Raw genomic sequence first — 115,343 nt, 5'->3', positions numbered from 1 at the left:
AAGTGCAATAACTTTCGCGGTTATAGATCTTGTTATCCAGGTCCATCTCCATAGAAAGTAAGAAAGAATCGATCAGCTCATGATGGATCTTGTATTTATTAACCACCTGCTGAAACGATTGCAATACCGGATTGGTGCTGATGCCGCGTTCAATAGCTTCAAAAGCATCCTTTCTGAATCCGCTGATCAGCTGAAGTTTATCATGCTCGTGAAAGGTGTCTACAATTTCATCGGCATACCTTACAAAGCCATAAATGGCATAAATGGGATTACGAAACCGCTTATCGAAGGACTTGATGCCCTTACTAAAAGATGTGCTGTATTTGGCCGTAATTAACTTACTGCACTCAAAGCATGTTTCATCATATAATGTCATCGGGGTCATCAGCACTATAAATCAAATGTACATATTTTAACTATCCGCACTTAGTAGCAACAAACAATTGCTTACTTTGTGACGTCTGTACCACATAAATGAATAACACCATCCCCAAACATATTATTGTTATCGGTGCCGGCTTTGCCGGTTTAGCTGCAGCAAGCGTATTGGCCAAAGCAGGCTTTAAAGTTACAGTGCTGGAAAAGAACGATCAACCCGGCGGTCGTGCAAGGCTTTGGGAATCTGAAGGTTTTAAATTTGATATGGGCCCCAGTTGGTACTGGATGCCGGATGTTTTCGAAAACTACTTTGCCTTATTCGGCTACAAGCCATCCGATTTTTATGAATTGAAACGCCTCGATCCCGGCTACCGCATTTACTATGGCAAGGATGATTATATGGACGTGCCTGCTGATATGCAGCAACTCGAAGCATTATTTGAGCAGGAGGAACCCGGTAGCAGCACAAATCTCAGAGCATTTTTAAAGCAAGCCGAATATAAATATAGGGTAGGTATGGGCGAATATGTGTTTCGGCCCTCGCACAATATAGGTGAGTTTATCGACTGGAACCTGATTGAAAAAAGTTTTAGCATACAATTGCTCACCAGCATGAGTAAGCACGTGCGAAAGTACTTCAAAAACCCTAAGCTAATAAAGTTGCTCGAGTTCCCTGTCCTGTTTTTAGGAGCAACCGCGCAGGATACCCCGGCCATGTACAGCATGATGAACTATGCTGACCTTGCCTTAGGTACCTGGTACCCCATGGGAGGGATGCACGAGATTGTTAAGGCCATGGTTAAAACTGCCGAAGAATTGGGCGTAGAAATTAAGCTGAGTACCGAAGTGCTTTCGATAGAAACAGCTAATGGAATAGTATCCACCATAAAAACTAACCGGGGCAATTACAAAGCTGATTTTGTTGTAGCCGGTGCTGATTATGCACATGTTGACCAGGAATTATTAGACAAGCCGAATCAAAACTATACGCCGCAATATTGGGACAAGCGGGTAATGTCGCCATCGAGCCTGTTATTTTATATAGGGACTGATTGCAAGGTGGAAGGTATCCAGCACCACAACCTTTTCTTCGATGAAGATTTTGAACAGCATGCTGCCGATATTTACACCCAAGCCAAGTGGCCCGATAAGCCATTATTCTACGTAGCCTGTACTTCTAAAACTGATAATACAGTTGCACCGGCTAATGGAGAAAACTTATTTTTCCTGATGCCGATAGCCCCCGGCTTAGAAGATAATAACGTTACCCGCGAAAAGTATTTCGACCTGATGATGGACCGTTTTGAAAAGATCACCGGTAATAACATCCGCAATAACATCGTAGTAAAACGCAGTTACGCACTGAATGATTTTAAAGCTGATTATCATTCCTTTAAAGGAAATGCGTATGGCCTATCGAACATCCTTTCACAAACGGCATTCTTTAAACCCGCTATGCGATCTAAAAAGGTAAAGAACCTGCTATATACCGGCCAACTTACTGTACCAGGACCAGGTGTGCCGCCTGCTCTAATTTCTGGACAAGTTGCGGCAGGGGAGGTGATTAAGTATTTTAATTTGGGGTGAGTGGTTGATCGAGTTGATTAAGTGAGTAGTTGACTGGTTTATTGAAACAACAACTGCTCACTTAATCAACCACTCACTCAATCAACTGTGTAAATAAAAAAGGCCTGACAACTAAGCCAGGCCTTCCATTTATATATTGGTGAGTTTAAAATCAATTAATCTTCTTCAGCGTAGATTGGTTTTTTAACACCGTTATCATAAGCTTTCAGGTTTTTCTTAAGCAGTTTACGTGCTACGTGGATACGGGTTTTAACGGTACCGATCGGGATAGTCAGGTGGTCTGCAATTTCGTGGTATTTATGGCCTTCAAAATACATGGTGAAGGGAACATAGTAATCTTCAGGTAACCTGTCTAAAGCGCGGCGGATATCATCCATCACAAATTTAGACTCGCCTTGGTTTTTTGTTGAGCTGAAAACCAGATTAGCAGAAGAAATCTCTTCAGACTTGGTTACGAATGTGCTCATTTTCACAAAACGACGGTAGTTGTTTATGAAAGTATTTTTCATGATGGTGTATAACCATCCTTTTAAGTTAGTGCCTTCTTTAAACTTATTATAATAAGTTATCGCCTTTAACATTGTGTCTTGCACAAGATCGTTAGCATCATCTGCATCATGTGTAAAGTGCAAAGCGTATGAACGTAGTGAACTGGCTTGACGAAGCACCATGGTGTTAAACTCAATCTTTGTCATGTTGGTAGTGTTTTGTACAGTTACTTAGACAAACACGATGCCGTTTTAGACCAATTGGCTATTTACTACGATGAACAGGTTTTAGAACGATGATGAAGTTAGGCTTAGCACGTTTACTTGATTTGCTTTTAAAATGTCAGTTAAATGTCTGTAAATAAGCTGTTTTAAAAGGTTTTATAATTGATTTGCTGATTATTTAAAACCATAAAAAGGTTTGATTGTAACAGAATGGATACAATTAAAACGTCAATTATTAACCAACAGGAAACTAAATTAATTAATAATATTCACCTCGCGCTCCAGCATAACGCCAAATTTAGTGTACACACTGTCTATGATTTGCGACGATAATGTATACACTTCGCTCCCGGTGGCCTCTCCATGGTTCACTAATACCAAGGCCTGGTTTTTCCAGGTGCCGGTATTTCCAACGGTTTTGCCTTTCCAGCCGCATTGCTCTATCAGCCAACCAGCCGCCAGCTTAATGCCACCATCGGCAGTTGGATAGTTTACCACCTCGGGAAACTGGGCATGGATCTGCTTAAATAACTCCTCGCCAATAACCGGGTTCTTAAAAAAGCTACCCGCATTACCAATGGTAGAAGGATCTGGCAGTTTGGATACTCGTATGCGCGATACCACTGCTGATACATCCTTAATAGTAGGATTGGCAATATTGTTTTTCTCCAGCTCTTGTTGTATAGCACCGTATCCCAAATTAAGATTAGGGTTAAGCGATAGCTCGAACTTAACTTGTGTAATGATGTACTGGCCTTTCAGTTCAGATTTAAATACACTTTCGCGATAGCCGAAACCGCACTCATCTTTTAGAAAAGTCCTGGACTTGCCTGTGGCGATCTCAAAAGCACGACAGCTGTGAAATACATCTTTAAGTTCCACACCATAAGCGCCAATGTTTTGGATGGGTGATGCGCCAACTGAACCGGGGATCAAACTCAGGTTTTCCATACCTGCAAAGCCATAGTTAACGCAGTAAGTTACCAGCTCATTCCAAACTTCGCCCGCACCGGCTTCTACAATCACATATTCGTGGTTAATGCGGTGCTCAATGCCCCGGATATTCATACGGATTACCAATCCATCGAAATCTTTTACAAACAACATATTACTGCCACCCCCTAGAACCAGGCGTGGCAAGTGTTTCCATTGCTCGTCCAGAAAAAGTTCAACCAGTTCATCTTCGTGGGTAATCTCGGTAAAATAACGTGCTGTAGCAGCTATCCCAAAAGTGTTGAAGTTTGTAAGCGAAGCGTTTTCCTGTATTTGAAGCATGGTGTTTTATTTCGGATGTCGGATTGCGAATTTCGGAATTTATTTATTAAACATTCTTTTCATTCCAATATATTACACCGTCATGCCGAACTTGTTTCACTGTTGTCCGGTAAACGATTTTTTTGAAAAAGATAAGGGGTAGCTTTTCGGCTACCCCTTTTTTGTGTTGATATTAGAGTTACCACACTTCAATATTCAACATGGGCAAAAGTACTTTTTTTACCGGACAGCCGGTATTGAATCAGCTGCTGAATTTGATTGACCGCAATTCAGTAAAGGCATTGGCAAGAGCGGGACAATATGACCGTTATTATCGTTATTTTGATACGCATACACATTTAGTCACCATGCTTTATTGTGTGTTAAACAAGTGTACAAGCAGCCGGGAAGTGGTTAGCGGGATGAAAGCCTGTAGTAATAAACTCGAACATGCAGGTATACAAAAGGCGCCGGGAAGGAGCACACTATGCGATGCCAATATGAAACGTTCCTATAAGGTTTTCGAGTTATTATATGAGCAGATTTATCGCAGGCATAAGCAACTTTTACCGGACAGCCGGTCGGTAAATAACCTCAAACTTTTTATAGCGGATGCCTCTACCATCACTTTGTTTCAACAAATACTCAAAGCCCCCAGTCCGGGTAAGTTCAACGGTAAAAGGAAAGGCGGTATTAAAGTACATACGCTGATCGATGCAACCGATGACGTTGCCATTCAGGTTAGTTTCACGGCAGCGAGTGCAAATGATATGACCTTTCTAAAGGAGATCAACCTGGAAGCCGGTTCATTTATCGTTTTTGATAAAGGCTATGTAGATTACAGTCAATATGAACGTTTAACTAATGAAGGGGTATTTTTTGTCACCCGCCAGAAAAAAGATGCCCGGTATGTGGTTACTGGTTCAAATGAAGTTAGCCCTGAAGACAAGGCATCTGGTATAATTGCTGACCGTTTGATCACCCTCGGCACACGCACCCATCGTAAAAAAATCAAGCTTAAAAGCCGTCAAATTACCTTTTTCGATAAGCAAAAAGCCAGAAAATTTGAATTCCTCACTAATAACTTTTCATTATCACCACTACAGATAGCTGATCTTTATAGAAAACGCTGGCAAATCGAGATCCTGTTTAAAAGGATCAAACAAAACTTCCCCCTCAAATACTTCCTGGGAGACAATGAAAATGCGATCAAGATCCAAATATGGGGTGCTTTTATTGCCGACCTGCTCATTAAACTTGTACAGGTTCAACTTAAAAGGAAATGGGCTTTCTCCAATTTGAGTGCTATTATCAGGTTACATCTGATGAGTTATATACATCTATTCAATTTTCTGAACGATCCTGAAAGGCTGTCCACTACAATCACCGGGGAAAAGCAATTAAAATTAGGGGGCTCACAATTTGGTTTTAAAACTTAATCCCTCTAAAACCCACTCAATGCCTCTTTTACTATCTCCTTCATTTTTTACCGGACAACAGTGAACTTGTTTCGGCATCCCACACGCTGACTGTAAAAGCAGGCAAGCGCGTTGTCATGCTGAGGCGCTCGAAGCATAAGCGTCGGCCCTCTGCACCATACTTCGAGTGCCTCAGCATGACAGCCCCTTAGTATATAGCAATTTACTTCTTCTCATACCTCTTCCTCGCCACCAACAACCCAAATTCTTCACTTGGCCATTTCTCCATGCTTTTATGATGAATTTTATGCGCCCTACGGATATTCAGTAAATAGCTATTATTGGTTTTAAACGGCTTAAAGCGGTTATGAATAAACCAATCGTGGAAGATGAAATAAATGATGCCGTACAAGCTAATACCAATGCCAATCCATAAGCGATAATCTGAAGTAAAATGCCCGGCCCACATTAGCCATAAGGAAAGTGAGGCGAAGAGGATACTAAACAGATCATTCAACTCAAACCATTTGTGCTTGCCATGCCCGTGATGCGTTTTATGGATAAACCATAGCGGACCGTGGAATAGGTATTTGTGCATAGCCCATGAAAGTACCTCCATTAAGACAATGGTGAGGAGAGTGGTGGATATGTAGATGATTATGTTCATTTATTTTGTCTAATCTCAAACCCGTCATTGCGAGGTACGAAGCAATCTCCAACCTACAGAGCTGCTCTGTAAAGTTCGCGATTGCTTCGTATCTCGCAATGACGGGCTGGATTGAAATCTTTCTAAAAATACAAAAGGTTGCAAGATATGTTCTTGCAACCTTTTAATAACTTAATCAACCAGGCAACTACTCACCCAATCAACTGCTCACCACTCACTAAATATGTATCGCACGCTTAGCCGTTGCATCTAAGCAAGCTTCGCGGATGGCTTCGGTATAAGTTGGGTGGGCGTGGCTCATGCGCGAAATATCTTCGGCGCTGGCACGGTACTCCATCGCAACTACGGCTTCGGCAATCATATCAGCCGCACGCGGACCGATCATGTGTACGCCTAAAATCTCATCGGTAGTTTCATCGGCTAATACTTTAACAAAACCGTCGGTGTCCATGCTGGCACGGGCACGTCCGCTGGCTTTGAAAGGGAACACACCCAGCTTAAACTTGGTGCCTTTTTCTTTCAGCTGCTCTTCGGTATATCCAACGCTGGCAACTTCAGGCCAGGTATAAACTACACCCGGTATCAGGTTATAATTAATGTGTGGTTTTTGTCCGGCAATGATCTCGGCTACAAAAGTACCCTCGTCTTCGGCCTTGTGGGCAAGCATAGCGCCACGAACCACATCGCCAATAGCGTAAACGCCTTTAACGCTGGTTTCCAGGTGCTCATCAACCGTAATTTTACGGCCACGCTCTTCAACAGTAATACCAATATTTTCTAAACCTAATTTATCGGTATAAGCAACACGGCCTACAGCAACTAGGCAGTAGTCGCCTTTTAGTTCTTTCTTCTCGTTTTTAGGCGAATCAAAAGTAACAGTAACTGTGCTGCCTTTAACAGAAGCGCCGGTAACTTTATGGCCAAGGTAAAATTCCATACCCTGTTTAGCCAATACCTTCTGCAATTCTTTACCCAACGATTTATCCATGGTTGGGATAATAGAATCCATGTACTCGATCACAGAAACTTTAGCACCTAAGCGGGCATAAACAGAACCAAGTTCCAAACCAATAACACCACCACCAATTAGGATTAAATGTTTAGGAACCTCTGTAAGCGTTAAAGCTTCGGTAGAAGTAATAATACGTTTTTTATCGATTGGTAAAAACGGCAGGCTCGATGGTTTTGAACCGGTAGCGATGATCACATTTTTGCCAACAATGGTTTCTTCAGAGCCATCTGGTTTGGTAATCTTAATGGTATTCTTGTCCACAAATGAACCCATACCCTGGAAAGAAGTAATTTTATTTTTTTTGAACAGGAAAGAAATACCGCCGGTAGTTTGTGCTACCACTTCGCTTTTCCTTTTAATCATTTGTTCAAAATCAACCTTTAAATTGTCCAGATTAATACCGTGGGTTTTAAAGGTGTGCGAAGCATTATAATAATGTTCAGAAGAATCAAGTAATGCTTTTGAAGGAATACAACCCACATTTAAGCAGGTGCCACCAAAAGTTGAATATTTTTCGATACAGGCTGTTCTTAAGCCAAGCTGGGCACAACGGATGGCAGCCACATAGCCACCTGGTCCCGAGCCGATAACAATCACATCGTACTGCATAGTAGGTTTTTAATATTGGTTGCAAATGTATGAAATAATAAAAAGCTAAAAACGTAAAAAGTATATGATATGACGATGGAATTAATAATGTTTTCCGATCAAATCGTATCAATATAGCAAGAGGAGTAGGTTTGTGGTATTTTTACGAGGTATCTAAAATTGATACTTGCCGGTAATTAGCAATTAAAACATAGCAGTAGGCAAGCCATCCAGGCTCACCCTGTTTTTCTCCTCGCGGTAAGACAGTAAACCATCTTCGCCTTTGTTCTCGGCCCATTTGTATGATTGATCCCTTTCGCCAGTATATTCATAAAACGGTACACCGAAACCGCAGGAAGTTTGCACGATATCAACATCAACCACAATAATTTGCCGGGTTGATGGGTGAAGCACAAATAGTGACGATAGTTCCCCCCACTCTGCATCTTCGGGCAAAACCGTACGGCCTTTTCCAAACAGACGCATAATATTAGGTGCACCATCAAAGGCGCAGAACATAATAGTAATGCGGCCATTTTCCAGAATATGTGCCGACGTTTCATTGCCGCTGCCGGTGATATCCATGTAAGCAACTTTATTAGCGTTGAGGATACGGAAACTATCCAGTCCCTTGGGCGAACATTAACATGCCCATCAGCACTTAGTGGGGCAGAGGCCACAAAAAACATTTTCTGATGCTCGATAAACTTAGCATGGTTTGGCAGGATGGTATCAAAAAACTTTGCCATAAATATTGGATTTGTGATTTGAGGATAATCAAATATAGCGAATATGCTTATGGTGTTTTGTTAGCATATTGTTAGTTTGTAATACGTTGTTTTACCAGCCATTCGTAATAATTTTAATACAATTCCGGTGTTTAGTGCAACTTAGATGCATTAACTATTTTTAAATAGTTATTAAATCAGTTTTACTTTATATTTTAGCTTCACTAACTTACCAACTTGTACAGTTCATGAAGAAAATTTATGTTTTAGTGCTGGCCTTATTGGTTGCCAACGTGGTAACCCAGGCGCAAAGCACTCCTCCAGCGTCATCCTACGCTAAAGAAAACTACACCAAAAAAGAAGTTTACATTACCATGCGCGATGGTATTAAACTGTTCACCGCAATCTATACACCGAAGGATGCGTCGGCGAAAAAGAAATACCCGATTGTAATGCAGCGTACCTGCTACAGCATTGCCCCTTATGGCGAAGATAAAATCCCGGCACGTTTAGGCCCGTCTGAAACGATGATGAAAGAGGGCTACATTGTGGTTTACCAGGATGTGCGCGGCCGCTACAAAAGCGAAGGTACCTGGACTAATATGACCCCGGTTATCGACAATAAAAAATCTAAAAAAGATGTAGACGAGGGTTCTGATACCTACGATACCATTGACTGGCTGGTTAAAAACGTAGCTAATAACAATGGCCGTGTAGGGCAGTGGGGTATCTCATATCCGGGCTTCTATACTGCGGCAGGTATCCTTTCAAACCACCCGGCGCTGAAAGCTTCATCGCCACAGGCACCAATTTCTGATTTTTGGTTCGATGATTTTCATCATAATGGTGCTTTGTTAGAGAGCTATTTCTTTACCTACCCTGTTTTTGGTGTGCAAAAGAAAGATACCACCAGCAAAGCATGGTATAACGACCAAAATATTAAAGCAGGTACTAAAGATGGTTACCAGTTTTTACTGGATATGGGTCCGCTGAAAAATGCTGATAAATATTACAAAGATAACTTCTACTGGCAGGAAACCGTTAACCACCCTAACTACGATGAGTTTTGGAAAGCACGTGGTTTAACCCAACACTACGGTAAGGTAATGCCTGCGGTAATGTTTGTAGGCGGATGGTACGATGCCGAAGATTTAAGTGGTCCGCTGGATATGTTTAAAAAGATCAACAAAACAGATCCTAATGCTTATAATACGATTGTGATGGGGCCATTCGGTCACGGCCGCTGGTCGCGCGAGACAGGACACACCATGCACAGCAACGTATACTTTGGCGATAGCATTGCTACCTTCTACCAAAAAGACATCGAGGCTAAATTCTTCGAGCATTTCCTGAAAGGTGATGGCGACAAAAAAACTTCTGATTTGCCTAAAGCCTACATGTACGATACAGGTAAAAAAGAATGGGAGAAATTTGCACAATGGCCTGCTGCCAATGCAACCAGCCAAAAATTATTCCTGAGTGCTGATGGTAAATTAGCTAACAGCCAGCCTGCTTCAAGTGGTTCGGTTTCTTATGTGAGCGATCCATTGAAACCGGTTCCTTATACTGAGGATAATACCACTACTATGGGCTTTACGCCGCACAATTACATGAGCGAAGATCAGCGTTTTGCCGGCCGCCGTACAGATGTGCTGGTTTATCAGTCAGAAGTTTTAACTGACGATGTAACCCTGGGCGGGCAGATTATGGCCCACCTTAAAGTGGCTAACAGCAGCACGGACGCAGATTATATCGTGAAGCTGATCGACGTGTATCCAATGGATGAGAAAAACAACGATTACATGCCGAACAAAAACATCACCCTGAGCAACTACTGGCAAATGGTGCGTTCTGAAATTATGCCGGCACGTTTCCGCAACAGCTTCGAGAAACCAGAGGCTATGGTTCCCGGACAAAAAACTGATGTTAATGTACGTTTGCAAGATGTACTGCATACCTTCAAAAAAGGTCACCGCATCATGATCCAGGTACAAAGCACAGCTTTCCCATTGTTTGCACGTAACCCGCAAACCTTTGTAGCTAACCCTTACAAAGCAAACGAAAGCGATTACGTAAAAGCAACAGAAACTGTTTATAACGACAGCTATGTTGATGTACAGGTTATAAAATAATATACAATGCTTAAATTAAAAGCAATACTAACAGGAGCGGCCTTTGCCGCTCTTGTTTCGTTTACGGCCAATGCACAATTGCTGCAAAGTACACCAGAGTTTACCCATGCTGATACCCTGCGCGGATCATTAACCAGCCCGTTGCGTACCTGCTATGATATTAATTACTATCACCTTGATGTGAAGTTTAATATCGATCAGAAATTCATCAGCGGAAGCAATCTGTTTAAGTTCACCGCTACGCGTGATTTTGATAAACTACAGTTTGATCTATTCGCTAATTTGAAGGTAGAGAAGATCATTTATAAAGGTAAAGAGCTGCCTTATACCCGTGAGTTTAACGCTGTGTTTGTAACCTTCCCACAAGCCATTAAGCAAGGTGCAAAGGATGAGTTTACGGTTTACTATTCTGGCAATCCAACCGTGGCTAAGCACGCACCCTGGGATGGCGGGATTGTATTTACTACAGATTCATTAGGCAAGCCCTGGGTAGCCTCGGCCTGCCAGGGCTTGGGTGCCAGCGTGTGGTGGCCTAATAAAGATCAGCAGGCAGATGAAGTGGATAGTGTACTGATCAGCATCTCAGTGCCAAATGGTTTAAAGGATGTATCAAACGGCCGTTTGCGTAAAGTGACGAAGCTTAATGATGGATATACTCGTTTCGATTGGTTTGTAAGCAACCCAATCAATAACTATGATATAGCAGCCAACATTGCCGATTATACACACTTTAGCGATGAATACAATGGAGAAAAAGGCAAGCTGACTTTGGATTACTGGGTACTGCCTTACAACCTCGAGAAAGCCAAAAAACAATTCGGCCGTGATGTGAAGCCGATGTTAAAAGCTTTTGAACATTGGTTCGGCCCGTATCCTTTCTATGAGGATGGCTATAAATTGGTTGAAACCCCTCATTTAGGTATGGAGCACCAGAGCGCTGTTGCTTATGGTAACAAGTATAGAAACGGCTACTTAGGTAGCGACCGCTCGCAGACCGGCTGGGGCACGAAATGGGATTTTATCATTGTGCATGAAAGCGGACATGAATGGTTCGGCAATAATATTACTTCGAAAGATTTGGCTGATAGCTGGATTCATGAAAGCTTTACCAATTATTCGGAAGCTTTATTTACCGAGAGTATCTGGGGTAAGCAAGCCGGGCAGGAGTACACCCATGGTCAGCGTCATTTAATCCAGAACAAAGAACCCATTATTGCACACTATGGCGTGAACGAAGATGGTTCGGGCGATATGTATGATAAAGGTGGCAACCTGCTTAATATGATCCGCATGACGATTAATGATGATGAAAAATGGCGTTCCATTCTTCGTGGATTAAATAAAACCTTCTACCATCAAACAGTAACTACCGAACAAATTGTTGGCTACATTAACCAACAAACAGGTATGGATTTAACGCCGGTATTTAACCAATACCTGCGCCACGTAAATATCCCAACTTTAGAGTTCAGATTTAATGATGGTAAAACCTATGCCCGCTGGGTTGCAGATGTGGATAATTTCGAAATGCCGGTACGCATTAAAATTAAGGGCGGCCAATATCAATACATTAAACCTACAAGGTCGTTTAAGCCTATTGACGTTGCCGGTTTAACTAAGGATAATCTGGAGGTAGATACTTTTAATTATTATATCGGGGTGTTGGTTGATTAGAGAAGTCGCCGGTTCAAGCGTCCACGCTTGAACTTAAGTTTGCAATGAGCGTCCACGCTCATGAATATCCGTAAGCGTGGACGCTTACTTAATAAAGAATTGAAGCGTGGACGCTTCAATTGGCGGAGTGTGTTATTCAATAAAGGACACACCCCTGCACCCCTCTCAAGAGGGGAATCGCGCAAGGCCAACGCCGTACACGTCATTGCGAGGAACGAAGCAATCCCCGACCTACAGAACCGCTCTGTAAAGTTCGCGATTGCTTCGTACCTCGCAATGACGGTTTTATTTAATATTACCTCAACGGCTCTACTCCAAACCTCACCGCCAACTCATTCAAATCATTTACTACGGCATCTACAAGCGGGATGCCGTTTTTTATACGGTCGATTTCAGCTTCCAGTTCGGGTTCGCCGGGGATGATTACTTTTTGGTTTGGGTCGATTCTTTCGGCAGATTTAAAACGCTCTATCCAGTTATCAAGGTTATCCTTAAAATCCTGCGCCGGCCGGAAACCATCTACCCGCATGGCACCAACAAAATGCCCAATGCCTTGTCCTGGAGGGTTTGCAGATGGCTCTAAAAATGCTACAAATGGCGGCACCCATGGTCCGTAAGCCGCGCCGGATAGCACACCTGATAAAATATCTACTATCGACCCCAATCCAAAACCTTTATGGCTGCCATGATCACGATCGCTACCCAAAGGCAATAAAGAGCCACCAGATTTTAAACTATGCGGATCGGTTACAGCGTTGCCCTGTTTATCCTGAATCCACCCTTCGGGCACATTGATACCTTTGCGCTGCGCAATTTCCAGCTTGCCATTGGCGGCAGCAGAAGTTGCCATATCAACAATAACAGGTGGATATTTACCGGCAGGGAAAGCATAGCAAATAGGATTGGTACCCAGCATGCGCTCGTTAGAAAATGTAGGTGCTACCAGCGGACTGGCGTTAGTTAAAGCATAACCGATCATGTCTTTTTCAACCGCCATCAGCGCGTGATAACCCGCAATGCCAAAGTGGTTAGAATTGCGCACCGCAACCCAGCCCGATCCATATTTTTCGGCTTTTTCAATAGCAATTTGCATAGCAAATGGAGCAACAACTAAACCCAATCCAGCATCACCATCTACAGTAGCAGTGGTAGCAGTTTCATGAACTATTCGGATATTGGGTGTAGCGTTAATCCGCTTTTTCTCCCATAGCCTTACATAGCCGCTTAAGCGGGCAACGCCGTGTGAATCGATACCGCGAAGATCTGCTTTAAGCAATACATCGGCAGCAAGCACAGCGTGTTTTTGTGAGCAGCCAATAGCTAAGAATATATTTTGGGCAAAGGTGCGGAGGATAGATGGGGAGATGAGCATGGAGCAAAGATAATAAGTGCTTCGCTATATTTTTGTCATTGCGAGCGATAGCGTGGCAATCCCGTCGTCAACCCTTATTCGATCTGTATAGCTACGAGATTGCCACGTCGTTACACTCCTCGCAATGACAAAAAAATAGTTTTACGCCGTCAGTACATTAAACTTAAACTCCAGGGGCTCGAAATTATTGATCAATTCATCAATAAAAGCCTGGCCATATTTTACGTAGAAAAGGCCAAAGTTTTCGTTACGCTCCTGCAAACCATCGCCGGGGAATAGATCGGCTTTGATGCTGTCTATTTGTTCCAGGCGGGTGCTGTAGTTGCGTTTCTCAGCGCGGAGCAATTTCTTTTCGAGGTTATCTATGGCGTGTTTAAGGCGCGCTTGTACGGCTGCTGCTGATGGAGATAGGGTTTCATCTATCTTGCAGGCACGTAGTTTTATTTTTTCGAAGATGAGGCTCAGTTCACGCCATTCGTCGCGGAGGGATAAATCATGTTCGGTATGTTTTTTAACCCAGGCACTTTTAATGTCATCTGTGCTCTTAAACAGTTCTACATGGCATAAGCCCATTTTTTTAACCTTGTTGGCAGTTTCCTTGCTCATTACCAGGCCGGAGTTACGGAGGATCAGTAGAGGGAAATCGATCTGATAATGATCGAAATTAGCCTTTAGCTCAAGCCAGTAAACTAACTCGCCGCCACCACCAATATAGGCCAAGTTAGGTAAAATGTATTCCTGGTATAGCGGGCGCATAGCCACGTTGGGGCTAAAGCGTTCGGGATGTTCGTTAATCTCTGTGCGAAGTTCTGCTTCGCTGAAACTGATCTCGGTATTTAGAATCTGGTAGCGATCGTTCTCAAAAACAATGCGTTCGCGCAGGCCTTCGGTTAGATAGAAAAAGTTGATCTCGCGTGGATTAACCTGTATATGTACATTAAGCGATTGTAGCAAAGCCGTAGTCGCCATAATTTGCTTATAGCTGTTTTGCTCAATGATGTCGCGGGTGATAATATCGGCAAAGTGTTTTTTCAGGCGGCTATCAGCAGCATCAATAATCACTAAGCCATATTGGCCAAACAGTGCATTGGCTAAATAACGGGTGCTATCTGCCAGATTATCAAATTTGGCATAAGCTGTTTCCATAATTTCGGCCAGTTCTGCGCCGTGGCCTTCCATGCCCAAAACACCTTTATATTGGTTAAGGGCATCGCGAATAGTTTTGGTATTTAAACGGCCGGTGGCACCAGCAGCATCCAAGCCCCATTGCACTTTTTTGCCACCTACGTTGGTATAGTTGATCTCGGCAAAGTCGTGATCTTCGGTAGCCATCCAGTAAACAGGAACGAAGTTTTTATCAGGGAAAGCTTCTTTTAACTGGCGTGACAACTTAATAGCTGTTACTATCTTATAAATGAAAAACAGCGGACCGGCAAAAATATTAAGCTGATGGCCGGTAGTAACGGTGTAAGTATTTTCATTAGCTAATGCAGCAATGTTTTCTGTGGGGATAACAGCTTCTGCATTAACAGCAGTTATGCTTTGATATTGTTGAGTAAGTACTTCTACCAGTAAAGGGCGGTCGGCAGTTACTTTTTTATCGTTGAATATTTCGGCAAACCCTTTCAGATCCGGGCGGTACGAATAAAACGAACGGAGATCTGGTTGATCTTCTAAGTAATCAGTAACCGTTTTCGAAAAGTAGCCGGTGTCTTTGTAGGTAATACTGGTAGCATCCATTGTTTAATTTCGGATTTCGAATGTTCAATTTCGGATTTTCTATTTTGAACATCAATATTTCTTGACCTTGATAAAGGATTCGAAATTATATTTTAAAATCAACAAAAAAGAATGCCGACTGTCTAAGTGGTTTATTTTACAATTTGTCCATAAAGATCGAAGTCCTCGGCGTTATCAATCTTCACATTTACAAATGTACCGATAGTAGCATATTGCGTAGTGGCATCGATCAAAACCTCGTTATCAACCTCCGGCGAATCGTATTGGGTACGGCCTGCAAAGTATCCGCCTTCCATTTTGTCGATCAATACTTTGTAAGTATTGCCGATCTTCTCCTGATTCTTGTCGAACGAAATACCTTGCTGAATTTCCATAATGGCGTCGGCGCGGTCTTGTTTTACCTCTTCAGGCACATCGTCAACAAGGTTATGGGCAGCGGTTTTTTCTTCGTGCGAGTAGGTGAAACAACCCAGACGGTCAAACTTGGTATCCTCAACCCATTGGGCCATTTCTTCAAAATCCTGCTGAGTTTCGCCAGGGTAACCCGTAATCAAGGTGGTACGCATAGCAATGCCCGGTACTTTATCGCGGATTTGATTTACAATATCAATAGTCTTTTGCTTAGTAATACCACGGCGCATCGATTTCAGCATGTTATCTGTAATATGCTGTAAAGGCATATCCAGGTACTTGCAAATGTTATCGCGCTCGTTCATCGCATCCAGAATTTCCATTGGGAAGCCAGAAGGGTACGCGTACTGCAAACGGATCCACTCGATACCGTTAACATCAGACAAGCGGCGAAGCAACTCATCCAGGTTACGTTTACCGTAAAGATCAAGGCCATAATAGGTTAAATCCTGGGCAATCAAAATCAATTCCTTCGTACCGTTTTTGGCCAGCGACTCTGCATTTTTAACCAGCTGATCCATTGGTGTACTCACGTGCTTACCGCGCATTAACGGGATAGCACAGAATGAACATGGGCGGTTACAACCTTCGGCAATTTTAAAATAGGCAAAGTGCGAAGGGGTGGTTAAAAGGCGTTCGCCCAGTAACTCGTATTTATAATCGGCACCGATTGACTGCAATAAATTTTGCAGATCATTAGTACCGAAGTAATTATCAATGTTAGGTATTTCGGCTTCCAGCTCAGGTTTGTAGCGTTCAGACAGGCAACCGGTAACAATTACCTTGCCCACTTTGCCCTGATCTTTAAGCTGGCTGTATTGAAGAATAGTATCGATAGACTCCTGTTTGGCATTATCAATAAAACCGCAGGTATTAATTACCACGATATCGTTTTTACCCACACGATCGCTCTCATGCACCACATCGAACATGTTACCTTTGAGCTGGCCCATCAGTATTTCTGAGTCGTATGTGTTTTTAGAGCAGCCAAGAGTAACCACGTTTACACGAGGTTTGGCGGTAATAATTGTTTTGTCTATTGATTTTGTTCTCATTAACTTTTCTTAATCCTTCTCCACGTATCATCTAATTTGTCATTGCGAGCGATAGCGTGGCAATCTCGTCGCATACTTTGGAAGCGAGGAGATTGCTTCGTACCTCGCAATGACAAATAGGGTATGTCTTATTTATTGAATAAACTGTTCACGAATGCTTTTCTATCAAACAACTGCAAATCATTCATGCCTTCACCAACACCGATGTATTTAACCGGGATCTTAAACTGATCTGAGATGCCGATAACCACACCGCCTTTGGCAGTGCCATCAAGCTTGGTTAGGGCAAGGGCGTTTACATCAGTTGCCTGGGTAAACTGCTTGCATTGTTCAATAGCGTTTTGTCCGGTTGAAGCATCCAGTACCAGCAATATCTCATGCGGTGCACCGGGAACAACCTTTTGCATTACGTTTTTAATTTTGGTCAGCTCGTTCATCAAGCCAACCTTATTATGTAAACGGCCAGCGGTATCTATGATAGCCACATCATCACCATTTGATACTGCCGAACGCAGGGTATCATAAGCAACCGAAGCAGGGTCTGAGCCCATGGCTTGAGCCACTACGCGCACACCAACACGCTCGCCCCAAAGAATGATCTGGTCAACCGCGGCAGCACGGAAGGTATCGGCAGCACCCAGAACAACCTGGTTGCCGGCTTGCTTTAACTGATGTGCCAGTTTACCAATGGTGGTAGTTTTACCTACACCGTTAACGCCCACCACCATAATTACATAGGGCTTATGGTTGCCATATTCGAAGCTGTTAAAATCGTTGCTGTTGTTTTCGGCTAAAAGATGTTGGATCTCATCGCGCAGCAGCGTATTTAATTCGCTTGTGCTTACATATTTGTCGCGGGCAACGCGTTCCTGTATCCGCTCAATAATTTTGAGGGTAGTGGTAACGCCCACATCGCTGGTAACCAAAATTTCTTCCAGCTCATCGAGCACATCATCATCAACAGTTGATTTACCGGCAATGGCTTTGGATATTTTAGAGAGGAAACTATCTTTCGTTTTTTCCAGCCCGGTATCCAGCGCCTGCTGTTCAAGTGGTGTACTTTCTTTTTTCTTAAAAAAATCAAATAATCCCATAGTTAATGTGCAGATGTGATGATATGCAAATGTGCGAATAATTAAGCCGCATCCCTCTGTTATTGAAATAACTTTACGATACTTCGATATTCGGCATTCAGAATTCTGTATTCGATATTTTGATTATTGAGCCAATTTTGGCTTAATAAAAAAAGCCCTCTGGCTAATGCAAGACGGCTTTTATGCTTTAAAGTAAAGGCTTAATTATTTAGCCTCAGCGATTGCATCTTTAACGTGATCGTTATGTACAATTGCTTCTTTGAATGAATAAGCACCAGTTTTAGGTGATTTAATCATTGTAATTACTTTCGAGTATTCTTTACCTTTACCTGTTTTCAGGGTTGCAACTACTTTCTTTGCCATCTTTTTGTTAGTTTGTAGTTATTGAGTTATCAGCTATTGAGTTATTAGGCTTTTAGAAACTTAATACACTTAATAACTTAATACACCAAATAACCAATAATTACTTAATTTCTTTATGAACGGTTACTTTTCTTAAAACCGGGTTAAATTTCTTTAACTCTAATCTTTCAGTTGTATTTTTCTTGTTCTTAGTGGTAATGTAACGTGACATACCTGGCATACCGCTCTCTTTATGCTCGGTGCACTCTAAAATTACCTGAACTCTGTTGCCTTTTTTAGCCATTTTCTTTTCTTGTTATACTTTGTACGTGTTAGGTACGCCGTTAGTAAATTCTTCAGTTCAACTATTAAGCATTTTACGTATCCGCAAAACGTTTAATGTATCACTACTAAATGTATCCTTTTTTTACAAATTTATTGATGCAAGCAGTTATACCGTTTTTGCTGATAGTTTTCACAGCTGAAGTAGATACTTTTAAGGTGATCCATTTGTCTTCTTCGGGTATATAAAACTTCTTGATCTGTAAATTAGGATAAAACTTACGGTTAGTCTTAACGTTTGAATTAGAAACGTTATGGCCGCTCAATGGGCTTTTTCCTGTTAAATCACAAATTCTTGACATGACAAATCTTTTAAATTGATTACGCTTTTTCTCAAAAGAGTTTGCAAATATCAGCTTTTTATTTCAAATAGTCAACACTGGCTTAAAAATAATTCAAAAAGATATCCACATGTTAATAAGTGCTTGTCTATTGATAATAAGTGATTTGACGGGTGGTAATCAGCGGGCTGCCCTGTGCTCCATTCTCGAATTTATCAGATAAAGTTCTTTGGGTCCAGTTGCCATTTTCATCAAAAGCATTATAGGTGTAAAATACGGTATAACTCAATGTACCATCATTAGCATAATTTTTTTCTTCAATCGGTTGGTTTTTATCATTGTACTTAAAAACCTTTTTGAATGTGAGATATCCTTTATTGTTGTAACTGGTAAACTCAATCATGTTGTTATGGCTATCGTATTTATGTTTGTCTTCTGCTATAAAATTACCGCCTGCTTTATCATACTGATCAAACTTTATCATATTGCCCTTTTTGTCATAAGTTAAAACTCCCTTGTCGCAAGTTGTTTTAAGCTTTTTGCCGCGCTTATCAAATTCTGTAGTATATACAAAATTGTAAATAACACCATTAGCTTTTACGTGCCTTTCGGTTGTATTTCCGTTTTCGTCATAAAAAGTAGTATCTGTAACGGCACTATTAAATATGGTTGGTTGCTCAGTTGCAAGCCTTTCCCTGTATTGCATCTCTGCAATTTTTTTGACTTTGCCATATAAAATTTCTCCTTGTAACAACGTGCGCGTAGTTTGTGCCCTGGTACTGTATTGAACTGTTAGGATTAGTATTGCCGAGATAAGCAGTTTCATAGGTATAAGGTTTTTAACCCCCTAAATTAAAAACTTATCACATAACTGTAAGGGTTTTAATGCTAAACTACACTCTATGTACCAAACGCCAAGTATTAACCATTTTCGTGCCTTTAGGGTAAACATATATCATAAAATGATGTGTTTATATTAATAGCCGATGTACATAATTTTACTAATTTACACCACCATTATATACCATCATGAGTAACATGAAAATTTCATCTTTCGAAGAATACCACCAGGTTTATAAACATAGTGTTGAGCAGCCCGAAGAGTTTTGGGCTGGCATTGCCGATAACTTCCACTGGCGTAAAAAATGGGACAATGTTTTAAGCTGGAACTTCAAAGAACCCAATGTAAAATGGTTTGAAGGCGCAAAACTGAACATTACAGAAAACTGCCTCGACCGCCACCTCGATGCCCTGGGCGATAAACCTGCCATTATCTGGGAGCCTAACGACCCAACCGAAGATCATCGCATTTTAACCTATAAACAACTGCACGATAAGGTTTGCCAATTTGCCAACGTGTTGAAAAATAACGGCGTAAAAAAAGGCGACCGTATTTGTATTTACATGCCAATGCTGCCCGAGCTGGCTATAGCCGTATTGGCTTGTGCCCGTATTGGCGCTATCCACTCGGTGGTATTTGGTGGGTTTTCTGCCCAATCAATTGCCGACAGGATTAAGGATGCAGAGTGCGCTTTAGTAATTACTGCCGATGGTGGTTTCCGTGGAACGAAGGACTTGCCGCTGAAATCGGTAATTGATGACGCTTTGGTGCAATGCCCATCGGTTAAACGTGTAATTGTATTAACCCGCAGCCGTACCCCGGTATCGATGATTAAGGGCCGCGATGTTTGGTGGGAAGATGAAATTAAGAAAGTAGAAACTCAGGGAAATCCTGAATGCCCGGTAGAAGAGATGGATGCCGAGGATATGCTGTTCATTCTGTATACATCAGGCTCAACCGGTAAACCTAAAGGGGTGGTGCATACCTGTGGCGGTTATATGGTGTATGCAGGTTATACCTTTGCCAATACATTCCAATATAACCCCGGCGATGTTTATTTCTGTACGGCAGATATTGGCTGGATAACCGGCCACTCGTATATTGTATACGGTCCGCTTTCACAGGGCGCAACTACATTGATTTTTGAAGGTATCCCAACTTATCCAGATGCCGGCCGTTTCTGGGATATTGTAGATAAATATAAAGTAAACATCCTGTATACCGCACCTACGGCTATCCGCTCGTTAATGAGCTTTGGCTTAGATCCCTTGAAGGATAAAGACCTGAGTTCGATTAAAGTACTGGGATCGGTAGGGGAGCCCATAAACGAGGAAGCATGGCATTGGTTTGATGATCATATCGGGCATAACAAAGCACCAATTGTTGATACCTGGTGGCAAACCGAAAACGGGGGCCACATGATTACACCTATTGCCGGTATTACGCCAACGAAGCCGGGGTATGCTACATTGCCTTTGCCGGGTATTCAGCCTGTTTTGGTTGATGAGAATGGTAAAGAAATTGAAGGTAATGGCGTAAGCGGTAACCTTTGTATTAAGTTCCCTTGGCCGGGCATACTGCGTACCACTTATGGTGACCACGAGCGCGGCCGCCAAACCTATTTTGCCACTTACGAAAATATGTATTTTACCGGTGATGGTTGCTTGCGAGACGAGGATGGCTACTATAAAATAACAGGCCGTGTTGATGATGTGCTCAACGTATCCGGTCACCGCATTGGTACTGCCGAGGTAGAGAATGCCATTAACATGCACAGCAGCGTGGTAGAATCGGCCGTGGTAGGTTACCCGCACGATATTAAAGGCCAGGGTGTATACGCCTTCGTGGTAAGCCCCGGTCAGCATGGCGATGCAGAGTTGAACAAGAAAGATATCATCATGACCGTTCAGCGTATTATTGGCCCAATTGCCAAACCTGATAAAATCCAGTTTGTAAGCGGCTTGCCTAAAACACGTTCAGGCAAAATTATGCGCCGTATTTTGAGGAAGATTGCCGAAGGTGATACATCTAATCTGGGTGATACCAGTACATTGTTAGATCCAAGTGTTGTTGAGGAGATTAAGGCAGGGGCTTTGTAGATAATTGTATATGAAAGGTTGTAATCTGGATTTTGATCAAGTTTGGGAAGAACATATAATTCCGTTAGTAGGACAAACAATTGTTTTAGCCCACGGTGGCAAAAAACAGATTACAGCCGTTACTCAAGAGTACTTGAAGCGTATAAGCTCGCAAGGTAATGCAAGTAGGATCCCGAAAGCAAAATTTAATGAAGTATATATCGATTTAATTCAGAAAGAGATATTAATAAGAGCGTCGATAAACGAAAAATATGGAGGTAGGCGATCGTCTATAATTTTTGCAGTACTTGGAAAGGTGCCTTTTATTTCTTTAAAAACAAATCCAGTAACTTTAATTATAGATAAAAACAAATCTTAATAAGCTAAGCAGGCTTTAATCTGCATTTCATTAAGCTCCGGAAAATCGTCGATAATGTCACTGATTGACATGCCTTCTGCCATCCAGCTCAATACATCGTATACAGAAATACGGGTGCCGATAACGCAGGGCTTACCAAAGCGTTTTTCGGGATTAATTTCAATATATTCTGTGTAGTTCATATACAAATATAATCATTTGTTAAACCAAATATATTTAGAGCTGTTATACCAACACATCTAAATATAAAAACAACATGGACAAGTTAGAATTAAAAGGCGGTTGGAACGAGCTGAAAGGCAAGATCAAGCAAGCCTATGGTGATTTAACCGACGACGATTTGATACACGAAGAAGGCAAGGACGACGAACTGTTAGGCAAACTTCAACAAAAAACCGGCAAAGGCCGCGATGAGTTGGTGAAGTGGATCAATAGTTTGTAATCATTTCGGATTTCGGAGTTTCGATTTCGGATTTATTTTCCGAACATAAAAGAGAAAGCCTCAAACGGAAACGTTTGAGGCTTTCTCTTTTATGTCTGAAATTAGGAGCGATGGCCCAGACGCAAAAGCGTGGCCGTGCAGTGGGCTTGTGCGGTGGAGCTTTTTTGCGTCTTGATCTTTTGGTTACTTTTGGATCAAGCCAAAAGTAACAGCCCAACCCGCGGCGATTGAGCGGGACTGACGTTCATAATTGCACAACCCATTCATAGTAAATTCTGCGCTATGTAAGGTACCGTGAATCGGTCGGAGATTGCTTCGTTCCTCGCAATGACGAGGGGAGATTAAGCGTTAACTATTCTCTTCGTCTCTTCAATAATCTTTCCCTTAATATCCTCATTAACCTGCACCAATGGCAAACGTACCGTATCACCACAAACACCAATCTCTTTTAATGCAGTTTTAACACCAGCAGGGCTGCCGTCAACAAACATTAAGCGGGTAAATTCAATCAGGTCGAAATGGCCATGCTGGGCTTCTTTGAACTTACCTTCGAGGCAAAGGTCAATCATGGTTGAAAACTGTTTAGGCAAAGCATTACCTACAACAGAAATTACACCCACAGCACCCATAGCAATCATCGGGAACGAGATCGGGTCATCGCCAGAGATCATCAAAAATTCCTCCGGCTTATCACGCATAATATGGTTCAGCTGATCGAAGTTACCAGAAGCTTCTTTGATAGCAATGATGTTTTTGAATTCTTTAGCCAGCTTTACGGTAGTATCAGCGGCAATGTTGCTGCCGGTACGGCTTGGTACATTATACAAAATAATAGGTAGGGGTGCAGCCTCAGCAATAGCTTTATAGTGCAGATAAATACCTTGTTGTGTTGGCTTATTATAATTAGGGCTGGCCGATAAAATGGCATCGTAGCCGGTGGTATCGAAGTTTTTAATCTCTTCAACAACTTCGGCTGTGTTATTGCCGCCAATGCCGGCAACCAATGGCACACGGCCATTGTTAACTTCGGCAGTGTATGCCCAAACCTTCTTCTTCTCGTCCTTATTTAAAGTGGCGCTTTCGCCGGTTGTACCTAATGAAACTAAGTAATCGATGCCACCCTCAATCAGGTGGTCGATTAATTTTTTAAGAGCAGGGTAATCAACTTGTCCGCTCCCGTCAAATGGGGTTACCATGGCTACCCCTGTACCGTAAAATTTGTTCATGGTTTAATATAAAGGGTGCTAATTTAATGATAATGTTGATTATGTGAATAGTTGATTGAGTTTATTGGGTTCATTTGTTCACCGGTTCAATAGTTCATTGGTGCGTAGTCGTAAAAACAAGCGAAACTGCTACTGCCACTTGCCCCTGCTACTTCTTACTATGATCTATGAACCACGAACTATTAACTAATAAATCCACCTTTTTCTCCACTTCAGGGTCTTTTATCAACTCGGGCGCGTGGTGGGGTTTCATCCTGGCATCAATAATCAGCGGACCGGCGCAGCCCCAGTGCTTGTGTTCTGTAAAACTATTGATACCAAAAATATCGTGCGATGGGTTGCTGCGCGTAAACGTAACCCAAACCAGGTTATTAATGTTGGCTGCAGTAAACTGGGCATCGTCGCACAAAACCATTAATGGCAGGCCGCTAAGATCAGCTGTTTTAAAATGGTCGTTTAGGGTGCTTACCTGTCTTTGGGTTTCCAGCTCCAATTGATATTTGGGTGCTTTAACTGCCAGTACTCCAGGCATGGCTAATTTATAATCTGTGAAGATTTCGGGCAGGGTAAAATCAGTTGGTAACTCTGACCACAGCTCTCTTTTTTTATCACCTGCCACTGCCACTGCTACTTTACTGCCGCTATTCAATCCGCTGCCGCTATAATCGAGGGTATCAATGGTGGTGCGGGTATGGAAGTGCAGGTCTCGGGTTAAATCAATGCGTTCGAGGCAATGTTTCAGGAAACCGTAAATATCATTTACATCTAGTTTCGGGTCGTCTTCCTGTGCGGCGATGAACAAGTATTTAGCCAGGCTTAGTTGATTTTTACCGAAGATGTGATTGGCGATAGTTAATATTTCCTGTGGCTTGCGCTCTTTGAGGTATGGGGTATAACGTTCGCTACCCGTGGCGAATAGGAGTGGATGAACACCTGCAGCATCAACCGCATTTACCGCATGTAAACCCGGTATTTCTTTAGGCAAAGCAGAGCCGGTGATCTCATGAATTAATGCGCCAAAGCTGGTATCCTCCTGTGGCGGTCGGCCTACTACGGTGAACGACCAGATGGCATCCTTACGATGATACACATTATGCACCTTCATCAGCGGGAAAGGGTGCGTTAAACTGTAATAACCCAGGTGATCGCCAAATGGGCCTTCGGGTTTATTTTCGTGCGGCATTACTGTGCCGGTAACTACAAAATCGGCATCGGCAGAAATGCAGAAGCCTTCGGCATCATAAAAGTATCGGAAGCGTCGGTTACCCAGTGCTCCGGCGAAAGTCATTTCAGATAATCCTTCTGGTAAGGGCATTACTGCTGCAACCGGGTGCGATGGCGGCCCACCTACAAATATGCTCACCTTTAAGGGCTGGCCTTTGGCGTTTGCTTTAGTTTGATGGATGCCGATGCCCCGGTGCAATTGATAATGCAGGCCGATCTCCTCGTTCTGGATATAATCGTTACCACCCAATTGGATGCGGTACATACCCAGGTTGGCGTTCATGATGCCGGGCTTGTCCATATCCTCGGTATAAACCTGGGGCATGGTTACAAACGGGCCGCCATCCATAGGCCAGTTCACAATCTGCGGCAGGGCATCAATGGTGGTTTTGTTGAAGTTTTTAATGTTACTGCTACTCACTTTCATGGGTAAGGCCGAAAGCGCAGTCATGGCAACATTAGCGTATTTAACCGGGTTTTTAATAGCTTTCAGCGGATCGCTTTTGATATCAACCAGTGTCTTGATCTTCTCCAGCGTATCCCTGAAAATAAATTCCGACCGCTCGAGCGTGCCAAACAGGTTAGAAACCGCAGGGAATTTACTGCCCTTTACTTTCTCGAAGAGCAGGGCAGGCCCCTGCTGTTCAAACACGCGCAGGTGTATAGCAGCCATTTCTAAATAAGGGTCAACTTCGTCTTTAATACGGATAAGGTGACCATGTTTTTCCAGATCGGTAATGCAGGCTTGTAAGCTTTTGTAACCCATGTAGTACTATAAGTCTGAGCTTTTTCAATTCCCCCTCTCGAGAGGGGGCGGGCCGCAATTGTGTGATGGCAGGGCTGTGTTTTACATGCAGGGACACACCCCTGCACCCCTCTCGAGAGGGGAATCGCACGGGCCATTCAGACAGCCTCAAAAGTAATAATTAATGTGGGTTTTGCCTTGTGACGCACTTGCGCCACGAAAACTTATTATCTTGTTTATTTTCTTTGTAAGACCTTTAATTCAGAAGGTATTAACAAGCCACTTTAATTATGAAATAAAGAAGAAAAAATTGTCTGCATCAAATTGCAGGCTTCCGGGCAAGATTCCCGGAACGGGTGTTAATTGTTTAATTATTTACTTTAAAAAAAAATAAAAGGGCGTAAGCTAATACTTGCGCCAGAGCATATAAGTTAAGAATTGTAAAGCGAAAATGGATCTAAACCGGCAAAGGTTGCTTCCTGGAAAATTCCAGCCTGCCCGGATTCGATGTCTTGACTTATAATTTCGACACCCGGTTTTTGCCATGCTTTTTTGGCCGGGATGGATAAGTCGGTATTTATATCCAGTTCAATTTTCTCTTTCATAAAATTTAATTTGATTAAAAATGAGTGTTTTATGTAGAGAATGGATGGATCATTTTAGTCATTTTAGAAAATGAGGATATATCTAAGTCATAACGAGGAAGGGATTGATTCAAAAGAAAGGATGTTGTAATTCTGAAAATTCTTTAATTCTGTTAATTCAGATGCGTATTTTGCCGTTTCAAACAAATTAACGCATCCAAATGAATATCAAAAACATAAAGCGCTCCCTGCTTGCAGTCTGTTTAACCGGCAGTTTGTACCAAGCGATGGCTCAAAATACAGATGGGCTAAACGCCTTCAGCGAAGCCAGTTACCGTAAATACGTAAGCGAAGTATCGTCAGACAAGCTACAGGGACGCCTGCCGTTTAGTCCGGGAGAAACCGCTACGCTCGATTATTTGCAAGGCCAGTTTAAAGCTTTGGGTCTCGAGCCAGGCAATAAAGGCAGCTATTTGCAGCCAGTGCCAATGGTATCTATCTACACCAATCCCGATCCGCAGATGAAGGTTACCGGTGCCAACGCCAGTTTCGATCTGGAAGGATTAAAAGATTACGTGTTATGGACACGCCGCACCGATGCCCGTATCGACCTTAAAAATGAAGAATTGGTATTTGCAGGTTTCGGTATTTCGGCACCAGAGTTTAATCACGATGATTATGCCGGGCTGGATGTCAAAGGCAAAATTGTAGTGGTGCTGGTGAATGATCCGGGGTATTACGATGCCAAACAATTTAAAGGTAAAACCATGACCTACTATGGCCGCTGGACTTATAAATACGACGAAGCCGCCAAACATGGTGCAAAAGGTTGTTTAATTATCCATGATACTGCACCTGCTGCTTATGGATTTAGCGTAGTTGCTAATAGCTGGAAGGCATCTAAACTATACCTCGACCCGCGTGGTCACGAAAGCTACAAATGTGCTTTTGAAGGTTGGTTAACTTTACCAGCAACAGAAAAACTGTTTGCAACCATCGGCACAGATTATAAAACGATGCTGGCTAAAGCATTGGCCCCAGGTTTTAAAGGCAGCCCATTGAACTTGAATATCACAACCGGTTTAAGTACTACGTGCAAGTACAACCAGTCGCACAACGTGATTGCCAAAATTACAGGGACTAAACATGCCGATGAGTGCATTATTTACTCTGCACACTGGGACCACTTCGGTATCAGTAAACCCGATGCCAAAGGCGATAGTATCTATAACGGAGCCATTGACAATGCCAGCGGAACTGCAGGTTTGCTTGAACTGGCTAAAGCTTTTAAAAGTATGAAGACGAAGCCAGAGCGTACCATTATTTTCCTCTCAGTAACAGCAGAAGAACAGGGTTTATGGGGATCGGCTTACTATGCTGAAAATCCGGCTTTCCCTAAAAATAAAACAGTGGCTGATATTAATATGGACATGTTTTATCCCTACGGAAAAACTAAGGATATTTCGGTTGTAGGGTACGGACAATCGCAACTGGAAGATTACCTGGCCGAAGCTGCAAAAACACAAGGCCGCCACATTGAGCCAGAGGCTGTGCCATCAAAAGGGATGTATTTCCGTTCAGACCACTTTAACTTTGCTAAAGTAGGTATCCCTGCCTTATATATCGAAACCGGTACCGACCTGGTGGCCCAGGGCAAAGAAGCCGGCCTGAAAATGCACGAATACTACAACAGCAGCGTATACCACAAACCCAACGACGAATACGATGCCACCAAATGGGATGTAAGCGGCACCATCGAAGATTTAAGGCTGGTGTTCTTAGTCGGAAAAAAATTAGCCTACAGCAATGAATGGCCGCAATGGAAACAAGGCTCGGAGTTTAAGGCAGTGCGGGAGAGCTATTTGAAGAAATAGTTTTTAAGAGTTGCGGTGGTTAGTAGCAGTAGCAGTTTTGAAAAGCCACTTCGTTATCGTCCCGATTATCATCGGGATGGTTAATCTGGAGTAAGGTTTCACCTAACGTAAGCTGAAAGCTTACAATAGACAAGTCACAAGTTACGCTGCGCTAAACTTGCGACAGCGTATGATAGATAAAAGATTTTGGGATAAAAGACGAAGGATAAGATGAATAGTAATATCCTCCGTTTGTCCTTCGTCCCAAAGTCTTTTATCCTGGGACTGCTACTGCCACTTTGCTACTGCTACCTAAATATTAAGCCAGCCCTATCTCTTTCTCTAGATATACATCCTGTATCGTATGCAAGAAGTCTACCCCTTCAGCAAACGGGCGTTGGAAAGAGCGGCGACCCAGGATCAAACCCGAACCACCGGCGCGTTTGTTGATTACGGCATTTTTTACAGAATCGGCCAGGTCTGATGCGCCTTTTGATTCACCACCTGAATTAATCAAGCCTGCGCGGCCCATGTAGCAATTGGCTACCTGGTAACGGCACATATCAATCGGGTTGTCGGTAACCAGTTCGCTGTACATTAGCGGGTCTGTTTTAGAGAAACCGATGGTGGTAAAACCTCCGTTTACATCTGGCATTTTTTGTTTAATAATATCGGCTTGTATGGTTACGCCAATGTGGTTGGCCTGGGCGGTAATATCCGTTGCGGTTTCGTAATTAACGCCGTCTTTTTTGAAGGCATTGTTACGGGTATAGCACCATAAAACGGTAGGGAGGCCTAACTGGTGGGCACGTTCAAAGGCTTTGGCTACTTCCACAATCTGGCGGTCTGATTCTTCAGAACCAAAATATATCGTAGCACCAACAGCAGCTGCACCCAGGTTCCAGGCATCATCTACCGAACCGAACATAATCTGATCGTACTTGGTAGGGTAGGTGAGCAATTCGTTGTGATTAAGCTTCACCAGGAATGGTATTTTATGGGCATACTTGCGTGCCACACTGGCCAGGTTGCCAAATGTGGTAGCCACGGCGTTCGAGCCTGCTTCGAGCGCCAGTTTGATAATATTTTCGGGGTCGAAGTACATCGGGTTTTTGGCAAACGATGCACCAGCGGTATGCTCGATGCCCTGATCAACCGGGAGTATCGACAAATAGCCTGTGCCTCCTAAGCGACCGTGATTATAAATGGCGGCCAGATTGCGCAGCACCTGCGGGTTGCGGTTAGTGTTTAAGAATACGTTATCGATAAAATCGGGTGAGGGGGCGTGTAATAAATCCTTAGAAAAAGTTTTGCATTCGTGGTTTAAAAGCGAATCTGCGTCTTTGCCTAAAAGCTCAGTAATTTTTTGGTACGACATAGCGATGTTTTATTAAGGGTATGATGATATGATTAACCACTTTACAGTGTATAAATCTTTTATATCAAACTTACACATAACAACAGGCTGAGGCTATTTTTTGTTGAAAAAAGTTTAGTGGAAATGTGCAGGAAAACAACAGATTAACTACATTTATGTTAACCAATTGTAAATTATTTACCCCTAACGCTTTTTACATGAAACCACTCATTGTTTTGGTGTCTGTTTTTGCATTATCAATGCTTTTTAGTTACGCATTTCATCAGCGTGAAGATTTGTATTTCAGCGGTCGGCTGGCTTTGTGCGTAATGCTGTTGTTTACCTCAATAGCACACTTTGTTTTTATAAAAGGTATGATACTGATGGTGCCTCCTTTTATCCCAAATCCACTAAAAAAACTCATTATATTAATTACCGGTATTATTGAAATTGCAGGTGCAGCCGGTATCATGATCTACGAAACCCGTGTAACAGCAGGTTATCTACTGGTGATATTTCTAATCGCTATGCTACCCGCCAACGTTTATGCAACCCAACGCCGCGTAAATATGGAGGAGGGCGACTTTAGCGGCCCGGGGATATACTATCTTATTTTCCGTATCCCGATGCAGTTATTCCTTATCGTGTGGACTTATTATTTCGCTATCATACATCCGTTCCCTTTTTAACAAATGCAGATAGTCCCTCTCTTGGGAGATAGAGGGAGGTTTTGTAATTGCTTTGCATGGGAGTGACCCCTCCCTGCCATTACACAAGTAGCCGCACCCCTCCCCCAAGGAGAGAGGTTGAAAAGCTGTCTACTCTGGATTAAAGCATTAATGCACTTGGGTGCTAAAGGCATCTTCGGCTTTTTTTGCCAGTTCGGGATCGCCAATATACGTCCAGCGGAGGCCGCCGATGTATTTGAGCATGGCAGCGTTAATCTGGTCTACAGTGATAGCGTTAATCATGGCAGGTAGTTTATCAGCGTACTCCCATCCACCATTAATTTCGGCCGAACCGAGGTTGGCAGTAATTGCACCTGAGCCCTGCTCTTTTATGTAGTTGGAGGTGATAAAGCTACCTTTAAGATATTTAAGTCCTTCGTCTGATATGCCCAGCTCTTTCAGGCGGCTCAGGGTACGATCTGTTGCCTCAATGGCTTCTTTAGGGCTGTTGGTACTTACATGGATAATGCCATACGACATGAGTTGCGATACGGCATAAGCACCAGGATCATAAGACAAATTTAGTTTAGTGCGAAGCTCATTAAACAGCGTGCCACCAAAGGCCGAAATACCCATGCGGTAAGCCAGAAACTCGGGGCTATTTACTGGTGGTGCGTTAAATGCCGCGCTTATGTAGTTGGTAGCCAGTGCACGGCTTTCTACATAAACCTTATTTTCTTTCCAAACCGGTGCCTGGCGAACGGGCGGGGTGTAAGGTTTTGCCGGCAGCGAAGTGAAAGAAGCTTTGATCTTTTCCTCAATTTGCTGGCGGGTAATATTACCGGCTACCACAATAAACATGCGGTTTTTATTGAGCAGGTTGTAGTAATATTCTTTCAGATCAGTGCTGCTTAGTGCGGTTAGGCTTTGTTCTGTACCATCCGGGTCGGTGGCGTAAGGTGTGCCTGCAAAGGCGGTTTGCACCTGCAAATCGTCGAGGTGCTGGTCGGGGTCGCTTTGCTGGCCGTTAATGACGGTGATCTGCTTGCTTTTTAACAATTGTACTTCGGCATTATCAAACACGGGGTTATTAATGGCTTCGGCAAAAAGATCCCAGCTTTGGTTAAAGTATTTGGCCACGCAGTCGATGCCGATGTTACCATAATCGTAAGTTGATGAACCGCCTATGGATACACCAAACTCATCGGCCAGATCTCGAAATTTATCGGCATTATATTTCTTGGTACCGCATTCGGTAGCGGCTTTAAGCGCCAGGCTTTCTATCCCTGCCATCGTGCCGGGGTAGTTGTATACCCCGCCGCGGAAATACATCCGAACGCTGATTACCTCTTTAACAGTAGGTTTAAAAATTACCTTTAACCCATTCACCATAAAAGAAGTGGTGGTATTGGTTGGCAAGGTTTGGGCTATGCTTATGCTATAGATAAAGCATAGTGTGAATATGGTGGTTATGAGTTTCTTCATTGATCAGAATTTACTGAATTTGGGAATTATCAGAATTATTTGTTTTGAACCAGAGTGAGTTCTCGGTCTCGATTCTTGACTCTCGATTCCTGATTCCTCTAAATTTCCTGTCTTGATTCCTGTCTCTTGTCTCTTGCTTCTCAATTATTTTGCTTTAAAAAATGTTTCCGGCGCAACTTGTTGTTCCATGGCAGGATTAATTAACAGGCCTGCACAGTAGGGTTTGTTGATGATGTATTTGCGTACATAAGCCCGCAGATCGTCCTTCGTCATTTTTTTAAGGTTGTCGTTATAAGTATTAAAATAATCGATGGATGCCGATGCCCACCAGAATGAGAGCACCTGGGTAAAATCGCTGGTTACTTCTGCTTCGCGGATCTGTTTAATTTCTAGCTTGCGCTTAGCAGTTTCCAGTTGTTCGTCGGTAACGTAATCGGGCGTATCCCAAAGTGAGATCTGGTGCTTGATCTCTGCAAAGCATTCGGCCACTTTGGTAGGGTTGGGTACTACGGTTAATGTAATGGGCCCGGTATGCCTCAGCGTTAAATAACTGAAATCTACATTCAGCGCTAGTCCGGATTGGATGAGCGCTTTACTTAGTTTCGACGAGTTTTGATCGAGGATATAAGAGAACACATCGGCTGCATAAGTTGATGGTATATCGGTACGAGTATCTGGCCCAAACCAGGCCATCTGGATAAATGGCACATTAGTGAGGTTCGATTTCACCACGAAATAATCAACTTTAGTTAATGGCTTAAACTCCGGGATCGGCCATTTTTTGAATGGATCGAAGGCAGAGGGTTGCCAGCTGCCAAACAGGGCTTCAACCTCACTAAATACCGCGTCATGTTTTACATCACCGGCGATAGTGAGCATGGCGTTGTTAGGATAATAATATTTATTCTTGATCGAATCCATCAAAGCCGGTGTAGCCGAGCGGATCACGTTATGATCGCCGGTTGGGTTTTTACGGCTGTATAGCTTGCCCCACATTTTATGGTCCATGCTATCAATCAAAGCAAAAGCCGGGGTCGATTCATGGCGTTGAAATTCGTCATCAACCACGATGTTTTCCTTTGCCATTTCTTCGGGGTTGAATAACGGGTAACGGATAGATGAGTTCATCAGCTCCAGTCCCGGTTTTAAATTGGCGCTGGGCAGGGTAAAGTAGTAGTTCACATTTTCGTAAGTGGTAGAGCCATTAAAGTCGATCCCCAACTCGCTGATGCGGTTCATAAACTCTTCCTGCGAAGGGTAGTCTTTATTGGCCTTAAAAAACATGTGCTCGTACAGATGGCTCAGTCCGTTAAACTGCGGTGTTTCGGTAAATGAACCATTTTTGCAGGTAATCATTACCGTTGCAAGGGGTACGCTATTGTCTTCAATCACTAGTACATCCAAACCGTTAGGCAGTTTGCGTAAAAACATATTAGCAGGCAGCTTGCTTTGAGCGAATAGCCTGCAACTCATCAGGCAAAATAATATAAAAAGGCAGTGCTTAATTCTCATACAATGTTATAAACGGTTAAAGTAGCTATTTGTATTTAATTATCTACAGATAGATAAAAAAGCCAAGCTTCCTTCGACAAATATTGTTTTTATACAACGCAGCCATTTTGTGTTTAATATTAAGATTAACGTTACATTAAAAACCAGAGAGCTAAAAAAGTATTTGCTAATTTAGCGGGCTCAATACTGCTGCTTTACATGTCGGTACTCGTTTTAACATTAATTATACTGGTAGGTTCTTATTTCGCCGGCTTGTTAGGTTCACTAACCGGCCTGGGTGGCGGCGTAGTGATTATCCCTTTACTCACTATCGGTCTGGGTGTAAATATTCATTATGCCATTGGGGCATCGCTGGTATCGGTTATTGCTACTTCATCGGGTTCGGCAGCGGCGTATGTTAAAGAGGGGATTACCAATATGCGTATCGGCATGTTCCTCGAGATCGCCACTACCACAGGAGCTTTAATAGGTGCTATGCTTTCATTACTGATCCATGCGCCGGTTATTGCAGTAATATTTGGGGTGATACTCATCTTTTCGGCCATCATGTCGCTTCGTAAAAAAGATACTACTGTTTTACAGACTGAAAGCCATTGGGCGCAAAAACTTAAACTGAACGGAAGCTATCCCACTGCCGATGGCGAAGTGGTTAAATATGGCATACGCAACGTAGGTGGTGGTTTTGTGATGATGCTGTTTGCCGGCATTATATCGGGCTTACTGGGTATCGGATCGGGCTCGCTAAAGGTGGTAGCTATGGATAGCATAATGCGCGTACCGTTTAAAGTATCAACCACCACCAGTAATTTTATGATTGGGGTTACAGCGGCGGCAAGTGCGGTGGTTTACCTGCAACGTGGATACATAGACCCGGCATTGGCTATGCCTGTGGTTATCGGGGTTTTACTGGGCGCTTTAACAGGTTCTAAAATATTGGTAAACTCCAATTCATCCGGCTGGTTGCGCTGGGTATTTGCGGTTATTGTAACCATACTGGCCGGACAAATGATTTATAACGGTTTAAGCGGAAAGATATAACAATGGCAAATACAAAATTTAAAGATACCGACATGCAGGCCATTATTGGCTGGGTATTACGCGCCGGCGTTTTTGTATCGATGCTTGTTGTTTTTATCGGCGGGGTAATTTACCTGAGCCGCCACAGCAGCGAACACATAGATTACCACGAGTTTAAAGGAGTACCCGATTTTGTGCACACATTGCCCGGAATTTTTCATGGTATTTTAGATGGTCGCGGGCGCGCTATTATACAAGCAGGTATTATTTTGCTGATTGCCACCCCGGTACTGCGGATCATATTTTCGGCAATAGGGTTTATGATCGAGAAAGATTACCTCTATGTAGGTATTACTTTGCTGGTATTGCTAATTATTATTTCGGCTATGCTAACCGGGCACGGAGGGTAGTTCAGCGTTATTAAGATAACGAATTTAATATCGAACACAGAATGTCCACTATTGAATAGTGAAGGAAAACTTCGATGTTGGAAATTCAAAATTCATTATTCGATATTGTTAATCTTTAACTTACCCACATTGGGGGTTAATTACCGCCACCGCCAGACATTCTTTTCACTTCATCGCTATTACCTGTGGTATGTTTACGAGCGCCTTTAACAGTACGCTTACCAAAATTATAAACAAAGCTTAGGTTTATAATCCGCGTTTCCTTTTTATCGTACGAGGTAATATCCAGGTTTCTGTACATGGTTTGGTAGCGGTCTTTATAGGTGTTAAAAAGATCAGAAACGCTTAAATTGATAGTTGCCGCTTTATTTAATACTTGTTTACTGATGCCGGGGTTCATGATAAACACCGGTTTATTGTATGAAAGACCATAAAATACGCTCGACTCGTAATGGGTATTTAAAGTGGCGGAGATAGTTTTGCCGATCGTAAAATTCTGATCAAGGTCAAGGATCAGATCTTTCGACCATTTATTTAAGTAGCCCTGGTAATCTATAAACTGGTAATAAGAAAAATCGGGATTGAAATTAATATCCCACCATTTTGTTAATCTCAGCGGCAAGGCGAGCTTAACGCCGTAATCGTTCACTCTTTTAAGGTTACGTTTGGTTGTTACTAAAACCTTGGTAGCATCATTTTGTGAGAAATAGCTGAATTCAAAAAAGTCGCTCACGGTAGAGGCGTACAGCGAAACAAGGTAGTTTGATTTGCCGGCATACGACAGCTGAAAATAATCGACAAATGCCGGGCGCAGATACGCATTTCCAGTACGGTAGTTGTAATTGTCCTGGTAACTTACAGTGGGGTTAAGGCTTTCATAAGCAGGCTGTTCGGTACGGTGGTTATAAATAAAGCTAAGCTGCTGTGAGCTGCCTATATTATAATCAAGCTGTACAGAAGGGTAAAAGGCAGTAGTATCCCGCTTAACATCATGTAACATGGTTGGGGTATTGGCATCAGATACCAAATGTTCAACCCTTAAGCCAATGGTATAGTTAAACTTTTTGCTGCTGCCGGTATAATTTACATAAGCTGTAGTTTTTTTCTCGGTGTAATTAAATTGGCTGGTAAACATAGGTACCGGCTCGTATACATTGTTAATAAGCGCGGCAAAGGTTTGGGTATTATCGCTTTTTACATAGCTGGCCTTTAAGCCGGCTTCCAGTTTGCTCGTTTTAGTAATGGGCGTACTGTAATCAACCTTTATCGATTCATTAATAAGACGGGTTGGGGCATAATTATGCAGTGTATCATTATCATAGGCTGGCCCTTTGAGGAAAACTTGCGTAGGTGAGGATGTTGGGTTGCCACGGCTTACAATATTCTCATTAGACTGACGGTTTAGGATAGACAGATCTGCATCGGCGCTAAGCATTTGCTTGGTATGCCCAATGGCACCGGCATAATTAAGGTTATAGCTAATAAAATCTCTTTTACGCTTAAGGTTTGATAATGTGGTAATGGTAGAATCGGCTGCACCATTAACAGACATGTAAGTGTTGGTTTGCTTATCAAACTTGCTGGTCTCGGCCGATCCCTTTATTAAGAACCCAATGGTGTGCGTAGGATTGATAAAATAATCCGCCCCGGCACGATAATCTAAAGAGGGGGTGCTTTGTGTACTGTAATAACGGGTATCAAACGTGGTAACATCGCCTGCATTAACATTGCGCAGGTTATTTATAGTATGATCTGTTTTAACATATTTATAACCAATGCCCCCAAAAACGTTTAATTGTTGCGATCGGTAATTGCCATTAAATGTAGTGCCGCCTTTGCCAAAGTTGCCATAACCGGCATTGGCTGTTACGTTGCCATTAAAACCGATGTTTTTACCCTTTTTTAAGATGATGTTAATGATGCCGCCCGAGCCCGAAGCATCGTATTTGGCCGATGGGTTTTGGATCAGTTCTACCTGGTCTACATCGGCAGTTGGTAAGCTTTGCAAGTAAGAGGTAAGGTCATCACCCTCCAGGCGTAATTGTTTACCATTAACAAATATGGCAGCCCTTAGCCCGGCACGTAAAAAAATATCGCCGTTGTTGTTAGTTTTAATGCCGGGGGCCGTAGTGAGTATATTAAAAACAGAGGAACCCCTTGCCAGGATGCTTCTGTCTAAATTTAAAACAGTTTTATCGGGTTTAACCTCGTAGTATTTACGTTTTTCGGTTATTACAACTTCATTGAGGTTAACCGTAGCAGGCTGCATCTTAATAGAATCAATAATAATAATGCGCCCTGCACTAACTACGTAAGGCCCGCTGAATATTTTATGATACCCGGTTTTAGTGATCTGAAGTAAATACTTATCGGGCTTAATACTATTAAATACAAAAACTCCGTTTCTATCGCTTAAAGTTGTCTGCATGCTTACAGAGTCGCGGTAACGTATCAATACTATAGTGGCAGCTTCGGCGGCCGCATAACTTTCGTTGATTATTTTACCTTGCAGGCCGGAAATCTTAGTTTGCGCATAAGTGTAACGAACAATACTGACAAAAAGGACTAATAAAAGACAGGTAAACGTTTTTTTCATTCAAAAACTCAGTATCGTGTGGTTTAGACCGACTAATTTAAAAACTTATTGATAAGTTTTTTGCGTAGTATGATATTTTTACGTTTTAATACTATTTTGGTTACAAATTATTTGAACACAGGCTCTGTTTTAAAAATTGATAAGACACTTAGTTTGCATCCCTAATATTGATGAAGATAATTAACTTCGCCCTTAATCTAAGTATACGAATGAAGAAATTGCTTTTTGTATTTATTGTGATAGCAGTAAATGCGTACGCCCAGTCAGAACCCAAGAACTATAAAGTTGCGATTACACGTTTTCAGCAGTATTACAACCTCAATCAGCCCGATAGCATATTCAGTATGTTCTCGCCAGAGGTGCGCGTATCTTTGCCCGAAGAAAAAAATCAGGTAATGATCAACCAGTTGCAATCGCAATTGGGCAGGCTGCAGCAAATATCATTCGTAAGTTTTGATCAGGGTGTGGCTACCTACAAGGTAAACTTTACCAAATCTATCATGGCTATGAAAGTTAGCCTGAATGATAAAGACCAGATGGGGGGCTTGCTTTTTGATAATTACACCAGCCCCTCTGATGCTGCCAAAGCTGCAGAAGCACTTAAACGTTTAAATGTTGACCCTGCATTGGGCGAATCAACCTACTCTGTAAAAGGTTTTTCGGGCAGTTTGGTTGGTACTTTAACCATGCCTGCAAATGCCAGCGGTAAGGTACCTGTTGTACTTATTGTTGGTGCATCGGGCTATACAGATCGTAACGGCAATAATGTTAAACAGAATATTAACGCCAATAGCTACAAAGAACTGACCGTGGCTTTAGGCAAAAGCGGTATTGCCAGTTTAAGGTACGATAAACGCATGGTAGGCGAAAGTGTAAGTTCGACCAAAGAAGATCAGCTGCATATTGAAGATTATATTGAAGATGCAATGGCGCTGATTAATAAACTGCATGATGATCCGCGGTTTTCTAAAGTAATTGTATTAGGCCATGGCGAAGGCTCGTTAGTGGGTATGATTGCCTGTGAAGAAACGCCCGCAGGTGCTTATATTTCTGTAGAAGGCGCCAGCCAGCCGGCATACCTGGTATTGAAAGAGCAGGCAAAAAGGTTACCTGATTATATCTCTACCCGTTTTGGCAATGCGGTTGATAGCTTAGCCCGCAGAGGTAAAGTACAGCAGGAGATTGATGCCTCGCTATATCCATACATCCGCCCAAGCATCCAACCTTTTCTGTTAACCTGGATGCGTTATGCGCCAATTAAAGAATTTAAAAAGCTGAAAATACCTGTACTGATTGTACAAGGCAGTACAGACCTGCAGGTAAAAGCTGATGAAGGCTATAATTTTAAGAAAGCCAAAAGTGAGGCGATTTTGTTAAATATCCCCAACATGAACTATGTTTTAAAAGATGCCCCGGCAGATAAAGATAAAAATATGGAAACCTACACCCAACCAGATTTACCGATAAAACCAGAACTGGTTACCGGAGTGGTTGATTTTATTAATAAGCTGAAGTAAAGAAGCATCTTCTGGATAGATACTAATTGCCTCGTAGGGTTAAGCTTCTACGAGGCAATTTCGTTTAACAATATCGAATAATGAATATTGAATTCCCAACATCGAAGGCATTCATTATTCAATATTGGAAATTCATTATTCGATATTAAATCTTCTTAGTTTAATGATCACTTCCACGCATTCAGCAACCTGCGGATAATAATAATCTCGCTGATATGGTAGCTGGTATGATCGGCCAATTGTAGGGCCTCGCGTAAAATGCTCTGGCCATCGCCATGTGGCAATTCCTGATATATATCGTCCTTTTTAAGCAGATTGATGAAGTTTTCCAGGTCAAGATCAATTTGCTGTATGGTGTTTTTCCATGCCGTTTCATCGGCAGGGGCTGCTTCTTTAGGCCAGTATTCGTCCGGCCATTTTGGGGATTGATGGTTAGGATCCCGGCTAAACTCCAGCATATCCCATTGGGTAATGCGGATGTGCTCAACCAGCTGCCAGATGCTGTAGGGTAAATTATTTGGCCTTTCGCCACGTAATTCGGCAGGTAAATCTTTTAGTGCATCTTTTAATGAGGCATGGGCGCTGCCGCCGCGCAACAGTTTAACCAGCTCATCAATTAATATATGATGTTGTTTGTCCATTGTTTTTTAATTTTAGGTTTAACAAATTTCTTGCATATTAGTTGGGTTATAATTGTAAAGCTGTTTTTACATAGCGGTACTGATTATAAATATTTGGCGTAATTGCTTAAGTTTATCCTGATTTTAAACCCCTACCCAAGTGATAAAAAAGTCAATTTTAATAGCGGCAATTGCACTATCGTTTTTTACAGCCTGTAAAAAGGATGGAGGCGTTGCCCCTCAATTTCAAAAAGATAGTACTGCCTTTGTAGCCTATGAAGACCGTTTTCTGGAAGAATTATGGAAACATCAACCAGATTGGGCTACGCAAACCGGCTACCATAAATACGATAGTATTTTAATTGTACCCAATGCCGATAGCCGCGATAAACTGTTAAAATTCACCCGTAAGCAACTCGATTCGCTTGGTAATTTTGAGCAGAATGTTTTAACGGATAACAATAAAATTGACTACCACCTGATAGAAAACCAGATGCAGTACACCCAATGGCAACTGCAGCAAGAGAAAGCTTACGAGTGGGATCCATCATCATATAATGTAATCGGTGCGTTTGCATTTATTTTAAACGAGAAGTACGAGCCTTTAGATCACCGCCTGCGCAGCTTTTACATGAAGATGGCCAACATACCGGCCTATTATAAAGAAGCAGAAAAGCAGCTTAAAAACCCGGTTACAGAACTAACCGATCTGGCTATTGAGCAGCATAACGGTGGTGTATCGGTTTTTGAAAGTGATTTTGCCGATTCGTTAAAGAAAACCAATATCCCGCAGCCCGAGAAGCAAAAGATGCTGGAGAGGGCCAAGCAATCGGCTGATGCCATTAAAGGTTATGCCGCCTGGTTGAAAAGTATGAAGAACGACAAACCACGCAGTTTCCGTTTGGGTAAGGAGTTGTATCAGGATAAATTTAAATACGAAATCCAATCTGCGAGTACACCTCAGCAGGTTTTCAACGCGGCAATGGAGCGTAAAAAGTATCTGCACCGCGATATGGCTAAATACAGCAAGCAGCTATGGCCTAAATATTTCGGTAAGGCAGCTATGCCAACAGATACTTTGGAGCTGATCGGTAAGATGATCGATACGCTATCATCTAAACATGTGCAGCCTGATGAATTCCAGTCGGCAATTTCGGCACAGATCCCTAAGCTTACTGCTTTTGTGAAGAGTAAGGATCTGCTGTTTATTGACCCTACCAAACCATTAGTTGTGCGCAAAGAACCTGGTTATATGGCAGGTGTTGCCGGTGCATCGGTAAGTTCGCCCGGTCCGTATGATAAAACAGGTAACACCTATTTTAATGTGGGCAGCCTGAGCGGCTGGCCTGCGGCAAAAGCCGAGAGCTACCTGCGTGAGTACAACCAGTACATTTTGCAGATCCTGTGTATTCATGAAGCTATCCCCGGCCATTATACGCAGTTGGTTTATGCCAATAAAGCGCCGAGCATGATCAAATCTATCCTTGGCAATGGCGCCATGATTGAAGGCTGGGCAGTATACACAGAGCAAATGATGCTCGAAAACGGTTACGGTAATAACGAGCCCGAAATGTGGCTGATGTGGGATAAATGGAACTTACGCTCGGTTTGCAATACCATTGTTGACTATAGCGTACACACCGGCACCATGACCAAGGAGCAGGTAGTTAAACTGCTTACCCACGAGGCCTTCCAACAACAAGCCGAAGCCGATAATAAATGGAAACGTGTAAGCGTAACCAGCGTACAACTCACCAGTTACTACAGCGGCTACAAAGAGATCATCGACCTGCGCGAATCTTACAAAAAGAAAATGGCCGAAAAATACAAGCTCAAAGATTTCAACGAAAAATTCCTGAGCTATGGAAGCGCCCCGGTTAAATATATTAGTGAGTTGATGCTGAAAAAGAAATAGCTTCACTTAGAGGCAAGAGGCCAGAAACAAGAGCCAAGACCTGCTTACTTGTTCTCCCTGCGCGTCATTGCGAGGTACGAAGCAATTCCCTCCCGATAGCTCTCGGGACTACAGAGCCGCTCTGTAAAGTTCGCGATTGTTTCGTAACGCAATGACGTTTTTTTATATTCATGTGCCCTTTTTTGTCATTGCGAGCGATAGCGTGGCAATCTCGTCGCCAATGCTTGTTCGATCTGTATACTACGAGATTGCCACGTCGTTACACTCCTCGCAATGACAAAATTTATTTTCGGTCTAGATTCCTGACTCCTGATTTAATAAAAATCCCTATCTTCGTAACGCCTTACAACATAAGGCATTACTCCAATGGTAATATAATTGGCCTGTCGGCAATAGCTTTATTATCCGCTTAGGTTAGGGATTACAGGTCGCTACAAACCCTCGTTGTATACTGTTTTAAACAGCTTATTCATTTAATCTTTTACTATTATTTATGACACAGCACGGTCCTGACGTGGCAGTGGTGCATCCATTGGCTACTTATAAAAATTTAGTTTTCCTTAAAAATATTATCACCCGCCCCAATATTGTGGTAGGCGATTACACTTATTACGATGATCACAACGATCCATACAATTTCGAAAAAAACGTGCTCTATCACTTCGATTTCCTGGGCGATAAACTGGTAATCGGAAGGTTTTGCGCCATTGCATCTGGCGTTAAGTTTATTATGAATGGTGCCAATCACGAAGTGAAACCCATCTCTACCTATCCCTTCGCCATATTTGGCAATGGCTGGGAAAAGATCAATGAAGGTGTAGATCATCACAATAAATATCCCTTTAAAGGCGATACCGTCATCCGCAACGATGTTTGGATAGGATATGAAGCCGCCATTATGCCCGGCGTTAAAATTGGCAATGGTGCTATAATCGCCACCAAAGCTGTAGTCACCAAAGATGTGCCCGACTATGCCATTGTAGGCGGCAACCCGGCGCAAATTATCCGCATGCGGTTTGATGATGATACCATTACCCGGCTACTAAAAATTGCCTGGTGGGATTGGAGCGCGGAGAAGATCAGCGAAAATATTAAGTTGATTAACTCGGGAGATGTGGAGGAGCTGGAGCTTATAAGATAGAGGCAAGAGCCAAGAAACAAGAACCGAGATAACTCCTCTCAGTACGTTATTCCGAGGTACGAAGCAAGTCCTGACAAATTAGTGCTGCAGGGCCTGTCACACTGAGGCTGTCGCGCGTAGAGGCCACTACACCATGCTTCGAGTGCCTCAGCATGACAGCCCTTTTTTGTCTCTTGCCTCTCGTTTCTTGCCTCTAATCTTTGGCCTGTCTTTTGCTTAATAATTAACATATCTATTTAAAACATTAATATCATGGCAAAGTATTCAGAAAAAGCGCAGGAGAAGGTTGGAGAAACCATGCACGAAATGAAAGAAGGAAAGCTAAAAAGCGGCAGCGGTAAAAAGGTTACCAGTAAAAAGCAGGCTGTGGCTATCGGCCTTTCAGAAGCGCGTAAAGAAGGGGCGAAGGTTCCTAAAAAGAAATCATAAAAAAGAAAGGCTCCCAGTTACTGGGAGCCTTTCTTTTTAGTTATAATGCCGACTTTTCGTACTCATTTTTCACCCAATCTTCCAGTTCGTTGGTTTTGTCGAGTTTTATCAGTCGTTCTATATCAAAATCTTTAGTATGGGTTGGTTCGGCCTTGTATTTGGCAATAAGGGCCTTAATAGCAACCAGGTTAGCATCATCTTTATTATACACCGGGTGCTGTATTGCGTATTTGGCATAAGCACCCATAAATATGGCCAGCAGCTTATTGTTATTATCGGTAAGGCTCATTAACATGGGCATCAGCTCAATGGTAACGGTTGGCGTATCTTGTATCCACTTAAATAAAAAATCGGTGGCAGCACGGCGCTTAGGGGCTTCCTGGCTCCACGGTGTTTCCTGCAGCCAGTCCACAGTGGCAATAACATCCTGCTCATGGCTTACAAAATCGGCCTGACTAACCATCTTATAACCTACCGGCACGGCATAGTTTTGCGCCTTAACGGTTGCACCCATTAATAACAGTAAAACAAAAATAAGCGTGCCAAGCCTCTGCATACTAACGTGTTGTGTATTTTATTTAACTACAAAAGAAACCTTTTTATCGCCCCAAACAAAAGAAACTTTACCAGATGCATCAATTATAAACTTTAAACGCTCGGTAAAAGCATCTGCTTTGCCGGTTTTTACCGTTACACGCATTACATCGGCCGACTCGGTATACTGAGTGCCAGACTGCATTGCGATCTTGTTAATAATAATAACCCACTCTTTTTCGCCAGGGATGGTATACAAGCTGTACTTACCCGCCGGTAAAGCTTTGCCTTCTAAAGTTACATTTTTATTGAAAGAAATGGTAGTGGCTTCGTTAGCACCTGTACGCCACACTTTACCGTAAGGCGCAATATCTGTACCAATGGTACGGCCTTTGACTGCGGGCTGGCTGTAGGCTACTTCAATAGCTACACCGTTTTTGGTAGTCGCCTTTACAGTATCAGCAGGGCTTGGACGTGGTGTTGCTGTTTGTGCCGATGCATTAAATGCAGTTAAGCTGCTAACGGTTAATAAAGCGAATAGAATTAATTTTTTCATGGTTGATTTTTAGGTAGATTATTAATTTTTAGTAAACGAGTCTATAATTTCCATCAGCGTAACGGCCTCTTCAATACTACAAGGGTTTTCGCGCTCGCCGTTAAAGTAGGCTACAATATTTGCTATGTGTGGCTGCTGGATGTGCTGCGGATGGGTAAACGTTACGGTATCTTTGCCGGCTTCATTCTCCAATGTTACGGTATTGCCGAAAAATGGGAAGGTTATTTTGCCTTTGGTGCCCACAATTTCGCAGGTATCGGTAACCTGGCTTTTGGCCACGTTAAAGCACCAGGATCCGTTAACCACGATGCCATTCTCGAATAAGATCTCCCCACAAACATGATCATCTGCCGGGTACTTTTTGGTTTGGTTGAGCGAGTAGCCATGTGATGCCTTTGGCTTGCCGAAATAGTATAGCACCAAGTCTAACTGGTGCGGGGCGAGGTCGTGAAAATAGCCACCGCCTGATAGTTCCGGGTGTACGCGCCAGTGGGTATCTGTCTTGGCAATCATCTCGGCATTCTCGGTTTTCCACATCCTGATCTGTACCGTGCGGATTTCGCCTACGGCCTTATCTTCAATCAGTTTTTTTACGTGCAGAAACATAGGTAATGCCCGGCGATAATGTGCCACAGTTAGCTTAGCCTTACTTTTGGCCACTGCATCGGCTATTTGGCGGGCTTCGTCAGCGTTGCGGGTTACGGGCTTTTCTATGTACATATTAAAGCCTCGCTCCAGTCCGCGTACAGCATATTCCAGATGCTGAAGCGGGGGAGTAGCTACATAAAGTGCATCCAATCCTGCTTCGTCCATCATCTTCTCAGCATCATCAAACCATTGTTCAACACCGTGGCGGTGGGCATAATCGGCAGCCTTAACCGCATCCCTGCGCATTACGGCTGCCAATTTGCTGTTAGGTACTTTGTTAAAGGCAGGGCCGCTCTTAACCTCAGTTACGTTGCCGCAACCGATAATTCCCCACTTAATTTGTTTCATGAAGTCTTATTTTAAGATGGCTTCGATCTTCGCTAATTCCTCATCGCTAAATTTGGTGTTATCCAAACATTTCAATGAATCGGCCAGTTGCTCTGGTTTGCTTGCACCAATTAATACCGAAGTAACGCGCGGATCTTTTAGCAACCATGATAATGCCATTTGCGCCAAAGTTTGATTCCGTTGTAATGCAATCTCATTCAACGCACTGATTTGTTTAATACGCTCTGGCGTAACCTGACTGGTTTGCAGGAAACCTGTTGATTTTGCTGCGCGAGAATCTTCCGGAATACCGTGCAGGTATTTATTAGTTAATAAACCCTGTGCCAGTGGCGAGAATGGGATACAGCCTACGCCGTCTTTCTCCAGCACATCCAGCAGTCCGCCTTCAACCCAACGCTCAAACATCGAGTATTTAGGTTGATGGATTAAACAAGGCGTGCCTAATTGTTTTAATATATCTATAGCTTTTTGAGCCTCATCAGCAGGATAGTTAGAGATACCTACATATAATGCTTTACCCTGACGAACGATAAGGTCTAATGCCGACATGGTTTCTTCTAGCGGGGTTTCAGGATCCGGGCGGTGGTGGTAGAAAATATCTACATAATCCAGATCCATACGTTTCAGGCTTTGGTCTAAGCTGGCTACCAGGTATTTTTTAGAACCCCAGTCGCCATAAGGGCCATCCCACATGGTATAACCGGCTTTGCTCGAGATGATCATCTCATCGCGGTATCCACGGAAATCATCTTTCAATAATTTACCGAAATTTTCTTCGGCCGAACCCGGAGGCGGGCCGTAGTTATTAGCTAAATCAAAGTGGGTAATGCCACTATCAAAAGCCAGGTGCAGCGTTTTGCGGAAGTGCTCCAGAACGTCTACATGGCCAAAGTTGTGCCATAGGCCCAGTGATACTGCAGGCAGTTTAATGCCACTTTTACCGCAACGGCGGTATTCCATATTCTTGTAACGATCAACCGATGGTAGGTAGGTCATGATGTATTGGTTTTTTATGACGCTAATTTATAATTTTTAGCGGGAACCCGGACGCTCTGGTAGTATAATAGCCAAACGTACACCAGAATTTAAACGACGGTCATCTTTAAATGACATGGCATACTGTAACCTAAGGTTAAGATACTGCACACCCGCCGCGCCCTCATAATAATTATGAACTGTTGGGTTGGCCAAAAAATTAAAATTTACAATTTCCTGCAATTTTAACTTGCGGATAAACGGGATGTTATTGAGGAAATAACCGTGAAAGTTTTGTTCGTAATGGGCTTCAAAATATTTATCAGGCGTGCTGTAATCGTACATATTTAATAAAATGAAACGATTGGTACTCACGCGGTACGCAAACCCATCGGTACCCAAAAACTGGGCATAATCGGTATAGTACAATTGTTTGGCATTTAAAAACTTGCCAACTCCTAAATAAAAGGCCGCCTTACCGAATTTGCCCGTGTTTAATTCTTCTTTGCTTAAACTAAGCGACAGCAGGTCGTAATCAACGTCAGAACTAAAAACATTTTTAATCCCTTTAGTATAGCTCAATTCCAGTTTAGGATATTCGGATGGTAAATAATACCGACCGCTTGGGTAGGTTACGTACTTATTGCTGAAATCGTAACTGGTTTTAATGTTAAGGGTAAGCGACTGGTTTTCCGGGAACAAAGGCTGATCAACATCCGGCGTGTAAGGGTTGTTGGATGTAAATGCTTTATCCCTATGTCCAAAACTATAAAATGCTGTATTTGGCAGCCATTTGCGGTTAGCATATTCGGTTGATATGCTTCCGCGCCAGCCATCAATGATGCGGCCTGATAAGGATGCCTGGCCAAACTGTTTTTCGTATAGTTTTTTAAGGTTTCGCCTGTTAAATAAAGTAGTGAAAGTGTTATTCAAAGCATCAATAGGATCGAGGTAGTTGAGATCATAAATACCCGTACCACCACTAAGGCCGAGATTAAACTGACCTACCGGAATAGTGGCGTTGGCATTGACATGAAACAATCGATCGGCAAAGCCATAACGCACATGGCCACCCAGTCGAAGGTATTTATTGGTAGTTGAGTCTATCTGTTTAACATAGCTTGCACCATAATTAACCGCCAAGCCTTCTACCGTATTGTATTGAAACGACGGGATAATGGGATCGAGAAACAGGTATTCCTTATCATAGCGGTTGCGGTGCAGCATGCCGGTAAATAAAACTTTGCCTGGTGTTAGTTTATTAAATACCCTGTCGAGTGAATCGAGGTAGGGTTTTGATTCGCGTTTGGCAGCGAGAATGGCTTTCTTCTGGTAGTCGTTGGTTTCTTCTAAGGTGAGCGGCACCGGCCTTTCCTGTTGCCAATAGGTCGAATCCTTTTTGTTTACACCTTTGGGCACACGCAGTACTTCGGCAAATTGTTTTTTATCGAGGGTAGGGTTGATGTCGTAATTACTATAAACAGCAATAAAATAACCGCCGAACTTAAAGCCCAAAAAGCCGCCAATAAACTCGAACTTAACAGAAGCCGGCATCCACACCTTGCTGTTAACAGGCATGTATTGCTCTCTTACCTTAAGGGTATCAACAATATTAAGGTTGGCGCTTTTATTAATTTCGATATCGAAACTGTGGATACGCCAGCTATCTTCCACAATATAAATTACGCCGTTAAATACCGGTTCGAAAGCATGTTTAGGGATGAGCTGAATTTTATCGACAGTTTCGCCATTCTCTACAATGCTGCCCAGTAGTTTATAATTGTAAAAGTTAAGCGCGTTATCGGCAATGGGCGATATGAGCGGGCGGTTACTCAGCTGGTCCCAGTACTGGAAATTCTCATAAAGGTTTACCTTAATATCTGATGCCCGGTTAAAGCTGAAAGCCCGGTTACTGCCCGATACTTTTGATGAGATCATTTCCTCATGCATCTGGTCGGGCTTCATGAAACTTAATTTTGATTGTGATTCTGAGAGATACACAATACCTCGACGGTTAGAATCGAGCCCGATTTCACGACCGATCTGATTAATATCCTGACCCATAAATTTCTTGGGGGCAGCCAGTAGCTTCTGTAAACCTTTCAGGTACACATCGGCACTATAGGCATCAACTTCATTTAAATAAGTTTTACGTTTACGGATAGCCTTGCGGATGATACTATAGGCAGGATCTTCGCCACCTGCACGCACAATTACATCGTTTAGCTGGTACGATGCGATGGATAGTTTAATATCTAAACTTGTATTGCCGCTAACTGTAACTTTTTTTATTTCCTGCTGATAACCTACGGCTTTAAATAACAATTCGTGTGGGCCTGCCGCAATATTAATACTATAAGCACCATCGCCATTGGCCGATGTACCCTTGGTTGTATTACGAATTAAGACACTGGCGAAGGGGACGGGCTTACCTGCATCATCGGTTATTGTACCGCTAACGGTAAATTGCTGTGCCCATGCAGCCCTGCAAATAAAAAATAATAATAAGATTGAAAGAGCAGATTTTTTAAGCATACACAGGTGTTGTGCTTAAAGATGTAAAAAATCTGTTAGAATGGGGTGTTAAATTGTGTTAATGAGATTTTGAAGAGGCGTTGCAAACGCCAGGAAGTTTTAAGCACGCGTTGCAAACGCGCGCAAGTTGGATCTTTTGCCCAAAGAACGTCATTGCGAGGTACGAAGCAATCGCGAACTATACAGAGCCACTCTGTAAGTCGGGGATTGCTTCGTACCTCGCAATGACGGTATATTTAAATTAAAATCCGAAATCGAAAATCCGACTTCCGAAATCCTTAAATCATCCCCAGCAACTCCTCATCACTAATAATCGGAATGTTGAGTTTATTGGCTTTCTCCAGTTTAGCCGGGCCCATATTGTCGCCAGCTACCAGATAGTTCAATTTAGCTGAAATACTGCTTAAAATTTTACCGCCGTTTTGCTCGATAATATCCTTCAACTCATCGCGCGAGTATTTTTCGAATACGCCCGAGATGATGAACGATTTACCACTGAGGCTTTCGCTTGCCAGTACTACTTCTTTTTCTTCGGATACAAATTGTAAGCCCTGGCTTTGCAGTTTGGCAATTTCTTCCCGGTGCTTTTCACCGCCAAAGTATTCGATGAGGCTTTGGGCTATTCGTTCGCCAATTTCATCAACAGCAACCAGTTCTTCCAGGGAAGCAGCCATCAGCCTGTCGATGGTTTTAAAGTAAGCTACCAGTTTTTTAGCAACAGTTTCGCCGATGTAACGGATACCCAGGCCGAACAGCACTTTCTCAAAGGGCATCTGTTTAGATTTCTCGATACCATCCAGCATATTTCGGATTGATTTTTCGCCGAAGCGGTCCATCGTTTTCAGCTCATCATATTTATTATGCAATTCGTAAATATCGCTGATGTGTTTGATATAGCCTTTTTGATAAAGCGTTTCGATGGTTTCATCACCCAAGCCATCAATATTCATGGCTCTACGGCCTACGTAATGCTGCATTTTGCTCACAATCTGCGGTGGGCAGCCTTCATCATTAGGGCAGTAGAAAGCCGCTTCGCCTTCCTTGCGCTCCAACAAAGTACCGCAGGCAGGGCAGTGGGTTACGTATTCAATAGCCGGGGCATCGGGCTTGCGCTTTGCCGGATTTACGCTGATGATCTTCGGGATAATTTCACCACCTTTTTCAACGTAAACAGAATCGCCCTCGTGCAGATCGAGTAATAAAATCTGATTTGCATTATGCAGTGTAGCACGTTTTACTGTTGTGCCTGCCAGCTGCACCGGTTTTAAATTAGCAACAGGAGTGACTGCGCCGGTGCGACCAACGTTGTAAACCACACTTTCAAGTACAGTTTCAACCTGTTCGGCTTTGTATTTATAGGCAATGGCCCAGCGGGGTACTTTGGCGGTAAACCCAAGCTCTTCCTGCTGGTTGTAGTTGTTTACTTTAATAACGATACCATCTATATCGAAAGAAAGATCGAAACGTTTTTCTTCCCAGTAATTAATAAAATCAAGTACTTCTGATATGTTACCACACAGCTTACTATGCTCGCTCACATGGAAACCCCAGCTTTTGGCGGCTTGCAGGCTTTCCCAGTGGGTTTTAAATAAAACTTTCTCGGTGTATAGGAAATACAGGAAACAATCGAGCGGACGCTTGGCTACCTCGCCCGAGTCCTGCAGTTTCATCGTGCCGGATGCAAAGTTGCGCGGGTTGGCATAAGGCACTTCTCCGGCTTCAATACGCTCATCATTTAAACGCTCAAAGGCTTTGCGGTGCATAAATACCTCGCCACGGATCTCGAACATGTCGGGGTAATCGCCAGCTCCCAGTTTTTTAGGTATGCTGTGGATGGTTTTTACATTAGTAGTCACCTCGTCGCCTTCCACACCATTGCCACGGGTTACCGCACGCACCAGTTTACCATGCTCATAAGTAATACTCATGGATAAGCCATCGAACTTCAGCTCGCACACATATTCGAAGTTATCGCCAATAGCTTTTTTAATCCGCTGATCGAAATCCAGCAATTCCTGCTCATTATAGGTATTACCCAGAGAGAGCATGGGCCATCGGTGCCTAACTGTTTTAAACTCTTTGGTGATTTCGCCGCCGATTAATTGTGTGGGCGAATCGGGTTCCAAAAACTCGGGGAATTGTTTTTCCAATTCAGCTAAATGCTCCAGCTTTTTATCAAAATCATAATCTGATATAGTGGGCTGGGCCAGAACGTAATAGTTATAAGTGTGCTGCCTTAACTCGGCAGTTAATGCATCAATTTGTTGTTTTGCTTGCTGTGCGGCTGACATAGAACGAAGATAGTAATAGTTACAAATACATTACCAAACAAACATTAACCATGTTTGCCTGCGAAACATAAAAGCCAAGTTGATGTTAAAAACACTATATTTAATAATTAGAAACACCCGGCCAATAGCTTAATTATGATTACAAAACTACCTACCATGCCTTTTTATGCCAAACTTGCGCTTACCTTAATTGGCATTATTTCGCTTGGCTACCTCATTATTATCGGGAAAGAGATTTTGGACCCGCTAATGTTTGGGTTTTTGTTTGCTATATTACTATTGCCATTATCTAATTTTCTGGAAAACAAGCTCCGCCTGCCGCGAAGCGCAGGTGCCTTTATATCTATTTTGATTATGATTGCTGCTATTGGCGGCATTTGTTACCTGATAGGTACACGTATATCCAGCCTGGCTGATGACTGGCCAATGCTGAAAAAGCAAATAGACCAATCAACCGGGGATATCCAGCAGTGGATAGAATCTACATTTCACTTAAATGTAGATAAGCAGATGGTTTATGTGCATAATACCACAAAAAAAATCATGTCATCGGGCACAGAGGTTATAGGGGCTACCTTTTTATCGGTATCATCGCTCATGTTGTTTTTTGCGTTCATTATCATCTTTACTTTTCTGCTGCTCATATATCGCAGGCTATTATTGCAGTTTGTGTTAAAGGCCTTTGGTAAAAAGCACACAGCATTGGTTCATGATATTGCAGAAAACATTCAATCTATTTTACGGCAGTACATCGTTGGGCTTTTGTTAGAGATGCTGGTGGTATCATGTATTGCATGTGCTTTATTTTGGGTTATTGGCATTAAATACGCCGCTTTGCTGGGTATTATAACCGGGCTGTTTAACATTATACCTTACATAGGTATTTTTACTGCTTTATTACTAAGTACCATTATCACCTTTGCTACTGGCGCCATGAGTAAAGCTTTGTTTGTAGCTGTAGGCGTAATAGTTATACATGCTGTTGATGCCAACTTTTTGCTACCGGTAATTGTAGGTTCAAAGGTGAGGCTAAATGCACTGATTACTTTCCTGGGGATATTGATTGGTGAAATGTTGTGGGGCCTTTCGGGCATGTTCCTGTCAATTCCAACTATTGCCATCCTTAAAATCATTTTTGATCGTATTGAAGATCTTAAGCCCTGGGGTTATTTATTAGGGGGCGATTACGAGTTTAAGAAATCGGAACAAAAGAAAATGAAAACCGAGTAAATTTTAATTTACCCTTTGATTAATTCGACCGAACTTTAGTTAAGTATTATTAATTTAAAGTTAATGAATATTTGTTTTGTAACTTTCTTGTTACTAATCGATTTCTTAACATCAAAAAATGCGTTTAAGACGTATAAAGCACTAATTTTATAGTATAATTTAATATATAATATTAAAGTAGTGCCCTGATTAATTTAATACGCCCAGCTGTTTATTCAGTTGGAATCTGCCTTTACCCGCCTGGCAAAACTTTAGTATTCCATTTTTTAAAAATAAGCATGATTGCTCAAATGAATGTGACCCCAATTCAACAAAGGCAAACGTATCATACTTGCAAAAAGTGTAAGCATATCTTGCACTTAAGAGTCCCTCGCGGGCCGCTTGTAAAGGTATTTTTGTTTTGGTTGCCGTTAAAAAAATACTTTTGCACCAATTGCCTCAGAAACAGGTATATTGTTGTAAAAAACCGTTAATGCAGTTATAAATGTACTGTTATTTAATATACGTGTAATTTAGTTTTTTCTAAATTGCGGTACTTAATACAAATAGTGCATGATTAATATCAGATACGTTATTACCCTGTTTTTTTGTTTCGCTGTAATGTCGGCCAATGCCCAGCATAATTTTAAATTGGTGCCGCTTGGTGTTTTAGGCGGTGCCGACGAAAGCAACCTCTCGGCCTATATGTTAGCGCCCCAGGGTTCTGATCATTATATATGCCTCGATGCCGGTACACTGCGTGCAGGCATTAACAAAGCTGTGGCCAATAAAGTATTTAATGTGCCCGCAGAGCATGTTTTAAGGCAATATATTAAAGGCTATTTTATTTCGCACTCGCACCTCGACCATGTATCAGGCTTGATACTGAACTCGCCGGATGACAGCACGAAGAGCATTTACGGTTTTGCTGATTGCCTGAAAACCCTCGAAACCCATTACTTTACCTGGACCAGCTGGGCCAATTTTGCCGATGCCGGCGAAGCCCCTGCGCTTAAAAAATACCATTACGAGGTATTAACCCCAGGCGAAGAAATGCCGATCAAAAACACCGAAATGACGGTAAAGGCTTTTCCGCTAAGCCACTCTAATTTAATAAGTACAGCCTTTTTGGTAAAAAGCCAAAACAGCTATGTTTTATACCTGGGAGATACCGGCCCCGATGCCATTGAGAAAAGCACCAACATGCACAAACTTTGGGAAGCGATAGCCCCGCTGATTAAAAATAAAAGCTTAAAAGCGATTATGATCGAAACCTCATTTCCGGATGAGCAGCCGGATAAATCACTCTTCGGTCACTTCACTCCAAAATGGTTAATGAGCGAATTTACAGAGCTGGAAACACTCACAGGAGCAGGTGAATTGAAAGGCTTCAACGTTATTATTACCCACCTTAAACTACCGCAAACCAATATCGTTAAAATTAAGCAACAGTTAAATGCGGAGAATAAATTACAACTGCATTTAATTTATCCGAAACAGGGTGAAGCGATCTCTTTATAAGAGAATCGGGAATTGAGAGTCAAGAATCGGGATATAAACACAAAATTTGTCATTGCGAGGAACGGCCTGTCCCGAATTTACTTCGGGGAAGCAATCTCGTCGCCAATAGTTATTGGATCTCATGCAGTCGCTCGGCTCTTGCCGAGTGACTAATATTTTGCGGCCTCTGGCCGACATTAGTAAAAAATTAGATTAATAAAGGCCGGGGCCCCATTGATAGTCGTCACTCGGCAAGAGCCGAGCGACTGCATTTACTTTTTTAAACTTACCTTACTCCACCTTCGCCTTAGTAGCCAATATCACCACACAGGTCCCCATCAGTGCAATAAATGTAAACGAAACCCTTAACGTAAATGCGCCTGCCAGAAAACCAATAACCGGTGGGCCAACTAAAAAGCCTACAAAGCTAATAGTTGATACCGCAGCAATAGCCGCACCTGGTGACATGGTTTTAGACCGCCCTGCTGCACTATAAACCATCGGCACTACTGATGATACGCCGAAACCAACCAGTAAAAAGCCACCGATTGCAGTATACAGGGTTGGGAATAACACGGCAATCATTAATCCGGTTGCAGTCAGTGTACCGCTAATTTGCAAGGTTCTTTTCAGGCCGAAACGAGCTGAAAACCAATCGGCAATAAAACGGCCGGTAGCCATGGTGCACATAAAGGCGGTATAGCCTGCGGCTATCCAGGCTTTTTCGGCCAGTACAATTTTCTTGAAATAGATCACGCTCCAGTCGAACATGGCACCCTCGCAAATCATGGAGCAGAAAGCTATGAGGCCGAGTTTAATTAATGATTTATCGGGGATCACAAAAGCCGGTCCGCTGCTGGTGTGGTCGTTGCGATCATTGTGCAGGTATTGCAAGCAGAATAATACCACTATGACCGTCATCGCACAAATAAGCATGAAGTGATACATCGGCTGGATGTTTTTACCAATCATAAAGGTGCCGATACCCGCACCCGTAAAACCAGCCAAACTCCACAAACCGTGGAAGGAAGCCATGATGGGCTTGGTATACAATTTTTCGGTAGCTACGGCCTGTGTATTTACAGCAATATTGGTGGCATTGCTGGCAAAACCGAATGCTACAAGGCACATAATAAGTTGGTAAACATGTGTTACAGAACCAAGGCTAACCAGCAATATGCTATACGTAATAATAGCGATAGTGAGTAGTATGCGGCTGCCAATTTTATTAACCGCCCAGCCCGAAAATGGAAGCGATAGCATTAAACCCACAGGCAAAGCAAACAATACACCGCCAAGTGCAGCATCAGATAAATTGAGTTTTTGCTGAATAGTGGCAATGCGCGAAGCCCAGCTGGCAAAGCATAAACCCGCCATAAAAAACATAGCCCCAACCGCTGCCCTTAATACCGCCGGGCGAAGCGCTGTTGATTTTAACTCAATTTGTTCTGTTGTCATTTTATATCCCTGTTTGTAACCCGCCGCAAAAATACATTTAAAGTTTTATGTGTCCGAATAACACTTTGAGATAAATGCCTGTTGCGGAGTAAATTTGATAACGGGAGTTTGCGCTAAAATAAAATTTCATAAACCTTTCAATAGCTAATTGGGTTCTTATATCTTACGCTGTAAAACAAATTACCCGCATGAGTTTATTCAGTTCCAGAATTGATGTCCGCCAACCGCTTAATAAGCAAACTATTGTAATAACAGGTGCGTCTAGCGGCATAGGCCGGGCCACCGCAATTGAGTTGGCGCAGTATGGCTGTAAATTGGTACTGGCCGCCCGTAGCAAAGAAGCGCTCGACGAAGTTGTTGATGTATGCGACCGCCTCGGTGCCAAATCTATTGCCATAGTAACCGATGTAACCGACCCCGACGCCGTTAAAGAACTGGCTAAAGACGCCTGTACTTTTGGAAAATGTATTGATGTGTGGATCAACATTGCAGGTATAGGCTTGCTGGGCGAATTTAGCGCCGTACCGCTCGAAGCCCATACCCAGGTAATCCAAACCAACCTGATGGGGTACATACATGGTGCTTACGCTGCCATGCCATATTTTAAAAAGCAACGCTACGGCACATTAATTAATATGAATTCGGCAGGTGCTTATGTGGCTATGCCTTACTCTGTGGCGTATACAGCCAGTAAGTTTGGCGCACGTGGTTATGCAGAAGCATTGCGTACCGAAATGATCGACTTCCCCGATATTCATATCTGCGATGTATACGCCGGTTTTGTAGATACGCCCGGGCCGGTGCATGCTGGCAATTACACAGGTAAGAAGTTAAAGCCTATCCCGCCGGTAATCCCTACAACTAAGGTAGCCTCCGAAATTGTAGGCCTGGTACAAAACCCGCGCGATAGTGTAGTAATTGGCAGCACTGCTTTTATGGCGAAGATCGGCCAGTCGTTATCACCCAAAATTACCCGCTTCGGACTGCTTAAATTTATGCAGCATTATTTTAAAAATGCCGAATGCGAACCCGTAACCAACGGAACTATTTTTGAGCCGGGCGATAAACGCACTGACTATAAAATAGCAGGCGGCTACGCTTCTAAAAAAATAACCAAAAGCAGAGCAAAGCTGGCAGGTATAGCAAGCTTGGCTGCTACGGGCGCGTTTTTGATTGTGCGGAAGTTGTTGTAGGGGGAAAATTTGTCATTGCGAGCGGTAGCGTGGCAATCTTCTTTACAACAAATCGGCTGTCATGCTGAGCTCCGTCGAAGTATGGTGGGCAGGCCTCTACGCGCGACACTTCGAGTGCCTCAGTGTGACAGCCCCTCATAAATTACATAATAACAAAAAGCTTTTATCACTATCTTTAAGCTGTCCTCAATCTCAAAATAATGATAGCCATTTCCCTCCGCCCAAACCGTAACATTATATCCATTATCCTCATTGCTTTCGCGATATTTTTCGGTGGACTGACGATATTACATGCAGTTCCATTAGCTGTGCGCGATAAAGTTGCCAATGGCTTGCTGGCCGATTTTGTACTTACCTTCCCTGTACTATTTTACATTGTTATTGTAAGGCCGTTAAAAGTTTCGGCCAAAAGTTTGTTCCTTGTTTTTAGTGTTTGCTGCGGATTGGCTTATTTGGTATTACCGCAACAGCAGCGTAGTTACATTTTACAGATCCGCAAGCTAAGTGTATTGGCCGAATTGTTTGTGATTGGATATGCCATAACGCAAATCAAAAAAATAAGGGCTGCCTATCTGATACACCACACTGCCTTTGCCGATCCTATCTATAACCTGCGTTTAAGTATGGCTGGAGCACTGGGCCGCTCACCCGCTATAAAAGTACTAGCTGCCGAAGTTGCTGTATTAAGATACGGATTGCTCTTTTGGAAAAAGGAAAAGGTAGATGCGCAATACCAATCATTCAGCACTTATAAAGATTGTGGTTACGTGGCTATATGGTGCGTATTGTTTGCCGTGATATTGATTGAAATTGTACCCATGCACTTGCTCCTGATGAAATGGAGCCATACCGCAGCTATTATTCTGACAGTACTATCTGCTTATAGCAGCATTGTTTTTATTGCCGATCTATCAGCTATGCTTAAACGTAAGGTGCTGATTAATGAGGATACGATCATACTCCGCACAGGCCTGCGCTGGCGGGCAATTACAGGGTTAGATAATATCCAATCCCTGCAAAAAATCACCAACGATTATACTTCTGATGAACCTTACCTTAAAGGCGGGGTGCTTAAAAATAGCGGTAATTTACTTATTACTTTTAAAGAGCCTGTTATCGTTGATAAGCTATACGGCGTATCAAAACCTTACCAATCAATCCTGATGCAGGTTGATGATGTGGATGCTTTTATTGCGTGTATCTCTTAAAATCCCAATAGCCATCGGTGTCGCGCTCGTAATAAGCGGTATGGGTTCTGCCTTCCACGGTAAGAGTAAATGAGAATGACTGGGCTTTGTTATCAGCAGGTACATAATGGCTCATTACGCTATCGGCTGCAAATTTCACAGCTTCAAAATGGGTATCAACCGGAGCTTTAGGTGCTGGGGGAAGCGGGAGCCAATGGGTTACTTCGCTCAACCCGCTGTCTTTACCAATCCATTGGTTAACCCAGTGATAGGCTACCTGCATACTGTTGAAGCGTAGATAGTCTTCATCATCGGCATGTATCAGTACCAAAACGGGTTCTTGAGGTGCGGGTAATTTATCTTTTACAGAAATCCAGTCCATGCGGCAAAATTAAGGTTTTATGGTGATTTCTTTCACCCGTCATGCCGAACTTGTTTCGGCATCCCATGCGCTAAGTATACGTCATGTCTTAAATTGCCAAGTATGCTACCTGTCCTGTGGGATGCCGAAATAAGTTCGGCATGACGGGAGAGAGTCATCAACTCCCCTGGCTAAATCCAATGGTAGATCGCTTAACTTCTTCAGAGCAAAGTATAATGAAGGTAATTTCATCGCCATGCACTTCCACCTTTACATTTTTTTCGTCGAAAACATAAGGTTTAACAGATTCTTTAATATCGTCGAAGTTGAAGGGATCAGAGATTAAATGATCGGCATCGGTTGTGTTAAGCTTAAGCTTTTTTACAACAATGATATGTTTTTTTGATTCGGTACTCATTAAGGCAATTTATAAGTTATTTCTGATGCCTTCAACTTTTATATCCGAATGTAGTTTGCCCTGCCAGATCTCGCAATTGCCTGTATACATGGTATCGTTTGCCAGGCTTTTAGGTTCGTAATTCAACTCCAGTTTATAGCCTTTGCCGGCGTATTGCTCATGGTGATCGTTATGTGATTGATTAGATTTCACCAGATCCAGTATGATTTCTTTTCCCTGGATATGGATGATGGCGGCTTTAAAACTTCTTTCGTCCGTTGTATCAATAGTCCCGGTTTGGATAAGGATCTGGTTGAGTTGAACTATAGAATCGCGGTTGTTAGAGAATACTTTGTCGCAATGTAAATACTCCGAGGTTTCGGTAACCTTTTCGAGCTGAATATCATTAGATGCAGCACAAGCTGACCAGACAAACAGGATAATGAAGACACTATAATGCTTTATAGATTTCATGATTAAAAGGTAAGAAGATTTTATTGAATCAACCTTCCTTTTTGTCATATTGAGCGATAGCGAAATATCTTCTGCACCATGCTTCTTCGTGGTACATTGCGAAGAAGATCCTTCACTATCTTTCAGAATGACAAAATGAAATTAATAAGTCATTGAAAATATAGGGATCTTGATGGGAATCTCTCATTTAAGCCGTAACTTTTTTGTTAAATCAATATAAACTCATCTGTTTTCAATCAAAAAACTTTACTTTTCTTGAAAAGTATTTCAGATTAATACCTTTCGGTGTTAAGAAGTGCTTATTGCAAGGGAAACTAACAAACTAATTACTCAAATTAATAAACTATGAAGTATTATTTACCCATAACTGCGGCTATGCTGGCCTTAAGCGGGGTGTCGTTCGCGCAGAACAGGCAACCGGGCGAAGGCGGAGGTCGTGCAACCGAAGCAAGGCCTGCTGCGACGATTGCCTCTATCACCCAAAACCTTAAAAAGTACGAGGGATTTTATAACTTTTATTACGATGATAAAAGCGGTAAAATTTACCTCGAGATCGACAAATTCGATAAGGATTTCCTTTACTTCAACGCGCTTGCAGATGGCGTGGGTAATGGTGGAGCCGAGCGAGGCCAATCAACATCGGTAATTACTCATTTTACAAAGGTTGGGCCGAAGGTGTTTTTGGTGCAGCCCGTTACCAATTACCGTTCGGTAAATGGTAATGCCGATGAGAAAAAAGCGGTAGAGAATGCCTTTGCCAAATCAATACTTTGGGGCTTTACCCCGGCAGCTGTTGAGGGCGATAAGGTACTGGTAGATATGACCCCTTTCCTGATCCGGGATGTTCAGCGGATTGGAGATAACCTGGGTACCGGTCGTGGTAACCTGGGCAGCGCTATTGCAGCCGCCGGTCGTGGTGCCGCACCAGCCGGTGGTGGTTACCGTTTAGACGAAACACGTTCGGCCATTAATATCGAGAACACAAAAAACTTTCCTAAAAATAGTGAGTTTGAAGCGCTGATCACTTTTACAGGTGGTGGTAGCGGCGGAGGCCGTAGAGGTGGTGGTGTTGCTGCCGATCCAAGTGCGGTAACCTTGCGCATGCACCAAGCCTTTGTACAATTGCCTGATGATGGCTTTAAACCACGCAAGTTCGACCCTCGCTCTGGTTTTAATGAGTTTAGTTATTACGATTTTTCATCCCCGATGAATGAGCCGCTGATTAAACGTTTTACAGCCCGTCACCGTTTAGAAAAGAAAAACCCTAATGCCGCCATCAGCGAACCGGTAGAGCCGATTGTTTACTACATAGACCGTGGTGCGCCAGAGCTGATTAAAAAAGCCCTGATAGAAGGCGGCTCATGGTGGAACCAGGCTTTCGAAGCTGCCGGTTATAAAAATGCTTTTATTGTAAAAGAATTACCAGAAGGCGCCGACCCGATGGATATGCGCTATAACGTAGTGAACTGGGTAAACCGCTCAGGCAGCCCGCAAAGGGCGTTTTCGTATGGTATGTCGTACATCGACCCTCGTACCGGCGAAATCCTGAAAGGTGAAGTAACTTTGGGTTCAGACCGCCACCGCCAGGATTATCTACTTGCAGAAGGTTTATTACAACCTTATATTGATGGTAAACCGATACCAAAGGCAATGGAGCAAATGGCGTTGGCTCGGATCCGCCAGTTATCGGCACATGAGATTGGCCACACGCTTGGTTTGTACCACAATTACACCAGCAGCACGCACGACAGGGCTTCGGTAATGGATTATCCTTTCCCGCGCTTTAGTATGAAGGCTGATGGTAGCATCGATGTATCAGACGCTTACGCAAAAGGTATCGGTAGCTGGGATAAACGCGCTATTATGTGGGGTTACTCCGACTTTCCGAAAGGAACGAATGAGGATGAGGCGCTGGACAAGATTATGAAAGAAACCCTGGCGCAAGGCCACATCTTTATCCCTGATATTGGCGGTGGCGTACACCCGTTATCTCACCAGTGGGATGATGGTGTTAACCCGGTTGACCAGCTAACCAAACTGATGACCATCCGCCGTCATATTCTGGATAATTTCTCTGAGAAAGCAATCCGTCAGGATGCGCCGATGTCGACCTTAGAGGAAGTTTTGGTGCCGATGTACCTGCTGCACCGTTATCAGATCGAAGCGGTATCTAACTCAATCGGTGGCCTTTACTTTACACATGCGCTTAAAAACGATGGCGAAACGGTTACCAAAATGATTGACCCTGCCGAGCAATGGCGTTCTATCGATGGTTTATTATCAACCATTACGCCCGAAGCATTAGCTTTGCCGGAAGGCTTGATCGAGAAAATCCCACCGCGCCCGGTAGGTTTTCCGTCAACGGTTGAAACTTTTGGTGGCCATACCGGCGTAACGTTCGACCCGCTTGGCGCTGCCGAAAGTGCCGCAAGTACGACTCTGGGTTACCTGTTAGATGCTGATCGTGCTGCCCGTTTAATCGAGTATAACTCGCGCGACGAAAAACAGCCAGGCTTTATGCCAATGGTTGATAAACTGCTCGAAAAAACCTGGAAAGCACCAATTGAGCCGGGCTACAAAGGTGAACTACATATACTGGTTAATAACCTAACCACTAAGTACCTATTACAACTGGCAGCCAATAGCCGTGCCGGCGAAAACGTAAGGGGAGAAGCCCTGCTGGAAATTACCGAGCTAAGCACCTGGATGGGTAGCCAATTGGTAAGTGCATCGCCAAAACAAAAGGCGGCTATTTACTTTGCGCTTTCGCAGATCAACGAGTTTCAGAAGAACCCGGAGAAATTCCAACCTGCAGAGCCTTTGGATATGCCGCCTGGCGCACCAATCGGTATGCCATCAAACGAGTTTGAGTTTTAATACAAACGCTCCTGATAAAAGAAAAGCCGTACCGATAATCATCGGTACGGCTTTTTTGTTTAAATCTACTTTGTCATTCAGACCGATAGCGAAGAATCTTCTGCGCTATAAATTTGCGCTAATGGTAAAGCGCAGAAGATTTCTCCTATCGTCGAAATGACAAGATTAATAAGAAATCCTTAGCAATTACTACCATCAACATCACAGCTGTTATCTGTGTTATCGGCAATAATTTCAATTTCTTGGTCGCTGTAGGCTTTTTGCAGGGCATCTAAAAATACAACTTCGGGCTGTGCGCCTGATACGGCATATTTTCTATCCAATACAAAAAACGGAACAGCACTGATACCTAATTCCTGGGCTTCGCGCAAGTCGTAATGTACTTCGTCTGAGTAAGCGTTTGTGGCCAGTGCTTCTTTAATGTTTTCAGGATTTAGTCCGATGTTGCTGCCTAGTTCTGCAAGCACGTCATGGTCGGCAATGTTTTTACCATCGGTAAAATAGGCACGGAATAATTGCTCTTCGGCCTCAATACCTACGCCATTTAGTTTGGCATAATGTGTAAAGCGGTGCGCATCAAAACTGTTGGCAACCACGGCCTGGTCCATGTTGTAGGTTAAACCAACTTCAGCAGCCATTGCTGTAACCTGCTCATTTAGCTGACGAGCGTATTCGGGCTGCCAACCTTTAGTTTCGGCCAGGTAATCATGTATGCTGATGTTGGGATTAGTTTTCATCAAAGGGTTAAGCTGGAAGCTTTTCCATTCAATCTCAATTTCGCCGCCATACTCAAATTTAGCAAGCGCATCCTCAAACCTGCGTTTGCCGATATAGCAAAACGGGCACATCACATCAGACCATATTTCAACTTTCATAGCTGTTTTATTTTGTGGCTAAAGATAAGAAGTTGATTATTGGTTGGTGTAAGGGGGAGGTAAAAATGATGATGCAGATGTGAGGATGTGCCAATATGCAGATGCTTTCATCTCGCGCGTCATTGCGAGGTACGAAGCAATCTCAGACCGATTAGCACCACCTTAAATAACGGATAATCCGTTTTTCATAAGGAAAGGTAATGAAGTATATGAAGCGTCAGTGGATGTCACTTTTCTTTGGCCGCCAAAGAAAAGTAACCAAAAGAAAGCTCGTGGCTGCTCAATTTTCTGTGAAAGTGTGTGGTATGGCAAATGTTGTGCTGCCCGAAAATTAAGATGCCACAATGATTTGGTTATGATAGGTTAGTGGGCGCAGTTTGCTTAAAGTAAATATATAATTTGTCATTGCGAGGTACGAAGCAATCTCGTAGCATACAGAGCCGCTCTGTAAGTAGGGGATTGCTTCGTACCTCGCAATGACGTGCTTTAATTATAAATAGTTAAGAGACACAAAGTATTGTGTCTCTACGGAAATACGTATTATCTTGATTCTTGTCTCCCGATTCTTGACTCTGAGCTTACTTAGCTCTTGTCAACACCGCATGCAGGTTAGAACCCTGAACTTCGATATTTAACGAAACAGAATCCTGATAAAATTTGCCGTGTTGAGGGATTTCGTAACCACTTACATTGGTGGTGAAGGAGATTGAATCGCCTTTTACTTTGCCGTTTTCGATGGCAGATGGTCCATAAGAAGATTCGGCAACACCGGTTAGTTTATCACCGTCAACTTTAAAAGTATAGGTTAGGGGGATATCATTGCCCTGCATGCTAACCTGGCCAACCCACTTGCCGTTCAGGTCTGCTGCTGCAAAGGCTGCCAATACTACTGCACATACAATTAATGATGTGGTTAGGAATTTTTTATACATGTTTTGTAGGTTTTTAATATTCACTAATCTAAACGTAAAAAAATGGATATAAAAATATAATCAAACATTTAACCTCAACAAAACAGCCTGTTAACGTATTATATGATTAGTATATTAACGGTAGCTAACAATGGCAACAAACACAAGGCATTTTAAATATATAAACAGTAAAACAGGTAATACGATCTACTATCATTCTGTTACCGACATAACCGAACCCGCTAAGCTAAAACAGGAGCTGGAGAAAATTCGCGATAAGGTGGCCTCTGATAATGGCGTTTTTATGGAAACCGTTTATTGGGAAGAAATTAGCGAGAAGGCAGAATAGTTAACTCCCCGGCAGGAAATACTTATAGATAGGTGCATATACGCCCTCACTTGTGGTAAGGTATGCTTTGCCATCATGCGTAAAGCCAATCGCTTCGCCCTGGTGTTCCTGCTCGTAAGGCAGTTCCTGGGGTTTGCGCTGCATGGCTTTCCAGGCGGGTTCGCCGGTTTCACGCTTCCAGTAATAAACGGTAGAATAGCTTTTCAATAATATCTGGCTGCCATCGGCCGAAATATCTCCGGCTGTGATCCATCTCATTAATGGCAATCCTTTAAAATGCAGTTTGCACTGGCGGGTAAGGGTAACGGTATCGCCATCGTTAAATTTAAGTGGGGTAGTGTAAACAGCTACCGAGTCCTGGCGTTTAGATACGATGTAGAACAGCTTCTCAACAGGGTCAACCATTAGGGTTTCGGCATCACGCGGGCCATCAGGATATTTGAGATATAATACAGAACTTTTAAGGTTACCTACGCTATCTTTTGCCGATAACACAGGTTCATTAAAGCGGTAAATTGCAATGTTTTGATGATTGCCTCCGTTATCACCTATATCGCCCAAATAAATGTAGCTTTTGTTTTTAACAGGGCCGGGGCCAACGGCAATATCCTCACAATCGGTAACGCCAAAACGGGTTTGTGCCGTCCCTTTAAAATAATAAGTGGCTTTGAGTTTGCCTTCGGCATTAATGGCAAAAAAACGGCTGGTATCACCGCTATCATTATGAACATAGAAAACATCAGGATTAACGGCAGAGGCAGCAATACCCGAAATCTCATCCATCTGCTTGTTTTCTAAACGACCGGTAGTAACAGGCTGATTAAGCTTATGACGCGCATAGGCAGCAAAAAACATGGTGATAACAATGAGTACCAGTGCAATTCTTCGCTTTTTAATCCTTTTCTGAGTCATTTTATATTTAACGGCCAAAAATAAGCATACAGTATGAAGTTTCTATTAAGCATTTGTATTTATTGCTAATTTGATAACAAATGTGTGCTAACTTTAAACGGTATCTTAATATTTTACAAAACTTAGGAAACTAAAATCAAAACTGATAGTTTCATCATTTTAATCATCATACCTATATGCAATTATTAAGCCTGAAAATAAGATACATAGCAATGCTGGCTGTTTCGGCCGGTATTTTAGCATCCTGCAATTCCAATAAACCAAAAACTAACACAACAATGACTGATACTGACACTATTGCCACAAGCAAATTGTTGCCGGCGACCACCGGTTTCGAACAAGCTATTGATGGCAAACAGGTTAAATTATTTTATTTAAAGGGCAAAAACGGTATGCAGGCGGCTATTACCAATTATGGCGGCCGTGTAGTAAGCCTGCTGGTAAAAAGCGCAAACGGCAAAATGGTTGATGTGATAGCCGGGTTTGATAACCTGAAAGGCTACCAGCAATCATCAAGCAACTACTATGGGGCATTGATTGGACGTTATGGGAACCGGATTGCCAACGGTAAATTTAAACTGGATGGTAAAGAATATAGCTTGTTTATTAATAACGCCCCCAATACACTGCATGGCGGTAAAGTGGGTTTCGACTCCAAAGTTTGGGATGCTGTGCAGCCTAATGAGCATACTTTGGAGCTAACCTATCACTCGGCTGATATGGAAGAAGGTTTCCCCGGCAACCTGGATGTTAAAGTTACTTATACTGTTACCCGGTACAACAGCCTCGAAATTAATTACGAAGCCAAAACCGATAAACCAACCTTTATTAACCTAACTAACCACGCTTACTTTAACCTGAACGGCGCAGGCAGCGGCACGATACTGAAACATATTATGCAGATTAATGCTGATGAGTACACCCCGGTTAATAAAGACCTGATCCCGGTTGGAAAAGTGGCGAGCGTTAAAGGAACCCCGTTTGATTTTCGCGCACCGCTGCCAATTGGCGACCGTATTAATGATGATAACGAGCAGATTAAATTTGGCCACGGTTATGATCATAACTACGTGCTGAATCATCCTAATACCCAGGTACCGGTTGTTACTGTAATTGGCGACCAGTCCGGCTTAATCATGAAGGTGTTTACAACTCAGCCCGGCATCCAGTTTTACACCGGTAACTTTATGAAAGGTGATTTTAAAATGAAAGGCGACCAGCCGGATGCCTACCGAACCGCATTTTGCTTAGAGACCCAACATTATCCTGATTCACCAAACCAACCAGCTTTCCCGCCAACCTTGTTAGAGCCCGGAAAAGTATTTAAGAGCGTTACGCTGTACCAGTTTGAGAGAAAATAATTCTTTTTGAAGTAAAAATTAAAAAGTCAAAATTCAAAAACGGAAGTTGAAAGGATTTTGACTTTTTAATTTTGACTTTTTAATTTTGAATTAAATCTATTGCTTACTCACATCATCATTATTAATGCTCCGCTGATTTTTCTTGATGTCGCTGCTTAGCTTGCCGAACTTATAGTTAAGGCTGAAGTTGAAGGTGCGATAAATTTGATATTGGGTATTAGCCTGGTAAAAATCTGGCGTTGAGGTAAACTGTGTATATGTATACAGTTTTTGGGTTGGGTTATTAACCACCCCGGTAATCGTCAGTTTTTTGTTGAGGATAACCTTGCTTAGGCTTAACGACGAATACATGTAATGATTAGAACCTCCCTGGAGCCATATTAAGTGGCTGTTATAGCCATAGTTTGCACCTATTGTCCAATCATCGCCCGGTTTGTAAGTAACACTTGCATTGGTGTTGGTGCGTGGGCCTTTATTGCTATAAAACTCGCCATTGTAGGTTCCTTTTATCCATACATAAAACAAGGCGGTATTTAAACTGGCGTTCAGTTGTTTAGTGATCGGGTAACTGCCATTCAAATTAAAACGGGCTGTTTTATATTTCCCCACGTTATCATAAGTTGTTTCGCTCAGGGTATCAGATATTAATTTGGTTACGCTAACTATGCTATTGTTGGTATACATATAACTCAATTTGGCGCTGATGTTACCTATGCCGGATTTATTGTAGGTAAGTTCAAACAAATGGCTCAATACAGCATGTAAATCAGGGTTACCGGTATTGATGATCTGCGGGTTAGATCGATCAACAAACGGATTCAGCTGCCAGATGCCCGGGCGCTCCAAACGATTAGTGAACCCAAAAGTTAAACTCTGATTTTTGCTGAAGTTGCGCATGATAGATAGCGATGGTATTACATTGGTGTAATCCCTGTTTAATGAGCTTCCATCTGTAAAAAAGTTGGCATCAACATGGGTGTGTTCCATGCGCACACCACCTTTCCATGTCCAGTTTCCGGCTTTGTAAGTGTACGAGTTATACAGGCTATATACGTTTTGATGGTAATTAAAATCATTGCTCAGGGTAGGGTCTGTCACAAAAACATTCTGGCCGTTAACGTTGGTGAGATTTTCTACCTCAGAATTACTAAAGTTATTTCTGAAGATGGCTTTCGCACCGGCCTCAATCGTTAATTGTTTAAGTGGGTGCACATAATCGAGCTGCAGGGTATGCTGCCTGGTACCTGCATTATTTTGCTGGTTATTATCTGGGCTGTTATAATTCACCCGGTCGACGGTAGAAATATCACTGTGGTTCTCGTTCGAGAAATAGGTATACTGGTACGATGCCGTTAACAATTGTTTTTTATCGCGCTTAAAGCCCAGCTGATAATTTAAACCTAAATCAGTCTCGTCCCAGCCATAACCACCATTATTTAATAAGCGATACGATTGTGGCAGTGTACCTGGATCTGCACTCGTGAATTGGGTTGGTTGATCCTGAAATTGGTCGAATCGGCCTTTATCATATTCTACAGAACCTGTTAAAAGGTTCAGCGTATCAATTTCATAACTTAGTTCAACCGAGCTGTAAACATACTTACCCTTGTTTTGGCGGCTACCTGTTTGTAAAAAGTCAGAAACCGGCGCGTAAGTCTGTCTTTCGTTTAAAGAGTTGGTAGTAACCGCTATCCGGTCGCCGCCACCCACATAGCCCGAGACCCCAAACTTGCCCTGTTTAGCAGTGCCGGTAAGGTTAAGGTTTGGCCCCCAGGGAAGATTGTAACGGGCGGTAACGCTGCCATTGTAGCCATCATCAGCAGTTTTGCTGGTGATGATGTTAATGATCCCCGCCAGGCCTTCGGCATCGTACTTGGCAGGAGGGGTGGTAATCACTTCAATTTTTAGAATGTTGGCCGCAGGCATGGCCTTCAAAATATCTTTGGGGTTATTGGCCAGCATTTGCGATGGTTTACCGTTAATGAAAATCTTATAACTACCACTTCCCTGTAGCTGAATGTTATCGTCGCCATCAACAGAGATCAGTGGTACCTTGCGTAGCATATCCATGGCAGTTTGGGCTTTGCTGTCGGGGTCGGCTTGTACATCGTAGCTTACGCGGTCAATCTCTTGTTTAACCAGTGGTTTGGCTGCCGTTACCTTAACCTCGTTCAATTGTGAGCTCGATGGTGCGAGGATGATCTTGTCTACATTAGCAGTAGCCGCGCCTTCTTTCAAAGTATTAACAGCAATGCTTTTGGTTTGATAACCTACCGAGATCACATTGAGTTGGTATGACTTCAATGCCAATCCGCTTAACTCAAACGAACCGTTATCTTTAGATAAAGTACTCTTAACAGGTTGTTTGGTTTCGGCATCAACAACTGCTATGGTGGCATAACCGAGTGGCGCATTTTTGGCCGAATCTATAATGGTTCCTTTGATAATACCGAGGCCTTTGGCGGCGGTAGTTTGTGCATGCACTGTCGTGACCAGGCATAGCAATATCAGTACGAGTAAAATGTGTCTCATATAAGTGGATGCTTAGAAGTTGTTTTGCTAATTCGAATTAAGAGACGCAAGAAAAACCGCCCCGTGACAGCCTGAATGAAGAAAATTGAAAAAAAACAAAAAATGATAATCTACGGTTGAGTTTTATACCTGGCAAAATCGCCGCAGATTTACCGGTAAAAACCTATCTTCAACAAAAAATATTTTATGGAATTTGGCCGCGTTGACCCCTCAATATTAAAGGATATAGACTTTACTTTACCGCCTGATACGGCTTTGACAGCCAGTGTGTTGACAGCCGCAAAAGGTACGGGTAAACTCGAAGCACATGTGGGCTGCGCCAAATGGGGGCGTAAGGAATGGGTAGGGCAAATCTATCCCCCAAAAACTAAAGACGCCAATTTTTTAGATGAGTATGTTAAGCATTTTGATTCGATAGAATTAAATGCAACTTTTTATCAAACCTACGGCCCCGATACCATTGCCAAGTGGGCAGATAAAGCAAAACCAAACCCCGGTTTTAAGTTTTGCCCTAAGTTTTCGCAAAGCATCAGCCACATTCGTAGGCTAAAAAATGCGGAAGAAATTACCACGCAGTTTTATAACGGTATCATGGCTTTCGGCGATAAACTGGGCCCGCTGTTTTTGCAGCTGAGCGATAATTTTGCACCCAAAAGTTACCCCGAATTAAAAGCATATCTGGAGCATCTGCCACATGATGTGCCGGTCTTTGTAGAAGTGCGCCATAAAGAATGGTTTAACACTGCGGGTAAAGAAAATGATATCTTCAAGCTACTGCACGACCTGAATATGGGTGCGGTAATTACCGATGCATCCGGCCGACGAGATTGTGTACACATGAATTTGCCCACGCCGCATGCCTTTATCCGCTTCGTGGGCAACAGCCTCGACGCTACAGATTACAGACGGATTGACGACTGGGTTGCACGAATCAAAAAATGGACTGATGAAGGTTTACAATCGCTCTGGTTTTTTATGCACCAGCACGATGAGCGGTACTCGCCCGAGTTGGCTGATTATACCGTGAAAGAAATAAATAAGGCGCTGGGATTAGATATTATGAGGCCTAAGTTTTTGCCCCCGCCTCCTACACAGGGTGGACTGTTTTAATTATAAGCATACTATCCAATTTGTCATTGCGAGCGACAGCGTGGCAATCTCGTCGCCAATACTTATTCGATCTGTATGGCTACGAGATTGCCACGTCGTTCCTCCCGGCAATGACAAATTTGGAATAGTCCCGATTCCTGCCTCTCGATTCCTGATTCTCTTTCTCCCCCTTTAGGGGGTTGGGGGGCATTATTTTTTTCTACATCTTTGCAGCATGAGCAAACTATGGCAAAAAGAAACGGATAGTAATCAATTGGTAGATCAGTTTACGGTGGGTAAAGACCGCGAGCTGGATAATCAAATGGCAGCTTTTGATGTGCTGGGATCGCTGGCGCATACCAAAATGCTGGAAACTATCGATTTGCTGAGCAGCGAAGATCTGGACGTGATCCAGAAAGAACTGAAAGCAATTTACCGCGAAATTGAAGCGGGTAATTTTGCCATAGAAGCCGATGTTGAAGATGTGCACTCGCAGATTGAACTATTACTAACCCGCCGCATTGGTGAGGCCGGCAAAAAGATCCACAGCGGCCGCTCGCGTAACGACCAGGTTTTGGTTGATTTAAAACTCTTTTTCCGCAGCGAATTACAACAGGTGGTTGAAGAAACCAATACGCTGTTTCGCCAGCTAATTGAACTGAGTGAAAAACATAAAGATGTTTTATTACCCGGCTATACCCACTTACAGGTGGCCATGCCATCATCATTCGGCCTGTGGTTTGGCGCTTATGCCGAAAGCCTGACCGATGATTTGGAACTGGTTCGTGCTGCATGGAATATCACCAATAAAAACCCGCTGGGTTCGGCTGCCGGTTATGGCTCGTCGTTCCCGTTAAACCGTACCATGACTACCCAGTTATTGGGTTTTGATGACCTGAACTATAACGTAGTTTACGCCCAAATGGGGCGTGGTAAAACCGAAAGAATTATTGCACAGGCATTATCTGCTATTGCTGCAACATTAGGCCGTATGGCGATGGATCAGGCTTTATATTTGAGCCAGAACTTTGCCTTTATCAGCTACCCTGAAAACCTGACAACAGGCTCGAGCATTATGCCGCACAAAAAGAACCCCGATGTTTGGGAAATTATGCGCGGCCGTTGCAACCGTTTACAAGCCCTGCCAAACGACGTTGCCATGATGACCACCAACCTGCCATCGGGCTATCACCGCGAAATGCAATTGTTGAAAGAGTTGCTATTCCCGGCCTTTGCCGAGCTGAAACAATGCCTGCAAATGGCAACTTTTATGCTGCAACATATCACTGTAAAAACTGATATTTTAAATGATCCTAAATATACCTACCTGTTCAGTGTAGAAGAAGTGAACCGTTTGGTATTAAGCGGCACACCTTTCCGCGATGCTTACAAACAAGTAGGTATGGCGATTGAGAAAGGGGATTTTAACCCGGCTAAGGAAGTTAACCACACCCATGAGGGCAGCATCGGTAACTTAGGCAATGAGCATATTGTTGCTAATATGGATAAGATGTTGGAGAATTTTGGTTTTGATAAAATAGAGCAGGCAATTAGCGAGCTGACAAAATAAAATTCTTCCTGAAATAAAAATGCCCTTGGAAAACCAAGGGCATTTTTATTTTAACCTTTTTGCTGCCGCAGGTTTTTAACCTGTGGTAATACTGCTGTAAGGTTTCACCTTACGTAAGCTGAAAGCTTACAACAGAAAGGTCACAAGTTACGCTACGCTAAACTTGCGACAGCATCCGTTGGTTTCTATTCCAACCCCATAAAATAATCCGTCAAATCCCTGAAGTTATCAAACTTCAAATCATAATCATCGGTTTCGCCAAAACCGTAGCTTACAAAAACGAACGGAATCCCGGCAATGCGGCTCTGCTCACCATCACCCAGGGTATCGCCAATATAAACCGGGCTTTTTAACCCGTGCTTTTCGGCCAGTAATTTAATGTTATGGTTTTTGGGCATGTAGTTTACACCGTAGGCAAACTCATCTTTAATATGTTCATCAATCCCGGCCCAGTCAATAAATGAGCGGATGATGCCTTTGGCACAATTGCTCAAAATAAACAGATCGTATTTGGTGGCCAGTGCCTGCAAACCTTCGCGCACACCATCGTACAAAGTACCACCCATTTCGGCAATTAAACTATGGCGACCTGCATTAACCGTAGCATAAATCTGCTGGCGTTTTTCATCATCAAAGTCGGGCATAATTTCTTTGATCACTTTTTTGCCTTCCCAGCCCACCATCCGGGCCAGGTTGTCGCGTTCCACAACAATATCAATTCCCATTTCTTTGAAAACGTTGTTCCAAGATTGGGCGTAAGTATCAACGGCATCCCAAAGGGTTCCGTCCATGTCAAATATTAAACTATCTGGTTTTTGCATTTTTCTTATTTTCTAATTCCCCTCTCGAGAGGGGTTAGGGGTGTGTTCTTAAACTATTATTTAAAAGCCCTCACTCTCGTGGAAGATTGGGAGGCTTTTACGCACCCACCAATCCCGAAATCACGTTAATACTCAGTGCTACAATTGCCGTATTAAAAGCAAAAGAGATCATACCATGCACCCAGGCTAATCTGCGGATCTGCCTGTCAGAAATTTCCACATCCGATACCTGGAAGGTCATGCCGATTACAAAGGCAAAATATACAAAATCGAGGTAATCCGGGTTTTCTTCTTTTGGGAATTCGAGGCCGCCCATTGGCTTGGCATTGCCTTCATCATCATCTGTATCGTAATACATGTGTGCATAGCGTAGCGTAAACAGCGTGTGTACCAATACCCATGAGGTTATCACCGAGGCTATCACCAAAAATATATGCGCATTAATATCCTCGCGCGATGCGCCCTTGGTCATCTTCAGCAGAAATATTATGGCAAATAAACTCACTATCGATGCGCCGATCACTACGATGAAGATCATCGTCCGGCTCGAGTCTTCGAGTACGGCAATCTTTTTAAAATCGCGTGGATGTGCCGTGAGGATGATAATCCAGTCCATCACGATGGCAGAGGTGGCAAAAGTCATCCAGGTTAATAATATGGCTGTTGATGCCGATACCGTATGCAGCACGCTAAAACATACAATGGCCGCAATTATTAGCGATATGTATACGCGGTAGTGGGTATCCAGGGCAAGTATTTTTTTTCGGGGTATTGGTGTGTTACTCATTGGGTTAAAAGTACTGTTTATATCAGCAATTTAGTCTTCCTCAAATATCTCAATTACCCGGCCAACCTGTCCGTCTTCCAAACGCACTTTAATGCCGCGCGAGTGGTAAGGTGCGCTGGTTAATAACCTATCAACAAAACCGCGGGTACGCGCGCCGGTGCGCTGGTCTTTCTTCAATATAATATCAACCTCCAGGCCGGGGTAAATATCGCTTCTGGTTTTTCCATCCATGAGGGCAAAGATAGGTTATAAGATAGAGACAGGAAACAAGATGCAAGAAACAAGACCCCTACTTTGTCATTCAGAACGCAGTGAAGAATCTTCTTCGATAAGCATTAACTGCTCTACACAGCGAAGAAGATCCTTCGCTATCGCTCTGGATGACAAAGTTTATACCCACTGTGTTATTAGTAAGGCAATGATAAATAGAGGAAGTTAGTCTTGTCTCCTGCATCTTGTTTCTTGCCTCTCTCTCAAAGCGTTAAATATTGTTAAGAAATGTTAAACGGAAGTTAAGGCCCATACATCCCATTAATTTAAGCCGGATATTAGTGTTCGAAACTAAACACTTATGCCTCATGAGCTATCAAAAAATCAATAACCTGTTGGGCTGGCTTTGCTTTATTGTTGCGGCCACAACTTATATTTTAACTTTAGAACCTTCCGTAAGTTTTTGGGATTGCGGCGAATTTATTTCCTGCGCGTACCGTTTGCAGGTATCGCACCAGCCGGGTTATCCTTTGTTTGCCATGCTGGGTAAGGTTTTCTCGCTATTAAGTATGGGCGATAAAAGTAAGGTGGCTTACTTTACCAATACGGGCTTTGCACTATCGAGCAGTGCGGCTGTTATGTTTCTGTTTTGGACTATTACTGCAATGGCCAAGAAGCTGCTCATCAAGCGTAGCGAACAGTTAAGCACCACCCAAATTATTATGGTTATGGGAGCCGGGTTGGTTGGTGCTCTCGGCTTTACTTATACTGATAGCTTCTGGTTTTCGGCTGTTGAAACGGTAGTGTTTTCGCCGGCCATGCTTTGTACCGCACTGGTTCTGTGGGCAATATTTAAATGGGAAGCATGCGCCGATGAACCCGGTGCCGACCGCTGGTTGGTTTTTATTGCTTACATTATGGGATTATCGGTAGGTATCCACCTGCTTAATTTGTTAACTATACCAGCGCTTACGCTTATTTATTATTTCCGCAGGTATAATAAAATCAATGTTAAAAATACGGTGATTGCCTTTTTAGCGGGCGTGGTATTGCTGGCCTTTGTACAGTTTGGCATTATCCAATACACTGTAAAGTTTGCCGGTTACTTTGATCTGTTTGCGGTGAATACGCTTGGTATGCCATTTAATACCGGTGCCTTGATATTTTTAACTGTGTTAATTGGTGCGCTTGCTTATGGCATTGTATACAGTATCCGCAAACATAAACCGGCGCTTAACCTGGCTTTGGTTTGTGTGGCGTTTATTTATTTCGGCTACAGTTCTTTTACCATGATCCCTATCCGGGCGCATGCCGATACCAATCTGGATAATTACCATCCCGATAATGCTTTTGCTTTGAACGAGTACCTGTCGCGAATTCAATACGTTGCCCCGCCATTGTTATATGGGCCATACTTTGATGCCAAGGCTATCGACCAAAAAGACGGCTTAATCATGTACCGTAAAGGTACCGAACGTTATGAAGTAGTGGGCAAAAAACAAGAATTGATATACGACCATAATACCATTATGCCGCGTATGTTTAGTACTGATGCCAATGATGTTTCGTTTTATAAACAATGGTTGCGCCTGGGCGATAACCAAACGCCAACTTTTAGCGATAACCTGGCCTGGATGTTTAGCTGGCAGATCTACCAGATGTACTTCCGTTATTTTATGTGGAATTTTGTGGGCCGGTATAATGAGCAGGACGGACAGACCAGCACCCACGGCATCAACGGTAATTGGACCAGCGGTATCCTCGATCATGGCAAACATTTGCCAGATTCTGTGATGCTGAGCAATACCTATACGCCGCTTTATGCGCTGCCGTTGATTATTGGCTTGCTGGGTATTATCTATCAATATAAACGCAATAAGCAGGATGCTTTGGTATTGGCTACCCTTTACTTTTTTATGGGGATTGCCATTGTGCTTTACGTTAACCAATACAATCTGCAACCCCGTGAGCGCGATTACTCGTACGTAGGTTCGTTCTATGCCTTTGCCATTTGGATAGGGTTGGGGGTACTGGCTATTGCCGATTTGCTGATGCGCAAATTGAACGCGCGCACTGCATCATACCTTTCTATCGGCTTATGTTTATTGGTTGTTCCTATACTACTGGCTAAACAGGAGTGGAAAGATCATGACCGCTCCACCAAAAAAGTGGCCCATGATCTGGCTTACAACTACCTGATCTCATGCCCTAAAAATGCGATCTTATTTACTTCGGCAGATAATGAAACTTATCCATTGTGGTACGATCAGGAGGTTGAAGGGATCCGCCCGGATGTGCGCATTATCAATGTTAACCTGTTCTCGGCGGGATGGAATATGCGCCAGATGAAGCACAAAATGAACGATGCCGATGCTGCACCAATCAGTATGCCTTACGATAAATTTAAAGATGGTGTGCGCGATTATATCCGCTATAGCGATGCCAAACTGCCCGATTCGGTTGAGTTGAAGGAAGTGTTTGATTTTATGACTTCTGACGACCCACGCTCTAAACTGGAATACACCGATGGCAGCAGCGAAAATTACATGCCGACCAAAAACTTCAAACTTACTGTTAACAAAAAACAGGTGATGGATAACCACGTGGTTACGGCCGCACAGGAAAGTAAAATTGCCGATACGATTGAATGGGAATATCCATCGAATTACCTCCCTAAAGCCGGATTGGGCATCATGGATATTTTGGTACATAACGATTGGAAACGCCCCATCTGCTTTGCCTCATCAATGACGGACGAAGAAATTATCGGTCTGCGCCCGCACCTCTACAAAGAAGGTTTGGTTTACCGCCTGTTGCCACTGAAAAAAGAAGTAAAACCTGCCGACGACGAAAGCGAGCAAACCAATACCCTCGTGATGTACGATAACATGGTGAACAAGTACAAATGGGGCAATATGAAAAGCGCCAAATACCTCGATAGCCAAACTGTTGATGTATTTTACCCGATGCTGATGGCTAACTTTATCGTTCTGTCTAACAACCTGATCAACGAAGGTCACCCGGATATGGCATTAAAAGCGCTGCACAAATATGATGAGGTAATGCCAACGCAGCTTACGCCTTATATTGATGTGGCTACCCGTAAATATTATATTGCCGATACCGCCTATCATCTCAAAGATATTAGCATGGGCAACAGGTACGTGAATAATGTGAATGCTTATGTGAAAGATCAGCTCGATTATAACTACCGTCAGCTAAAAGATAATTCAGATTCGGTAAGCCTGCGGGATGTGAAGATTGGGGTATCGCTCATAAACGCTATGGCGGCTTTGACCAAAGAAAATAATCAGCTTGCTTTAAACAACAAACTGGAAGGCGAACTTAAAGACTACGAAGGCAAATTTTCTACTATATTAGGAAGCAATAACGGCCAATAGCTGTTATTGCTTAAAAGAGAACGATTATGCCAGAGTTGCCAGATCTGCAGGTATTTGCCCGCAACCTTGATAAAAAGTTAGGTGGTAAAACACTAAAGGAAGTTGTAGTGCACAGCAAGAAGCTCAATGTTTCTGCCGATGCATTGCAGCATGCCCTGCACAATAAAACACTGAAGACAGTTTACCGCGAAGGCAAAGAGCTTTATTTCGATTTTGGTGAGCATACTTTGGCGTTGCACTTAATGTTGCACGGTCAGCTGTTTTTATTTGAGGATAAGAACACGAATAAATATACAGTAGTTGAACTACACTTTAAAGACGGCACAGGCCTTGCGCTAACCGATTTCCAGTCTGCCGCCACACCAACGCTCGACCCGGAGAAAAAAACTGCTCCAGATGCATTGGATGAGTCGGTAGATGCCAAGTGGTTGTTCGCCCAGCTGCAAAAGAAACGTACGGTGATTAAGAACCTGCTGCTGGATCAAAAGTTTATCCGTGGGATAGGTAACGCTTATGCCGATGAAATTTTTTACGATGCCGGGATCTCGCCATTCTCAGTTGCCAATAAAATACCCGAGGATAAGGTTAAAGTACTGGCCAAATCCATCAACCACGTTTTAACCCATGCCGAAAAAGAGATTGTAAAAGCCAAGCCGGATATTATCAGCGGCGAGTTCCGTGATTTTCTGCAGGTGCATCATACCCGTAAAAAAGAAACACCAAAAGGGGAGAAGATTTTAATTAATGATGGTACGAGGAAGACGTATTATACGGAGGGGCAGGAGCTATTTGAGTAGAGTCAAGAAACAAGAGCCCAGAAACAAGATATAAAATTTGTCATTGCGAGGTACGAAGCGATCTCGTAGCTATAAAGGTCGAATAAACATTGGCGACGAGATTGCCACGCTATCGCTCGCAATGACAAAAATAAAAAGGAAAGCCCTGCAATTTCGAATTGCAGGGCTTTCTTATCTTGTTTTCTGGGCTCTTGTTTCTTGTCTCTAAATTCAATTAATGCTCTCCAGCATCTTCACATAAAGCTCAATGCCTTCACGTATCTCATCCACATAAATAAACTCATCAGAACTATGTGAGCGGGCCGAATCACCGGGGCCAACTTTTACAGATGGGATATCCAGTAATGATTGATCCGATGTAGTAGGCGAACCGTAGGTGGTACGGCCCAGAGCAATACCAGCCTGTACAATCGGGTGGTTTTTATCTATTGATGATGGCTTTAAGCGGATCGATCTTGGTTTAACATCACTGGTTACATGCTGGCGGATAATCTCCAGTACTTCTTCGTTGCGGTAAGCATCAGTAACGCGCACGTCAACAGTAAAAGTACACTCGGCAGGTACCACATTGTGCTGCGAGCCCGCATTGATAATCGTAACCGACATTTTAATCGGCCCGAATACTTCCGACTCTTTAGGGAATTTGTAGCTGCGGAACCACTCAATATCTTTAATGGCTTTGTAAATGGCATTATCACCCTCTTCACGGGCGGCGTGTCCTGCTTTACCGTGGGCGGTGCAATCCAGTACCATTAAACCGCGCTCGGCAATGGCCAGTTGCATTAGGGTGGGTTCGCCAACAATGCCGAAATCAAGCTGACCCAGATCCGGGATAATAAGTTCGAGACCGTTTACGCCTGAAATTTCCTCTTCGGCAGTAGCAGCTAGGCAGAAGTTATATTTAAGGTTCTCTTTTTCGTAAAAATGTAAGAAGGTGGCGATTAATGATACCAGGCAACCGCCTGCATCATTACTGCCTAATCCGTATAGGATGCCATCTTCAATTTTAGCATCAAACGGGTCGCGGGTGTAGCCGCTGTTGGGTTTAACGGTATCGTGATGCGAGTTAAGTAAAATGGTAGGCTTAGCCGGGTCGAAATGCTTGTTCCATGCCCAGATGTTGTTCATTTTACGGTGCGTTTCCACCCCATGCTGCTCCAGGTAAGCGTTAACTATATTGGCTGTAAGGTTCTCTTCTTTACTAAAAGACGGGGTTGATATTAAGTGCCGCAGCAACTGTACGGCCTCCTGAAATAATGTATCAGTGTAGATCATAAATGTAAAAGCGTGTAAACGCTATGCAATGGTATATAAAGTACAAACATAGTAGTTATTTGGTTAATTGAATGTTAAATTGCAGTGATGCCGGTCACTAAATATGCACTCTTCTAACCTAAAAGTGACAAACTGGTAAGCAGGGGCATTATTTATAATTCTTAATTTGTGCCCATGAAAACATTGCTCTTATCCCTGTGCCTTGCATTTAGCATTAACACATTCGCTCAAACCCCTGAAGTTACCAAAAAAGGTGGCTACACATTAATATTTACCAATAACGACCCTGATTTAGACCCTGCGGTTAAAGAAAAACTAATCAGTACCTTCTTTAAAGTATACCCCGAACTGGCTAAAGAATACAATAAAAAAACGGCCAAAGAAGTATTTATGATGGTTGATACCGCTTACGCCGGTGTTGCCGAAACTGATAACGCCCACGTACGCATCAGCAGTAAATGGATGCACAAAAAGCCCGAAGATATTGATGTGGTTACCCACGAAGTAATGCACATTGTGCAGGATTATGGCCAAAGCAACGGCCCGGGTTGGTTAACCGAAGGTATTGCCGATTATGCCCGTAACCAGTTCGGCGTTAATAATGTAGCTGCCAAATGGAGCCTGGCCGATTTTAAACCGGGGTCTAACTACGATAATGCTTACCGTGTTACTGCCCGCTTTTTACTGTGGATTGAAAATCATCACAAAAAAGGCATTGTAAAAGTATTGGATAAGCAAATGCGCGAGCATACTTATGTGGATAGCGTTTGGAAGGACCAGACCGGCAAAACTTTAGATGAACTTTGGGCCGAATATGCTGCCAATCCGGCTTTGTAAATAGGTTTATTTCGGTAAATTGCAGGTTAAATACTAACCCTTAATCATGCTTTTTACCGAAGATTTTTTATACCATGTATGGAAGTTCCGGTTGTACAACCGGGACTCTTTGCAAACTACCACCGGCGAAACAATCGAGGTAATTAACCCGGGCATGCAAAATACCAATGCCGGCCCCGATTTTCAACAGGCACGTATTAAGATTGGTGATACTCTTTGGGCAGGTAATGTAGAAATTCATGTAGCCGCTTCGGATTGGGATAAACACAATCATCAGCAGGATAAGGCTTACGATAATGTGATCCTCCACGTGGTTTACCGCGATGATGCCCCGGTTAAAACAACCGAAGGCAACCTGATGCCCACACTCGAACTGGAACACCGGATCCCTGCCGAACTATACAGCCGCTACCACAACCTCGTTTACGGCGATCAAAAAATAATCCCCTGCGAAAGCGCGATCCACACCGTTGATGATTTAACGATGCGCACCTGGCTGACCAGAGTATTGGTAGAACGTCTGGAAAAGAAGTCGGCCTTTGTAGCCCAGACCTTAAAACAAAACACCGGCGACTGGGAAGAAACCTTTTATCAGCACCTCGCTGCAAATTTTGGTTTTAAAATCAATGCCCTGCCTTTCGAGATGCTGGCTAAATCTTTACCACAGGTTATCCTCGGTAAACACAAAAATAGCCCGCTGCAAATTGAGGCTTTAATATTCGGACAAGCAGGTTTTCTGGAAGAAGATTTTAAGGACGAATATCCTAATCAGCTTAAAACAGAATACCAGTTTCTGCGGAAGAAATACGGCTTTGAGCCGATAGACAAGTACCTGTTTAAGTTTTTGCGGCTGCGCCCGTTGAATTTTCCAACCATCAGGCTGGCGCAGTTTGCGGGGCTCATCAGTAAATCAAATCACCTGTTATCTAAGGTGCTCGAGATCAGTGACGTAAAACTGCTGCGCGATTTGTTTACCGATATCCCTGTTAACCCTTACTGGGAAACGCATTACCGTTTTGATGTGGAGAGCGCACCATCATCTAAAGAAATGGGATTGATTTCTGTTAATAATCTATTGCTCAATAGTTTGGCGTTATTTTTGTTCAGTTATGGTAAGCTGCACCAACAAGAGCGGTATATTGACCGTAGTTTGCTGTTATTGGAGCAATTACCTGCCGAAGACAACTCAATTATTAGTAGCTTTGTAGAATTGGGCGTTAAAACAAAAACTGCTTTTGAAACCCAGGCTTTGCTGGAGCTAAAAAATAATTATTGTAATTATAAGAAATGCCTGCAATGCAGCGTTGGAAATAAGATATTAAAACTGATTTAAAGGATGTTACAACGGATATTAACCTTTTTCGAACGATATTCATTTGGTGTTTGCACTTACCTGGGCGAGCGCTTTAACGTGTCTATCTCTAAAATCAGGCTTTTCTTTATCTATTCGTCGTTTTTGGCAGTAGGTTTCCCGCTTATATTTTACTTCTTCGCCGGTATTGTGCTCGATATCCGCAACTATGTTAAGCGTGTACACACCCGCGTAACCGATCTGTAATAGAAATTGAGTAAAGCAGATTTTAGTTCTGCTCTTCGTACTCAATTTTTACCTGTACATCTTTATCGTTATGTATTTTGGCAAACTGGCCGGTATTACGTGTAAAATCAGGGTCGGTATCCAGGTATATGCTCAACACATGGATAATCTGTGGTTTTGATGATGAGCCGATATTGTAAATGCAAGGTTCGCCTTCATCAATCTTACGTTTAATTTCCTGGTATTCTTTACCGGTGAGCATCACCATTTTTTCAGCTTTCATGCTTATGAGGTTAGTATCAAAAATGTAACACGTAAAAATACAAATTTGATTTAGCTTAATATATCGGCAATTTCTGTAAAACCCTTCTCGCGGGCCAAATCGGCAGGGAGCTTGCCGCCTTCCATACGTGCCTCAACAGAAGCGCCTGCTTCTAAAAGCATGATCAATATATCCAGATTGCCATTTTGGGCAGCGCTATGCAGTGGAGTAACACCTGCTTGCTGTATCACATTCACATTGGCACCGCTATCTATCAACAGCTTGGTTATGGCTGTAAAATTACCCGCAACTGACGAATGTATGGGCGCAACTCTAAAACCATTGTCGGCAGGCAGGTTTACATCGGCACCTTTCAGTACCAAATACCGGGCAACTTCGAGGTGTCCGAAAAAAGCAGCAAGCCCAAGCGGCGTAAACCCATCGGGTGCATAACTGTTAACATCATCGGGATGTGTTTGTACTAAATAGGCCACGGCATCAAACTTACCCACGGCAGATGCTTCGTATAAATTAATCTCTTTCAGAAAACCGAGTATCACATCGGCCGATTGTGGCTTCTTAAAATAACAGGCCAGCAACAGGGGCGAAACATTATAACTGGTACTGCTTGTTGCAAGATCAGGATGTTGGGTTAGCAGGGTTTTAATGCCCGCAAGGTCATCAGCAGCAATATACTCTTCCAGTTGTTCCACACTCATGAGTCAATAATACAAAAAAATTAAAAACTATTACAAATGGTGCTTTAATCTATTAAGTTTATATTTGTAATTAAATCTGTTGAATCAGGATGCCGCCAAAAGGGAATCAGTTTAAATCTAATAGTTTCAAAGACGAAAATAAGCCTCGTCAGGGTTCTGCCAAAGAAGAACCAGGGAAAAGGACAAGGCCCCGGATAGAGCTACCACAGTTCGATCTCCGTAACAATGGCCGTCTGATTAAGATCATCGGCTTGTTTTTCCTCATCCTGTCTATCTTCTTTTTTATAGCCTTCACTGCCTATTTATTTACCTGGCAGCAAGATCAAAGTTATGTGTCGCACGCTAATGGCGGCTGGCATAACCTGTTTAAAACCCAGCAGGAGCTGCTTGATAACGGCGTTAAAGACCCGATAGTTGATAACTGGATGGGTAAGCTTGGCGCGCTATTGTCAGATCAGTTTATTTACCAGTGGTTCGGCTTAGCCTCTTATATTTTTGTAGGCATATTTGTTATTATCGGTTATCGCCTGTTATTTAAGATCAGGCTTTTTTCGCTGGCCAAAACTTTAGCCTATTCATTTTTCGGGATCATATTCTTTTCAGTTGCTATTGGCTTTGTACATGGCTTGATTTCAGACTATCCTCATTTTTTAGAGGGCGAGTTTGGCTATTGGAGCAACCGTTTACTTGATGCGCAGATAGGGCAGGCCGGTACAGGTTGCTTGCTAGTTTTTGCAGGTTTAACCGTATTGATCATTGCTTACAACATCGACTTTAAATTACCTGAGCGTAAAACCAAAGGCGGCTTAATGCCATCGGCAATAGGTGCCGACGGTATTGTGCCCGAGCCCGTTGATATTGAAGGCGACATTCCAGATCCATTGGATTGGAAAAGCAACCGTGCCCGTTTTGAACCATTGCCAGACAATGATAACGTAGATGAAGAGCGCCTGCAGCAGAATATTATAGTACACAAACCTGTTGTGGCTGCAGAGCCTGTAGAAACCGAAAGCATTGTGCCGCATACTACAGCACATACCACGGTTTTACAAAATAACATCCTGCACGAACCTATCATCCTTACGCCGGAACCTTTGATGGAAGACCCGGCTGATGTGGAGGAGGAAGAAGAAACGAATGAAATTCCGCTTACGCTGGAGATAGAAGAAACCCGCCCGCAGGCCGAGTTAACGATTGAGCAGGAAACGCCAAAAACAGCTAACGAACTGGTTGAGAAATTCGGTGCCTTTGATCCTAAGCTCGATTTATCAGGTTATAAATATCCTCCGATTGATCTATTAGAGAATTACGGCTCGAATAAAATTTCTGTCGATGCAGGTGAACTCGAGGCCAACAAAAACAAAATTGTTGCCACGCTGAACCACTATAATATCGAGATTGATAAGATCAAGGCAACCATCGGTCCAACAGTTACACTGTACGAAATTATCCCAGCTCCGGGTGTACGGATCTCGAAGATCAAGAACCTTGAGGATGATATTGCCTTAAGCTTAGCCGCATTGGGTATCCGTATTATTGCGCCAATGCCGGGTAAAGGCACTATTGGTATCGAGGTGCCAAATCAACATCCTGAGATGGTTTCGATGCGTTCTGTGCTGAACTCAGAGAAGTTCCAGAACACCACGATGGATTTACCTATCGCGTTGGGTAAAACCATTTCGAACGAAGTATTTATTGCCGATCTGGCCAAGATGCCTCACTTACTGGTAGCAGGGGCAACCGGTCAGGGTAAATCGGTTGGTATCAATGCTATTTTGGTATCTTTATTATATAAGCGTCACCCGGCCGAATTGAAGTTCGTGCTGGTGGATCCTAAGAAGGTGGAGCTTACGCTGTTCCGCAAGATAGAAAGACACTTTTTGGCGAAATTGCCAGATGAGGCCGATGCTATTATCACCGATACTAAAAAGGTAATTAACACGCTCAACTCGTTGTGTATCGAGATGGATCAGCGTTATGATCTGTTGAAAGATGCACAGGTACGTAACCTCAAAGAGTATAATGCCAAGTTTGTTAATCGCAAGCTTAACCCGAATGAAGGTCACCGTTTCCTACCATTCATCGTACTGATTGTGGATGAGTTTGCCGATTTAATGATGACGGCCGGTAAAGAGGTAGAAACACCAATTGCCCGTTTGGCGCAGCTGGCACGTGCCATCGGGATCCACCTGGTTATTGCAACGCAGCGCCCATCGGTAAATATTATTACGGGTACTATTAAGGCCAACTTCCCGGCCAGGTTGGCATTCAGGGTATTGTCTAAGATCGATTCGCGTACCATTCTGGATTCGGGCGGTGCAGATCAATTGATCGGTCGCGGGGATATGTTGCTGGCCATGGGTAGCGATTTGATCCGTTTACAGTGTGCCTTTGTGGATACGCCGGAAGTGGAGCTGGTATCAGACTTTATTGGTAACCAGCGTGGCTATGCAACCGCCATGTTATTGCCAGAATATGTTGGAGAAGGCGAAGCAAACAGCAGCCCGAAAGAATTTGACGCTAATGATCGTGATTCAATGTTCGAAGATGCAGCCCGTTTAATTGTACTACATCAGCAAGGCTCAACCTCATTAATTCAGCGGAAACTAAAACTTGGTTACAACCGTGCCGGTAGAATTATAGATCAGCTGGAAGCCGCAGGTATTGTCGGCCCGTTCGAAGGCAGTAAAGCCCGCGAGGTTTTATATCCGGATGAGTACAGCCTGGAGCGCCACCTCGAAGAATTAGCCAAGCCGCGTGATTAAACCATATATACATTTAACTATCTAATCTATAAATACCCCGGTATATTTTGGGGAAACAAGCTCATGAAAAAATACACACTACTTTTTATACTGGCCCTTATTGGCTTCAACAAATCGTTTGCACAGAAGGATGCCCAGGCTAAAACTATTTTAGATGCGGTTACCCAGAAATACAAAAGCTACGATGCCATTAAAACAGACTTCGCTTTTACTTTAGAAAACCCTGCGGCTAATATCAAAGAAACCCAAACCGGTACTTTGGTAGCCAAATCAAAAAGCAGCAAGTTTAAGGTTACCATTTATGGTAAACCCGTTGCAGGCAAACCTTCGATAGCGCAGGAAATTATCAGCGATGGTAAAACCCAGTGGACTTACCTTAAAAAAGATAACGAAGTTCAGGTAAGTGATGTTGATAAAAGCGGTGAAGGTTTTAACCCTGCTCAAATTTTCACCATCTACCAAAAAGGCTACAAATACCTTTACACCGGCGACCAGAAGTTAAACGGTAAAACCTGCCAGGTAATTGACCTGAGCCCGGAAGATGCTAAGAAATCGGTATTCAAAATCAGGTTGTTTATTGATAAAGCCCAAAAGGAAATTGCAAGCGCTTTAATATTCGATAAAAACGGTAATAAGTATAACTATACTATTAAAACCTTCTCGGGCAATGCAGCCTTGCCTGATAGTACTTTCGGGTTTGATGCCAAAGCACACCCGGGTGTCGAGGTGGTTGATTTACGATAATATAGGTATACAAACTATGATATTTAAAGGCTAACCTTAACGGTTGGCCTTTTTTGTAAACAATTGGTCAATTTTACAGCATACTTTACTATTTTTGAAAAAGCCACGTTATATATAATAATGTTAACAGCCACCAATCATACGTTAGAGAAACTGGAAAATCTGCTGAAAGCGGCAGGTTATAAGGTAAGGTATGAGAAAGGCAATTTTAAAACGGGCGCTTGCCTGCTGCAAAGCAGCCGTATGATTGTGGTAAACAAGTTTTCGAACCTGGAGAGCAAAATACTGGCTTTGGCCGAGTTAATCCGCACCACAGATTTTGATCAGAAGCAATTTGACGATAAACAGCTGGCTTTCTATCAGCAAATAAAACAAACCGAATTACAGCTGTGACCATCACTTTTTTAGGAACCGGAACTTCACAGGGTGTACCCGTTATAGCCTGCACTTGCGAAGTATGTACTTCTACCGATAAGCGGGATAACAGGCTACGCTCTTCTATTTTAATAGAAAGCGATGGAAAAGTGATTGTTGTTGATACCGGTCCCGATTTTCGATACCAAATGTTGCGCGCCAAGGTAATGCACCTCGATGCCGTAGTTTTTACCCACGAACATAAAGACCATATTGCCGGGCTGGATGATATCCGCGCGTTTAACTATAAACAGCAAGCTGCAATGAGTGTATATGCTAATGAGCAGGTACAAGTAGCCTTGAAGCGCGAGTTCTACTACATTTTCAGTGATTTTAAATATCCGGGCATCCCGCAAGTTAACCTGCATACTATAGATAAGAATACTCCTTTTCATATAGGCGAAGTGAAGTTAACACCGATAGAGGTGCTGCACTACAAGCTGCCGGTTCTTGGTTTCAGGGTTAAAGATTTTACTTATATCACCGATGCCAAAACCATTAGTGATACCGAGCGTGAGAAAATTAAAGGGAGCAAAATTTTGGTGATCAATGCGCTGCAAAGACAAAGCCATATCTCGCATTTTACCTTTGATGAAGCCATTGCTTTTGCTCAGGAAATGGGAGCGGAGCATACCTACTTTACCCACATCAGCCACCGCCTGGGCAAGCATGCGGATGTGAGTGCCGAGTTACCTGCAAACATTCATTTAGCCTATGATGGTTTGCAGATAACCCTCTAAAACGTATACCTTATATAAGGTATATATTACCACCCCGCAGCCAGTCCTTCTTTCAACGCCTGCTGATATTTTTCGAGATTAAACGAGTATAGATAAGGTGCTTTGTGTGCGCCGCCCTTGCGTGGGTGCTCAGATCTGTTCAAGATATCGAAAGCTAAAATTTTGCGCTGAAAATTCCGGCGGTCGAGTTTTTTATCGAGGATAGTTTCGTAAAGCTTTTGCAGCTCGGGCATGGTAAACTCATGCGGCATCAGGTTGTAACCAATTGGCTGGTAGTTGAGCTGCAGGCGTAGGGCATCAAGCGCATTATCTAAAATCTGTTTATGATCGAGGATAAACATCGGAAGGTCATCCAGGCCACACCAAACGCATTTTTCTGATAAAGCATCCGGTGCAGGAACCGTGTTATGAAAATCAACCAGGGCATAATAACCAATAGTGATAAAACGGTTGCTGAACCAGTTATCCTGGTTGTCCACTAAATCTTTATACATCTCATAATGGGGCCGCGAACGCTGCGGATCTCCAAATACGTGGAATTGCTGCAAAAATATTTCATCAAGGCCCGTGCGCTGTTTTAGTATCCGGTTGGCAGCATCGTCCAGGTGTTCGTCTTTCAAAACAAAACCGCCTGGTAAGTACCATTTTTGCTCATCCTTAATTTTTAGGGATAATACTTTCAACTGGCCTTCATGAAAACCAAAAACTACACAGTCGATAGATATATGATTCAGCCAGTTTTTTTTGGCTTCACGGGTGTATTCTATTAATTCCTGTCTTGTAAACATTTAATAATAAGCTAATAACAACGATTTTTGTTCAAAAGTGATCAATATATTTTAAATAGGTGCAACCCAAAATATACTATTTTACCCCTAAATGTGATGAATTTTTAACATCAATTTATATCACCTCAAAACAAAAAATGCATCCATAAAAAAGGCGTTTGTTTAAATTATGTTAAGGTAAATACAAAAGTTGCTTAACATAGCCCTTGTTTTTGACAAACATACCCCCATTTTGTTGCAAAACATTGTTATTAAAATCACAATTGCAGGTAGTATGTATTGTGATAAATCTAAAAAACACCTGTGTATACTTTACACTTATTTGATAAATACGGTATTTTTTAAATTAATAATAATTCTGCAAAAGCCCTTGTGTATGCCCTACACTTAATCTACATTAGGATTAAGCCAATTATATAACAGTACTAAAGCAGGACGTATTAAAATCCTGATATTATTATAACAAAAAAAGATTACGGACGCTATTCAAATCCACGTTTAGAAATGAATATGTTAAATCAAATTTTTGTAGCTAATAGCAAACTATGGTAAAACCTTTACTTAAATTTCTTCGGGTAAAATTTAACCATGCTGTCACGCAGCATAATGGTTACCCCAGGGGCACATTTAATTCTGGCCCTTAGGGGCTAAGGGTTTTTATGGTGCTTTGTCTCTCTCAACAAATAAGCTCAATAATAAATCAATTAAATTAATCAACTAAAATCTCAATCTCATGTTTAAAAGTTTACTCCTCAAGGTAAGGGTGCTGTGCATGCTACTATGCTGCATACTCTCTTCATTGGCAGTTACAGCTCAAACAAAGATCACCGGCCACATTGTTGGCAGTGATGACAAGCAACCTGTAGTTGGTGCCGCTATCCGCATTAAAGGCACAACTATTGGTACTGTAACTGATGTTAACGGTAATTTTACCCTAAGCGCCACGTCTGGCCAAACACTGGTAATCACTTATGTAGGTTATGCAACTACAGAAGTTAACGTAACCGGTGCTGCTGCTTACCCTATCACATTACAAGTAAATAACAAATCATTAAACGAAGTAATCGTAACAGGTTACACCTCTCAACGCAAAAAAGATATCTCTGGTGCGGTTGCTGTGGTAAACGTTAGTGATGCTAAAAAACTGCCTACAGGTAGCTCTGAGCAATTATTACAAGGCCAGGCTTCGGGTGTTACCGTGCTTACAGCAGGTGCCCCTGGTGCAGGTAGTAACGTGTTTGTACGCGGTGTATCGAGCTTTGGTAACAGTGCGCCTTTATACGTAATTGATGGGGTGCAAACCAACAGCATGTCTGATCTTAACCCTAACGATATCGAAAGCATAAGCGTATTGAAAGATGCGGGTACTGCTGCTATCTATGGTGTATCTGGCGGTAATGGTGTTATCTTAATTACTACTAAAAGAGGTAAATCTGGTAAAACTACTATCAGTTATGATGGCTTTTATGGTACCCAGGTTCCTCCGGGCGGCAACGTTTGGCATACTTTAACCCCACAAGGCATGGCTCAACTTGCTTCTGCTGCGGGCGACAATGGTAACATCGGCCCCAATAAAATTTATACCAGCAGCCTTGGTATCCCAACTTACGGCTGGAATGGTACAAAAGGGCAAGGTGCCGGCGATAATGTTAATTTAGGTGATTATCATTTTGATGCCAACAACCCGGCTAACGATTTCCTAATCCAGAAATTTAACCAACAAGGTACTGACTGGTTCCACGAAATTTTTAAATCGGCTCCAATTCAAAGCCACAACATTACTGCAAGTGGCGGTACCGATAAAAACGCTTATTTGTTCTCTTTAGGTTATCTTGATCAACAAGGTACTTTAATTGATACTTACCTGAAAAGATACCAGGCACGTATCAATACTACATTTGCACTGAATGACCACATCCGTGTAGGTGAAACAGCTTATATGTTTTATAAAGAAACCCCTTACGGTAACCCTAATGGTTATGGCGGTTACGGTAACCAGGCAGAAAACAATGCGATTTCAATGAGTTACCGTATTATGCCTCAAATCCCGGTTTATGATATTGGCGGTAACTTTGGTGGTACTTATGATGGCCCGGGTGGTGAGCCACTTGGTAACGCAGCTAACCCTGTTGCACAACAATACAGAACTAAAGATAACTTCGACAAAACCTGGCAAATCCAAGGTAGTGCCTTTGCTGAAGCTGATTTCCTGAAACACTTTACTGCAAGAACTCAGTTTTCTGGTACTTACTTTAATGACTGGGAGTATGGTTTCAGTAGCTTAAATGCCTATAACGATTATGAAAACCACGGTACATCTAACGGTTATTTCGAAAACTCAAGATATAACAGCAACTATAACTGGACAAACACCATTAAATATGCTCAAGTAATAGGTAAACACAATATCAGTGCATTTGCCGGTTACGAGCAAAGAGAATTTTACGGAAGATTTTTAAGTGGTGTATCTACCAACCTTTTCTCGGTAGATCCTGATTATGCTAACGTGAGCAACGGTACATTGAATAACAAAGCACAAAGCAATGCTATCCAGCCAACTGCTACCCGTTCATTATTTGCTAAAGTTGATTATATCTATAACGATCGTTACATCTTAAGCGGTACTATCCGTCGTGACGGTTACTCTGCATTCGGTAACGAAAAATGGGGTAACTTCCCTGCAGGTACTGCTGCATGGCGTATATCTCAGGAAGATTTCATGAAAGGTATTAGCTGGATTAATGACCTGAAATTACGTGGTAGCTACGGTGTTGCCGGTAATAACGCCAACATCAACGGCTCTAACGCTTACAGCTTGTTCGGTTCAGGTTTCGGTTCATCATATTATGCAATCAATGGTACAGTAACCAGCCAGGGCTTTAACAACTCACAAATTGGTAACGCAAACACCAGCTGGGAAAAAGATAAAATTGCAAACTTTGGTTTAGATGCAACTTTATTCAACCATTTGGATATGTCTGTTGAGTACTACAAAAAATCAATCTCTGGTTTATTGTACCCTCAACCATTGCCTGCTACAGTAGGTGGTGCTACAGCTCCGTTTGTTAACATTGGTGATATCCAAAACCGTGGTTGGGATATTTCAGCCACCTACCATGGTGTTGCCGGTAGTGATTTTACTTACAGCATTGGTGCTAACATTACAACTTACAAAAACGAAGTTACTTCTATCCCGGGCGACTACTTCGATGCATCTAACTCTCGTGTAGGTTACCTTATCCGTAACGAAGTTGGTCATCCAATTGGTTCATTCTTCGGTTATAAAGTTATTGGCTTAAACAACAGCACTGCTGAGGCTAATGCTGCTCCAACTTATGCTGGCGCTGCTGCAGGTTCATTCAAATACGCTGATATTAATGGCGATGGTAAAATTGATGCCAATGACCGTACCTTTATCGGTAACCCGAACCCTAACTTTACCTATGGTGTAAACCTTAACGCTGCTTACAAAGGCTTTGACTTTACTGCAGTATTTTATGGTTCACAAGGTAACGATGACTATAACTTCACTAAATACTACACAGATTTCTACTCATCATTTACAGGTGGCAAATCACAAGCTGCATTGTATAATTCATGGGGTTCACCAGGTGTAACCAATCCAACTGTTACTAAAGCAAGTTACTCGCAAACTATGGGTTCAACTATCGGTAGTAGCTATTATGTTGAAAACGGTTCGTTCCTGAAAATGCGTGTTGCTCAAATAGGTTACACTATTCCTGTAAACACTACCAAAAAAGTGGGTATCAGCAAAGTGCGTGTATATGTTCAAGGTACCAACCTGTTTACTATTACCAAATACGACGGTTTAGATCCAGAGTTACAGCCATCTTCATATAACGGTGTTTCAAATGCTACTCAAAGTGCAGCGTTTGGTGTTGATTACGGTAGCTACCCAACCAACCAAAGACAGTATATTTTAGGTGTTAACGTAACATTTTAACATTTATAAAAAAGATTAAAACATGAAAAAGTCATTATATAAAATTGTTATACCAGGTACGCTGGCGTTGCTTTCTGTATCTTATTCTTGTAAGAATTACCTGGATAAAAAGCCAACAGGTGTATTGGCATCATCTGTACTTGCTAACAAGGCGGGTGTAGAAGGTATACTAATCGGTGCGTATTCAATGTTAGATGGTGTTTACCAGGGCCAGGCTGTTGATGCCTGGGAAACCAGCGTTGATAACTGGAGCTTTGGTGGTATTGCATCTGACGATGCTTACAAAGGTTCAAACCCTACCGATCAGCCGTATGCTGCCGAGATTATGACCCACACCACAAGTGTTGTAAATGAGTACGTAGTTAACAAATGGAAAAACTTATACAACGGTATCCAACGTGCTAATGACGTGTTAAGAGAAATTCCACAGGTTACAGACGGATCAATTGACCCTACTTACAAAGCACAATTAATTGGCGAAGCCCGCTTTTTAAGAGGTGTTTACGAATTAGAGTTATCTAAAATCTGGAGAAACGTACCTTACGTTGATGAAACTGTAACTTATGATGCAGGTAACTTTAACGTAGGTAACCCAGGCCCGATCTGGGATAAAATTGAAGCCGATTTTACTGCCGCTGTTGCCGTATTACCAACTACACAATCACAAATTGGCCGTGCCAACAAATATGCAGCCGAAGCATTCTTAGCAAAAGCTTATATGTTTGATCATAAATATGACCAGGCTAAAACAGCTTTGGCTGATGTTATTACAAATGGTGTAACCTCAAGCGGTGTTAAATATGCGTTAGAGCCTTATGCAAATAACTTTAACCCGGCTACTAAAAACGGTCCGGAATCTGTATTTGCAGTGCAAATGTCTGTATTGGATAATGCAAACGGTTACAATGGTAACTCTGGTGATGCATTGAACTACCCAAGCGGTGGCCCTGCTACCTGCTGCGGTTTCTACCAGCCATCATTTAGCTTTGTAAACTCATTCCAGGTAGATCCGGTTAGAGGCTTACCATTGTTAGATACTTATAACACTAACAATTTCAAGAGCGATCAAGGTGTATTGGCAACAGATGCTACCTGGTTACCAGATTCAACAACTCCGGTAGATTCACGTCTTGACTGGTCTGTTGGTCGCAGAGGTATCCCTTATTTAGATTGGGGTATTCACCCGGGAGCAGCCTGGTCACGTGACCAGCCAGATGCAGGCCCTTACAGCCCGATCAAAAACGTGTACTACAAAGCACAACAAGGTACTACCAGCGATACTTACAATGGCTGGGCAGCTAACCAGGCAAACTCAAACAACTACAACATGATTCGTTTTGCTGACGTGTTGCTTTGGGCTGCAGAATGCGAAATAGAGTCTACTACAGGTAGCGTAGCACAAGCAGTAACCTATGTAAATATGGTTAGATCACGTGCTGCAGATCCAACCGGTTGGGTTAAAGGCCGCTTAACCGGTTACACTGGTGGCGATGTAACTAAACCTATTGTTGATAACACTTTACCTGCTGCTAACTACAAAGTTGGTTTATACACAGCTGCAGATTTTACATCAAAAGATCAGTCTCGTAAAATCATCTGGTTTGAGCGTAAACTGGAGTTAGGTATGGAAGGTCATCGTTTCTTCGACTTACAACGTTACGATGGTGTGTTTGGTGGCCCAGGTGGTACTGGTTACATGAAAACTGCACTTACTGCTTATATTGCTCATGATAGCAAAATCGCTGGTTTTGCTAACCCTACAATGCAAGGTAATACCTTTACCTCAAACAAAAATGAGATCTACCCTATACCTCAAAGCGAAATTGACGTAGAGCACGGTCCATTAAAACAAAACCCTAACTATTAATAGTCATTAGTACTATATTTAAGGCGGAAACACACGTTTCCGCCTTTTTTTTAAACCAAAGTTTCGAATTTATCCCGATGAAGCCTGTTTATTACTTAGTGTTTCTGCTATTCGCATTTACAATCAGTTCATGCTATAAAAAGAGCATGTTTGAGCTGATAACTTCCTCACACTCTGGCATAACATTTAACAACCATATTGTTGAAACGGATTCTATCAATCCGCTAACCATGATCAACATTTACAATGGTGGCGGTGTTGGCGTTGGCGATTTTAATAAAGATGGCAAACCCGATCTATATTTTACCGGTAATGCTGTTTCAAACAAGCTTTACCTTAATAAAGGCGATTTTAAATTTGATGATATTACCGCCCGGGCAGGTGTAGCAGGTAAAGGCGGATGGGGCAGAGGTGTTGCCGTTGTAGATATTAATAATGATGGCTGGCCCGATATTTATGTTTGTAATACACTGTTAAAAGATTCAACCAAGCGAACCAATTTACTCTATATCAACCAGGGTAATGATGTAGAGGGTGTTCCGCATTTTAAAGAAATGGCTGCCGAATATGGCCTTAACGCCCATGTGCATTCAACTATGGCCTATTTCTTTGACTATGATAACGATGGCGACCTGGACATGTACCTGGTTGTAAATGAATTAAACCCGGGTGATAACCCAACAACCTTCAGGCCGATACATAATGATGGCTCATATCACAGCACCGGGCATCTATACCGTAACGACTGGGATCCAAAACTAAAACATCCTGTTTATAAGGATGTATCTAAACAAGCCGGCATCAATATAGAAGGATATGGCCACGCGGCCAGTATTGTAGATATAAATAATGATGGATGGAAAGATATTTATGTAACCAATGATTTTATAACCAACGATATTTTATATATCAACAATCATGATGGCACATTTACCGATGCTGCAAAGCAATACTTTAAACACACTTCACTAACTGCAATGGGGCAGGATTTTGAGGATATCAACAATGATGGCCTTGTAGATATGTTTGCCTTAGACATGAACCCTGAAGATAACTTCAGAAAGAAAATGTTTATGACACCCAACAGTTATCAACTTTACCAAAACACCGATTATTACGGTTATCAATATCAATACGTTCATAATACATTGCAGTTAAACCAGGGTAATAGCCTGGGCGAGGGTGATTCTGTTGGCCATCCGGTATTTAGCGAAATAGGTTTTATGAGCAATGCTTCGCAAACAGACTGGAGCTGGTGCCCGCTTATTACAGATTTTGATAACGATGGGTACCGCGATATTGTGGTTACCAATGGTTACCCGCGCGACGTTACCGACCACGATTTTACAACCTTCCGTGCACAGGCTTACCAGGTAGCCAGCATGCAGCAGATTTTGAGCCAGATCCCGGTTGTTAAAATTCATAATTATGCTTTTAAAAATGGCGGCAACCTGCAGTTTAGCGATGAAACCACTAACTGGGGATTAACCATCCCAACCTTTTCAAACGGTGCCGTATATGTTGATCTGGACGGCGATGGTGATATGGATATGGTTATTAATAATATTAATGACGAAGCCATGGTATACAAAAATACCCTGCGCGATAAAGCTGATAGTAAAGCAAATGATCATTACCTGCAGATTAAGTTTGATGGAGATAAGCAAAATATTAACGGCTTTGGGGCTATTGCCAACATTTATTATGACCACGGCAAGCAGCAGGTGTATGATAATACGCCATATCGTGGTTATTTGTCAACCAATAATGATATAGCTCACTTTGGTTTGGGTGCTGTAACTAAATTAGATTCGGTAGTAATTCACTGGCCCAATTTGAAGAAACAAGTATTAACTAATGTAAATGCCGACCAGGTGCTGAAGGTAAATATTGCCAACGCAAAGTTACCTTATACCTACACGCGCCCTGCTATTGATAAACAAGCCCTGTTTAGCGAAGTTACCAAAGCGCGCAACGTAACCTACAAACATCAGGACGAAGATTTTATCGATTTTAATATACAAAAACTCTTGCCGCATAAATTTTCTGAATATGCCCCTGCAACTGCTGTAGGTGATGTAAACGGCGATGGCTTTGATGATATTATAGTTGGGGGGAATGCCAAATATCATGCTCAGGTTTTGCTACAGGGAGCTAATGGCAAATTTACTCAAAGGGATTTAACGCCGGGCGTTGATACCAAAATGCAGAGCTATAAAGATGAAGGCATCTTGCTATTTGATGCAGATGGCGATGGAGACCTCGACCTTTATATTGCCAGCGGTGGTTTCGAAAGTGATTCTAATTCGCCTAATTACCGCGACCGCTTTTATATTAACGATGGCAAAGGCAACTTTACTGAACAACAAGACGCGATGCCGGGCAACTTTACCAGTAAGCTATGTGTGCGTGCGGTTGACTATGATAAGGATGGAGACCTCGATCTGTTTGTATCGGGTAGGGTTGACCCATGGAATTACCCTAAGCCGGTATCGAGTCTAGTTTTACGTAACGACAGTAAAAATGGTCACGTTAAGTTTACAGATGTTACGGCATCAGTAGCTAAAGATCTTAAAAACATTGGTCTGGTTTGCGATGCTACCTTTACCGATTTTGATAATGATGGCTGGCCCGATCTGGTACTTGCAGGTGAGTGGATGCCGGTTACATTTTTAAAGAATGATAAAGGCGTATTTAAAAACATTACCCCGCAAAGCGGAATAAGCGATAAACTGGGCTGGTGGAACACCATCGCCGCAGGTGATTTTGATCACGACGGGGATATTGACTACATAGTTGGCAACACCGGTTTAAATACTTTCTACAAAGCCAGTGAGCAATACCCGGTATACATAACCGCCAATGATGTTGATCATAACGGCAGTTATGATGCTTTTGCCTCCATGTATTTCAAAGACCCTAATGGGGAAATGAAAGAGTTTCCGGTTAATGGGCGCGATGATATTATTAAGCAGGTGATAAGCACCAGGATAAGGTATCAGAACTATAAATCGATGGCTACGGCAACAATGGACGAGTTTTTAACTCCCGAGATGCGCAAAGGCGGTGTAAGGCTTAAGGCTAATACTTTGCAATCATGCTATTTACGTAATGATGGCAATGGCAAGTTTACTGCGATACCTTTACCTATCCAGGCCCAAATGTCTGAACTCTGTGGCATCACTGTTGATGATTTTGATGGCGATGGTAACCTCGATGTAGTTATGAACGGTAATGATTACAGTACAGAAGTTAGCACCGGCCGCTATGATGCCTTTAATGGCCTAATGTTAAAAGGAGACGGTAAGGGCGGCTTTAAACCACTAAGCATTATGCAAAGCGGTATCTACATCCCCGGCGATGGTAAGGCGCTGGTTAAGTTGCGCAGCGCTAATGGTAGCTATATGTTAGCCGCAAGCCAGCACTTAGGCAATATGAAATTATTTGAACTGAAACGCCCTGTAAAAACTGTAAAACTGGAGCCGTTGGATATGTTTGCGGTAGTTAAATACAAGAATGGCAAATCGGGCCGGTTAGAGTTTTATAATGGCTCTTCGTTCTTGTCACAATCGGGCAGATTTTTTAATATTGAAGATAATATGGCCTCTGTACAAGTAACCAACAGCACAGGCAAAACCAGGAATATTACCTTAAATTAATCACATGTTTAGTACGAAATTATTTAAAGCAACGTGCATCATTTTAGCAGGCTGCTTTGCTATAAGCTGTTCCCCAGGTAAACACCCTGTTAAAATTGATGATGCCGAAATTCTGCACCAGAATGAAGATCAGTTAACCCAGGTAATTATATACGATGTGTTTACGCCGCCGGTAGCCAGCCGTATTTATGGCTATGCTTCGCTGGCTTCGTATGAGGCTATGCGCTATTCAGATCCTAATTATAATTCACTTATTACCCAGTTAAAAGATTTTGGCAAACCGCCAGAGCCTCAAAAAGGTAAAACTTATAACTACACTTTAGCTGCTACACACGCCTTTTTTACAGTAGCGCACAAGGTGGTATTTTCTGTCGATTCATTAAAAAAGTATGAAGATGGCGTGTATGCCAAATTCAAAAATAACCTCGACGATTCAACTTACGCCCGCTCGGCAGCTTTTGGAGATAGCATTGGGAAGCTTGTTTTAAAACGTGCAGCCTTCGACAACTATCCGCAAACACGTGGTAAACCTCGTTTTTTGGGTAGCCGCGATCCGGGTAAATGGCGCCCAACACCTCCGGATTATCTGGATGGGGTAGAATTTTGCTGGGGTACCATGAAACCGTTCGCTATCGAATCGTCGTCGCAGTTCCCTTTGCCACCTCCACCTGCTTACAGTGAGGATAAGAACAGCGAGTATTACAAGCAAAATCTCGACCTGTATAATAAATGCACGCACTTAAGCAAAGAAGAGGAATTGATAGCCCGTTACTGGGACGATAACCCTTTTGTGATACAGCACACCGGGCACATTATGTATGCCAATAAAAAAATTACTCCTGGTGGTCACTGGATAGGTATTACAGCTATTGCTTGTAAAAAATCACACGCCAGCGCTATAAAAACGGCACAAGCTTATGCTTTAACCGCTATTGCATTGTATGATGCCTTTATTACTTGCTGGCAGGTAAAATACACCACCAATTATATCCGCCCGGTAACGGTAATTAATGAGCTGATGGATCATGGCTGGTTGCCTTTATTGCAAACCCCACCATTCCCAGAGTACCCGAGCGGGCATAGCGATATCAGCGGTGCATCGGCAATTATGTTAACGCATTTATTTGGCGATAACTTTGCTTTCCAGGATACAAGCGATCTACATTACATTGGTATGCAACGCCATTTCGATTCGTTCATCAAAGCATCAAACGAAACTTCGGTAAGCCGTTATTATGGCGGTATCCATTACCTCAACAGTGTTAACATGGGCGCACAGCAAGGCCATGATGTTGGCGAATACATTTGGAAAAAACTTAAATTAACAAAATAACCAAACTACCCATATAAATCTAAATGAGTATATCAATTAAATCTAAATACGTTTTTGGGTTGTCGGCCTTTGTGTTGCTGGTGTCGGGCAGTGTGCTGTTTAATGGCTGCAAATCAAAAACGGCTACTACTAACTCTACTTCAGATCTTACCTTAACCGGCGATACCATTCACGATGGCCAGCTACTGGCGGCAAAATACTGTACCAGTTGCCACAAGCTGGTACCTGCCGAGGCTTTAACCAAAGATGTGTGGGAATATCATACCTTACCTTCGATGGCTAAATTCGCAGGGATATCTACTTATGGTACCGGAGCGTATTTTAAACGCGACAGCTCCAACACGGGTATGTCTATTACAGAATGGCAAACTTTAGTGGCTTATTATAAGAAAACAGCCCCGCAAACCGAGGTTCCGCAAAAAAGGCCGAATTCGCTAATTAACGATTGGGCTGGATTTACATTAAAACTTCCTGCCGGTACAGCAGATATTAAAACTGCTTTTACCACTATGGTAGCTGTTGATCCAACAGGTCATAAAATATACAGCAGCGATATCACCACCGAAAAACTCTATTCATGGGATGCCCAGCTTAAACCAAGCGTTATGGCAGGGTTGGAAAGCGGGGCTGTTGATATGCAATTTGTGAAAAATGCAGACGGAAAATACGATGGTATCATTTCATGTGTGGGCCAGATACAGCCATCAGATTTTCCTAATGGCCGCGTGGTGAAAGTTAATTTAACCGGAAAAGCCGCGACAAGTGATATTGAAACAGATTTATCGCGTCCCGTACAAACACAAGCTGCCGATTTTAATAAAGATGGCTTAACTGATTATGTGATCTGTGCGGAGGGAGGCATTAGAGGCTACCTGGCTTGGATGAAACAGAACGCAAACCACACCTATACCCGTAATGTAATTAAAGCAAAAGAAGGTGCAGTACAAGCTGTAGTTGGCGATTTTAACAATGATGGCTGGCCGGATGTAATGGCACTCTATGGTTCGGGCAACGAGGGTTTGTTTATGTATTTAAACAACCAGAAAGGTGGCTTTACTGAGAAAATGCTGTTGCAGTTTCCACCGGTTAACGGCTCAAGCAGTTTCCAATTGGCTGATGTAAACCATGATGGTAAACCGGATCTGATCTATACCTGTGGTTATAACTTCCGCGATTCGCGCATCTTAAAGCCATACCACGGTTTGTATATCTTCACCAATACGGGTGACTGGAACTTTAAGCAATCTTATTTTTACCCGATTAATGGTTGTACCAAAGCCATTGCTGCTGATTTTGATGGCGATGGTGATCTGGATATTGCCACAAGCGCTTATTTCGCCGATTTAAGGACCCAACCATCTGAAAGCTTTGTTTACTTTGAACAGGATAAAGCCATGCACTTTAAGCCACATGCTGTGCCTGTAAGCAAATACGGCCGCTGGTTCAGCATGAATGTGGGAGATTTTAATGGCGATGGTAAACCCGATATTGTGCTGGGTAACTACAGCAAAGGATTAAGTATCAACGCTAACTTAAACCCTAACCAAAACGAGCAAATCCCGCTGATTGTGCTCGAAAATCACACAAAAAAATAAAGGTCTGCATTAATAATAAATAGCTTTAAGAATGTACATTTTGTGCAGCCTTAAAGCTATTTTGCGAAATATATCTATCTGCATGTTTAAAATTTCTAAATCTGCTGTTGTAAAACTATTTGTGGCTGCCGGTATATCGGGTGTGGTTGCAATAGCTTTTAATAGCTGCCGTAATAACAATACGAATACCACCCCGCAAACTTTTGATGGGCGGCAACTGGCTACAAAATATTGCACAAGCTGCCACATGTTGCCCGAACCTAAACTTGCTGATAAAAAAAGCTGGCAACAAGGCATATTACCGGCCATGGCCAAGAACCTGGGTTTGCAGCAATATATGGGTCAAATCTTCGCCGATCAGCATTCTGCTCTTTCCAGCGCCGAGTGGCAGGCCATTGCCAAATGGTATGTTTCTAACGCGCCTGACTCATTAATTATACCCAAACCCGATGTAACGCCATTGCGCGATTGGGCTGGTTTTAGTCTAATTCGGCCTAAAACAGTGAACAAGCAAATGTCGGCCATGACTACCATGGTATCGGTTAGCCCGGATGATCATCAACTTTATACCGCTGATGCATCTAACAATTTATATAAATGGACACCTGATGGCAAATCAACCGTGGTTTATTCATTTGATTCACCCGTAACGGGTGTCGAATTTGTTAAACGACCCGAAGGCAACGTTGGCGTATTTACCACTATTGGTAATATGATGCCGGTTGATATGTCGAAAGGTAAAATACAGGAGCTAAACCTCAGCCAAAGTAAACCTCAGCCTCCGTTGATAATTACTGATAGCTTGCCACGCCCTGTACAAACCGTTACTACTGATTTTAATAAAGATGGCCGTACTGGTTATGTGGTATGCGGTTTTGGACACGACAGGGGAGGTGTTTATTATGTACATCAACTCCCCAACAAAAAATATAAAAAAGAATTGATGCTCGGTTTACCAGGCGGCACCCAGTTAGTAAAAGGCGATTTTAATAATGATGGCTGGATGGATGTAATGTGCCTGTTTGCACAAAATGATGAAGGTATCCGCATATTTTATAATAACCACAAAGGTGGCTTTGATGTTAAAACTATTCTGCGTTTCCCACCAATATATGGTTCGAGCAGTTTTCAGCTGGTTGATTTTAACCACGATCGTAAGCTGGATATTTTATATACCTGCGGCGATAACAGCGATTATTCGAAAGTATTGAAACCGTATCATGGTATTTATATCTTCACCAATTTGGGCGACTGGAAATTTAAACAAACCTACTTTTACCATATAGATGGTTGTACCAAAGCCATGGCTGCCGATTTTAAAGGCGACGGAAGTTTGGGCATTGCTGCAATTGGCTTCTTCAGCGATTTTAAATATCATCCCGAAGAAGGTTTTACTTACCTGGAGCAAACTAAGCCGAATAATTATATCGCTCACCAGATCCCTGTGGAAAAATATGGCCGTTGGATAAGCATGGATGTAAACGATGTAGACGGAAACGGAAGCCCGGATATTATATTAGGAAACTTCTCGATAGGGCAACGTGGATTGCTTAATCAAAGCGGATATAAGCCGCAGTGGGACAATTTTGAGCCAATCATCATCCTTAAAAACAATATCAATAAGCATTGAAAGGCTTTTAGTACGGAATTATATCATAAAAGGGTAAATCAATATAACAGCATCCGCGCCGATGTTGTGTAGTTTTGCTATAAATAGATATTAAATGAAGAAGAGTTTTCTTTCAACCATAGGAAGCCTTGTTGCAACGTGCTTATTGCCTTGTACATTACTGGCACAAAGCGGCGCTGTTAAGCAGGTTAAGCTTACAGATTTCCAACTGCAATCATCATCGCTGATTGGCGAATCGGGTGCAGAAGTTTCCAACCCTAAATACCATTCAAAAGTTTACTGGATGCCGGTAAAGGTACCATCGACAGTGTTAACAGGTTTGGTAGCCAATAAAGTTTATCCTGATCCATATTTGGGATTGAACAATATGCTGATCCCCGATGCATCAGACGAGTTTAACAAAGAATATGATCTGGCTAAATACAGCCACCTGGCAGGCGAAAACCCCTGGAAGAAACCTTACTGGTACCGCACCACTTTTAAAGTGCCCGCTGGCGATAAAGGCCGTACTTTTCAGTTGATATTTAAAGGTATTAACTACCGTGCAGCAGTTTGGGTTAATGGTAAACAAATTGCCGACTCAACCCAGATGGCCGGTATGTTTGCCGAATACAGCTTAGATATTAGCAAACACGTAAACGCAGGTGGCGAAAACGTACTGGCTGTTAAAATATATCCGCTCGATTATCCCGGTTTTCCTGATAAAGAACAACTGGAAGCAATGGGGCCGTTCTATCTGAATGGTGGCCCTACAGGCGATATCGGTAAAAACGTTACCATGCTATGTTCGGCAGGTTGGGATTGGATCCCGCCTGTGCGCGATCGTAACATGGGTATCTGGCAACCGGTATTTCTACGCACTACGGGTGGTGTAACTATTAGTCAGCCAAAATTGGTTACTGATTTGCCTAAACTGCCCGACACCAGCGTAGCTAAACTTTCATTAAACCTTAAACTTGCTAATCATAGCGGCGTAGCTGCCAATGGTAAGTTGACCGTGAGTATTAAACCGGAGAACTTTACCGGTGCTGCTATCCAGTTCTCGCAAGCTGTAAAAGTAGGAGCCGATGGTACTGATGTTGCATTGAGTGCAGATAAAATCAACCAGTTATTAATCCACCAACCGCATTTATGGTGGCCGAATGGTTATGGTAAGCCAAATCTTTACCGTATCCGCTTGCAATATGTTGATGAAAAGGGAATGGCCGATGATACTACCTTCATCTTCGGTATCCGTACCGTAGGTTCAAAAGCAACCACAGTAAATGGCTTTGTGCGCCGCGAATTTTATGTAAACGGCCAGCGTGTACACTTAAATGGTGGTGCATGGGTGCCGGATATGATGCTTAACCGCGATTCGGCCCGTTACGATTATGAGATGCACCTATGCCGTAATGCCAATGTAAACCTGGTACGGATCTGGGGTGGTGGTGTTACACCGGGCGATGCATTCTGGAACGCTGCCGACAAATACGGCCAGATGGTGTGGTCTGATTTTTGGATTACCGGTGATACCCAAGGCGAGTTTAAAGGCTCGCCGGATTATCCTTTGGAAGGCAATGTATTTATTAAGAATGTTGTTAGCACGATACTGCGTGTACGTAACCATCCAAGCTTACTGGTTTGGACTGGTGGTAACGAAGGCCACGCCCGTAAAGAATTATACTACGCCATGCGTAACAACGTAATTGCATTGGATGGTACGCGTCCGTTTATACCATGCTCATCGGGCCATGCACATTTGCCTGAGGATTGGGATAAATCATGGCCTGATAACCTGGATGCCGGTGTTTACAGTGGTGGCCCTTATGATTGGAAAGACCCTAAAGAATATTACAAACTGGCAGATTTAGCGCACGACTGGGTATTTAAGGATGAAACAGGGATCCCATCGCAGCCACCGTACACAACATTGCCAAAAATCATCACCAACCTAACCTGGGATAAAAGCTTGCCTTTCCCGCTTAACAATAGCTGGGGTTACCATGATGCCGCAACAGGTGCAGGTAAGTATGATGAGTATTACAAAATAATGGCTAAACGTTATGGTCAACCGACTGATATTGTAGAGTTCTCGGACAAGATGCAGCTGATGAATTGGGTGGGTTACCAGGGCATCTTCGAAGCAGCTGGTTCAAAACTAACCAAAACTGGCGGTGTAATGCTTTGGAAACTGAATGCCGCTTTCCCAAGCGTAATCTGGCAGATCTATGATTGGTACCTGGAGCCTAACGCCGGTTATTACGCCATGCAAAATGCGGTTGAGCCATTGCACATCCAGTTTAATCAAAATGATTCTACTGTGGCTATTATTAACCGTACACATCATGCAACAGGCAGTTTGAGTGCTGATGCTGCTATTTATACAACAGATACCAAACTACTGAAATCAGTACACCTGGATAATTTAGGTTTGGCTAAAGAAGGCACACAATCTGTTATCAAATTAAAAGAAGCGTTAGCTTCTATTAAAGGTGTAAGCTTTGTGGTATTAAATTTGAAAAATGCCGCAGGCAAAGTAGTATCGCATAATGTTTACTGGATGGCACCTGATAACGACTTTACTGCCTTCAACAAAATGAAGCGTACACAGGTGGTGGCCAAAGTATTAAAAGGCACCAAAGGCATCAGCGAAAACAAATGGACTGTGGAGCTGAGCAACAATAGTTCGCAAATTGCATTCTTTGTTCGCCCGCAATTAATGAAGAATGGCGAAGAAGTAATGCCAAGCTATTGGAGCGCCAATTACTTCACACTGGCACCGCACGAGAGCATTACCGTTACCGTAAGCGCCCCGGTAGCCAAATTAGGATCAGCTACGCCAAGCATCCTGATTGAGGGCTGGAACATAGACAAACAAACACTAAGCGCGCCTTTGGCGAGCAAGTAATAAAAAAGCTCAATCAATCTCTCTAAAACCGGCCGTCTCAAAAACTTTTGAGGCGGCTTTTTATTTAACAGTTGTGATTAACAGTTGTCGGTTGTCTGCCAAATAGCTGTTATCTTAGCATTGGGTTTTTGAATTGATTCTGAAGCATGGAGCTCGTCTTGTCTCCTGTTTCTTGACTCTTGTTTCTACTATGAAAAATATTATCGTTATAGGTGCAGGTGCAACCGGATTAATGGCCGCACGGTTATTAGCAAAAGCCGGTAAGCAAGTTATTGTGCTGGAGGCGCGTAATCGCACTGGCGGGCGTATCCATAGTATCGATGATGCTTCATTTTTTAAAGGGGCCGAACTGGGTGCCGAGTTTGTACATGGCGACTTACCGGTAACCCTGGCTTTGTTAGATGAAGCAGGTATTGGCTACAGCCATGCCGGTGCAGAAATGTGGCATTACAAAAATGGTAAGCTTTCGGCAGACGATGTGGAGGTAGTAGGTTGGGGAGAATTAATGGCGAACCTCATTAAGTTGAGGCATGATACCAGTATCAGTAATTTCCTGAACGAATATTTTCCGGAAGAAAAATATGAAGCGTTAAAGAAATCGGTGCTCAGGTTTGTGGCAGGCTACGATACGGCTGACCCTGACAAGGCCAGCGCCTTTGCCCTGCGCGAAGAATGGCAGAACGAAGATGACGGCGCACAACACCGGGTAGAAGGCGGTTATTGCCGGATGATTAATTACCTGGTTGATGAAATCAAATCATCAGGCAATAAAATTTACCTTAACGCCCCGGTAAAAGCCATAGACTGGAGTGGTGGCTTAACTAAGGTAATAACATTAACAGGGGATACTTATGAGGCCGAAAAAGTGTTGCTTGCATTGCCGCTTGGTATTTTGCAGCTATCATCAGAACATAATAGCCATATTACTTTTCAACCCGAAATCCCTGCGCATTATAATGCCTTGCAGCAGATAGGCTTTGGTGCCATTATTAAAATATTATTGAGGTTTGATGAACCTTTTTGGGAACATGCACGAGGGAAGGATTTGAGCAATATGACTTTTTTGCTTTCCGAAGAAAAAGTACCTACCTGGTGGACCCAGGCTCCGCAGCATGAACCTGTACTTACAGGATGGTTGGGTGGGGGACCAGCTAAAGCTTTTGAACATGCATCGGAGGATGAATTGTTTGACATGGCGATTGTCTCCTTGTCAAACATATTTGATATAAGTATAGCCGAATTAAAAGATAAGTTAATTGCGCGTTACATTGTAAACTGGACTGCCGACCCTTATACCCGGGGCTCTTATGCTTATGATACAGTTACTTCGGCGCAAGCACGATCTGTATTAAGCTTCCCGGTCAAAAAAACTTTGTATTTTGCAGGGGAATATTTGTATCAGGGGCCATCGATGGGGACTGTTGAAGCTGCCCTTACAAGCGGTAAAAAAGCAGCAGAAACTATTTTAACTGACCTGTAAGTTTTTAACCTTTATGATATAAATTATCATAAGTGCCTAAATTTACTGACTTAAAAGTATGTGTTTCTGAAATTATGACTTTTTTCGTCTGATTTTGACATTAATATTGTAATAAAACTGGTTACGAAACAGGTTTATTACAAAAAGCAAAGCCAGTAACGGTTAAATTTGCCCATCTCATATAGGTTACCCCATGTTTAATAAAATTGCATTTTACGGCATCACGTCGATTTTTATTACTTTCTCTACGGTACACGGATATGCCCAGCAAACGCTGAGTATGAAGGATGCAGAAAGAATTGGTTTGGAGAACTATCCGGCCATTAAAGCAAAGGCTAATCAGCTTAATGCTTCAAAAGCTTCTCTGTCTGAAAGCCGTACCGAGTATCTTCCCAATTTAAACTTCTCTGGTCAGCAGGATTATGGTACCATTAACGGTACTAATGGCCCGTTGTATGGTTACCGCGGAGGAGCTGTTGCTTCATCGGGCCCGGCGCTGGCTTCCCAAAACTGGAACGCTGCATTCGGTGCACTGTATTTGACCAATGTTGATTGGGATGTTTTCGCTTTCGGCCGTGCTGTTGAAAGGGTGAATGTTCAGAAAAACATTGTGGCTCAAAGCCAGAACGACCTTAACCAGGAGCTGTTTCAACACAAAGTTCGTATTGCTGCTGCTTATTTAGATTTACTGGCAGCACAGCGTATTGTTAAATCACAGCAAGACAATCTTGACCGCGCACTCGAATTGCGCCGCGTAGTGGTTGCCCGCGTAACCAACGGTTTAAACCCGGGGGTAGATTCATCACTGGCTAACTCAGAAGTTTCTAACGCACGCATCGCATTAACCAATGCACAGCAAACCTCACAGGATCGTAACAGCCAGCTGGTACAATACCTTGGTGTAACACCGCAGCAATTTTTGTTAGATAGCGCCTTTGTAACCGGCGTACCTGCAAATACAGATGCTGCTTCAACGGTATCTTTGCAAAACCATCCGTTATTGCAATTTTATCAAAGCCGTATAAATGTAAGCGACACACAAGCCAAGTACCTGAGTAAAATGGCCATGCCAACGTTCAGCTTTTTCGGAACTTTCCAGGGCAGGGGTTCTGGCTTTTCGCCGGGTGTAACTGCAGCAGCGCCTAATATTTATAATGATAATTATGGTTCGGGTGTAGATCCAACCCGCTATAACTACCTGATAGGTATCGGCGTAAACTGGAACTTTACCAGTTTATTCAGGGTGCATTACCAGGTTAAATCGCAGAAATATACTTCGCTGCAATTTAAAGATGATTACGACCTGATCAGCCAGCAACTGGTTGCCCAGCAGGCATTAGCCGAAACCCGGATCGATAACTCATTGAAAAACTTCCGTGAGGCACCAATTGAGGTAAAAGCTGCGAGCGATGCTTACATACAAAAAGGAGCATTGTACCGCAATGGTTTATCGAGCATTGTTGATTTTACAACAGCATTGTTCAACTTAAACCGTGCACAGATTGACCGTGATATTGCTTACAACAACGTATGGCAGGCGGTGCTATTGAAAGCTGCAGCAGCAGGCGATTTTGGAATATTTATAAATAACTTACAATAATATAAAAGATGGGATTAATAAAAGGCGCACTTCAACGACCAATAACGGTATTGGTTATTGTTGCCGGATTGTTTTTCTTCGGTATCAATGCAGTACGCAGTATCAAGATCGACATTTTCCCGGATCTTAATCTTCCGGTGATCTACGTTTCGCATCCTTTCGGTGGTTACACTGCCGATCAGATGGAATCATACTTTGGTAAACAATACGTAAACTTACTTCTATATGTATCTGGTGTAAAAAGTATCGAAACCCGTAACATTAGCGGTTTAACATTAATAAAATTAACATTCTATCAGGGCACCAATATGGCCCAGGCCGCAGCGGAGGTGACGGCCTACACCAACAGGGCCCAGGCTATCTTCCCGCCGGGAACGCAGCCGCCCTTCATCCTCCGTTTCGATGCTTCTACCTTGCCGGTTGGCCAGTTAGTATTAAGCAGCCCAACCCGTACCAATAACGAGTTGCTGGATATGGCCAACATCTACGTACGTTCATCATTTACCTCAATTCCGGGTCTGGTTGCTCCGGCGCCGTTTGGTGGTAACACCCGTACGGTGGTTGTTAAGGTTGATCCCGAACTGTTACGTTCGCACAACTTAACGCCCGATCAGATTGTGGCTGCCATTCGTGATAATAACCAAAACACACCGGCAGGTAACGTGCGTATTGGCGATTATAACTATGTAACGCCTGCCAACACATCTATCAAAAAGATCCCCGAATTTGGTAATATTCCTATCTATCGTAACGGTATCCAAACTGTGTTTTTACGCGATGTGGGTACGGTAGAAGATGGTGCCGATATCACCAGTAGTTATGCCTTAATTAACGGTAAACGTTCGGTATACCTGCCTATCACAAAATCTGCCGATGCATCAACCTGGGAAGTGGTTCAAAACTTAAAGAAAGCGATTCCCCGTTTCCAGGCACTATTGCCAGAGGATGTTAAGCTATCTTACGAGTTTGACCAATCTGTATATGTAATTAACGCGGTTAAGAGTTTGGCCGAAGAAGGTACAATAGGTGCCATACTCACCGGTTTAATGGTTTTACTGTTTTTGGGAGACCGGAGAGGGGCACTTATTGTAATTTTAACTATCCCTACATCGCTTATATCAGGTATCTTATTCTTATCGCTGTTCCATCAAACCATCAACATCATGACGCTGAGCGGTTTGTCGCTCGCAATTGGGGTATTGGTAGATGAGTCGACGGTAACGATTGAGAATATTCACCAGCACTTTGATATGGGTAAACCCAAGGCTTTGGCTATATGGGATGCCTGTAAGGAAATTGCCTTCCCTAAATTGCTGATCCTGTTTTGTATCCTGGCGGTGTTTGCTCCGGCCTTCACCATGACGGGTATCCCGGGTGCATTGTTCTTGCCACTGGCATTGGCTATTGGTTTCTCGATGATCACTTCATACCTGCTGGCACAAACCTTTGTACCGGTAATGGCCAACTGGCTAATGGTTAACAAGCACGAGAGAGCTGATTATGCTATGGAAGATGAAGGCGATAAAGCTGCCCAAAAAGAAGCAGAGTTGCATCAATTAGAAGAGCACGCTAAACAAGGTGGGGGTTTTGATAAATTCAGGGTTAAGTATCTGAATTTGATGGATAACATGTTAAAGACCCGTAAGCTGATCTCGATTGTATATATCGTTGGTGCTTTAGGTGCGGCATATTTCATTTTGAGTATTACCGGTCGTGATGTGTTACCTAAAGTAAACTCGGGTACCTTCCAGGTGAGGCTGCGTGCACCTGATGGTACACGCTTAGAACGTACCGAAGCTGTTGTTGTTAAAACGCTGCACATGCTAAATGACATGGTAGGCCGTAAAAACATCCAGGTAACATCGGCAATGATCGGTCAGCACCCTTCATCGTTTTCAACCAGCCCTATATATTTGTTTATGGCCGGTCCGCAAGAAGCTGTATTACAGGTAAACTTAGCCGAAGACTATAAAGTAAACCTCGACGATTTTAAAGAGAAGTTCAGGGCGCGGATGGCGAAAGAGCAACCTAATGTTGCACTGTCATTTGAGCCGATTGACTTAACTGATAAAATCTTGAGTCAGGGTTCGCCTACACCGGTTGAGGTTGCTATTATGGGTAAAAACAAAAAGCAAAATATTGAATATGCCTATAAAGTACTTGATAAGCTGAAAAAACTGGATTATATGCGCGATGTCCAAATCGGGCAAGCGGTAAAATATCCGGCTATTAATATTAACATAGATCGTGTACGTGCTGCACAATTAGGCCTGACACTTGGTGACGTATCACGTTCACTAATTGCAGCAACATCATCATCAAGGTTTACAGATAAAAACGTTTGGCTGGATGAGAAAGTAGGATTGAGCTATAACGTACAGGTAGAGGTGCCTGAATATCAAATGTCAGACATTAACGCTATCAAAGAGATCCCAATCATGGCTAACCAACCGCGTCCTGTTTTAGGAGATGTGGCCGATATTAAAATGGGTACTACTTTTGGCGAGGATGACGATATCGGTGCTATCCCGATGGTTACTGTAACCGCTAACCTTAACAAAAAAGATTTAGGTACAGCTACAGATGATTTGCAGAAGGTAATTAAATCACTGGGCCAGCTGCCACGCGGTTTAAGAGTTGAACCACGCGGTTTAACCCAAACACTGGATGATACATTAGGTAGTTTGCAAGGCGGTTTATTAGTAGCTATTATTGTGATATTCCTGATGCTTACTGCCAACTTCCAGTCGTTTAAAGTGGCGTTAGTGGTATTATCTACAGTTCCGGCGGTATTATTTGGTTCATTATTGCTGGTTAAAATAACCGGTTCAACGCTTAACTTGCAATCATACATGGGTATGATCATGTCTGTGGGTGTATCTATATCCAACTCGGTACTGTTGATATCAAATGCCGAAGAAATACGTAAGCTTAACGGTAATGCACTTAAGGCTGCCCGCGAAGCTGCTACGCTTCGTTTAAGACCGATCCTGATGACCAGTTTGGCCATGATGGTAGGTATGATCCCGATGGCATCTGGTTTGGGCGAGGGTGGTGACCAAACATCGCCACTGGGACGTGCAGTTATCGGTGGTTTATTTGCATCAACATTTGCTGCGCTGCTTGTATTGCCATTAATATTTGCATGGGTACAAGGTAATGCCACTACCGATTCTGTATCACTGGATCCGGAAGATAAAGACAGCAAGTTCTACGTACCGTTGAAACACAGCCACGAAGGCGGTAGCGATCAGCATTTAATAGAATTACAATAATTAACAGAATTAGTCCCTGATACACATCAGTAAGAAATACACAATGAAACCATCATCGAGCCAGCCCTTTAAAAACAATTAAACACGGCTCGTGATAGCTTCATTACCACTTAAGACAAAGACGACTCAATGAAAACTATAGCGTTAAAAATGCCGGTTAAATTATCAACAGCTCTGGTTGCTTTGATAGCATGCAGCTTAACTTTAAGCAGCTGCGGCGATAAAAAAGAAAAGGAAAAAGAAGACCAGGCTGCCGAACAACAAGAGCAGGCGGTTGATAACCCGGTTGTTGAAACTATTGGCTTGCAAAAAGGTAAGCTAACCTCTAACATCCAGGTACCGGGCGAACTGGCCCCTTACCAACAGGTTGACCTTTATGCCAAAGTTGCCAGCTATGTAAAGGAATTAAAGGTTGATGTGGGTTCTGAAGTACATACCGGCCAGGTTTTAATTACCCTTGATGCGCCTGAGATTAACTCACAGCTTGCAGAAGCAAAAGCCCGTATTGCGCAACAGCAAGCAGCTTATGCAGCAAGCAAATCAAACTATGATCGTTTGGTTAACACGGCTAAAACTCCCGGTACCATCGCACAAAACGATGTTGATCAGGCAGCTGCAAAAAAGGATGCTGATTATGCTAATATCGAAGCCGCTAAATCATTCTACAAACAAATTAGTGCTAACCTGGAGTATTTGGTTATCCGTGCACCGTTTGATGGTGTAATTACTGCCCGTAACGTAAACATTGGCGCTTATGTAGGCCCAAGCGGTACAGGATCAACCCTGCCATTGTTGGTATTGCAACAACAAAGCAAAATGCGTTTAATTGTATCTATCCCAGAGGCATATACAGGTGGCTTAAGCAATAAAGATGAAGTTTCATTCACCGTACGCTCTTTACCTAACGAAACCTTTAACGCTAAAGTGGTACGTTTAGCAGGTGCACTTGATGCCCGCTTACGTTCTGAGCACTTAGAGATGGACGTTTACAATAAAGAAAAGAAACTTTTACCGGGCATGAGTGCCGAAGTAAATGTTCCGCTTCCATCACGTGATAGCAGTTTTATTGTTCCCAAAGGAGCTGTGGTACGTTCAACAGAAAAAGTATTTGTTGTTAAGGTTGAAGATCACCACGCTAAATGGGTTGATGTTAAACCAGGACTGGAAGATGGCAGCGGCCAGATTGAAATTTTTGGTAAAGGCCTTACCGCAGGCGATAAAATCCTGACTAAAGCCACTGACGAAATTAGAGATGGCATGCCGCTTAGGGATAAGCCAGCCACTAAAGACGAAGCTAAAGGCGACGAATAATATAATATCTACCTATGAGAAAAAGCCCTGTATGCGAATGCGTACAGGGCTTTTTTGTTATATGCTTATCACCCCCAAAAGGGTAGGGTAGGGGGAAACTTTGGTCTTGGTTCTTGATTCTATTCCTGGGGCTTACGCTTGTCCCGCCAATAAATATAACACCGCCATACGAATAGCAACGCCGTTCTCAACCTGATCTAAGATGATAGATTGCTTGCTGTCGGCAACATCACTGGTGATCTCTACACCACGGTTAATAGGGCCGGGGTGCATTACCGTGATCTCTTTATCTAAGCCATCCAGTATTTGCTTATTTAAGCCGTATAGCATCGTATACTCGCGCAGTGAAGGGAAATACTTAATGTCTTGTCTTTCGAGCTGTATGCGCAGCATATTGGCTACATCACACCAGTTTAAGGCCTTCAGTAGATCATGCTCTACCTTAACACCTAATGAGCCGATATATTTAGGTATTAACGTAGTTGGCCCGCAAACCATAACCTCGGCACCCAATTGTTTTAAACAAAGTATGTTTGATAAGGCTACACGCGAGTGAAGGATATCGCCCACAATAACTACTTTTTTACCTGCCACGTCACCGTATTTTTCACGAATAGAGAAGGCATCCAGTAAAGCCTGGGTAGGGTGCTCATGCGCACCATCGCCTGCGTTTACAATCTGTGCTTTTACGTGTTTTGATAAAAACACACCAGCACCAGCATAAGGATGGCGCATTACAACCAGATCCACCTTCATAGCCAGGATGTTATTTACGGTATCAATCAGGGTTTCACCCTTGCTTACAGATGATGATGATGCCGCAAAGTTTACCACATCGGCCGATAGCCTGCGTTCGGCCAGCTCAAATGATAGACGGGTACGGGTAGAGTTCTCAAAAAATATGTTAGCGATAGTTACATCGCGCAGCGAAGGCACCTTTTTTATCGGTCGGTTTAAAACCGATTTAAATGTATCTGCAGTTTCAAATATCAACTGTATATCAGCCGCGTTTAAATCTTTAATACCTAATAAGTGCCGTGTGCTCAGTCCTGCCATCTGTTATTTGCTTTTGTCCCTTTTCGTCATTGCGACGATATTATTATCTGTTTTTGTCATTTCGACGTAGGAGAAATCTTCTTCGACATGTAGGTAGCAGAAGATTCTTCACTGTCGTTCAGAATGACAAAAGTGTTTTTATTCATTTACTAACACAATCCTATCCTCGCTATCAGCTTCTTTCCAGCTTACTACAACCTTTTGCGATGCGATAGAATCAACCTCTATACCGGTATAATCTGCCGATACCGGTAAATGCCTCGAGTAGCGGCGGTCAACCAATACCAGTAGTTCAACCTTTTCTGGTCGTCCAAAGGCTTGTAATGCGTCCATAGCGGCGCGGATGGTGCGGCCGGTCCACAGCACATCGTCCATCATAATTACTTTTTTGCCTTCGGTAATAAAATCTATTTTGGTTTGATTGGGTACCAGCTGTTCTCCACGGCGGCGAAAATCGTCGCGGTAGAAGGTAATGTCCAGGTCGCCCTGTAGTATGGTTTTGCCGGGTAGTATTTTTCGAAGTTCTTCTGCAATGCGTTTTGCCAGGTAAATGCCGCGTGGCTGTATACCAATAATAACAGAATCAGAAAAATCATTATGATTTTCGATTAACTGACGACATAAACGCTGTATGGTTATCTGAAACTTTTGACCGTCGAGCAGCGTAAGATTTTGCATCGTTTGGGTGGATTTGGGCAAAGGTAATGATTTTGTTGATTTGTTGAGGAGGGAAATTGGAAAATGGTTGGTGAGTTGTTTAGGTTGAATGGGTAAGGGGCTGATTAAGTTGGTTACCATCCGTCATCCCGAATTTATTTCGGGATTCCACAGGACAGGCTGCATGATATGTATACTGTATACCTGGCTTGTGGGGTGCCGAAACTAGTTCGGCATGACGTGTCGGCTAAACTTTTATATCTAATAATCCTTGTCCAGTCGGGCATAAATCTAATAATACACATCCTGCACACGCAGGGTTATAATAAAAACAAACCTGCTGCCCATGCCGCATCATTACCTGGTGACTATCGAAAACCTCTTTGGCGGTAAAACTGGCTGGTAATAGATTTTCTAATATCCTGTTGGCTTTGCCTTCGCCAATTTTGGCATCAATGATATTCAACCGTACAGCTACACGGAAGTGATGCGAATCTACAGGCAAAGCTCTTGCCCGCATGTTACTAAACGATAAAGTTGCTGCACTTGATTTAGGACCAACTCCGGGAAGCTTTTCTAACCATTCCCGTGCATCATAAACACTCATTTCGGCCAAAAAGTCTAAGCTCAATTTACCATGTCGTTCTGTTATTAACCGTAATATTTGTTGTAATCTTGGCGCTTTTTGTTCAGGCCATGTGCTGGGTCTGATAGCTTCTAATACTGCTTCTACAGGAGCATCACGAACTTTTTCCCATGTACCGAATTGTTCAATCAGATTAGTGAATGATTGTGCTGAATCTTTGTTTTTGGTACGTTGTGATAATATGGTGTCTACCAATTCGCTTAAAGGATCGCGGTTGTATAGATATTTTATTTTGCTGCCATAAACCTGGTAGAGGCGATGGTGTACCGCTAATACAAACCCTGCTTTATCAGGAATAATGGTGAGCATGTTTTATAAAGCAGATTTTCCGGATGAATGTTTTACATAAATTAATTTCTCACCGGCATCCAAACTAAGAAAATATTTGGTACACGCCCGTAGAAGCAAAAATTGTGTGGCCGCCAGGTGTAATTAATTTTTGGTGAGCGGGAGTGAATTCTGCTTCATGGTATCTCTGACTTGAGCCGCTTTCAATATTTCCACTGCTAATTATCTCTACACAAGGTTTAATCCATCTTTTCTTTTGTGATGGCTGTACGTTGCTATTGCTCTTCATCATAAGTGTTTTTTGAATTTCGCCAATATATAAAAAGCTATAAAAATAAAAAAGCCCCATGCTTTTGGCATGGGGCTTTAAAAGGGAATTTATTTAATGCTTATTGAGCTTCTTCTTCAGATTTTTTAGGTGCTGGAGCTTTTTTCGCAGCAGCTTTGCTTTCTGCGCCTTCCATTTGCTCTTTTAATTGAGCAAGTACACTTAAATCACCCAAGGTTGATTTCTCAACTGATTCTTTCACTTTCTTAACTGCAGAAACAGTAGATTTTGCTTCTTTTTTGCGGTTTTCGAAATCTTGCATTCTGGCTTCAGCGCGCTGATCTTCCCAAATGCGAGAGTGTGAAATAACGATGCGTTTTGTATCCTTGTTAAATTCAATGATTTTGAATTCAGCAGTTTCTTCTGCTTTCAACGGAGAACCATTTTCTTTAACCAGGTGTTTGGTAGGCGCAAAGCCTTCAACACCGTAAGGTAAAGCTACGATTGCACCTTTATCAGTTACTTTTAACACAGTACCTTCGTGTACGCTGTCTAAAGTAAAGATGGTTTCAAAAGTATCCCAAGGGTTTTCTTCCAGTTGTTTGTGGCCTAAGCTCAGTTTGCGGTTCTCAACATCAAGTTCTAAAACAACCACGTCTAATTTTTCACCAACTTTAGTGAATTCGTTAGGGTGATTTACTTTTTTAGACCATGAAAGATCAGAGATGTGGATTAAACCATCAATACCATCCTCTAAT

At 42.8% G+C, this 115,343-nt stretch carries 92 protein-coding genes (2 of these 92 only partly in view); 44 read left to right on the top strand and 48 right to left on the bottom strand.

Features of this window, described 5'->3' with window-relative positions; all coding sequences use genetic code 11:
- Positions 1-385 carry the beginning of a phytoene/squalene synthase family protein gene (locus PQO05_RS21335; RefSeq protein ID WP_337941823.1) on the bottom strand. 458 nt of this gene lie to the left of the window's left edge, so only the first 385 of its 843 coding nucleotides appear in the window; the start codon lies at positions 383-385; its stop codon lies beyond the left edge, outside the window.
- A gap of 89 nt (positions 386-474) precedes the next feature.
- On the opposite strand from PQO05_RS21335, the gene PQO05_RS21330 reads away from it, so the two are divergent.
- Positions 475-1,965, top strand: a complete 1,491-nt coding sequence (locus tag PQO05_RS21330; protein WP_273629471.1) for a phytoene desaturase family protein — start codon at positions 475-477, stop codon at positions 1,963-1,965.
- Between the two features lie 155 nt (positions 1,966-2,120).
- Here PQO05_RS21330 and PQO05_RS21325 read toward each other — a convergent pair whose 3' ends face one another.
- Positions 2,121-2,660 (bottom strand): RNA polymerase sigma factor, encoded by a 540-nt coding sequence (locus tag PQO05_RS21325; RefSeq protein ID WP_158827120.1) that lies wholly within the window; start codon positions 2,658-2,660, stop codon positions 2,121-2,123.
- Between the two features lie 273 nt (positions 2,661-2,933).
- Positions 2,934-3,953, bottom strand: coding sequence for a UDP-N-acetylmuramate dehydrogenase (gene murB / locus PQO05_RS21320; RefSeq protein WP_273629470.1), 1,020 nt, complete (start codon positions 3,951-3,953; stop codon positions 2,934-2,936).
- A 200-nt stretch (positions 3,954-4,153) separates the two neighbouring features.
- Between murB and PQO05_RS21315 the strand changes: the two genes are divergently transcribed.
- On the top strand, positions 4,154-5,371 hold the full coding sequence (locus tag PQO05_RS21315) for an IS4 family transposase (RefSeq protein WP_273629247.1): 1,218 nt from the start codon (positions 4,154-4,156) through the stop codon (positions 5,369-5,371).
- A 202-nt stretch (positions 5,372-5,573) separates the two neighbouring features.
- On the opposite strand, the gene PQO05_RS21310 is transcribed toward PQO05_RS21315, so the two are convergent.
- From PQO05_RS21310 to PQO05_RS21300, 3 genes are all read right to left on the bottom strand, one after another.
- Positions 5,574-6,017, bottom strand: coding sequence for a sterol desaturase family protein (locus PQO05_RS21310; protein WP_273629469.1), 444 nt, complete (start codon positions 6,015-6,017; stop codon positions 5,574-5,576).
- Positions 6,018-6,234: 217 nt separating this feature from the next.
- Entirely contained in the window at positions 6,235-7,638 is a 1,404-nt protein-coding gene (gene lpdA / locus PQO05_RS21305) for a dihydrolipoyl dehydrogenase (RefSeq protein ID WP_273629468.1), read from the bottom strand.
- 183 nt (positions 7,639-7,821) lie between these two features.
- Positions 7,822-8,202 carry a hypothetical protein gene (locus PQO05_RS21300; RefSeq protein WP_273629467.1) on the bottom strand — a complete coding sequence of 127 codons (381 nt, stop codon included), beginning with the start codon at positions 8,200-8,202 and terminating at the stop codon, positions 7,822-7,824.
- Positions 8,203-8,593: 391 nt separating this feature from the next.
- Here PQO05_RS21300 and PQO05_RS21295 point away from each other — a divergent pair, with 391 nt between their 5' ends.
- Complete coding sequence (locus PQO05_RS21295) at positions 8,594-10,477, top strand: CocE/NonD family hydrolase (RefSeq protein ID WP_273629466.1); 1,884 nt, start codon at positions 8,594-8,596, stop codon at positions 10,475-10,477.
- A gap of 6 nt (positions 10,478-10,483) precedes the next feature.
- Complete coding sequence (locus tag PQO05_RS21290; protein WP_273629465.1) at positions 10,484-12,151, top strand: M1 family metallopeptidase; 1,668 nt, start codon at positions 10,484-10,486, stop codon at positions 12,149-12,151.
- 295 nt (positions 12,152-12,446) lie between these two features.
- Here the strand turns inward: PQO05_RS21290 and PQO05_RS21285 are convergent, their stop codons facing one another.
- The 8 genes from PQO05_RS21285 to PQO05_RS21250 form a co-directional block, all read right to left on the bottom strand.
- Positions 12,447-13,523 (bottom strand): Ldh family oxidoreductase, encoded by a 1,077-nt coding sequence (locus PQO05_RS21285; RefSeq protein ID WP_273629464.1) that lies wholly within the window; start codon positions 13,521-13,523, stop codon positions 12,447-12,449.
- 141 nt (positions 13,524-13,664) lie between these two features.
- Positions 13,665-15,263: a bacillithiol biosynthesis cysteine-adding enzyme BshC gene (gene bshC / locus PQO05_RS21280; RefSeq protein WP_273629463.1), complete on the bottom strand. Its 1,599-nt coding sequence runs from the start codon at positions 15,261-15,263 to the stop codon at positions 13,665-13,667.
- Between the two features lie 131 nt (positions 15,264-15,394).
- The gene (rimO, locus tag PQO05_RS21275; protein WP_273629462.1) at positions 15,395-16,729 is read right to left on the bottom strand and encodes a 30S ribosomal protein S12 methylthiotransferase RimO; all 1,335 of its coding nucleotides are present in this window, start codon (positions 16,727-16,729) and stop codon (positions 15,395-15,397) included.
- 128 nt (positions 16,730-16,857) lie between these two features.
- Positions 16,858-17,823, bottom strand: coding sequence for a signal recognition particle-docking protein FtsY (ftsY, locus tag PQO05_RS21270; protein WP_273629461.1), 966 nt, complete (start codon positions 17,821-17,823; stop codon positions 16,858-16,860).
- Between the two features lie 204 nt (positions 17,824-18,027).
- Positions 18,028-18,186, bottom strand: coding sequence for a DUF4295 domain-containing protein (locus tag PQO05_RS21265; RefSeq protein WP_174313783.1), 159 nt, complete (start codon positions 18,184-18,186; stop codon positions 18,028-18,030).
- Positions 18,187-18,286: 100 nt separating this feature from the next.
- Positions 18,287-18,469 carry a 50S ribosomal protein L33 gene (rpmG, locus tag PQO05_RS21260; protein WP_074490316.1) on the bottom strand — a complete coding sequence of 61 codons (183 nt, stop codon included), beginning with the start codon at positions 18,467-18,469 and terminating at the stop codon, positions 18,287-18,289.
- A gap of 106 nt (positions 18,470-18,575) precedes the next feature.
- Positions 18,576-18,809, bottom strand: coding sequence for a 50S ribosomal protein L28 (rpmB, locus tag PQO05_RS21255; protein WP_074490315.1), 234 nt, complete (start codon positions 18,807-18,809; stop codon positions 18,576-18,578).
- 127 nt (positions 18,810-18,936) lie between these two features.
- Positions 18,937-19,614, bottom strand: a complete 678-nt coding sequence (locus PQO05_RS21250; RefSeq protein ID WP_273629460.1) for a hypothetical protein — start codon at positions 19,612-19,614, stop codon at positions 18,937-18,939.
- A gap of 203 nt (positions 19,615-19,817) precedes the next feature.
- Here PQO05_RS21250 and acs point away from each other — a divergent pair, with 203 nt between their 5' ends.
- Positions 19,818-21,728 carry an acetate--CoA ligase gene (acs, locus tag PQO05_RS21245; protein ID WP_420490367.1) on the top strand — a complete coding sequence of 637 codons (1,911 nt, stop codon included), beginning with the start codon at positions 19,818-19,820 and terminating at the stop codon, positions 21,726-21,728.
- 10 nt (positions 21,729-21,738) lie between these two features.
- Positions 21,739-22,086: a hypothetical protein gene (locus PQO05_RS21240; protein ID WP_273629459.1), complete on the top strand. Its 348-nt coding sequence runs from the start codon at positions 21,739-21,741 to the stop codon at positions 22,084-22,086.
- On the opposite strand, the gene PQO05_RS21235 is transcribed toward PQO05_RS21240, so the two are convergent.
- Positions 22,083-22,268 (bottom strand): DUF433 domain-containing protein, encoded by a 186-nt coding sequence (locus PQO05_RS21235; RefSeq protein ID WP_273629458.1) that lies wholly within the window; start codon positions 22,266-22,268, stop codon positions 22,083-22,085. The two genes, PQO05_RS21240 and PQO05_RS21235, sit on opposite strands and share 4 nt — an antisense overlap.
- 74 nt (positions 22,269-22,342) lie before the next feature.
- Here PQO05_RS21235 and PQO05_RS21230 point away from each other — a divergent pair, with 74 nt between their 5' ends.
- On the top strand, positions 22,343-22,528 hold the full coding sequence (locus PQO05_RS21230; protein ID WP_273629457.1) for a CsbD family protein: 186 nt from the start codon (positions 22,343-22,345) through the stop codon (positions 22,526-22,528).
- A gap of 341 nt (positions 22,529-22,869) precedes the next feature.
- Here the strand turns inward: PQO05_RS21230 and dapA are convergent, their stop codons facing one another.
- The 3 genes from dapA to PQO05_RS21215 all read right to left on the bottom strand — a co-directional run bounded on the left by dapA (position 22,870) and on the right by PQO05_RS21215 (position 26,328).
- Complete coding sequence (gene dapA / locus PQO05_RS21225; RefSeq protein ID WP_273629456.1) at positions 22,870-23,754, bottom strand: 4-hydroxy-tetrahydrodipicolinate synthase; 885 nt, start codon at positions 23,752-23,754, stop codon at positions 22,870-22,872.
- Positions 23,755-23,902: 148 nt separating this feature from the next.
- Positions 23,903-25,744, bottom strand: a complete 1,842-nt coding sequence (locus PQO05_RS21220) for a UbiD family decarboxylase (RefSeq protein ID WP_273629455.1) — start codon at positions 25,742-25,744, stop codon at positions 23,903-23,905.
- 410 nt (positions 25,745-26,154) lie between these two features.
- Positions 26,155-26,328, bottom strand: a complete 174-nt coding sequence (locus PQO05_RS21215) for a hypothetical protein (protein WP_273629454.1) — start codon at positions 26,326-26,328, stop codon at positions 26,155-26,157.
- Between the two features lie 200 nt (positions 26,329-26,528).
- On the opposite strand from PQO05_RS21215, the gene PQO05_RS21210 reads away from it, so the two are divergent.
- Positions 26,529-28,181 carry a M28 family metallopeptidase gene (locus PQO05_RS21210; RefSeq protein ID WP_273629453.1) on the top strand — a complete coding sequence of 551 codons (1,653 nt, stop codon included), beginning with the start codon at positions 26,529-26,531 and terminating at the stop codon, positions 28,179-28,181.
- 298 nt (positions 28,182-28,479) lie between these two features.
- Here PQO05_RS21210 and PQO05_RS21205 read toward each other — a convergent pair whose 3' ends face one another.
- Positions 28,480-29,538, bottom strand: a complete 1,059-nt coding sequence (locus tag PQO05_RS21205; RefSeq protein ID WP_273629452.1) for a class I fructose-bisphosphate aldolase — start codon at positions 29,536-29,538, stop codon at positions 28,480-28,482.
- Between the two features lie 197 nt (positions 29,539-29,735).
- Here PQO05_RS21205 and PQO05_RS21200 point away from each other — a divergent pair, with 197 nt between their 5' ends.
- The gene (locus tag PQO05_RS21200; RefSeq protein WP_273629451.1) at positions 29,736-30,206 is read left to right on the top strand and encodes a DoxX family protein; all 471 of its coding nucleotides are present in this window, start codon (positions 29,736-29,738) and stop codon (positions 30,204-30,206) included.
- A 147-nt stretch (positions 30,207-30,353) separates the two neighbouring features.
- Here the strand turns inward: PQO05_RS21200 and PQO05_RS21195 are convergent, their stop codons facing one another.
- Positions 30,354-31,670, bottom strand: a complete 1,317-nt coding sequence (locus tag PQO05_RS21195; RefSeq protein WP_273629450.1) for a M16 family metallopeptidase — start codon at positions 31,668-31,670, stop codon at positions 30,354-30,356.
- 144 nt (positions 31,671-31,814) lie between these two features.
- Complete coding sequence (locus PQO05_RS21190) at positions 31,815-33,143, bottom strand: M16 family metallopeptidase (RefSeq protein WP_273629449.1); 1,329 nt, start codon at positions 33,141-33,143, stop codon at positions 31,815-31,817.
- Positions 33,144-33,380: 237 nt separating this feature from the next.
- Here PQO05_RS21190 and PQO05_RS21185 point away from each other — a divergent pair, with 237 nt between their 5' ends.
- On the top strand, positions 33,381-34,220 hold the full coding sequence (locus tag PQO05_RS21185; protein ID WP_273629448.1) for a sulfite exporter TauE/SafE family protein: 840 nt from the start codon (positions 33,381-33,383) through the stop codon (positions 34,218-34,220).
- Between the two features lie 2 nt (positions 34,221-34,222).
- Complete coding sequence (locus PQO05_RS21180) at positions 34,223-34,609, top strand: DUF1634 domain-containing protein (protein ID WP_273629447.1); 387 nt, start codon at positions 34,223-34,225, stop codon at positions 34,607-34,609.
- Positions 34,610-34,745: 136 nt separating this feature from the next.
- Here the strand turns inward: PQO05_RS21180 and PQO05_RS21175 are convergent, their stop codons facing one another.
- Entirely contained in the window at positions 34,746-37,205 is a 2,460-nt protein-coding gene (locus PQO05_RS21175) for an outer membrane beta-barrel protein (RefSeq protein ID WP_273629446.1), read from the bottom strand.
- Positions 37,206-37,414: 209 nt separating this feature from the next.
- On the opposite strand from PQO05_RS21175, the gene PQO05_RS21170 reads away from it, so the two are divergent.
- Positions 37,415-38,722 (top strand): serine aminopeptidase domain-containing protein, encoded by a 1,308-nt coding sequence (locus PQO05_RS21170; RefSeq protein WP_273629445.1) that lies wholly within the window; start codon positions 37,415-37,417, stop codon positions 38,720-38,722.
- Positions 38,723-38,889: 167 nt separating this feature from the next.
- On the opposite strand, the gene PQO05_RS21165 is transcribed toward PQO05_RS21170, so the two are convergent.
- A complete protein-coding gene (locus tag PQO05_RS21165) occupies positions 38,890-39,363 on the bottom strand; it encodes a DinB family protein (RefSeq protein WP_273629444.1) in 474 nt (157 codons plus the stop codon).
- A 139-nt stretch (positions 39,364-39,502) separates the two neighbouring features.
- Between PQO05_RS21165 and PQO05_RS21160 the strand changes: the two genes are divergently transcribed.
- The 3 genes from PQO05_RS21160 (at position 39,503) to PQO05_RS21150 (ending at position 42,827) form a co-directional block, all read left to right on the top strand.
- Positions 39,503-41,257: a DUF885 domain-containing protein gene (locus PQO05_RS21160; protein ID WP_273629443.1), complete on the top strand. Its 1,755-nt coding sequence runs from the start codon at positions 39,503-39,505 to the stop codon at positions 41,255-41,257.
- Between the two features lie 493 nt (positions 41,258-41,750).
- Positions 41,751-42,398 (top strand): CatB-related O-acetyltransferase, encoded by a 648-nt coding sequence (locus PQO05_RS21155; RefSeq protein ID WP_273629442.1) that lies wholly within the window; start codon positions 41,751-41,753, stop codon positions 42,396-42,398.
- A gap of 252 nt (positions 42,399-42,650) precedes the next feature.
- On the top strand, positions 42,651-42,827 hold the full coding sequence (locus PQO05_RS21150; protein ID WP_273629441.1) for a DUF6496 domain-containing protein: 177 nt from the start codon (positions 42,651-42,653) through the stop codon (positions 42,825-42,827).
- Positions 42,828-42,867: 40 nt separating this feature from the next.
- On the opposite strand, the gene PQO05_RS21145 is transcribed toward PQO05_RS21150, so the two are convergent.
- From PQO05_RS21145 to ligA, 6 genes are all read right to left on the bottom strand, one after another.
- Positions 42,868-43,383: a hypothetical protein gene (locus tag PQO05_RS21145; RefSeq protein WP_273629440.1), complete on the bottom strand. Its 516-nt coding sequence runs from the start codon at positions 43,381-43,383 to the stop codon at positions 42,868-42,870.
- A gap of 18 nt (positions 43,384-43,401) precedes the next feature.
- Entirely contained in the window at positions 43,402-43,917 is a 516-nt protein-coding gene (locus tag PQO05_RS21140; protein WP_273629439.1) for a DUF2911 domain-containing protein, read from the bottom strand.
- Positions 43,918-43,938: 21 nt separating this feature from the next.
- A complete protein-coding gene (locus PQO05_RS21135; protein WP_273629438.1) occupies positions 43,939-44,913 on the bottom strand; it encodes a Gfo/Idh/MocA family protein in 975 nt (324 codons plus the stop codon).
- A 6-nt stretch (positions 44,914-44,919) separates the two neighbouring features.
- On the bottom strand, positions 44,920-45,909 hold the full coding sequence (mgrA, locus tag PQO05_RS21130; protein WP_273629437.1) for an L-glyceraldehyde 3-phosphate reductase: 990 nt from the start codon (positions 45,907-45,909) through the stop codon (positions 44,920-44,922).
- A gap of 36 nt (positions 45,910-45,945) precedes the next feature.
- Positions 45,946-48,423, bottom strand: a complete 2,478-nt coding sequence (locus PQO05_RS21125; protein ID WP_273629436.1) for a DUF5686 and carboxypeptidase regulatory-like domain-containing protein — start codon at positions 48,421-48,423, stop codon at positions 45,946-45,948.
- A gap of 278 nt (positions 48,424-48,701) precedes the next feature.
- Complete coding sequence (ligA, locus tag PQO05_RS21120; protein ID WP_273629435.1) at positions 48,702-50,714, bottom strand: NAD-dependent DNA ligase LigA; 2,013 nt, start codon at positions 50,712-50,714, stop codon at positions 48,702-48,704.
- Positions 50,715-50,849: 135 nt separating this feature from the next.
- On the opposite strand from ligA, the gene PQO05_RS21115 reads away from it, so the two are divergent.
- Both PQO05_RS21115 and PQO05_RS21110 read left to right on the top strand, forming a co-directional pair.
- A complete protein-coding gene (locus PQO05_RS21115) occupies positions 50,850-51,944 on the top strand; it encodes an AI-2E family transporter (RefSeq protein ID WP_273629434.1) in 1,095 nt (364 codons plus the stop codon).
- A 552-nt stretch (positions 51,945-52,496) separates the two neighbouring features.
- Positions 52,497-53,444 carry an MBL fold metallo-hydrolase gene (locus PQO05_RS21110; RefSeq protein WP_273629433.1) on the top strand — a complete coding sequence of 316 codons (948 nt, stop codon included), beginning with the start codon at positions 52,497-52,499 and terminating at the stop codon, positions 53,442-53,444.
- 270 nt (positions 53,445-53,714) lie between these two features.
- Here the strand turns inward: PQO05_RS21110 and PQO05_RS21105 are convergent, their stop codons facing one another.
- Positions 53,715-54,881: an MFS transporter gene (locus PQO05_RS21105; RefSeq protein ID WP_273629432.1), complete on the bottom strand. Its 1,167-nt coding sequence runs from the start codon at positions 54,879-54,881 to the stop codon at positions 53,715-53,717.
- A 188-nt stretch (positions 54,882-55,069) separates the two neighbouring features.
- Between PQO05_RS21105 and PQO05_RS21100 the strand changes: the two genes are divergently transcribed.
- Both PQO05_RS21100 and PQO05_RS21095 read left to right on the top strand, forming a co-directional pair.
- The gene (locus tag PQO05_RS21100; RefSeq protein ID WP_273629431.1) at positions 55,070-56,074 is read left to right on the top strand and encodes an SDR family oxidoreductase; all 1,005 of its coding nucleotides are present in this window, start codon (positions 55,070-55,072) and stop codon (positions 56,072-56,074) included.
- 200 nt (positions 56,075-56,274) lie between these two features.
- A complete protein-coding gene (locus PQO05_RS21095) occupies positions 56,275-57,282 on the top strand; it encodes a hypothetical protein (protein ID WP_273629430.1) in 1,008 nt (335 codons plus the stop codon).
- Here PQO05_RS21095 and PQO05_RS21090 read toward each other — a convergent pair.
- From PQO05_RS21090 to PQO05_RS21080, 3 genes are all read right to left on the bottom strand, one after another.
- Positions 57,263-57,643, bottom strand: coding sequence for a DUF551 domain-containing protein (locus tag PQO05_RS21090; RefSeq protein ID WP_273629429.1), 381 nt, complete (start codon positions 57,641-57,643; stop codon positions 57,263-57,265). The genes PQO05_RS21095 and PQO05_RS21090 overlap by 20 nt on opposite strands.
- Before the next feature lie 157 nt (positions 57,644-57,800).
- Positions 57,801-58,040 carry a hypothetical protein gene (locus PQO05_RS21085; protein WP_273629428.1) on the bottom strand — a complete coding sequence of 80 codons (240 nt, stop codon included), beginning with the start codon at positions 58,038-58,040 and terminating at the stop codon, positions 57,801-57,803.
- 9 nt (positions 58,041-58,049) lie between these two features.
- Positions 58,050-58,493, bottom strand: coding sequence for a hypothetical protein (locus PQO05_RS21080; protein ID WP_273629427.1), 444 nt, complete (start codon positions 58,491-58,493; stop codon positions 58,050-58,052).
- A gap of 345 nt (positions 58,494-58,838) precedes the next feature.
- On the opposite strand from PQO05_RS21080, the gene PQO05_RS21075 reads away from it, so the two are divergent.
- The gene (locus tag PQO05_RS21075; RefSeq protein ID WP_273629426.1) at positions 58,839-61,370 is read left to right on the top strand and encodes a zinc-dependent metalloprotease; all 2,532 of its coding nucleotides are present in this window, start codon (positions 58,839-58,841) and stop codon (positions 61,368-61,370) included.
- Between the two features lie 179 nt (positions 61,371-61,549).
- On the opposite strand, the gene PQO05_RS21070 is transcribed toward PQO05_RS21075, so the two are convergent.
- Positions 61,550-62,245, bottom strand: a complete 696-nt coding sequence (locus PQO05_RS21070; RefSeq protein ID WP_273629425.1) for a DsbA family oxidoreductase — start codon at positions 62,243-62,245, stop codon at positions 61,550-61,552.
- Positions 62,246-62,823: 578 nt separating this feature from the next.
- Positions 62,824-63,177 carry a hypothetical protein gene (locus PQO05_RS21065; RefSeq protein WP_273629424.1) on the bottom strand — a complete coding sequence of 118 codons (354 nt, stop codon included), beginning with the start codon at positions 63,175-63,177 and terminating at the stop codon, positions 62,824-62,826.
- A 130-nt stretch (positions 63,178-63,307) separates the two neighbouring features.
- On the opposite strand from PQO05_RS21065, the gene PQO05_RS21060 reads away from it, so the two are divergent.
- Positions 63,308-63,505, top strand: a complete 198-nt coding sequence (locus PQO05_RS21060) for a hypothetical protein (protein ID WP_174315144.1) — start codon at positions 63,308-63,310, stop codon at positions 63,503-63,505.
- Here PQO05_RS21060 and PQO05_RS21055 read toward each other — a convergent pair whose 3' ends face one another.
- Positions 63,506-64,417 (bottom strand): hypothetical protein, encoded by a 912-nt coding sequence (locus tag PQO05_RS21055; RefSeq protein WP_273629423.1) that lies wholly within the window; start codon positions 64,415-64,417, stop codon positions 63,506-63,508.
- A 278-nt stretch (positions 64,418-64,695) separates the two neighbouring features.
- Here PQO05_RS21055 and PQO05_RS21050 point away from each other — a divergent pair, with 278 nt between their 5' ends.
- A complete protein-coding gene (locus PQO05_RS21050; protein WP_273629422.1) occupies positions 64,696-65,778 on the top strand; it encodes an aldose epimerase family protein in 1,083 nt (360 codons plus the stop codon).
- A 96-nt stretch (positions 65,779-65,874) separates the two neighbouring features.
- Here the strand turns inward: PQO05_RS21050 and PQO05_RS21045 are convergent, their stop codons facing one another.
- Positions 65,875-68,310, bottom strand: a complete 2,436-nt coding sequence (locus tag PQO05_RS21045; RefSeq protein ID WP_273629421.1) for a TonB-dependent receptor — start codon at positions 68,308-68,310, stop codon at positions 65,875-65,877.
- 186 nt (positions 68,311-68,496) lie between these two features.
- Here PQO05_RS21045 and PQO05_RS21040 point away from each other — a divergent pair, with 186 nt between their 5' ends.
- Together PQO05_RS21040 and argH are read left to right on the top strand one after the other, a co-directional pair.
- Positions 68,497-69,420, top strand: a complete 924-nt coding sequence (locus tag PQO05_RS21040) for a DUF72 domain-containing protein (RefSeq protein ID WP_273629420.1) — start codon at positions 68,497-68,499, stop codon at positions 69,418-69,420.
- A gap of 214 nt (positions 69,421-69,634) precedes the next feature.
- The gene (gene argH / locus PQO05_RS21035) at positions 69,635-70,969 is read left to right on the top strand and encodes an argininosuccinate lyase (RefSeq protein WP_273629419.1); all 1,335 of its coding nucleotides are present in this window, start codon (positions 69,635-69,637) and stop codon (positions 70,967-70,969) included.
- A 185-nt stretch (positions 70,970-71,154) separates the two neighbouring features.
- Here argH and PQO05_RS21030 read toward each other — a convergent pair whose 3' ends face one another.
- From PQO05_RS21030 to PQO05_RS21020, 3 genes are all read right to left on the bottom strand, one after another.
- The gene (locus tag PQO05_RS21030; RefSeq protein WP_273629418.1) at positions 71,155-71,790 is read right to left on the bottom strand and encodes an HAD family hydrolase; all 636 of its coding nucleotides are present in this window, start codon (positions 71,788-71,790) and stop codon (positions 71,155-71,157) included.
- Positions 71,791-71,887: 97 nt separating this feature from the next.
- On the bottom strand, positions 71,888-72,577 hold the full coding sequence (locus tag PQO05_RS21025) for a DUF1345 domain-containing protein (protein WP_273629417.1): 690 nt from the start codon (positions 72,575-72,577) through the stop codon (positions 71,888-71,890).
- Positions 72,578-72,607: 30 nt separating this feature from the next.
- Positions 72,608-72,808 (bottom strand): YwbE family protein, encoded by a 201-nt coding sequence (locus PQO05_RS21020; RefSeq protein ID WP_273629416.1) that lies wholly within the window; start codon positions 72,806-72,808, stop codon positions 72,608-72,610.
- A 347-nt stretch (positions 72,809-73,155) separates the two neighbouring features.
- Here PQO05_RS21020 and PQO05_RS21015 point away from each other — a divergent pair, with 347 nt between their 5' ends.
- Positions 73,156-76,188, top strand: a complete 3,033-nt coding sequence (locus tag PQO05_RS21015) for a glycosyltransferase family 117 protein (RefSeq protein ID WP_273629415.1) — start codon at positions 73,156-73,158, stop codon at positions 76,186-76,188.
- 26 nt (positions 76,189-76,214) lie between these two features.
- Entirely contained in the window at positions 76,215-76,985 is a 771-nt protein-coding gene (locus PQO05_RS21010) for an Fpg/Nei family DNA glycosylase (protein WP_273629414.1), read from the top strand.
- 210 nt (positions 76,986-77,195) lie between these two features.
- Here PQO05_RS21010 and PQO05_RS21005 read toward each other — a convergent pair whose 3' ends face one another.
- Positions 77,196-78,260, bottom strand: a complete 1,065-nt coding sequence (locus PQO05_RS21005) for a M20 family metallo-hydrolase (RefSeq protein ID WP_273629413.1) — start codon at positions 78,258-78,260, stop codon at positions 77,196-77,198.
- 174 nt (positions 78,261-78,434) lie between these two features.
- On the opposite strand from PQO05_RS21005, the gene PQO05_RS21000 reads away from it, so the two are divergent.
- Genes PQO05_RS21000 through PQO05_RS20990 form a run of 3 tightly spaced genes read left to right on the top strand, consistent with a single transcriptional unit; the run spans position 78,435 to position 80,655 of the window.
- Positions 78,435-79,097, top strand: coding sequence for a basic secretory protein-like protein (locus PQO05_RS21000; protein ID WP_273629412.1), 663 nt, complete (start codon positions 78,435-78,437; stop codon positions 79,095-79,097).
- Positions 79,098-79,143: 46 nt separating this feature from the next.
- On the top strand, positions 79,144-80,430 hold the full coding sequence (locus tag PQO05_RS20995; RefSeq protein WP_273629411.1) for a DUF2851 family protein: 1,287 nt from the start codon (positions 79,144-79,146) through the stop codon (positions 80,428-80,430).
- A 3-nt stretch (positions 80,431-80,433) separates the two neighbouring features.
- Positions 80,434-80,655, top strand: a complete 222-nt coding sequence (locus tag PQO05_RS20990; protein ID WP_174314938.1) for a PspC domain-containing protein — start codon at positions 80,434-80,436, stop codon at positions 80,653-80,655.
- A 22-nt stretch (positions 80,656-80,677) separates the two neighbouring features.
- Here PQO05_RS20990 and PQO05_RS20985 read toward each other — a convergent pair whose 3' ends face one another.
- A complete protein-coding gene (locus PQO05_RS20985) occupies positions 80,678-80,917 on the bottom strand; it encodes a hypothetical protein (RefSeq protein ID WP_273629410.1) in 240 nt (79 codons plus the stop codon).
- Between the two features lie 50 nt (positions 80,918-80,967).
- Positions 80,968-81,615, bottom strand: a complete 648-nt coding sequence (locus PQO05_RS20980; RefSeq protein WP_273629409.1) for an ankyrin repeat domain-containing protein — start codon at positions 81,613-81,615, stop codon at positions 80,968-80,970.
- 89 nt (positions 81,616-81,704) lie between these two features.
- Here PQO05_RS20980 and PQO05_RS20975 point away from each other — a divergent pair, with 89 nt between their 5' ends.
- The 4 genes from PQO05_RS20975 to PQO05_RS20960 all read left to right on the top strand — a co-directional run bounded on the left by PQO05_RS20975 (position 81,705) and on the right by PQO05_RS20960 (position 86,278).
- Positions 81,705-84,380 (top strand): FtsK/SpoIIIE family DNA translocase, encoded by a 2,676-nt coding sequence (locus PQO05_RS20975; protein ID WP_273629408.1) that lies wholly within the window; start codon positions 81,705-81,707, stop codon positions 84,378-84,380.
- A 63-nt stretch (positions 84,381-84,443) separates the two neighbouring features.
- Positions 84,444-85,124, top strand: coding sequence for an outer membrane lipoprotein periplasmic chaperone LolA1 (gene lolA1, locus PQO05_RS20970; RefSeq protein WP_273629407.1), 681 nt, complete (start codon positions 84,444-84,446; stop codon positions 85,122-85,124).
- Positions 85,125-85,244: 120 nt separating this feature from the next.
- Entirely contained in the window at positions 85,245-85,517 is a 273-nt protein-coding gene (locus PQO05_RS20965) for a hypothetical protein (RefSeq protein WP_273629406.1), read from the top strand.
- On the top strand, positions 85,514-86,278 hold the full coding sequence (locus tag PQO05_RS20960; RefSeq protein WP_273629405.1) for an MBL fold metallo-hydrolase: 765 nt from the start codon (positions 85,514-85,516) through the stop codon (positions 86,276-86,278). The genes PQO05_RS20965 and PQO05_RS20960 overlap by 4 nt, the downstream gene beginning before the upstream one ends.
- 26 nt (positions 86,279-86,304) lie before the next feature.
- Here PQO05_RS20960 and PQO05_RS20955 read toward each other — a convergent pair whose 3' ends face one another.
- A complete protein-coding gene (locus PQO05_RS20955; RefSeq protein WP_273629404.1) occupies positions 86,305-87,066 on the bottom strand; it encodes an NUDIX hydrolase in 762 nt (253 codons plus the stop codon).
- Positions 87,067-87,799: 733 nt separating this feature from the next.
- Here PQO05_RS20955 and PQO05_RS20950 point away from each other — a divergent pair.
- From PQO05_RS20950 to PQO05_RS20900, 11 genes are all read left to right on the top strand, one after another.
- On the top strand, positions 87,800-91,030 hold the full coding sequence (locus PQO05_RS20950) for a SusC/RagA family TonB-linked outer membrane protein (protein WP_273629403.1): 3,231 nt from the start codon (positions 87,800-87,802) through the stop codon (positions 91,028-91,030).
- 22 nt (positions 91,031-91,052) lie between these two features.
- Positions 91,053-92,897 (top strand): RagB/SusD family nutrient uptake outer membrane protein, encoded by a 1,845-nt coding sequence (locus PQO05_RS20945; RefSeq protein ID WP_273629402.1) that lies wholly within the window; start codon positions 91,053-91,055, stop codon positions 92,895-92,897.
- Positions 92,898-93,043: 146 nt separating this feature from the next.
- Positions 93,044-96,556, top strand: a complete 3,513-nt coding sequence (locus PQO05_RS20940; RefSeq protein WP_273629401.1) for a CRTAC1 family protein — start codon at positions 93,044-93,046, stop codon at positions 96,554-96,556.
- Positions 96,557-96,560: 4 nt separating this feature from the next.
- Positions 96,561-97,889, top strand: a complete 1,329-nt coding sequence (locus PQO05_RS20935) for a vanadium-dependent haloperoxidase (protein WP_273629400.1) — start codon at positions 96,561-96,563, stop codon at positions 97,887-97,889.
- Positions 97,890-97,912: 23 nt separating this feature from the next.
- Positions 97,913-99,484, top strand: a complete 1,572-nt coding sequence (locus PQO05_RS20930; protein ID WP_273629399.1) for an FG-GAP repeat domain-containing protein — start codon at positions 97,913-97,915, stop codon at positions 99,482-99,484.
- Positions 99,485-99,566: 82 nt separating this feature from the next.
- Positions 99,567-101,114 (top strand): FG-GAP repeat domain-containing protein, encoded by a 1,548-nt coding sequence (locus tag PQO05_RS20925; RefSeq protein WP_273629398.1) that lies wholly within the window; start codon positions 99,567-99,569, stop codon positions 101,112-101,114.
- 94 nt (positions 101,115-101,208) lie between these two features.
- Positions 101,209-104,004 carry a glycoside hydrolase family 2 protein gene (locus PQO05_RS20920; protein ID WP_273629397.1) on the top strand — a complete coding sequence of 932 codons (2,796 nt, stop codon included), beginning with the start codon at positions 101,209-101,211 and terminating at the stop codon, positions 104,002-104,004.
- A gap of 190 nt (positions 104,005-104,194) precedes the next feature.
- The gene (locus tag PQO05_RS20915; RefSeq protein WP_273629396.1) at positions 104,195-105,484 is read left to right on the top strand and encodes a flavin monoamine oxidase family protein; all 1,290 of its coding nucleotides are present in this window, start codon (positions 104,195-104,197) and stop codon (positions 105,482-105,484) included.
- Positions 105,485-105,677: 193 nt separating this feature from the next.
- Positions 105,678-107,084 carry a TolC family protein gene (locus tag PQO05_RS20910; protein ID WP_273629395.1) on the top strand — a complete coding sequence of 469 codons (1,407 nt, stop codon included), beginning with the start codon at positions 105,678-105,680 and terminating at the stop codon, positions 107,082-107,084.
- 8 nt (positions 107,085-107,092) lie between these two features.
- Entirely contained in the window at positions 107,093-110,359 is a 3,267-nt protein-coding gene (locus tag PQO05_RS20905) for an efflux RND transporter permease subunit (RefSeq protein ID WP_273629394.1), read from the top strand.
- A 129-nt stretch (positions 110,360-110,488) separates the two neighbouring features.
- Complete coding sequence (locus tag PQO05_RS20900; RefSeq protein WP_273629393.1) at positions 110,489-111,670, top strand: efflux RND transporter periplasmic adaptor subunit; 1,182 nt, start codon at positions 110,489-110,491, stop codon at positions 111,668-111,670.
- A gap of 132 nt (positions 111,671-111,802) precedes the next feature.
- Here PQO05_RS20900 and PQO05_RS20895 read toward each other — a convergent pair whose 3' ends face one another.
- From PQO05_RS20895 to rpsA, 4 genes are all read right to left on the bottom strand, one after another.
- Positions 111,803-112,726 (bottom strand): aspartate carbamoyltransferase catalytic subunit, encoded by a 924-nt coding sequence (locus tag PQO05_RS20895; protein ID WP_273629392.1) that lies wholly within the window; start codon positions 112,724-112,726, stop codon positions 111,803-111,805.
- Between the two features lie 138 nt (positions 112,727-112,864).
- The gene (gene pyrR / locus PQO05_RS20890; protein WP_273629391.1) at positions 112,865-113,404 is read right to left on the bottom strand and encodes a bifunctional pyr operon transcriptional regulator/uracil phosphoribosyltransferase PyrR; all 540 of its coding nucleotides are present in this window, start codon (positions 113,402-113,404) and stop codon (positions 112,865-112,867) included.
- A 226-nt stretch (positions 113,405-113,630) separates the two neighbouring features.
- Positions 113,631-114,338, bottom strand: a complete 708-nt coding sequence (locus PQO05_RS20885; protein ID WP_273629390.1) for an endonuclease III domain-containing protein — start codon at positions 114,336-114,338, stop codon at positions 113,631-113,633.
- Between the two features lie 368 nt (positions 114,339-114,706).
- Positions 114,707-115,343: the 3' end of a 30S ribosomal protein S1 gene (gene rpsA, locus PQO05_RS20880; RefSeq protein ID WP_273629389.1), read on the bottom strand. Its footprint extends 1,334 nt past the window's final position; the window shows 637 of its 1,971 coding nt (coding positions 1,335-1,971); the start codon falls outside the window, past its right edge — the gene reads right to left on this strand; its stop codon occupies positions 114,707-114,709.

Origin of the sequence: Mucilaginibacter jinjuensis (genome assembly GCF_028596025.1) — a bacterium.
GTDB lineage: Bacteria > Bacteroidota > Bacteroidia > Sphingobacteriales > Sphingobacteriaceae > Mucilaginibacter > Mucilaginibacter jinjuensis.
Note: the sequence above shows the minus strand (reverse complement) of the source record. Positions and strands in the feature narration are given on the sequence as shown.

Bases quoted from the DNA above. Each gene is read 5' to 3' on its own strand.
- PQO05_RS21065 (WP_273629424.1), bottom strand. From the start codon at position 63,177: ATGTATAAAAAATTCCTAACCACATCATTAATTGTATGTGCAGTAGTA.
- PQO05_RS21205 (WP_273629452.1), bottom strand. From the start codon at position 29,538: ATGTCGTACCAAAAAATTACTGAGCTTTTAGGCAAAGACGCAGATTCG.
- PQO05_RS21150 (WP_273629441.1), top strand. From the start codon at position 42,651: ATGGCAAAGTATTCAGAAAAAGCGCAGGAGAAGGTTGGAGAAACCATG.
- PQO05_RS21175 (WP_273629446.1), bottom strand. From the start codon at position 37,205: ATGAAAAAAACGTTTACCTGTCTTTTATTAGTCCTTTTTGTCAGTATT.
- PQO05_RS21050 (WP_273629422.1), top strand. From the start codon at position 64,696: ATGACTGATACTGACACTATTGCCACAAGCAAATTGTTGCCGGCGACC.
- rpmG (WP_074490316.1), bottom strand. From the start codon at position 18,469: ATGGCTAAAAAAGGCAACAGAGTTCAGGTAATTTTAGAGTGCACCGAG.
- PQO05_RS20940 (WP_273629401.1), top strand. From the start codon at position 93,044: ATGTTTGAGCTGATAACTTCCTCACACTCTGGCATAACATTTAACAAC.
- PQO05_RS21170 (WP_273629445.1), top strand. From the start codon at position 37,415: ATGAAGAAATTGCTTTTTGTATTTATTGTGATAGCAGTAAATGCGTAC.
- PQO05_RS21285 (WP_273629464.1), bottom strand. From the start codon at position 13,523: ATGCTCATCTCCCCATCTATCCTCCGCACCTTTGCCCAAAATATATTC.
- PQO05_RS20885 (WP_273629390.1), bottom strand. From the start codon at position 114,338: ATGCTCACCATTATTCCTGATAAAGCAGGGTTTGTATTAGCGGTACAC.
- PQO05_RS21040 (WP_273629420.1), top strand. From the start codon at position 68,497: ATGGAATTTGGCCGCGTTGACCCCTCAATATTAAAGGATATAGACTTT.
- PQO05_RS20955 (WP_273629404.1), bottom strand. From the start codon at position 87,066: ATGTTTACAAGACAGGAATTAATAGAATACACCCGTGAAGCCAAAAAA.
- PQO05_RS20965 (WP_273629406.1), top strand. From the start codon at position 85,245: ATGTTAACAGCCACCAATCATACGTTAGAGAAACTGGAAAATCTGCTG.
- PQO05_RS20950 (WP_273629403.1), top strand. From the start codon at position 87,800: ATGTTTAAAAGTTTACTCCTCAAGGTAAGGGTGCTGTGCATGCTACTA.
- dapA (WP_273629456.1), bottom strand. From the start codon at position 23,754: ATGAACAAATTTTACGGTACAGGGGTAGCCATGGTAACCCCATTTGAC.
- PQO05_RS21015 (WP_273629415.1), top strand. From the start codon at position 73,156: ATGAGCTATCAAAAAATCAATAACCTGTTGGGCTGGCTTTGCTTTATT.
- PQO05_RS21070 (WP_273629425.1), bottom strand. From the start codon at position 62,245: ATGAAAGTTGAAATATGGTCTGATGTGATGTGCCCGTTTTGCTATATC.
- PQO05_RS21060 (WP_174315144.1), top strand. From the start codon at position 63,308: ATGGCAACAAACACAAGGCATTTTAAATATATAAACAGTAAAACAGGT.
- lolA1 (WP_273629407.1), top strand. From the start codon at position 84,444: ATGAAAAAATACACACTACTTTTTATACTGGCCCTTATTGGCTTCAAC.
- PQO05_RS20990 (WP_174314938.1), top strand. From the start codon at position 80,434: ATGTTACAACGGATATTAACCTTTTTCGAACGATATTCATTTGGTGTT.
- PQO05_RS21240 (WP_273629459.1), top strand. From the start codon at position 21,739: ATGAAAGGTTGTAATCTGGATTTTGATCAAGTTTGGGAAGAACATATA.
- PQO05_RS21310 (WP_273629469.1), bottom strand. From the start codon at position 6,017: ATGAACATAATCATCTACATATCCACCACTCTCCTCACCATTGTCTTA.
- PQO05_RS20935 (WP_273629400.1), top strand. From the start codon at position 96,561: ATGTTTAGTACGAAATTATTTAAAGCAACGTGCATCATTTTAGCAGGC.
- PQO05_RS20895 (WP_273629392.1), bottom strand. From the start codon at position 112,726: ATGGCAGGACTGAGCACACGGCACTTATTAGGTATTAAAGATTTAAAC.
- PQO05_RS21080 (WP_273629427.1), bottom strand. From the start codon at position 58,493: ATGAAATCTATAAAGCATTATAGTGTCTTCATTATCCTGTTTGTCTGG.
- PQO05_RS21110 (WP_273629433.1), top strand. From the start codon at position 52,497: ATGATTAATATCAGATACGTTATTACCCTGTTTTTTTGTTTCGCTGTA.
- ftsY (WP_273629461.1), bottom strand. From the start codon at position 17,823: ATGGGATTATTTGATTTTTTTAAGAAAAAAGAAAGTACACCACTTGAA.
- acs (WP_420490367.1), top strand. From the start codon at position 19,818: ATGAGTAACATGAAAATTTCATCTTTCGAAGAATACCACCAGGTTTAT.
- lpdA (WP_273629468.1), bottom strand. From the start codon at position 7,638: ATGCAGTACGATGTGATTGTTATCGGCTCGGGACCAGGTGGCTATGTG.
- PQO05_RS20995 (WP_273629411.1), top strand. From the start codon at position 79,144: ATGCTTTTTACCGAAGATTTTTTATACCATGTATGGAAGTTCCGGTTG.
- rpmB (WP_074490315.1), bottom strand. From the start codon at position 18,809: ATGTCAAGAATTTGTGATTTAACAGGAAAAAGCCCATTGAGCGGCCAT.
- PQO05_RS21105 (WP_273629432.1), bottom strand. From the start codon at position 54,881: ATGACAACAGAACAAATTGAGTTAAAATCAACAGCGCTTCGCCCGGCG.
- PQO05_RS21000 (WP_273629412.1), top strand. From the start codon at position 78,435: ATGAAAACATTGCTCTTATCCCTGTGCCTTGCATTTAGCATTAACACA.
- PQO05_RS21250 (WP_273629460.1), bottom strand. From the start codon at position 19,614: ATGAAACTGCTTATCTCGGCAATACTAATCCTAACAGTTCAATACAGT.
- PQO05_RS21290 (WP_273629465.1), top strand. From the start codon at position 10,484: ATGCTTAAATTAAAAGCAATACTAACAGGAGCGGCCTTTGCCGCTCTT.
- PQO05_RS20910 (WP_273629395.1), top strand. From the start codon at position 105,678: ATGTTTAATAAAATTGCATTTTACGGCATCACGTCGATTTTTATTACT.
- PQO05_RS20975 (WP_273629408.1), top strand. From the start codon at position 81,705: ATGCCGCCAAAAGGGAATCAGTTTAAATCTAATAGTTTCAAAGACGAA.
- murB (WP_273629470.1), bottom strand. From the start codon at position 3,953: ATGCTTCAAATACAGGAAAACGCTTCGCTTACAAACTTCAACACTTTT.
- PQO05_RS21030 (WP_273629418.1), bottom strand. From the start codon at position 71,790: ATGCAAAAACCAGATAGTTTAATATTTGACATGGACGGAACCCTTTGG.
- PQO05_RS21330 (WP_273629471.1), top strand. From the start codon at position 475: ATGAATAACACCATCCCCAAACATATTATTGTTATCGGTGCCGGCTTT.
- PQO05_RS21155 (WP_273629442.1), top strand. From the start codon at position 41,751: ATGACACAGCACGGTCCTGACGTGGCAGTGGTGCATCCATTGGCTACT.
- PQO05_RS20900 (WP_273629393.1), top strand. From the start codon at position 110,489: ATGAAAACTATAGCGTTAAAAATGCCGGTTAAATTATCAACAGCTCTG.
- pyrR (WP_273629391.1), bottom strand. From the start codon at position 113,404: ATGCAAAATCTTACGCTGCTCGACGGTCAAAAGTTTCAGATAACCATA.
- PQO05_RS21230 (WP_273629457.1), top strand. From the start codon at position 22,343: ATGGACAAGTTAGAATTAAAAGGCGGTTGGAACGAGCTGAAAGGCAAG.
- bshC (WP_273629463.1), bottom strand. From the start codon at position 15,263: ATGGATGCTACCAGTATTACCTACAAAGACACCGGCTACTTTTCGAAA.
- PQO05_RS20905 (WP_273629394.1), top strand. From the start codon at position 107,093: ATGGGATTAATAAAAGGCGCACTTCAACGACCAATAACGGTATTGGTT.
- PQO05_RS21200 (WP_273629451.1), top strand. From the start codon at position 29,736: ATGAAACCACTCATTGTTTTGGTGTCTGTTTTTGCATTATCAATGCTT.
- PQO05_RS20980 (WP_273629409.1), bottom strand. From the start codon at position 81,615: ATGAGTGTGGAACAACTGGAAGAGTATATTGCTGCTGATGACCTTGCG.
- rimO (WP_273629462.1), bottom strand. From the start codon at position 16,729: ATGAGAACAAAATCAATAGACAAAACAATTATTACCGCCAAACCTCGT.
- PQO05_RS21315 (WP_273629247.1), top strand. From the start codon at position 4,154: ATGGGCAAAAGTACTTTTTTTACCGGACAGCCGGTATTGAATCAGCTG.
- PQO05_RS21220 (WP_273629455.1), bottom strand. From the start codon at position 25,744: ATGGGTTACAAAAGCTTACAAGCCTGCATTACCGATCTGGAAAAACAT.
- PQO05_RS21125 (WP_273629436.1), bottom strand. From the start codon at position 48,423: ATGCTTAAAAAATCTGCTCTTTCAATCTTATTATTATTTTTTATTTGC.
- PQO05_RS21190 (WP_273629449.1), bottom strand. From the start codon at position 33,143: ATGAGTTGCAGGCTATTCGCTCAAAGCAAGCTGCCTGCTAATATGTTT.
- PQO05_RS21025 (WP_273629417.1), bottom strand. From the start codon at position 72,577: ATGAGTAACACACCAATACCCCGAAAAAAAATACTTGCCCTGGATACC.
- PQO05_RS20925 (WP_273629398.1), top strand. From the start codon at position 99,567: ATGTTTAAAATTTCTAAATCTGCTGTTGTAAAACTATTTGTGGCTGCC.
- PQO05_RS21005 (WP_273629413.1), bottom strand. From the start codon at position 78,260: ATGATCTACACTGATACATTATTTCAGGAGGCCGTACAGTTGCTGCGG.
- PQO05_RS21325 (WP_158827120.1), bottom strand. From the start codon at position 2,660: ATGACAAAGATTGAGTTTAACACCATGGTGCTTCGTCAAGCCAGTTCA.
- PQO05_RS21210 (WP_273629453.1), top strand. From the start codon at position 26,529: ATGAATATCAAAAACATAAAGCGCTCCCTGCTTGCAGTCTGTTTAACC.
- PQO05_RS21100 (WP_273629431.1), top strand. From the start codon at position 55,070: ATGAGTTTATTCAGTTCCAGAATTGATGTCCGCCAACCGCTTAATAAG.
- PQO05_RS21145 (WP_273629440.1), bottom strand. From the start codon at position 43,383: ATGCAGAGGCTTGGCACGCTTATTTTTGTTTTACTGTTATTAATGGGT.
- PQO05_RS21010 (WP_273629414.1), top strand. From the start codon at position 76,215: ATGCCAGAGTTGCCAGATCTGCAGGTATTTGCCCGCAACCTTGATAAA.
- PQO05_RS21295 (WP_273629466.1), top strand. From the start codon at position 8,594: ATGAAGAAAATTTATGTTTTAGTGCTGGCCTTATTGGTTGCCAACGTG.
- PQO05_RS20920 (WP_273629397.1), top strand. From the start codon at position 101,209: ATGAAGAAGAGTTTTCTTTCAACCATAGGAAGCCTTGTTGCAACGTGC.
- PQO05_RS21085 (WP_273629428.1), bottom strand. From the start codon at position 58,040: ATGAGTACCGAATCAAAAAAACATATCATTGTTGTAAAAAAGCTTAAG.
- PQO05_RS21215 (WP_273629454.1), bottom strand. From the start codon at position 26,328: ATGAAAGAGAAAATTGAACTGGATATAAATACCGACTTATCCATCCCG.
- argH (WP_273629419.1), top strand. From the start codon at position 69,635: ATGAGCAAACTATGGCAAAAAGAAACGGATAGTAATCAATTGGTAGAT.
- PQO05_RS21115 (WP_273629434.1), top strand. From the start codon at position 50,850: ATGATTACAAAACTACCTACCATGCCTTTTTATGCCAAACTTGCGCTT.
- PQO05_RS21020 (WP_273629416.1), bottom strand. From the start codon at position 72,808: ATGGATGGAAAAACCAGAAGCGATATTTACCCCGGCCTGGAGGTTGAT.
- PQO05_RS20915 (WP_273629396.1), top strand. From the start codon at position 104,195: ATGAAAAATATTATCGTTATAGGTGCAGGTGCAACCGGATTAATGGCC.
- PQO05_RS21045 (WP_273629421.1), bottom strand. From the start codon at position 68,310: ATGAGACACATTTTACTCGTACTGATATTGCTATGCCTGGTCACGACA.
- PQO05_RS21055 (WP_273629423.1), bottom strand. From the start codon at position 64,417: ATGACTCAGAAAAGGATTAAAAAGCGAAGAATTGCACTGGTACTCATT.
- PQO05_RS21265 (WP_174313783.1), bottom strand. From the start codon at position 18,186: ATGGCAAAGAAAGTAGTTGCAACCCTGAAAACAGGTAAAGGTAAAGAA.
- PQO05_RS20930 (WP_273629399.1), top strand. From the start codon at position 97,913: ATGAGTATATCAATTAAATCTAAATACGTTTTTGGGTTGTCGGCCTTT.
- PQO05_RS21235 (WP_273629458.1), bottom strand. From the start codon at position 22,268: ATGAACTACACAGAATATATTGAAATTAATCCCGAAAAACGCTTTGGT.
- PQO05_RS21135 (WP_273629438.1), bottom strand. From the start codon at position 44,913: ATGAAACAAATTAAGTGGGGAATTATCGGTTGCGGCAACGTAACTGAG.
- ligA (WP_273629435.1), bottom strand. From the start codon at position 50,714: ATGTCAGCCGCACAGCAAGCAAAACAACAAATTGATGCATTAACTGCC.
- PQO05_RS21180 (WP_273629447.1), top strand. From the start codon at position 34,223: ATGGCAAATACAAAATTTAAAGATACCGACATGCAGGCCATTATTGGC.
- PQO05_RS21140 (WP_273629439.1), bottom strand. From the start codon at position 43,917: ATGAAAAAATTAATTCTATTCGCTTTATTAACCGTTAGCAGCTTAACT.
- PQO05_RS21185 (WP_273629448.1), top strand. From the start codon at position 33,381: ATGTCGGTACTCGTTTTAACATTAATTATACTGGTAGGTTCTTATTTC.
- PQO05_RS21300 (WP_273629467.1), bottom strand. From the start codon at position 8,202: ATGGATATCACCGGCAGCGGCAATGAAACGTCGGCACATATTCTGGAA.
- PQO05_RS21075 (WP_273629426.1), top strand. From the start codon at position 58,839: ATGAAGTATTATTTACCCATAACTGCGGCTATGCTGGCCTTAAGCGGG.
- mgrA (WP_273629437.1), bottom strand. From the start codon at position 45,909: ATGACCTACCTACCATCGGTTGATCGTTACAAGAATATGGAATACCGC.
- PQO05_RS21095 (WP_273629430.1), top strand. From the start codon at position 56,275: ATGATAGCCATTTCCCTCCGCCCAAACCGTAACATTATATCCATTATC.
- PQO05_RS21195 (WP_273629450.1), bottom strand. From the start codon at position 31,670: ATGAAGAAACTCATAACCACCATATTCACACTATGCTTTATCTATAGC.
- PQO05_RS20945 (WP_273629402.1), top strand. From the start codon at position 91,053: ATGAAAAAGTCATTATATAAAATTGTTATACCAGGTACGCTGGCGTTG.
- PQO05_RS21090 (WP_273629429.1), bottom strand. From the start codon at position 57,643: ATGGACTGGATTTCTGTAAAAGATAAATTACCCGCACCTCAAGAACCC.
- PQO05_RS20985 (WP_273629410.1), bottom strand. From the start codon at position 80,917: ATGAAAGCTGAAAAAATGGTGATGCTCACCGGTAAAGAATACCAGGAA.
- PQO05_RS21165 (WP_273629444.1), bottom strand. From the start codon at position 39,363: ATGGACAAACAACATCATATATTAATTGATGAGCTGGTTAAACTGTTG.